The sequence below is a fragment of the Streptomyces sp. P9-2B-2 genome (assembly GCF_030406865.1).
GTDB lineage: Bacteria > Actinomycetota > Actinomycetes > Streptomycetales > Streptomycetaceae > Streptomyces > Streptomyces platensis.
Genome location: NZ_CP129126.1, coordinates 228705 through 342298, shown reverse-complemented (window position 1 = coordinate 342298; position 113594 = coordinate 228705). Strand labels below are relative to the sequence as shown.

Below are 113594 nucleotides of genomic sequence, written 5' to 3'. Positions count from 1 at the left end.
TGCACGGCGGCATGCCGGTCGACGGCCTCGTATGCCATGTTCAGCCCGCCGCCGGGAAGCCCTGCCAGGGCTTTCCTCGCCTGTGACCAGGTGAATTCCGTCCGTGCCCGGTCATAGTCCGGGAGATTCGGGGCGACGCGTGCCGCGGCGACATCCTTACGGATCGTCTCCCAGGCCATGGCGGCTCCTTCCGGCGCGGGGCCTGCCTCCACGGTCCCTGAAGGGTGGCTCGGAACGCATGGGGCCGAAGGGCCCGGGACCGGGGCCGGTAGGACCGGCCGAAGCCCCGAAGCCCGCCACCTCCTACCCGTCTGACCCGGCGCCTTTCGCTGCCCAGCGCCGACGAACTGCGTCCTCGTGCTCCGACTGCTCCAGAGCGAGTTCGATGGCGGCGAGGTCCTGCTGAAGGCGGGGAATCCGTAGCCGGCGCAGTGCTCTGACCCGCAACCGTGTGCTGCGCACCCGCCCTTCGACCATGCGGCAGGCGGCCGTCGCGGTGCCGTACTCGGCGGCGGCCGCGACTGTGGCGGAGTACGCCGTCCGTGCGTGGACCAGGGCCGTATTGCCGGGTGCTGCCTCGGATGCGGCTCTGATGCCGACGGAGACGGTCACCCGGCCCGGGTGCCGTACGCCGAGGGAATCGCTCCACTCCACGGTGACATCGGCTGCCGATACCCGCGAGGCGGTCCGCAGGGCGCTCTCACCACCGAGCAGCAGTCCGCGCCGCAGCCATGTCCGTGCCTCGCGGACGCGCGCCTCCCAGGCGGCACGGGCGGTCGCCTCGGCCTGCCGCCTGCGGTCCAGTTCGCTCTGCAGGAGGTGCAGCTGCCGGTCGAGCAGATCGGCGCCACGCGTGGCGACCTGGAGGCTGTGGCGCAGACGCAGTCGAGCCGCACGGCCGACGGGTGCGGGAGAGGCCGGTGTCACGGCGAGACCTCGCTCTCCGGGGCGGCGGAGTTGCTGGGGAGATGTGCGTCGAGCAACGCGGCCGGAAGCATGCCCAGTTCGCTTCGCGGCAGCGTCAGCAGGACTTGCCACGCGCGCTCCAGGGAGTCGTCCAGAGCCAGTCGCTGGTTACGCCCTTGGTGCAGAAAGCCGTGTAGGAAGGCCGGATACATGTCGAGGTAATGACGGTCGGCCGGGCTCAGGGCGGATTCTCCGGCGAGATCGGCGAGTTCACCGGCCTGCCGCGCGCGGGCGAGCGCGGCAAGGAGTTGCGCCGCCACGTCCAGGTGGTCGGGGCGGGTCCTGCCCGGACCGGCGCCTTTGCGCATCAGGCGGGAGAGTGAGGACAGGGCGTCCACAGGGGGGTAGACGCCCTGGGCGTGGACCTGCGGGGAGAGCACGATCTGGCCTTCGGTGATGTATCCGGTCAGGTCGGGTACCGGGTGGGTGATGTCGCCCGCGGGCATGGTGAGGACGGGCAGCACCGTGACCGAGCCGGGCCGGTCGATGATGCGCCCGCACCGCTCGTAAAGGGAAGCCAAGTCGCTGTAGAGGTATCCGGGGTAGGCGCGGCGGGCCGGAATCTCACCGCGGGCGGCGGACACCTCGCGCAGGGCCTCGGCGTAGGCCGTCATATCCGTCATGATCACCAATACGTGCCTGCCTCCGGTGAAGGCGAGATGTTCGGCGACGGTGAGTGCCAGGCGCGGTGTGAGGATGCGTTCGATCACTGGATCGTCCGCGGTGTTGAGCAGCAAGGAGAGTTCACCGGCTGCCGAGCGTTCCTCCAGTGCTTCGCTGACGAAGAAGGCGTCCGCGTGGGTGAGACCCATGCCTGCGAAAACGACGCTGAACCGCTCGCCGGCGGTCGTGGCCTGAGCTGCGATCTGGACAGCGAGTTCCAGGTGGGGGAGCCCCGCCACGGAGAAGATCGGCAACTTCTGTCCACGTACCAGTGTGGTGAGCGCGTCGACGGCGGCGACGCCGGTGAGCACCGGCTCGGCGGGTGGCTGTCGGCGCACCGGGTTGATCGCCACCCCCTCCACCGGCGCCGATGCGGCCCCGAAGACGGGGGGACCGCCGTCGAGCGGGGTGCCCTTGCCGTCGCAGGTCCGTCCCAGCCAGCCCTCCCCGACGGGAACCTTCAGCGGAGACCCGCTGAAGGCGACCCGCAGCGCGGCCGGATCCATGCCGCTGGTGTTCTCCAGCACCTCGACCACGGCGAGGTCGTCCTTCACTTCCAGCACCACGGCATGCCGACGCTCCCCCGAGCCGAGGGTGATGGTGACGAACTCGTCCCAGCCGACCCCGGTGACCCCCGCGACGACGACGAGCGGCCCACGCAACTCCCGCACCGTGGTGTACTCGACGGGCTCGGGACCGGTAATCACGGCAGCTCGTCCAGGACGCCGAGGACCGCGTCACGACTGGCCTCCACCACTGCGGTGTCATCCGGCCCGGCCTCTTCGCGTGCTCTGAGGAGAGCGGTGAAGTCCGCTTGCTCGATGCTTTCCGGCGGGAGCCCGGAGACGACGAGGGTGCGGCACCGCTCGACGACGGCGAGCACGGCGTCGACGAGCGCAGCCGTCTTGGCCGGAGTGCTGTGGGCATCGGTGGGGGAGAGGGCGCTTTGTTGCAGGACTGCCTCCCGGACCAGGCGGCCGGCGAGGACACTGATGCGCTCGTGCGCGGGCAGCGCAGTGATGCCGACCAGGTCGACCAGGTCTGCCAGGCGGTCCGCCTCCGCCAGCAGACCGGCCACGGCGGCGCGCCGACCGGCCGCTTCCCGCTCGGCTCCTGCGGCCGGGCCGCCGGTCAGGACGTCGGCGTCACGGGAGAAGGAGTGCGACCACGAAACTGCCGGGTAGTGGCGGGCATAGGCCAGGTCCCGGTCCAGTGTCCACAGGCCGCGCACGAACCGTTCGGTGTGCGAGGTGACCGGCTCGGCCATATCGCCGCCGGGTGGGGAGACCGCACCGATGACCGTCACCGAACCGGGCCCCGCCCCCAGCGTCGTCACCGCCGCGGCTCGCTCGTAGAACGCCGCGAGGGCGGAGGCCAGACCGGCCGGATAGCCCTCTTCCGCGGGGAGCGCGCCGGTCCGGGACGCGAACTCCCTGAGGGCCTCGGCCCATCGGGACGTGGAGTCGGCGATGACCACGACGTCGTACCCCATGTCCCGGAAGTACTCGGCGACGGTGACGCCCGTGTAGACACTGGCCTCGCGGGCCATCATCGGCATGTTGGAGGTATTGGCGATGATCACCGTGCGGTCGGCGAGGCGCCCTCCGGTCCGCGGGTCGCTCAGCGCGGCGAAATCCGTGATGACATCCGCCATCTCGTTGCCGCGCTCTCCGCAGCCGATGTAGACGATGACATCGGCGTCGCACCACTTGGCGATCTGCTGCAGCAGTACGGTTTTGCCCGTGCCAAAACCCCCGGGCACCGCGACGGTGCTGCCGCACGCCACGGGAAAGAGCAGATCGATCACCCGTTGCCCGGTGGCCAGAGGAACCTGGGCGGGGACCCGCTCGCGGACCGGACGCGCACGGCGTACCGGCCAGCTTGTCCTGGCCCGGATCTCGACGCCGCCGACGACGGCGAGGACTGCGTCCTCGGGATGCTCTCCTCCGGCGGCGATGAACTCGACTTCGCCGGAGCAGCCGGGCGGTACCAGGATGCGGGGCCGCAGGCTCCCTGTGGTGGCTACTTCCCCTATGACGCTCCCTTCCGTCACGTGCCGGTCGTCGGGGACGGACGGGGTGAACAGCCACGTGCGGCTGGGCTCGGGATCCCCATGCGTCCCTGGCCTGAGCCAGTCCCCGGCGGCCGCCAGGGGCCGCAGCAACCCATCGAACACGCCGCCCAACAGGGCGGGGGACAGCTGCGCGGACACCGGGGCACCCAACGCGTGGGCGTGGTGCCCCGGTGCCAGACCACCGGTGTATTCGTAGGCCTGGACCGTGACGCGGGATGTGGTGATCGCGACCACCTCCGCGGGCAGCTGAGATGCGCCGAGCAGAACCATGTCGTTCATGGCCACATCGCCCGCGTACTCCAGCTCGACGAGCGGTCCGGCCACCCGCAGGATGCGGCTGGGCCGAGGCCGGGTGGCGCTGCGCCCCGCGGCGGTCAGGTCTTCCACAGGGACTCGATCTCCGCCCCGGCGCGGTCCAGCGCCCGAGCGGCCATGGCGTCGAGGCTCAGGTCGGTGGCGCGGCCGGGAGCCGTGCCGACCACGCCACCGTGCGGGTGATCGGCGACAGTGGCACCGGAGCCCAGCATGCGGCGGGCGCGTTGGGCCAGCCGGTCGTGGACGGCGGGGTATGTCTCCTCCCATCGGAGGTTCCGAACGTGGTCGACAACCCGCCGGTGCAGGTCATCGCACGCCTGCGCCTTCGCCCGGAGGAGCTCGCTGCGGGCTTCGCGGCGTGCCTGGGCCAGGGCGGCTTCCGCATCGCGTGCACCTTGGGCCTCGCCCTGGAGGCGGGCCTCGCGGAGGAGCGCCTCGGACTGCGCGCGTGCTCCGGCGATCACCGCCAGGGTGTCGCGGCGGGCGTCGGCGATGAGCTGGTCGGCCTCCTCCCGGGCGGTGTGCAGCAACGCGGCCCGAACTGGGTCGAGTGGGTCGGTCGGGACGGTCGGGTCTGCGGTCACGGGGGCATCACCACCGTCAGCGGCCGCGGCGCGTTGAGCACATCGGGACCCAAGGCCGCAGCGGCGGCCGGCGTGAGGATTACCAGGGCGACGTCATCGGGGAGCTCCTGCCAGACGGCACGGACGCTTTCGGGTGCTTCGGCAGGCCGCACGCTTACTCCCGCAAGGGCAAACCCTGAGGTTTGCGTCGCTTCTCCGAGGGCGACGACGGTGCCCATGCTCAGGCCTTGCCGATCAGCAGTACGGCGACGACCAGGCCGTAGATGGCAATGCCCTCCGCGAGACCGACGATGACCATGGCGCGGCCGAAGAGTTCCGGGCGTTCGCTCAGCGCGGCCAGTGCCGCGGCACCGGTGTAGGCGACGGCGATGGCCGCCCCGATCGAGGCACCGGCAACCGCGATGGCGGCTCCGATCAACGCTGCTGAGTTTGTGCCGGCCGGGTCGGCCGCGGCTGTCGGCGTGGCCTCTGCGGCACCTCCGCTCAAGGCCACGATCAGCAGAGCCAGGGCTCCCGCCAGGAGCACCAGGTTCGCACCGACGGTGTAGCGCAAAGCGCTCTTGCCGCTTCGTCGGGCCACCGCGCGGCCGGCGCAGAAGACCACGGCGATGACGGGAAGGGTGATGAGCCAAGTGATCACAACGCGACCTCCGAACGGCGGACCGGAACGTGCCACGGGCGGAAGGGGCGGCCTTGGCCGTCGTAGACCCGGGAGAAGAGTTCGAAGTACTCCAGGCGCAGCGCTTGTACGCCGGCCACCAGCGCCTCCAGCAGGAAGACGAGGGCATTGCCCAGTAGGAAGAGCGCCACGGCACCCACTACCCCGACGGGGCCGTGATGGCTCAGCGCCAGCGTGCCGCCCCAGACCACCTGGCTGAGTGCCGCGTGGGTGAGCCCGAAGGCCGCGAGGCGGGCGAAAGACACCCCGTTCGAGGCGATGCGGATAACGCCGTCGAAGAGCTGCACACTGGTCTGGAGGAGGCCGGCGATGCCGCGCGGGGTGCTGGTGTAGGTACCGATCGCAGCGAGGGCGACTCCGGCGACGGCAAGCACGGATCCGGCCAACAGGAGCCAGGTCAGGTGCAGGGCGGCACCTGTTGACAGCCCGGCCAGCCCCAGGAAGGCGGTTCCTCCGGCGATGCCGGAGAGGGCATACAGCGCATCGGGAAAGCCGCCCTCCCGCCACCGGTTGACGGCCCCCGCCACATACGCGAGGAGGAGGAGAACGGCACCGACGCCCACCGCCGTCAGCAGCAGTCGCTCAGGTTGGCGCAGCGGCTCCAGCCACAGGACAGGCAGCACACCGGTCGGCCCGAAGAACTCTCCGTACGCCAGCCCGGCCACCATGCTCGTCACCGCTGCCGCCGCGGCGAAGGGCCAGGCGTCGTGCCAGCGGGCGAAGCGGCGGGGGCGGCGAAAGTACAGGCTCAGCGCGCCGAGCAGCAGCAGCGCACCGTGTCCGACGTCGCCGAACATCATGCCGAACATCACGGCGTACAGAGCCGCGGCGGCCCAGGTGGGGTCGAGGTCGGCGTAGCGCGGGGTCCCGTACGTGGTCACCAGAGAGGTGAAGGATTTGCGGACCGGCCCGGTGGTGCGCAGTGAGGTCGGCGGATCGATACCCCGTGGAGCCCGCAGTGGCATCAATACGCTGCCGAGGCCGGCCAGGCGTGCGTTCACCTGACTCACCTCGGTGGCCGGGCACCATCCGACAAGGGCGGCGACGGTCCCGCGGCGCACCGCGTCGTTCAGACGTTCCGCCAGCTGTACCTCTCCGGCCAGCAGGTCGGTGTCTCCGACACGTTCCAGGGCCTTCAGATCGGGGCGGGCGGCAGAGAGCACCGGTTGCGCCAGAGCCTCACGCAGCCCCTCTGTGCGGGCGGCCCCGGGTGTGCCTTCGGAGTGCCCGGGGCCGCCCACCCTGTCGAGGTCTATGCAGCCGGCATCGGCGATGCGCACCAGGGATTCCCGCAGGACCGCGTGGGGAGTCACCAGCGCCACGCGCTGCATGGGGACCGGCGAAAGCTCCTCAGACCAGGGCATCGAAGCCCTCCGGCGGAGCGGCGTCGTCGGCGGCGAGTTCCAGCACGGCCCGCGTGCGCCAAGCGTCAGTGGAGAGCACCGCGACAGCTCCGACGACGGGGACCATGTCGTACCGCGCACGGCGCGTCATGTGCAGCCCGTCCTGCTCGATGTCCCGCCACCATCGGCCTTCCGCCTGCCAGAGGTCGGCCGGGTCATCGATGCCGTGCAGCGCCCAGCCGGCTGACGTCGGCAGACGGTGGCGGTAATCGCGGTAAGTGGGGGCACGGGCGGCGGCCCCCAGGACACCGACTGCCGGGCCGTTTGCGGCGGCGGGCAGCGGCCGGTCGTGCACGAATCGTTCTCTGGCGACGAGGAGGGCGGCACGGCCCGCCGACCAGCGTGCCGCGGGTGGTATCCGCGCGGCGATACGGGCGGCGGCGGTGAGCCGCAGGGTGACGGCCATCGAGGCTGCGGTGCCGCCGGGATCGCGCCAGGGGGAGGCGGTCAGAGCGGCACGAAGCCCCTCCGGCTCCGTCGCGCGGGCGACCCTGCCCCATACGGTGGCGAGTGCCCCCAGTGCATAAGGCGGCGGCTCCTCGCCGCTCCCGGCGAGTCGGTGCGCATGCGATTCGATGTTGGCGATCTCGAAGCCGGATGCCAGCAGGCGAAGGCACTCCACCCCGCGCCGCGGAAGCCAGCCGGCGAGCACTCGCAGATGCCAGAGCAAAGTGGCCGTGACCGCTCGTTGCGCCGCCGGCAGAGGGGTGCCGGGGTTCAGCTGCCGACCGTAAGGGGTGGTGCCCAGACCCCGCAGGGCGTCTTCCATCGTCCCGGCGGCCGCGATGTGCCGGGCGCCGGGTATGCCCAGACGCCGGACCAGCATCCCTCGGGCCCGGGTCACTCCCGCTACCCACGTGCCGCTCATGAGCCTCCTTCTTCTGCACTGCCGGGAGGGCGGGGCTGTCGGTAGGGCAGCCCCAGCTGACGACGCACTTCCGCGGTCACCCGCTCCGTAACGGCCGGGAGGCGTGACTCGGCCCGATGCATGAGCGCGGTTGCGTCACGTTGCCCGGCCGCGCGGACCACCGCCGCGTCGCGCCGGCCGAGTTCGCGTCGGTGAGCGGCGGCCTGCGTCCGAATGCGGCCGGAGCGGTCGACCGCCTCCGCCACGAGCTGTTCCGCTTCTCGTGCGGCGTCCTTTCGGATCCGCTCGGCCTCGTGCCGCGCCGCATCACGAACGGCTTCGGCTTGTTCGGCGGTCCGGTCCAGCAGGGCGAGGGTGGGGGTCAGCTCTGCGGCCAATTCCGCGGCACGGTCGGCGGGTACGCCGGTGGCCGCCGGGCCCGGTGTGCTGACGGGGCGGAAGCGCATCAGGAGCTCACGGAGACCGGTCATGGGCCCTCCTCCCTGTGCTGGCCTTCCTTCCAGTTTCCATGGAAAGCGGGATATGTCGCTCTCATATAGGCTGCTGTCACAGGGAGAGCGGCGACGGTCGGAGCCCGCTCGGCCCTACGCCGAAGCAATGAGCGGCGCAGACGGTCGACTTGCCGGACGCCGTCCGGCAAGTCCCGTTTCACTGCCGAGAAGGCTGCGGTAGCGCGTATGACGACACCTTCCGGAGGCGGCCGCCCGGTCGTTGTCGGCGTGGAGTCCCACGCCCACCATCGACTGCCGCTGGCCTGGGCCGCGGACGAGGCGGATCGTCGGTACCTGGCGCTGGTCGTGGTGCACGCAGGCGGAATGCTTACGCCGACCGGCGCCGAAGGGCATCTGCCGTCCTGGCAGGAGTGGCGCAGGGCCGGGCCGGAACCCGCTTTCTCAGCACGGCCGCGCAAGCCGCAGTGGACTTCGCGTTCGAGGAAGAGGCGCCGAGGCGCGCCCGACTGCGCGCGGTGTCGGTGTGGCAACGGCCCCTGCTTGGCGTTCTCGATGAGGAGGCGGCTCTGCGTGAGTGCCGAGAAATGCTCTACGAAGCAGTCGCCGGACGGAAGAAATCCCATCCGGACGTCGACCTGCACCATGAGGTGATGACCGGTCACCCGGTGCAAGTGCTCGTCCGGGAGTCACGGCACGCCCTCGCACTGGTCACCGGAACCCGGGGGCTGGGCGGATTCCCGGCATGCTCCTCGGCTCGGTGAGCCACGGAGCATTGCACGCTGCGCACTGTCCGATCGTCACCGTTCCCCAACCGGACGGGCGTTCTTGACCGCCAGGGCAGGGGAACTCAGCCCCGCGGCACGACCGCGACCGGGCAGCCGGCATGGTGCAGAACGGCGAAGACGGCCGGACCGAGAAGCATCGGTGAGCGATGCATGCGACGCCCGACGACCAGCAGGCATGCCTGCGAGCAGGCTCCCAGCAGCACCGGTGCAACTCTGCCTCGCTCCACCTGTTCGATGACATCCACGTCGGGGAACTTCGCCCGCCAGGGCACCAAGGCGTCAGCAAGCAGCTTCTCTTCGCTGACTGGGGGCTCTCGTCCGCTCGATGTGGGTGCGGTGGGCACGACTCCCACGGTCGCAGGAGGCTCCCAGGCCCGTACGGCGCGCACGCGCGCATGGTGAGCATCGGCGGCCGCGAACGCGAAGCCCAGCACCACCTCACCCTGTGTGCCCGGGTCCTGCACGCCGACCACGATCTCGGGCCGTCTGTAGGCGGTGGTCTCCTCCTCGCGCACGGTGACCACTGGGCACTTCGCGTGACCCAGGACGTGCAGACTGACCGAGCCGAGCAGAAAACCGGCGATTGCACCGTGCCCACGCGATCCGAGAATCATCAGTGCGGCCTGCCCGCTACGGTCCACCAACGCGTCCACTGCCTGCTCCGAGACCTGCTCGGTCGTCACCGAAATTCCCGGATGCAGCTCGAGCGCCATCGCTTCGGCTTTGCCGAGCACCTCGGCCCCATAACGCTTCTTATTGGCGGCCTCCTGAGCAATCGGGATGTTCAGTGGCTGGGACATCCAGGAATGCAGAAGGTGCAGAGGCAGCCGTCGGGCGGCTGCCTCTGCGGCGCCCCAGCGCAAGGCCGGAACGCTGTTCCCGGTTCCGTCAAGTCCTACGACAACAGAGCCGCCCATGACGTACCTCCGCGCAGACAGGGCTACTGGTGCGAACTCTCTCGTTCCCAGCATCGCGGCAGCCCAGGAGCAATCCCATGGGCCGAGCGGGCCCTACCCGAGGGACACGTGGTGCGCTGATGTGCCGCTCACTCGGGCGTGCTCGCAGCAGGCAGGACCAAGGTCTCGGCTCGCTTCGGGGTCCTTCGGCCCAACTCCTTCCCGCCTCGCGTCAAGGTGAGTCTGGAGGGGCGGCAACATCCCTGGCGAGGAGGGAGCATGACGCGGTACTGAGGCCGCATGCAGCACAAGTAGCGACGATGCGAGGTTCTAGGCAGTCATGTCGGTGCGTATGCAGACGTGCACCCTCAGTGGCAAGGGCTCTGCCTCCGGCATCTTCGTCATCTATGCGGTGGGACGCCCCCGGGACATCGGGGAGACCTTGTTCCCGGTGATGTGGTGCTGCTGGAATCCGGGTACGCCGTGCCCGCGGGCTGCCGCCTGGTCGAGGCCCATGACGTCACGGTGAACAACGCGGCGCTGACGGGCGAGAGTGCCCCCGTATCCCGGAGGGCCGAACCAGTTGACGCGGGCTCGCTGCTCCAGGCCCGTCGGACGCATCTTCAAACTGGCCGCGGCAGCCTCGCGTCAGAAGACCCCGTTGCAACGCCAGGTTGCCGCGATAGCCCGCCGGGTGGCCGGCACCGCCGCAGCGATCGGTGGGCTGCTGTTCGCCGTGCGCCTGCCCGCGGGGAGGGGGTGGTGGGATCCTTCGTCTCCGTCCTCGGAGTGATCGTCGCGCTCGTGCATGAAGGGCTTCCGGCCACTCTGTCGGTGTCCTTGGCGATCGGCGTACGCCGAATAGCACGCAGTCATGCCCTGGTGAAGAAGCTCCTGGTAGTCGAGGCGCTCGGGTCCACCACCGTCGTCTGCACGGACAAGACCGGCACCCTCACTCAGGCGGAGACGACCGTTGCGCGGATCTGGGCCGGTGGCAGGAGGCACCTCGTTTCGGGCGTGGGGTACGCACCTGTCGGGAGATGTCCAGGATCCCGCCGGGGTGCAGCAGTTGCTGCTCGGTGCCGTCCTGTGCAGCAACGCGCGGCTTCTCCGGCCGCAGGGGTGCGGGCACTGGCGGGTGTTGGGGGACACCACCGAGGGGCCCTGCTGGTCGCGGCCGCCAAGGCGGGGATGGACTCGGTGGCGCACGAGGCGGTTGCGCCCCGCACCGCGGAGTATCCCTTCGATGTCGACCGGAAGCTGATGAGTACGGTGATTGGCACACCGGCCGGCGGCTACGAGGTCCACGTCAAAGGGGCACCTCAAGCGGTCCTCGCGCGGTGCACCGACATCGCCTGGCAGGGACACAGCCGGCCGCTCGACGAAACCACCAGGAAGACGGTCGATGCGGCCAACGACGAACTTGCCTCCCAAGGACTGCGCGTCCTGGCCATGGCACACCGCACCGTGTCCGTACCGCAACCGGCCTGGATGCCCTGCTTGCCCGCCCCGGCGAGCAGTTGCTCTGCAGAGTGAGCCCCGAACACAAGATGCGGGTGGTGACCGCCCGGCAACGGCGCGGCGACGTGGTCGCCGTCACCGGGAACGACGCAGCACGCCCTCAAGCACACGGACATCGGAGTAGAAATGGGTGCCTCCGGCACCGATGTGGCACGGAAAGCCGCGGAAATGGTCCTGCTCGACGACTCCTTCGCGTCCATCGCCACCGGAGCCACCGCCACCGTCGCGCTGCTGCGCCTGAGCAAGGCCGGCGTCCAGGTGATAGAGAAGGTGTTCACCTCGCGGTCCCGTGCGGCGGGGGCTGCGCTGTCGGACGTCGTGCTGCCACGGTGGTGCGCGACGAGCAACCCACCGCCCCCGAACCGGACATGCGACTGGGCCCCGGCGACGAAGTTCTCCTGGTGTCCCATCAAGCGACGGAACGGGACGTCCAGTCGGCCTTCCAGTGAACGGCAGGACTCAAGCGGTGCCGGCTTCCCTCCTGCCAGCCTTCGTCGTCCGGTCGGGACCGGACACGGAAGCCCCCGGAGGCTGCTCGAGATGCCGGATGTGCGCGTCGGGCCCAGGAAAGACGACCGATACATGGTTGGTGTCCGACCAGCGCACGTCGTAGGGCGGAGTGCCGTCCTCGTGGTGCAGTCCGATGATTTCTCCATCCCGCCGAGTGGCCCCCGTGGTCGGACTCTCTACCACGAGCTGGTCACCGATGTGTGCCTTCACGGTCCTCGCTCCTCTGCGCGCGCCCATCCCGTGTTCCGACTGTGCCACGGAGAGGGGCGGCCGAGTATGGGGCGAAGCGCCCGGGACGGGGGCCGGATGGTCCTCGGCCGAAATCAGGGCTGGTCGGCCTATGGACAAGGCCCGACCGGATCTCGTGCAGGGCGGGCGTGTGAGCTTTACTGAAACTGACGAGGAGGACAGGGAGACGCGGAGCAGCGGAGCGAAACCGCGCACCGCGCAATCGGGGCCCGCGAGAAGTGGGCAGTCCTCCTCGCCGTTGTGTGCGCCTGCCCGGCGACGGCGTTACGTGTGTGGGTGACAACGCATTGACCCTTGCCACCGGCGACCTGGCCGACGCGGCCGTCATCCTCCTGGTCATTACGGTCAACACCACGGCCGGGTACATCCAGGAGGTCAAAGCGGAGCACGCGGTGGCGGCCCTCTCCGCGATGAGCGCCCCCGCGGCCAGGGTCCTGCGTGGCGGCGCAGAACGCTCGGTGGCGGCATCGGACGTCGTACCCGGCGATCTGATACTCCTGGCCGAGGGGGACATCGTCCCCGCTGACGCGAGAGTGGTGGAGGCGGTGCGGCTGCTGGCCGACGAATCATCGCTCACCGGCGAATCCGCGCCGGTCGCCAAGGAGACCGGCGCGGATCCGCAGCGCCCGCTTGTGGCGGCCGGATCGGTTGTCGTTCGTGGCCGCGGACGTGCGGTGGTCACTGCCACCGGCGGGGACAGCACCCTGGGCCGGATAGCCACGATGGTGACCCGGGCGCCGGGACCGACACCGCTGCAGCGGCGTCTGGCGGCGTTCGGTCGACTCCTGGCAGTGGTGACGGTGGCCCTGTGCGCCGTGGTGCTCGCTCTCGGCCTGGTGCGCGGCCAGCCGGTGGAGCTGATGGTCGTGGCCGCCATCAGCTTGGCCGTGGCGGCCGTCCCCGAGTCCCTGCCCGCCGCGGTGATGCTCTCGCTCGCGCTCGGGGCACGCCGTATGGCTGAACGGCATGCGATCGTGCGGCGGTTGCCCGCCGTGGAGACGCTCGGCTCCGTCACGGTCCTCGCCAGCGACAAGACGGGCACCCTCACCGAAGGCCGCATGCTGGCCGAGCGGCTGTGGACTCCCACGGGCCGGGCCACCGTCATGGGAAGCGGGTACGCGCCGGCCGACTGCCTGGAACGGGCGGGCCGCACCGTTTCGTCCGAAGAGGCCTCCGACCTCGTGGTGCTCCTGGAAGCCGCGGTCCTTTGCAACGACGCGGCGCTGCAGCCCCCGGACGGAGGGGATGCGACATGGCGCGCGTTGGGCGATCCGACGGAAGCGGCACTGCTGGCCGCGGCGGCGGGTCTGGGCTTGGACAAGGGCACCATCGACCACCGGCTGACGCGGATCCAGGAGGTCCCCTTCGACCGGCTCCGAAAGCGCATGACGACCATCCACCGCCTCCCGGCCGGTGGCTTGCGGGTCGTCTGCAAGGGCGCTCCCGAGGCCGTGCTGCGGCCTGAGGTACTCAGCACCGGCGCGGCACTGCGCGAGAGTGCCGTGGCGCTTGCCGACGAGTGGTCGGCCGAGGGCTACCGCGTTCTCGCCTTCGCCTCCGCCGACCTACCGGAGCAGGACGCACCACAGGAGCGCTGGGAGACGCAACTGTCCCTCGCCGGCCTCATCGGCATTCTCGATCCTCCTCGTGAAGCGTCCCGGGCTACCCTCGCCACCTGCCGTGCGGCAGGCATCACGCCGCTCCTCATCACGGGGGACCACCCCTTGACCGCCACCGCCACCGCCATCGCGAGGCGTCTGGGCATCGTGGCCGGCACCGACCAGGTCACCACCGGGGAACGTCTTCGTGAGGGGAACAGCGGGCCGTTGACCGGCTCTCGGGTATATGCACGCACCAGCCCGGAACAGAAGCTGGACATCATCCGGGCGTGGCATGCCGCCGGGCATGTGGTGGCTATGACGGGCGACGGCGTCAACGACGGCCCCGCCTTGCGTCAGGCCGACATCGGCGTGGCCATGGGGCGGCGCGGAACCGAAGTGGCACGCCAGGCAGCGGACCTTGTCCTCGCCGATGACAACCTCGCCACCGTCGTATCGGCCGTGGAAGAAGGCCGCCGTATCTACGCCAACGTCCGTCGCTACCTGCTGTACGCGTTGGCCGGCGGGACCGCGGAAATCCTCGTCATGCTGATCGGACCGTTCATGAGCCTGGCGCTGCCCCTGCTCCCCGCACAGATCCTGTGGATCAATCTGCTCACTCATGGGCTGCCCGGAGTGGCCCTGGGCGCCGAGCCGGTCGAGTCAGGCATCATGCGGCGTCCGGCGCGCCCTCCTGAGCAGAGCGTTCTCGGGGCGGGGCTATGGCCTCGCATCCTCGCGATGGGGGTCGTGGTCACGGTGGGCACCCTGGCAGTGGGCGTCTGGGCACAGCAGACCGGACGCCCCTGGCAGTCCCTGGTCTTCCTCGTGCTCGGCGCGACGCAGCTCGGCGTGGCCCTCGGGTCGCGAAGCCGCCCGCGCAGCCTTGCCAATCCCTTCCTGCTGGCTGCGGTGGCGGTTGCCCTGGCTCTTCAGATGGCCGGCATTCTCCTGCCACCCTTGAGGTCACTGCTCGGAACCGAGCCGTTGGCCTGGCCCGATCTGGCTCTCGGCCTTGCGTCTGTGTGCTGGGGCTATCTGGCGATGCGAGTCCAGAGCAGATTTTTCCGAGCAGCTCCCGTCGACCGACGTGGCTGCCGACCGTCCCGGTGAGCTCTCCTGCCCTGGGGCCCTTCGGCCCACCGCAGCGCGCCGAACAGCCCCTGCACCGAACACTGACCGCGTGTGCACTCTGGTGGTGTCCGGCTTGTGCAAAGCCGGCTGTCGCACGTCGTCGGCGGAGATCCGGGAGAAACCGTCATGACCACCACGCCAATGCTCAATGCACTTCCAGTCGACGGGCGCGAACGCCTGATGCGGCTCGCCCATGAGGTGTCGTTTCCGGCAGGGACGCGGATCTTTGAGGAACGCGGGCTCGCCGACCGGTTCTGGATCATCCGCACCGGTTCGGTGAATCTCGACATCCAGGTATCGAGCGGGGGACGGACGGTCGTCGACATGCTGGGCCATGGCGACCTGGTGGGCTGGTCATGGGTGGTGCCGCCGTATACCTGGCGTATGGGAGCGGAGGCATTCACCCCCGTCCGGGCGTACGAGTTCGATGCGACGGCGGTACGTGCCCTGTGTGAGGCGGATCCGGTCCTCGGACTGGCAGTGACCCGTCGCGTCCTCGATGTGGTCGCTCGCCGCCTCCAGGCCACACGGCTTCGTCTCGTCGATATGTGTGGGCCCGGAGCAAGCACCATGCCGGCTCCCTCGTGAAGGAAGCCAGGCGACGCACCCCTCATATGTCGGGGACACTGAGTGTCCCGACGGCTGCTTCAAGGAGAGCCGAGCGACCCAACCGACTGACTCCACCCGGCCCTGCTCCCCGATGACAGACGATGCAAAGGTGACGGAAAGGGCACTTCTTCGCTGATGCGGGAAAGGCGGTGGGGACGATGGTGCGCCCCCTGGTCGTCGGTGTGGACGGATCGGATGCGGGCTTCCTGGCGCTCGACTGGGCGGTGGACGAGGCCGCCCTCCATGAAGTGCCGCTGCGTCTGGTGTACGCCTCCCGATGGGAGCGTTATGAGGACGCGGTGCTCGGGCTGAGCTTGAAGCGCCCTGCCGGGGAAGTACTCGCAGACAACATCGTCGGGACCGCGGTCGAACGTGCCCACCTGCGCAACGCGGACGTCAACGTCTCCACACAGGTCCTGGGGGACGACCCGGAATCCGTACTGCTGCGTGAGTCCGACCATGTGACCGCGGTGATCGTCGGCTCGCGCGGTCGCGGCGCCTTCACCGGCCTGTTGCTGGGATCGGTCGGACTGGCCGTCGCAGGCCGGGCCCGTTGCCCCGTGATCGTCGTACGTGGAGACAAGGCGGGACTCGCCGGGACACATGAGCGCATCCTGCTCGGCGTCGGCGACTCTGCCAAAGGCTCGGAAGCCGTCCGGTTCGCCTTCCGGGAAGCAGCAGCCTGTGGCTGCACCCTCGATGCCGTCCGCGCCTGGCGCTGCCCCGCGCACGAGACCACCGACCACCCGCTGCTCGCCGGAGACCCGGAGCGCTACCACGAAGGCCGGGCATCGGACGTGCTGGACGAGGCGCTGGAGGAGACGGCCGGTGAGTTTCCGACGGTGCGGGTACGGCGCTTCACGGTTGAGGGCCCGGCCCACAAGGTGCTGCTGCAACGCTCCGCCGCCGCGGATCTGCTGGTGATCGGAGCACACCATCGTGACAGCCATCTGGGGCTCCAACTGGGGCGTGTGGCGCACACCGCTCTGCACCACGCGGAGTGCCCCGTGGCGGTCGTGCCGCAGTCGGCGTGAACGACGCGAGTGCACCGTCGGACGCGTCCGCGCGGTGCACTGTCGGAGGTCCAGTGCACCGTCGGACGTGTCGTGGTGGTGTCCCCAGTTCGCAACTTCTCGTCATCATGAGGTGGTTGTCGATGGCGCATGCGAGCCCATGACACGGATGCGCCGGCCGGTGATCCGCGTCGGGTGGATGGCGATCCATTGGTGACGGCCGTCGCCCACCCAAGGGCCGGTGTGCGCGTGTTCCTCCAGTCGGCGGGACTCGTAGGAGTTGGTGACCACATGGGCGCGCCCGACGACCAGGACGCTCCAGCCCTGGCTGAATGCGTCGTCGATGTGATCGACCTCCATCGCGACCTCCTGGCCGGCCGCCGCGGCGGGGCCGGCTTCCGGAGCGGTGCGGTAGGCGATCAACTCGTCGGCGACGGTGTAGTTCACGGGGAAGACCGCGGGTGCATCGTCAACGGTCACCGCAACCCTGCCCACGCCGTGGGTGGAGAGCCGTTCCCGGCACTCGGCGGGGCTGAGCACGAGTACCTCGGGATGCGCCGCGGCCTTACCGAAGCCCGCCGGCAGCTCCATCGTCCCTCCTGCAAGCTCGGCCACGGTCGTATCCAGCGCACTGGCAAGGCGTAGCAAGAATCCGATGCCAGGATCGGCAGCGCTCTCCTCCACGTACTGGAGAAAGCCGGGCGAGGCAGCGGCACGAGCCGCGACCTCCTCGCGGGTCAGCCCCAGCTGCTGCCGGCGCAGCGCGGCGCGCCGCCCAAGGTCACTGCGGGTCCGGACCGGCTCCGAGCGGGGGTCGGGCTCCTTGTTCGTCATCGCGTACACATCCCTTCGTCGAGCGGTGTCAGCGGCGTTCCGGCCGGTTCGCCGAGGGCCGCGGCCCGTTCGGTCATGGGTCAGGGCTGTTCAGGACGACCTTGAGCGCGCCGCTGTCGGCCGGGGTGGAGAAGATGTCGTAGGCCTCTTCCATACCTTCGAGGGGGAAGGTGTGGGTAACCAGTGACGACAGGTCGAGCCGTCCAGCTGACGCCATCCGCAGCAGCACGGGGGTCGTGCGGGTGTCCACGAGCCCGGTGGTGATCGTCACGTCCCTGATCCACAGATCTTCGAGGTGCAGCGTCGCCGCCTTGCCGTGGACGCCGATGTTCGCGACATGGCCGCCGGAACGTACAACGCGGGTGCACAGCTCGAAGCTCTCCGGCACCCCTACTGCCTCGATGGCGACATCGGCGCCGAACCCGTCGGTGAGGTCCGAAATCAGGTCTTCGGGCGCCTCCGAGGCCTCTACGATTGCGTCCGCTCCCAGCCGACGAGCCGCCTGTAGACGGGACTCGGCCAGGTCGACGGCGATGATCCGGGCGGGGGTGAGGAGCCGCGCCGTGACGATGGCAGCCAGCCCTATGGGTCCCGCACCGATCACGGCGACGGTGTCTCCCGGCCGGACGGCTCCGTTCAAGACCCCCACCTCATAAGCCGTGGGGAAGATGTCGGCCAGCATGACCGCGTCGTTGCTCGCCACGGAATGCGGCAGTGGATGGACGGAGAGGTCGGCGAACGGGACACGTACGTATTCGGCCTGGGTCCCGTCGATCAGGTGCCCGAGAACCCAGCCGCCGCCGCCCAGGCACTGGCCGTACCGGGCCTCCTCGCAGAAGCGGCAGCGCCCGCAGGCACAGATGCACGACACCAGCACCCGGTCACCGGGGCGGACGGTCCGTACGTCCTCGCCGATCTCCACGATCTCGCCGACGGCCTCGTGCCCCAGCACCGTCCCCGGCGCCACGTCGGGCACATCCCCTTTGAGAATGTGCAGGTCCGTACCGCAGATGGTGACGGCGTCGACGCGGACGACGGCGTCACCCGCGTCCTTTATTTCAGGATCCGGAACCTGGTCCCAGGAGGACTGGCCGGGCCCGTGATAGACGAGTGCCTTCATGATGCGCATCTCCATGCACGAGGCAGGTGAGTTGCCTTCGTGCCCAGCCTCGGGCTGAGCGCATGCCCGGCGCATGGGCCGGTCGGCCCCCGCGCGGGGTGTATCGGCCCCATCTGCCCAGGCGCCGAGCGTGTGACCGTTGAAGGCGATGCACCGTGCCCTCAGCGGCAGGAGGTTTCGCCATGGATGCCGGTGCCCCGCCACCCGTCGCTCCGCCCCCTCGGTTGCGACCGGCTCTGCTGACGTTTCTCGGCGGGGTCGGCACGGTCACGGGCAGCAAATTCCTTGTCGAGAGCGACCATGCCCGGGTACTGGTGGATTGCGGACTGTTCCAGGGAATCTCCGAACTGCGGCGCCGCAACTGGCGCCGGTTGCCGTGCGACGCGGACACCGTGCACGCCGTGGTGCTGACGCACGCCCATCTCGACCACTGCGGCTACCTGCCAAGACTCGTCCGCCATGGCTTCCGCGGGCCCATCTTCGCGACGGCCAATACGGCGCGGCTCGCCGGGATAGTGCTGCGCGACAGCGCGCGCCTGCAGGAAGAACAAGCCGCACACGCCAACGAGCACGGCTGGTCGAAGCACCGCCCCGCCAGCCCTCTGTACACCAGCGAAGACGCCGAGCGCACGATGAGCCTCTTTGCCTCGGTGCCCTTCCACGAAGAGATCGGGGAGGAGACAGAGATTGCCCCGGGCACGCAGCTCAGCCTGCACCGCGCCGGCCACATTCTCGGCTCCTCCTGGGCACGCCTCACGCTGGAGGACGGGCACACGCTGGCCGTCAGCGGTGACCTCGGACGTCCGGGACACCCACTGCTACGCCCGCCTCAACCGTTCTCGGGCGCAGACGTCCTCCTGCTGGAGTCCACCTATGGCAACCGTCGCCACCAGGGAGAACGGGGGCGTGAGATCTTCGCTGACGTGCTGGCACGCACTCTCCAACGGGGTGGCTCGGTGGTCATCCCGGCGTTCGCGATCGACCGTACCGAGATGGTGCTGCACGAACTGGCCGCACTGCGTGCGAGCGGCAGACTGCCCGCCTCGGTCCCGGTCTTCGTGGACAGCCCGATGGCACTGGCTGCACTGGATGTCTACACGGAGGCGATCCGGACGCAAGCTCCGGAGCTGCGGCCCGAAGTGCGTACGGCCGGCAGCGCAGCCCTGGCACCCGAGCCTTTCCTTGCCGCCCGGTCGGTGCAGGAGTCGATCGCTATCAATCACACCCCCGGGCCCGCTGTCATCGTCTCCGCGTCCGGCATGGCTACAGGCGGCCGAGTCCTGCACCACCTGCGTAAACGACTGCCGGATCCGCGCAATGCCGTGGTGATCGTCGGGTTCGCGGCCCAGGGGACCCGCTCACGGGACCTGGTCGACGGTGCACGTGCCCTGAAGATGTTCGGCGAGTACGTGCCGGTGCGCGCCGAAGTCGCCGATGTGCCGCATTTCTCCGCACACGCCGACCGGCGACAGCTTCTGGACTGGCTGCGTACCGCGTCACCGCCGCAGGTCACCTATCTCGTGCACGGCGAGCCCGACGCGGCGGCCGCCCTCAGGGACCGGATTGACCACGTGTTGGGGTGGACCGCCGTGGTTCCCCGTTCCGGAGAGCATGTACTGGTACGTGGATGAGCATCCGACGGAGTCCACGAGGCAATCCGCACCGCACTCCACGGCGCATCCCCACCTGGAACTGCAGCGTGCTGTGCGACGGGATCAGTCGTGGGGGACGATAGCTACCGGACACGGGGCGTGGTGCACGGCTGCCTGTACGACGTGGCCGATGCGAGGGGGCAACAGGCGGCCTCTGTGCCGACGGCCGACGATCAGCAATTCTGCGTTCGCGGTGCCGTGCAGAAGTGCCGGCGCCGGACTCTCCAATATCACCTGCTCTTCGACGTGCACGTCCGGGAACTTCGCCCTCCACGGGCGCAATGCCGCGGCCAACTCGTCTCGTGCGATCTGAGCCGATTCCTCGGCAGCGGTCCGGTCCACGCCTCCGCCGCGGTTGTAGGCGTAGGCAGACAGGTGTCTGCCGTGTACGGCGCGCAGCGCGATGGCCCGGCGGGCGGCGGTTTCGAAGGCGAAGGCCAGCAGCCCGTCGCAGGCGGCGTGCAGACTGACTCCGAGCGTCACATTGCCGCTTCCGATACGGGCCGGGGTGTCCTGCTGGGCACGGACAAGAATCGTCGGGACGGCGGTGCGGGTCACCAGTTCCAGGCCGAGCTCACCCAGAGTGAAGCGCGCGGCGGCGCCCAGGCCTCGCGATCCGAGAACCAGCAGGTCCGACTGGCCAGCCGCCTTGGCCAGGGCGTCCAACGGGTCTCCGCGGACCAGGCTCACGTCCACAGGAAGGTCCGGGTGGGACGATGCCACTGCTGCCTGAGCCTCATCGATGATCCGGTGCGGCCAGTTGTTCTCTTCAGCCTCCTCATACAGTGCGCCGGTTGGCTCCGGGACCAGCAGGCTCCAGGCGTGCAGAAGGCGCAGCCGAGCCTTGCGCAGCTCCGCCTCCCGCGCGGCCCACAGCGCGGCGGACAGGGACTGGAGAGTGCCGTCCAGACCGACCGTGATGAGGTCCTTCATGACGGTGCTCCGCTCCCTTCGGCCGAGCCGGCGGCCATGGCCGGCTTCAGGTCTTCGGAGACCGAGACGACGCCGTCGACGCTGGCACACATGCGGACAAGAACGGGGATCAGGAGAGGCTCGTCCACGGAGCCGTGCAGTACCACCTGCCCCTGGGCGACGTCGGCGGCCACGCCTGCTGCGCCGAGACGGGCGGTGCGCCCGATGATCTCCCGCGAGATCTCCTCCTGGATCGCCTTGTCCTGGCGGAGGAAGACCCGCAGCAAATCGCTGCGGCTGACGATGCCCAGCAGCGTCTCCGTCTCATCGACCACGGGCAGACGCTTCACGTTCTGCACCTCCATCAGCCGTGCCGCCTCCACCACGGTCCAATCCGGATGAGCGCAGACCGCCGGAGCGGACATGAGCTCGCCGGCGGTGCGCCCCTCGGCCCGGGCCCGCTCCCAAGCCTCAAGGTGGGGCAACGGCGTCCTGCCGGAGAGATCGGACTGGTCAGCCGCCTTCCGCAACAGGTCGGCCTCCGAGACGATCCCAGCCGGCCTGCCGAGGCTGTCGAGTACCGGCACGGCACTCACCGCGTTGTCCGCGAGGATCTGCGCGATGTCCTTGAACGGCGTATCGAGCTCGACGCTCACGACCTGCCTCGTCATGAGCTCACCTATCGTGCGGTGCTCCATCTCCGGCTCCTTTCACCGTGGCTGACGACGCATTGCCCCCACTTCTCCAGCGTGGCCGCAGCAGGGGCCGTCCCGGCATGAGCCACTCGGCCCCATCGACCGTCCGGCAGGCCCGAAAGGCCCGAGTGGCCTGCGGCAAGGGACCTATGGCCCCTGACGCGACCAGATCGGCCCCACCACGCTGAAGAAGCCCACCGACCCACCGTCCGCCCCGCCCGGGAGGCCCCGGTGTACACCCAGACCCTCGACGACACGCTGGTGAAGACCCTCGTCGCCGACGCCGTCACCGCGCCGTCCATGCACAACGCCCAGCCCTGGCACTTCAGCTACGCCCGCAGCAGCCGTACGTTCACCCTCTCCGCCGACCTCGAGCGCGCGATGCCGCACGCCGACCCCACGACCCGGGCCCTGCACCTGGGCTGCGGCGCCGCGCTGCTGAACCTGCGAGTGGCCGCATCTCACGCCGGGCATCGCACCTCAACGACCCTCCTCCCCGACCCGCACGCCCCGGCACTCCTGGCCGCCGTGCGGCTGGACGACCCTCATGAGCGCATGGACGAGTCCCTCCCCGGCCTCCATCCCGCCATCCGCGACCGCCACACCAGCCGCTCCCCCTTCACGGACCGCCAGATCCCGGAGAACATCCGCGCCACTCTCGCCGAGACCGCGGCCCGAGAAGGAGCACAGCTGAGCTTCCTCACCACCCCGCACCGTGAGACCGTGCTGGACCTGATCATGCATGCTGAGGGCTACAACCGGATGGACGACGGCCGCAATGCCGAACAGCGCCGCTGGACCCACGACACCGCGGCCGAACCAGCCGTCGACGACGGCATCCCGGACTACGCCTTCGGACCCCGCAAGCGCACCGGCTCAGCACCTCTCAGGGACTTCGCCGGCCGGGGCACCGTGCCCGACCGCGCCTACGCCGACTTCGAGAAACGCCCCCAACTGGCAGCGCTCAGCACCATGGGCGACACCCCGGCCGACTGGCTACGCGCCGGCCAGGCATTGGAGCGTGTCCTGCTCCTGGCCACCCTCCAAGGGCTCGCCAGCTCCTTCGCGACGCAGCCCGTCGAATGGCCGGACCTGCGATGGATCCTGCGCGACCCGCAGTCCGGCACCGGTTATGTGCACATGATCCTGCGCCTGGGGTACGGCCCAATGGGCCCCAGCACCCCGCGACGCCCGGTCGATCAGGTGTTGACGATCAAACCGTGACTGGGGAGTGGTCATCCGCTACTGCCCGTTCCGTCCGGTGCCGTGCTGGGGAGCTTCTTTACGAGGTCGGCGGGCACGGCTGCCTCGGCCGCGCCCTTTTCCCTGGCGAGGAAGGAGCCGAGTTCGCCGATGGTGCTCATGAGCGGCGCCGGGAAGACGACGGTGGAGTTCTTGTCCACGCCGATCTCCACCAGGCTCTGAAGATTGCGCAGTTGCAGGGCCAGTGGGTGCTCCATCATCGTGTCCGAAGCATCGCCAAGCGCAGCCGCGGCGAGCGACTCGCCCTGTGCGCTGATGACCTTGGCTCGCTTCTCCCGCTCCGCTTCGGCCTGCCGGGCCATGGCCCGCTTCATGGTCTCCGGCAACTGGATGTCCTTCAGCTCCACCAGGGTGACCTCGACGCCCCATTCAGTGGTCGTGCTGTCGAGAATCTCGCGGATGTCGAGGTTGATGCGGTCGGTCTCCGAGAGGGTTTCGTCCAGTGAGTGCTTGCCGACGACCTTGCGCAGCGTGGTCTGCGCAATCTGGTTGATAGCCGTGTCGATGTTCTCGATGGCGATCACTGATTTGACCGCGTCGACGACCCTGAAGTAGGCGACGGCCGAGACATCGACGCTGACGTTGTCCTGGGTGATGATGCCCTGGGACTGGATCGGCTGCGTGACGATACGCAGCGATACCCGGTGCAGCACGTCGACGAACGGGATGATCAACCGCAGTCCCGGAGAACGTGTCCCGACGAGTTTGCCGAACCGGAACAGGACCCCTCTCTCGTACTGCCTGACCACCTTGATGGCCATGGCCAGGATTATCACTGCCAGCACGACGGCGATGATCAGGACAAGGATCAGAAGTCCCATGTGACGCTCCTCGATAAGGCCCCGCGATCGCAGCGGTGGCCTGCGGTGCACCGGTTAGAGGGCCGGCGGGACTCCTCTCTCCCCGGACCATGCTGGCCAGGCCGGGAGCACGGCTGAGCCGTAGGCGGTGCCTCACGCCCAGCTTCACGCCCATCGCCGAGGAAAGCAGGGGCCGGTCGGCCCCCACGACGGTCCACCCGGCGGCCGACCGGCCCACGGGGCGACCTGATCGTCATGACGACGGGCACAAGTCATTCCCGTCTGTGCATCGGGTGAGGCTGCCATTCGCCGCGGGGACGGCAGCGGCTCGAAGCTGGTGCGGCGTCAGCCGTTCCTGACCCATCCGCCGAGGGGCGTCGGGCCGGTCTGCGTTACCGCCCGCCCTGTTCCGCCGAATTCAAGAGAACCCGGCGGCGTTCAGAGTCACTCCTGTCCAGCTCGCCCAGCCGATCGGCTGCAGCGCCCAGTAGCTGATGATCCGGTAGAGAAGGGTCGCAGCGATCGCCTGCTCGGGTTGCAGGCCGTATGCGATGAGCAGCGCGGACAGGCTCACCTCGACGACGACCAGGTTCCCTGGGGTCAGGTGCAGGCTGCCGGTGAACTGTGTGAGTGTGTACGCGAGCAGCAGCCCATGCCAGGGCACGCCGATACTCAGCGCCCACAGGCAACTCGCCAGGCATGCGGCGTCGAATCCCCAGTTGAGTACGGGCCTGGTCGACCAGGTGGCCAGTGCCTCCTGTGCTTGCCGGATCCTCCTGGACCGTTCGGCCGCCCCTGTCCAGGTGCGCCGCACCACGTGGCGGAAGCCCGCTAAGCGGGACAGGCCGAAGACCACCAGGCCGGTCCCGAGGGCAAGCACCAGCACGCCCACCGCGGGGGCGCACGACGGCGCCTGGGCCGGTCGATCCGGCCGCGAGTGCACCGACCACGAGGAGGATGAACAGGCTGAGCGCTGCCAGCGCACCAGCGACTACCAGCACTGCGGCGAGCACCTGTTCCACGCCCCGACGGCGCAGTTGCCGGAAGGCCCAGGCGGCCGCGAAGGCTGCTCCGCCGGGCAGCGCGCCCGCCACGGCGTTGGCGGCCGTGGCGATGGCCGTCATACGCCTCATGCTCCAGGTCACACCGCCGACCCGCAGGAGCCAGCACTGCACGGCGGCGAAGCACACGATGGACACTGCCTCGCGCCCCATGGCGACGGCCAGTTCGGGCAGGCGCACTCGCGCCACGAGATGGTAGGTCTCCACCAGCTCGTGCCGCCGGGAGAGGGCGACCAGGACTGCGGCGGCTACGAGCATGGCGGCACCCAGCCACCATGCCCAGCCCGGCCTGGCGAGGGGGCGTGTCTCGGCCCCGCCGCTGTTCACGGCCCCGGCCCCCCGGCCGTGGCGCAGACCGTCATCGTCTCGGTCAGCCAGGGCGTGCTTCACCACGCGCAGTGCCCGGTCATCGCCGTCCCCCACCCCGAAGACGGATGGCAACGCTCAAGGTGAAGCCCGCGGCGCTCCCGTAGGCTGCGGCTCCATGTGATGGCTCAGCTCAGCCATGGGGCACGACGGCGACAGGGCAGCGCGCGTGATGGATGGCGGCTTGGGCTACGGGGCCCAGGCGTTGTGCCAGGGCGGCACGGCGCTTGCGCCGGCCGACGACCAGAAGCTCAGCGCCCTCGGCAGCCCGTACGACGTCCTGGCCGGGCTTTCGAGACGGGTGGTGTCAACCACCACCACGTCCGGAAACTTCTCGCGCCAGGGCGTGAGGGCCTGGCCCAGGTGCTTCTGCGCGTCCTGCGTGATCTCTTCGGCGCCGGCGTGGTCCACGCCCCAGGAAACGTCCGCATGCAGCGGCACGCTTCGGCCATGGACAGCCCGAACGCGCACGCCCCGCGCTGCGGCGGAGACGAAGGCGAATGCGAGCAGGTCGTCGTACGGACCGTGCAGTTTCAGCGCCACCACTACGCCGCCTGCCATTCCGGAAGCGGGCGAGGCCCATCCTCGCGTGAGGCAGCACGTACCAGGACCACCGGCCGCTCGGCTCGCGCCACGACGGGCATGCTGATGTCGCCCATGAAATAGCTCTCGGAGGGCTCCAGCCCCCGCGAGCCGAGCACGAGCATCTCGGACTTCGATGCCGCTTGAAGCAGCGCGTCCTGGGCGTCGTCGGCGACCAGGTTGCAGGCAATGGAAAGGCCCGGGTGACGCTCCTGGAGCTCCGCGCGCGCGTTGTGCACGAGTCGCCTCGCCCAGTAGTTCTGATCCACCTCCGCGGGGATGTGGGTCGGTTCCGGCACCAGTTGGGGCCACGCATGCAGCAGGCACAGCGTGAGCTTGCGCCGCTCGGCCTCGTCGGCGGACCAATGGGCGGCGGCAAGGCTCTCAGGTGAGCCATCGAGGCCCATGGTGAGGACTCGCTCCATGGCGGCTGCCTCCGTCTCATACGCAGCTGGAAGGACGGTGCGGGTGTGTCCGCCTGTCCAGACCGTCACCATGCGTAGGAGCCGTGCGACGACCGTGACGAGCGGCAGGGCTCGGCCAGGCGCGGAGGGGCATGCGTCTGGTGATGGCACACTGGTCGGATCAACTCCCGGCAGCAGCAGTGTGCAGGTCTCTCCCGGTGCGAGGGCAGCCGCCCGGTTGCCCAGTGCCGAGCGGATCGGTGATTCCTCCGAGTCGGGCACACCGATCCGCAGCTGTCCGCTCCGGCCGCCGTACGCTGACCCCCGGGTGCCGGACGTCGGTGGAGGCGCTGTCACGTGTGCGGGACGACCGCTACCGGGGCCGGGCAGTGGTGCAGGACGGCGTGTGCGACATGCCCGATGTGGGGATACTTAGCCCCCGAGCGGTGGGATCGCCGGCCGATGACGAGGAGCCCCGCATCGCCTCCGGCCTCCACCAGATGATGCGCCGGCCGACCGACCACAGAATGCTCGATCACGTCAATACCGGGATACTTCTCCCGCCACGGCCGAAGTGCGGTCCGCAGTGCGTCGGATTCCTGTGCCCCCATGTCGGCCTGCCAGCTCGGATCCACGGCCACACCGTAGGCAAAGTAGACCGGCGGGTTCCAGCCGTGGATCACCCGTAGCGGAGCCCCCCGGAGCGCAGCGGTTTCACAGGCGAATCTGATCACGTCGTCGCTGGGCCGGCTCAGATCCAGGCCGAGCACCACCGGGCGGAAAGCCATCGCCAACGGCGGCTGCCCGTCCACGGTGGGCAGGTGGTCGTCGTCGGCCGTCGTCCCGCCGCGCACGAGGACGACCGGCTGTTCAATGTGTGCGACCGTCGCCAAGGCGACGGAACCGATGAGGAAACCTGCCAGACCGCCAACCCCCGCGGAGCCGATGGCCAGCAGCTCGGATTCCGCTGCCACATCGCACAGCACTTCTGAGGGTGGGCCCGTGAAATGGTCCGCGGTGACATCCAGGTCCGGATAGCGATTGCGCAATTTTGCGGCGGCGTCACGTGGCTGGTGCTCGGACCACAGCCGAGGGGCGTCCATCCCCACAAGCGGTGCGTGCGCGTACGGCTGCCACTCCCAGACCTGGACGAGGCGCAGCGGCAGATCCCTGCGCAACGCCTCCCGCGCACCCCAGTCCGCGGCGGCGAGACTCTCTGGCGAGCCGTCCAGCCCGACGGCCACAGGGCGGGGCATCTCGCACCTCCTCTGATCGGCGCGGTTCCACGTTCGTTTCCACAGTCGCCCGGTGTGACGGCCACGCTGATGGGCCGCAGAGCCCTTTCGCGAGCCGACCGGCCCAAACCGGTCCGGATGCTGGCGACAATGAGGGCGCGCGGCGAGCCACTCGATCCGGCCCTCCTCGACTCGGCCGGCTGGCGGGGAGAAAGGGCCGGACGGCTCCTGTCCCGTGCTGTCGGGTGGATTGCGCCGATGGGGGCCGGAGGCGAGGACCGCATCGGCGACGCAGAATTGGAGAGGGAAGAGCCACCCGGGCACAGGATGGTGCCGTGGACGGCCAGGCGCTCAACCACCAGGGACGTGGGGAGGCCAATGACCGCGCCCGAGGGGCAGCAGGACCGACCGGGGCTGGATCCCACTGAGCGGGTGGACTGGCTGCTGCGGGACCTGCGCAGCTCCCGGCAGGGACTTTCGGCGCGGGAGGCATCGCGGCGGCTTGTTCATTACGGTCCGAACGAGTTGCGTCGGCGGGGCGGGCGGCGGTGGCCGCGGGAGCTGGCGAAGCAGATCACGCATCCGTTGGCGCTGCTGCTGTGGGCGGCGGCCGGGCTGGCGTGGGTGGCCGGGATCGCCGCGGTGGCTGTGGCGGTCGTGGTGGTGGTCATCGTCAATGCGGCGTTTGCGTTCGTCCAGGAAATGCAGGCCGAGCGGGCCGTGGAGGCGCTGGCCGCGTATCTTCCGGTGCAGGCCAAGGCGGTGCGCGAGGGCCAGGTGCGCGAGATTGAGGCCAGCACTTTGGTGCCCGGCGACGTGCTGGTGATCGAGGAGGGGGACCGGATCTCCGCGGATGCCCGCCTGATGGACGGCGGCATTGAGGTAGACCTGTCCGCCCTCACCGGGGAGTCAATGCCGGCCTACCGGTCGGCGGACCTGCTGGATACCCGTGTCCCGCTGTTGCACGCCCGTGACCTGGTGTTCAGTGGGACGACCTGCACCGAGGGCGAGGCGCGTGCGGTGGTGTTCGCCACCGGCATGCACACCGAGCTGGGCCGGATCGCCGCCCTGTCCGAGCGGGTCGAGCGTGAGGAGAGCCCGCTGGAGGCCCAGGTTCGCCGGGTGGCCTGGCTGATCGCACTGATCGCGTTGCTCACCGGCCTTGCCTTCCTCCCGCTCGCGACATTCGGGGCCGGCCTGTCGATCAAGAACGCGGTGGTGTTCGCGGTCGGCCTGCTGGTGGGCAACGTCCCCGAAGGACTGCTGCCGGTCATCACCCTGGCACTGGCACTGGGCGTACGCGGCCTGGTGCGGCGCGGTGCCGTGGTCAAGCGGCTGAGCGCAGTGGAGACTCTCGGTTCCACCGACGTGATCTGCACCGACAAGACGGGCACCCTCACCGAGAACCACATGCAGGTCAGCACCGTGTGGACCGCTGCGGGGGAACACCGTCTGGACGGCACGCCTTCAGGCGTGCCGGGCGATGCAGTGCTGCGCGATCTCGCCCTGGCGATGGCCGCCTGCACCAACGCCCAACCTGACGCCGAAGGCGGCGCGATCGGCGACCCCACCGAGATAGCGCTGCTGGAAGGGGCTGCCCGGCTCGGCCACGGCCCCACCACGACGGATCGCGACCGACGCCGGCGTCGCCAATTCCACTTCGAACCGGTGCTCAAGCTGATGTCGACCCTGGACGAACGCGACGGCAGCGTGTGGGTGGACACCAAGGGAGCCCCAGAGGCCGTCATCCCGCGCTGCACCATGATCGCGGACCCGCAGAGCCGCCCCTGCCCACTGAGCACCGAGGACCGCCGCGACGTCGAAGAGAGGGTGGACGCCTACGCGCGGCAGGGGCTGCGCGTGCTCGCCGTCGCTGAACGGCGCCTCCAGGCCGGGCAGCCGCTGCCCGAACGCCGTGAGGCGGCCGAACACGAGCTGACTCTGCTGGGCCTGGTCGCGATGCTCGACCCACCACGCCCACAGGTGGCCGCAGCCGTAGCCGACTGCCATACCGCGGGCATCCGGATCATCGTGATCACCGGCGACCACGCGCTGACCGCTGCTGCCATCGCCCACCAGCTCGGCATCGCAGGTAAGCACCCGACGGTGGTCACCGGCGAGGAAACCGACCGGATGACCGAGCAGCAGCTCGACGAGCTGCTGCTCGCGCATCGAGAGCTGATCTTCGCCCGCAGCTCACCCGAGACCAAACTGCGGATCACCGATGCTCTGCGCGCCGAAAATCACGTGGTCGCCATGACCGGCGACGGTGTCAACGACGCCCCCGCACTGCGGCGTGCCGACATTGGCGTCGCCATGGGCTGCACCGGCACCGACGTAGCCCGCGAGGCATCCACCATGGTGCTCACCGACGACAACTTCGCCACCATCACCGCCGCCATCCAAGCCGGACGCCGGATCTATGACAACATCCGCAAGTTCATCTGCTACATCTTCGCCCACACCACCCCCGAGGTCACTCCCTTCCTGGTCTTTGCGGTGGCCGGCGGCGCTGTCCCGTTGCCCCTGACAGTGCTGCAACTGCTCGCCTTCGACATCGGCACCGAGACCCTGCCCGCCCTGGCACTGGGACGCGAGCCCGCCGAACCCGGACTGATGCGCAGACCTCCACGCCCCCGCTCCGAAGGCATCATCCGCGCCCCGATGCTGCTGCGCGCCTGGCTGTTCCTCGGCGTGATCGGCGCCGCCCTCGCCATGGCCGGCTTCTTCGCCGTCCTGCTCCACGCAGGCTGGCACCCCGGCGACCCCACCGGACCGGGACAACCCCTGCACCATGCCTACCAGCAGGCCACCACCATGACGTTCCTCGGCATGCTCACCGGGCAAATCGGCACCGCCTTCGCCGCTCGCACCGAACACGCCTCACTGCGCTCGATCGGTGTGTGGACCAATCCCCTACTGCTGTGGGGCATCGTCTTCGAACTGGCTCTGGCCGCCGTCTTCATCTACACCCCGGTCTTCCAGAACCTGCTGGGCACCGCCGCCCTCACCCCTGGCATGCTTGCCCTCACCCTCCCGTTCCCCTTCATCGTGTGGGGAGCCGATGAACTCCGCCGCTGGCTGCTGCGACACCACACCGCGAGCCGACGGCGTCCGCAGCCGGGATCGCATGGCCCTGGCCCGGAAGCGCCGCTCCGTGCTCGCAGAAATGAGTAGTTCAGAGTGGCCGCGGTCCCGGCCGCGAGGACCTGCGTCAACACCACATCCCGCTCCAAGTCCGCACGTCTCCAGGGGTGTACGACTCGTCCGGGCCCGGTGCGGCACTGCTCGCGTTCTTCGCCGGCATGTCGGAGCCCGGGCGCGAGTACATCTGGGAGAAGTCCCTGGAAGTCCAGTTCGGAACCACCACCGCGCTCAACGGGAGATCACCGAAGGGGTAAGAGCCTCGGACGACTCGCCGCACGCTCAGTCCGCCCGGGAGTTTGCAAGGGGTTCGGGTTCGTCACTGGGCAGTTGGGTGAGCTGGGGTGAGCTGCCTGTCGTGGCCACCGCCACCTGGGAGGTCTCCGACCGTACCCGGTGCAAGTACGGGGCTGGCGCATGGTGACGTGGCTGCCGAATGGAACATAGTTGACGCTGCTTCTTCCACGCCGACCCTCGTCGGCATGACGAGCACCTCCCGCACCGGCTGAGGTTGAGAGCCACGGTCTGCTGCGATCGCAGTTCGGTCGACGGGCCCCTGTTCCAGGTCCATACAGCAGGTGCGCCACGGCGGCGGAAACGCATGCGCCGGGTCAGGACCCGGGTGTTTCGAGGGGCTTCTCAACGGCATCCACCCGAGCCAACACTTCCAGTGACAACTGGTACTCGCGCTGCTCGATCAAGCCCTGCAATAGCGCGGCGGTGTAGACACGCTCGGCCTCGTCAGGAGGGATCTCCGGCTCGTCGCCCCGGGAACGACGCAGAAGGTGAAGCAACTTGTTGATCATCTCTGTCACCTTCCTTGCGGGGTGCTCCCACCACACTCCCATCGGGGCTGCTCGGAACGCTCGGGCCAGTTGCCTCACTTGCGTGGGCCCAATGGCCCTTTTTGGCGGCCGATGGGTGGAGCGGGCCTCTCTCGCACCACCCCCGAAGGCCGGTCCGGTCCTCTGGCCAGGCGCGCCGGTCAGAAGGCCGTCGTCACACTCAGGGGCCGCCCGCTCATACCCCGAAGGCTGCTCCGGGCGACTTCCCGGCGCGGGGCCGGCCGAACCGGCCCCGAGGGACCGACAGGGGCAGCTACCTGGGGCAAGCTGCCCAGGGCCCTGACCCGGACGAGGGACCCCACTGTGGTTCACCATTCAGCGTGAGTGGTGGGGCTCGGAAGCTGATCCACGTGTTCACCATGCGCGTGCAGGCTCGCCTCGCGCCCAGCAGGCCGGGCTGCCGGCCGCCGGACCTAAAGCAATGGCCGGTCGTCGGCTCTCCAATACTGGAGGTGACCAGCCAGGGACAGCCGTGAATGGACTCCCCGCTCAAGACCGCCATGCATCTGTGGGCAGCAGTCGCACACTGGAAGCAGGGACCGAACGGTTCGTGCAAGAACCGGCCGAGCACAGGGAAGGCGTGAGCGGTGATGCGGGCACAGACGGGTGATGTACTGCGGTTCACTGGACGGGCTGTGGGAACGCCGGAGCACCGGGCCGTAGTTGTGGAAGTTCTCGGACCCAAGGGGGAGCCGCCCTACCGGGTGCGCTACGACAACGGCCGTGAAACAGAGATATTCCCCGGCGCCGGCTGCGTGATCGACAGTCATACCGCGCCTGCGGGCAAGCACGAGCACACGGTATAGCGCCGATGGGGCGGAGGAAGACGCCGAGAACGTCGCACCGGCCGAAACCGGCTGAGACGTGGAATGACACGGTCAGCGGCCAGGAGGAGGCCACGGTGGGGCGCGGGAGCGAGCGGGCCGAGGAGCGTGCCGCGGCCGGTAGTCGCCCCGGCGGACATCTACCGCTGCACCCAGCGCCGAAACGGCGAATTCGCACGATCCGGGTGCGCAAGCTGTTCGGATAACTACTTTAAAGTCCGGTACGACGGGGGGCTGAGCTGAGTCGCGGAGTGTGGTTCGGGCGCGCAGCATGGAAGCATCCCGAATGCAGTCGTTCCGCGGAGGTGAACCGCGATGAACATGCCTGTGCGACACCGGCCCGGCAGCCTGCTGGAGCGTGCCATGCCATCCCTGCACTGGGGCGAACCCCTCACCTCGGAGATCGATGACCTGTACGAGCGGATGAGTCGTCTGCTTGAGTCCGCCGGGGCAATTCCCACGCTGAGTGCAGCGACACACTGGGCGCCGCTGGCTGACATGCACGAGACGGATGATGCCTACATCATCGAGGCGGAGCTGCCCGGCGTGAAGCGTGACGATATCGACGTCGAGGCCAGCGACCGGGAGCTGTGTATCACCGGCGAGTGCAAGGAAAGTGAGCGCGAGGGTGTGCTGCGCCGTACCACCCGCCGAACAGGCCGCTTCGAGTACCGGTCCCTGCTGCCCGCCGACGTGAAGGCCGAGCAGGTCAAGGCGGCCCTGACGGACGGGGTGCTGACTGTGACGGTCCCCAAGGCACAGGCCGCGAAGCCCCGGCACATCGATATCACTTGAGGCCGGCCGGCACCAGCCGTTGGGGTGGGCGATTGCGGACGGCCCCTTGTCGCGGAGGGCCGTCCGACTACTGGCCGTCCTCGGTCCGTGCAGGCGGACGGTTGGGCTGCCGGGTCCACACGAGGTGGCGGATAGCGCCTGCGGTCACGCACCGCTCGCCCGGTGACGGCGCTGCGGACGGCGTGCGTCGTGTCTGCATGCCCGGCTGCTACCGGCATGTCCAACGCGAGCAGGGCACCGCCTGGCCTCTTCCCCGGCATGCATCCGGGATCCGAAGATTCCACACTGGCTGTAGGGAGTACCAGTCGGGGCGGTTCCTGCTTCAAGGGGCTCCCCGCGCAGATCACGAGGCTTGAAGGAGACGGCCATGACCACTGCACGGGAGATCATGCACAGCGGTGCCACCTGCGTCGAGGAGAGCGAAACGCTGGAGGACGCAGCGCGCCGTATGAGCGAGCTGGACGTCGGAGCTCTCCCGATCTGTGGGCCGGACGACCGGCTCCACGGCATCATCACCGACCGGGACATCGTGGTGAAGTGTCTGGCCAAGGGCAAGAACCCGAAGACCATGACCGCGGGCCAGCTCGAACAGGGCAAGCCGATCACGATCGATGCCGAGGCCGACACGGACCGAGTTCTCCAGGCCATGGAGGAGCACAAGATCCGGCGGTTGCCGGTCATCGACAATCATCGGCTGGTTGGCATGATCAGCGAGGCGGACCTTGCTCGGCGCCTACCGGAAGAACAGGTAGGCCACTTCGTCGAGGTGGTCTGCGCGACCCATTGACCACTCGCCGCACCCTTGGCCGGGGCAGATGGCTGCCTTGGGAGGACGGCGTGGACAACTCGTTCCGTGACGGTGTGGGAGACGACGAGTTCGTCTCCCGGAGACTCTCTCGTGCGTGGGGACGGCGCTGTTCCATGAACCTGTTCTCGACTACGGCTGCATGCTGTCTCTCTGATGGAACATCAGAAGTGACCCGCCCGATGATCTTCATCGTGCTCCGGCCTTGGTGATCAAGGTCAGGGGAGGGCCCTCCTGCTGGAGGGCTGGGCAATCGTCCGTCGGCCGCACCAGGCCGAGCAGATGCCGGTCCGGACGATCGCAGGTGCTGAGAGAGGAACGGAATGCTTGAGAGACTCGACGACGTGCCCGCTGACGTTGATGCAGTGAAAGCGGTGGGCGCCGTATCGAAGAACGACTACGAGGCGGTGATCGAGCCGTTGGTCGATAGCGCGCGCAGAGAAGGGCGCCGTCTCCGACTCCTGTACGAGTTCGGCCCCGAGTTCCGGTCGTTCACCCCGGGGGCCGGCTGGGAGGACCTCAAGGTCGGGATGCGTTCCATGCACCTGTTCGAGGGCTGCGCGATCGTCAGTGACATCGGCTGGATCCGTGAATCGACTCGGCTCATGAGCTTTCTGATGCCCTGTCCGGTGCGGGTCTTCGGCAGCCGGGAGCGCAAGGAGGCTCTTGGCTGGCTGGCCTCGCTGCCCGAAGGTCCCGGTGCTTCCCACCATCTCCTGCCTGAGTCCCAGGTCCTAGTCGTCGAGGTCGAAAAACCTCTGCGTGCACAGGACTTCGATGCCCTGGCGCTCACTGCGGACAGCTGGCTGGAAACGCACACCGAGTTGGCCGGCGTCGTGTTCCATGCTCGCGAGTTTCCCGGCTGGGAGAACGTCGGAAGCATGCTTCGCCATGTGCGTTTCGTCCGTGATCATCATCGGAAGGTTAGGAGGGTCGCGCTGGCGGCCGACAGTAAGCTCGCCGGTCTGGTGCCTCACCTTGCGAACCATTTCATCCAGGCCGAAGTGCGGCGGTTCGGATACGACGAACTCGGCGATGCCATTGCATGGGCGGCAAACCCTACAAGTCAGCACCCGGCCTAAGCGGTTTGACGCAGCGGCCGGTGGCGCGTTCTCAACGGGGCGCCGGACATGGGCGGGCATCGGGCCTGATTCGGGGCGCCTTCACTGCTCCTGCCGCGGCGCCTTCGCTGAGTACCGGTCACGCTGTGCGCCTCGTACGTGGCCATCCCTCACCCGGTCCGTCTGCCTGTGAGGCGGTGGCCGTATAGGTGCCGTATGGCGAACATTCAGGAGTGAATTCGGATCGACAGGTGACCAAAACTGAATCAAATCCGACTGTTGTGCATTCAGAGACTTATGGTGACAAGATGCGGCCCCGGATCCTGAGGGGGTGACGGCATCTCATGGGGCTTGTGGCTCCTTTTGCTGTGCGTTCCCCCCGACGTACGAGCGCAGCAAGGAGCCGCGATGACCAAGCCCAGTGAGCCGCCTGCCATTCCGGGCCCGCGAGACGGCTCCGCCGAACCACGCGGGAATGTAATCCCGGTGCCGCCCCGGCTCACCAAGGCGGTCATCCGCAACTTCCGGCTGCTCCGCAGAACCGAGCTCTCCTTTACCGACAAGGTGACGCTGTGCGTCGGCCGCAACAACACGGGAAAGACCTCGCTGGCGAAACTGTTCGCATTCTTCGTGGCGAGGAAGAAGACCGCGCTGCACATCGAGGACTTCTCCGCCGACTGCTACGAGGAGTTCCTCGCCGCTCATCGCCTCTTCGCCTCGGGCGAGGCGGAGCAGGCGCGTGACACGGTTCCGGCAATCACCCTCACCCTTCACATCGCCTACGACAAGGACTGCAGCGAGTACGGACCCCTGGCCCCTTTCGTGGTGGACCTCGACCCCGACTGCTCCGAGGTGGTGATCAGGTTCGCCTACGCGTTGGGGGACGGTGCCCTGAAGGAGTTCTTCGGCGGCGTGCCGGTGGGGCCGGATGCCACGGTCATACTTGAGGGGCTGGGAAGAGGCATCCCGAAGCACTTCGAGATGTCGGTGATGGCGGTCGACCCGACCGATGAGGCGAACGTCCGACCGGTCGACCTCGCGGACGTGCGCACCCTGGTGAGGGTGGACTTCGTCGAGGCGCAGCGAGGGCTGGACGACGAGGGCGAGGGGCATGCCGCGCCGATCGGAGCGGTCTTCGAACAACTGCTGACGGCAGCGGAGAAGAGCCAGAACGCGACGTGGCTGGAGGAGCTCGCCGTGAGCATCGACAGGACGCTCGGGGACACCTCTGGCAGTCTCGACAGCAGCCTCCAGGAGGTTCGCCAACGCGTGGCGCCGACGTTGAGAGCCTTCGGCTATCCGGGCCTGGGCAACCAGGAGTTCGTCACGGCCGCCCGGCTGGACTCCAAGAGACTGCTCAGGAACTTCGCACGCATTCACTATCCGGGAGTGGCCGGCGTTCGGTTCCCGGAGTCGTACAACGGCCTCGGCACGCGGAACCTGGTAATGATTCTGCTCAGGCTCTTCACCTGCTACCGCGACCACACGGCGACCTCTCCGGAGTCGGGGATCCATCTCGTCTTCCTGGAGGAACCGGAGGCCCATCTGCATCCGCAGATGCAGGAGGCGTTCATCCAGCGACTCACGTACTCCGTCAGTCTGTTCCCCCGGATCGACGTGCAGATGAGAGCGAGCATGCCCGGGCAGGCGGGAGCGGTCGAGGAGAGCGGCACCGTAATCGGCAGCAGCCGCCCCCGGTGGAACGCGCAGTTCGTGGTGACCACCCACTCGGCACATGTGGCCAACCGGGGACACTTCTCCGACATCCGGTACTTCCGGAAGGAGGAGGACGCCGTGGAGAGCGGAAGCGAGCCGGGGCCGGCCCGCACCGTCATCAGGGACCTTTCCCAGGTGACCGGCGACGAGAGGTTCCTCCGCAAGTACCTGACCCTCACCCGGGCCGACCTCTACTTCGCGGACAAGGTCATCCTCGTCGAGGGCGCCAGCGAGCGTGTCTTCGTCCCGGCTGCGGAGGAGGCGCTGGCGGCGAGGAGGCCCGGAGAGATGCCCCAGCACCAGTACGTGACCCTGATGGAGGTCGGAGGGGCGTATGCCCACAGGTTCTATCCGCTGCTAAAGATCCTCGGGATCCCGGCCCTGATCATCACGGACCTCGATCCCGTCGATGACAGGGAGACCAAGATCCGCAAATGCCTGGTGTCCGAGTCCGGACGCACGTCCAACCAGTCCATCAGGGCGTGGTCCCCCGAGATGGCGGACATCACGGTGGCCGAGCTGCTGCAGCGGGCCGAGACGGACCCGCCGATCGCCGGCGGCAGCATGTGCCTCGCCTACCAGGTGCCGGAGGAGCCCGGCGGTCCGTGCGGCCGCACTTTCGAGGACGCCTTCGCGCTGGCCAACCGGTACCTGTTCGGTATCCCCACGGGTGACGCTTCCGCCGAGGAACTGGAGCACCAGGCCCGAAGCAGGGTGGAGACCAGGCGCAGCAAGGTCGACTTCGTCCTCGACCACGTCCTCGGAGACCACCCCTGGCAGGTCCCGAAGTACATCAGGCGCGGCCTCGAGTGGCTCATGGCACAGGACGGGACGGCGACGAAGGCGGACGTCCAGTGACGACCGAGGCGGAAGACATCACGCGCACGATCCTGACGGCTCTCCAGGCAGGCCGTCACTTCAAGGTGGAGGCCGGTGCCGGTGCGGGCAAGACCAGCTCACTGATCAAGGCGCTCCAGAGCATCCTGGCTGACCGCGCCCGCTATCTCCCGCGGCCCCACCAGCGCGTCGCCTGCGTCACCTACACCAATGTGGCCCGCGACGAGATCATCAGCCGTACCGACCGCAGCCCGTACGTGTTCGCCGAAACCATCCATGGCTTCCTGTGGCAGCTGCTCTCCCCCTTCCGTAAGCATCTGTTGTGCCACATCGTCGAGCTGGACATCATGCTGTCGAAGATGGAGGGCCACACCTCGCTGGACGGCTACACCGTCGAGTACAGCACCGGCTTCCAGAAAGTGGACCACGACACCCGTCGCGTGCAGCTGGGTCACAACGATCTGCCCGTCCTCGCGAGGGCGTTCTTCGCCCTTCCCAAGTTTCGGGCCCTGGCGGCCGACCGGTTCCCGATCGTCTTCGTGGACGAGTACCAGGACACCCCCGCCGGTCTGGCGGAGGCCATGCTGGGCACGCCGGGCGATGAGGCCACCGCGCGTGGCCCCCTCTGCGGCTTCTTCGGGGACCACTGGCAGCAGATCTACGACAACGCGTGCGGGGCACTCGAGGACGCCCGCCCGACACCGGTCTTCAGACGGCGCAATCGGCGCTCGCAGCGCGCCGTCGTGAACCTCTTGAACACGATGCGTCCTGAACTGACGCAGACCACTGCGTCAGGAGTTGGCGAGGGCACCGTCGCCGTCTATCACACCAATGAATGGGCCGGGACAAGGCTCACCCACCACCGGAAGGGTCAGCTCGGCTGGAATGCGGCCCACGCGGCCCGGAAATGGGTACTGGACGACGTCCGCGACCGGTTCTGGAGCACCGGGGCATCCGGTCACGTAGCCCAGGCACGGGCGGAGGACCCCAGCACGAAGATTCTCATGCTCACGCACGAGACGATCGCCGGCGAACTGGGATATCAGAAGCTCCACGGGGCCTTTCAGCGCAACGATTCCTATGTGAGGAAGGAGGACCATGCCATGGCCTTCTTCATGGACACGCTGGAACCGGCCCTGCTCCACCACCGGAACAAGCGCTACGGCGCGATGTTCGACGCACTCGACCCCCGTGGTCGTCCACCCATCAACTCGCCGGCCGACAAGCAGGAATGGATGGCGTTCCTGACGAAGCTGGGGGAGGCCCGCGAGATGGGCACGGTCGGCGACGTCCTCGACCTCTGTCTTGAGCAGCAGCTCTTCGACGGCCTGGGGAAGGTGCGCGAGCGTCACCGGAAGGCCGTGCCACCATCTGGCATCGACCCGCAGGCTGTGAGTGGCGGCAAGGCCGAAGCCCGGGCGGCGGCGCGGTCGAAGGAGTATCAACAACTGCGCCAGGTGCCGTACTCGGAGTTGCTGGCGTTGAACGAGCACGTCGGCGGTGGCACACCCTTCGCCACACAACACGGAGTCAAGGGACTGGAGTTCAACCGGGTCCTCGCCGTGGTCAGCAAGGGACATTCCCGCTTCCAGATTCCCGAGATGCTGGCCAACTTCTCCCGGCGCGACGAACTGATGGATAGGGAACTGGAGGCGTTCATCAGGGCCCGCAACCTCTTCTACGTGGCATGCTCACGGGCCAGAGAGCACCTGGCCATCCTCTTCACCACGAAACTTGAGCCCGCTGCACTGGACACCCTCCGGGAGTGGATCGGTCAGTCGCGGATCACGTCGCTGCGGTTCGACGGGGATACGGTGATGGGTGGCTAATGAGGGGACAAGGCAGGCCGGACGGCCCCGGCGCGACCCCGACAAGGGATGTCCTGGGTTGCTGGTCGCCTGGCCGAGCCCCTTCACCTCCTCTATCTCCAGGCCTAGCTCGGCGGACAGAGCCTCCGCGCAGGACTTCGACAACGAGCTGCCCCGCATCCGCCTCACCCCAGGTGCAGATGCCGTGCGTGCAACAACTCCTTCGCTGCGTAATAGGCGTGCAGGGCGGCCTCGCTGCCCGAGCCCAGGGCGGTCATGATGCGCTGGAAGCGGGCGGAGCGCAGGTCGCCGGCGACGATGACGCGTGGGTGCTGGGCCGAGGGTAGGCAGTAGCCGGCCGTATCGCGGACGACGTCGCCGGATGGGGCGGTGGGGGCGTTGCCGATGCTGAGGAAGACGGCATCCGCCGTTATGGTCTGCCGTTTGCCGGATCGGTCCATGGTTTCGGCCGTCGCTGCGTCGTCCGCGAGCCGCAGCCTCACGTGCTCGACAGGGCGGAGTGCGACGCGGGGGTCGTCACGGATCTCCTCGGTCTTGTAGTCGTCGCTCTCCGGGTACGCGACGAGCAGGCGGGTGTCAGTGGTCGGGTGAGCGCGCAGAAAGGTGCCGATCGTGCGGTCGCCGCCGAGAACGAGGAGAGTCCGGCCTTCGGCGTCGTTCGCGTCCGCCTGCCAGAGCGGTGGCAGGTTGAGGCTGGAGGGGGCAGTGATCCAGGGGGCGTCTCGGGGCTGGAGGGGGCCGACGCCGGTGGCGACGATCGCGTACAAGGCGGTCAGGCAAGCGCCGGTATCCAGAGTGACGGTGACGTGGTCGTCGCTGGCGCTCAATTGGGTGGCCCGGCGGCCGAGTTCGAGGTGGCACAGCTCCGTGCTCTGCAATTCCGCGGCGATGGAGTCGGCGAGTCCGGGGCCGTTGGTGTAGCCGCCGAGGACGTTGTTCAGCGCGGGGATGCGGTACAGGTTGCGGCACAGGCGGTCCGGTTCGATCAGGGTCGAACGCATGCCGACGCTGGCCGCCATACGGGCGGCCGAGCAGCCGGCTGGGCCACCGCCGATGATGATCAGGTCGGTGTCGAGAGTTGTGGGCGAACCAGTGCGGGACGGTGTCTCGGCCATGGAGCTATTCCAGCATCGTGGTCCGTACGCACGCAGCGAGTTGGCCCATCACCTGGTCGGCGGTGACGAGTTGCCCCGTGCCGATCAGGCGGCGGGCGACGACGAGCCCGGCGTCGTGGACGTCCGGGCCGGCGTCGCTTGCGGAGGCGTCGGTGACGATCCAGGGCGCGTAGCCGCGCTCGAAGGCGTCGGCGGCTGACTTCAGCACGCAGCTCTCGGTGGCGATCCCGCAGAAGACCAGGTCGGTCCAGCCTTCCTGGCGAAGGAGCGCGGCCGCCTCGCGGGTGAAGAGCGTGTACCCGGTCTTGTCGATCACCGCGTGGGCGTGGTCGGCGGCTTCGGCGAGGTCCGGAACGATGTCGGTCTCGGGAGGCTCCTGGAGACGGTCCCATCGGAAGAACCGCTCGTACGGGCTGTCCGGGTAGTTGAAGTAGCGGGTGAAGATCACGGGCCGGTCGGCGGCGGACCATCGGGCCACCAAGTCGCACACGGCGGGCACGGCATCACGGCTGTGATGGTTCACGAAGCCGTTCTGCATGTCGATCACGACCAGCGCCGCGTTGCCGATGTCCATTCGCTGCCTCTCCTGCCCCGTATCCTCAGCCAACGCTCTCACGCAGAGCGTCCTGTGCGGCGCGCAGCCTCTCGGCCAGTCCGCTCGTCTTCATGATGGCTTCCCGCATCAGGACGTGCTGCGCGGTCTCCTGGGCGCGGGCCGTGGTGAGCCGGGAGTATGCGGCGCGCAGGAAGCGCCAGCCGTACTGCTCCGGCATGGATGGGTCTTGTCCGTCCTCGATCATCTGCTGAATGTGTCGAGTGAAGCACCACAAGGCCTGGGCGGTCAGCTCGCAGGTGACCAGCTCGTCGATGGTGAGGCTGCGCTCGCCGGAGAGGGACGCGTAGGCGACGCCGGACCAGCCCGCGTAGCCGGTGGAGACGCCCCGTACGCCGAAGGACACGATGTCCGGATGATCGAAGCCGGTGGTGAGGAGCGTTTCCTCAACAGAGGCGTCGAGCGGCACGGGCCCGTCCGGGGCGCCGCGATCGACCAACACCGAGGGCGTGGACAGCAGGCGCAGGGCGGTGTCGTACGCACCGCCGGTCCAGGGGCTGGAAGTGAGCCAGTACAAGGAGAGGACGTACTCGGGGTTGGGGACGCGGGAGTGGTCCTCGTCCAAGAGGTCGCGGAGCTTTTCGCGTGCCCAGGGAAGGTCGGTGGCGTAGGAGCGGTAGCGCCACACGGCGAGTTCGGTGAGCGAGGCCGGCTTGTGCGGCTGGACGAGCCGGAATACGGCTACGCCGCAGGCGAAGACGTGCAGAGCTCGACGCCGATGAAGACCGGCAAGAACTTGTGGGAGTCGACTCCGATCCCCGCAGCGACAGGCGGGGCGCCTCTGGTTATGCCGAGGGCCGCGGCGAACCGCGCCCTGGCGTCGTCCGACGCGCGGCCGAGCGCTGTGTCGAGCACGGCCTGCGACTCTGCGCGAGGCTGGTAACTGGCGCCTCCGCCCTCCCAGTTCGACACGGTCCGGTCGCTGACACCCAAATACGCGGCGAAGTCGCGAAGACTCATGCGCAGGGCGTCACGTAGCAGGCGAGCCTCCCGGCCGGACCATCGCTGCACCGTGACCACCGTCGTACCCCCGTCCGTTGCCCGGTGAAACGCCGAAACACTCAGCGTAGCGAGACATGTTCAGCATTGGTGCGGCATTGCTGCAGCGCTCGTACCTCACACCCTGTCACCAATCTGCACCATATTGGAGCCACCGAGCCGGGGAGCGCCAACCACTACCAGGAGGTCCTCGGCCGTTCTCTCCTGCACCGTGATCAGAAGGAGCCAACGGCATGACCGATGTCATCAAGCGCAACGCCCGCGCCATCCTCCTCGATGGCGATGAGCTGATCCTGATCAAGCGCACCAAGCCGGGCAGGGAGCCGTACTGGGTGACGGTTGGTGGCGGCGTCGAGGAGGACGACGCGACCATCGAAGCGGCCCTGCACCGCGAGGTGTTCGAGGAGCTCGGCGGCAAGCTGGAGCGTGCCGAGCTCGTCCACCGGTTGGCCGGTCGGCTTCGGTGGCGGCTTGGAGCAGCTCGGTGAGGTCGTTGGGATGGGGGAGCGCTGGTCGATCCACCATCCGGCCCGGGCCACGAGGCGAGCGGCGTACTCGATCTCCTCCCACTCCGTCTCGCTGGTCGCGCCTTCGAGGACCAGGGCGGTGTAGGCGGCGGCCAGGACCTGGTGACGACAGCGCACGCCCCAGGCGACCGCCCTCTCGGTCCCCTCCAGAGGCGGCATCTGGTACTGCTGCGACCAGGCTTCGGACTCGACCTGTTCTTCGGCCCGCTTGGCCTTGAGCCAGGCGTCCTTGTCCTGCTCGTCGTCCTCTTTGGAGGCACGCCAGCAGTCGGTGCTTCTCTGCACTTCATACGGTCGAGTGACGGACCGGTCAGAGTGTTACCTCTCCAACAGCCCGAAGGCCCAGATGTTGTCGACACTCTGATCGCCGCTCCACAGGCCGCGCTTCATGTCGATCCGCCACATGGGGTACGCCGTTTCCGGTCGTAGGGCTCCCGACCGTCCGTCCGAGCGCCCGGCCATCCGGGGGATACCCGTGACCCAAACATCGACTTTTAGCTCATTCCGGTGATCCGTAACCATATGGGCCTGTTTGGTCAGGTCTCCCGTCCGGCAAGTACCTCCACGCAGCGTCGAGGCAACAGGAAGCGAGTTCGGTATGCCTGATTGGAAGAAGATCTCCGGTAGTCTCACGGCGATTTCGGCGGGGTCCAGGACCAATGTGTGGGGTGTCGACGTCGCCGGCGCCATCTATCGGTACACCAACAACGACACCAGCCCGTTTCTCAACGTCCCTGGCAACCTGAGCGACATCGGGGCGGCTGCCGACGGCACCGTGTGGGGCGTCAACGTCAACCACGAGATCTTCCGGTACACCGGAGACCAGGGCGACCCCAACCACTGGAAAAAGATCACTGGCAGCCTGGTCCGGATCTCCGCCGGCTCCAGGACCAATGTGTGGGGTGTCGACGTCGCCGGCGCCATCTATCGGTACACCAACAACGACACCAGCCCATGGGTCAAGGTCCCTGGCAACCTGAGCGACATCGGGGCGGCTGCCGACGGCACCGTGTGGGGCGTCAACGTCAACCACGAGATCTTCCGGTACACCGGAGACCAGGGCGACCCCAACCACTGGAAAAAGATCACTGGCAGCCTGGTCCGGATCTCCGCCGGCTCCAGGACCAATGTGTGGGGTGTCGACGTCGCCGGCGCCATCTATCGGTACACCAACAACGACACCAGCCCGTTTCTCAACGTCCCTGGCAACCTGAGCGACATCGGGGCGGGCGCCGACGGCACCGTGTGGGGCGTCAACGTCAACCACGAGATCTTCCGGTACACCGGAGACCAGCCAAGCTGAGCTCTGCCAGCAACGGCACGCGAGAGGTCCCCAGTCCGTCCCGACTTGGGACCTCTTGTGGCGCCGCGGACAGCCAGGTTTCACTGATCCTCCGTCTTCATGCGGGGCGCGGGGATACCGAGGTCGACGAGCGGGCGTTGTGCCCGGCGCTGGGTGTCGTCCCTTTTGGCGCGGAGGAGTTGGAGAGTGAGGTCGAGGCCCTCGATCTCACCGGCCCAGCCCTCGGTTTTGGCGCGGACCCGGCGGGTGATGAGGTCGGCTTCGAGGTCGTCGAGTCGGCTGATCATCTTCGGGCTGACCTGGAGCATGGGACACCGGATGCAGGCGTGTTCGTGCTGGCAGGGGGTGCCGTAGGGGCGTCCGCATGCGCCGAGTTCGACCTTGCGTTTGTCGAAGTGCTCTTCGAACTCGTCCCATTCGTCGCTGGTGACGTCGCGGTATTCGTGGTCGGGGCGGAGCTGGCGGCGTTCGTTGAGATGGGCGAGGTGGTGGCGGATGACGTCTTCGTCGAATACGGCGACGTAGCCGCGGGTGGTCTGGATGTCGCGGTGGCCGAGCAGCATGGCGCCGATGTGGATGGGCAGTCCGCTGTTGACGAGTTCGGTGGTGAAGAAGTGGCTTGTGTCCGCAGAGGCCGTGTGCGGTGAGTTCGCGTCGTCATTGAGCGGGTCCGCTGCGAGGACCGATGTCGATGAGATCTTCGAGGTCCCGGGGCTGACGGACGAGACGGTCGAGGTCGTAGAAGATGACTCCGTCGATGACGCCATGGGCGAGATCAGCGAGCAGTTGGCGGAACTCGGGACGTAGGACCATCCAGTCGATGGCGCCGTCTGGTTTGACGACCTTCCGCTTTTTGAAGGCCGAGGTGTCGTTCTCCCGGTAGATCTTCGCAAACGGACCCCAGCGCAGGCGGCTCCTGGAGTCCTCGGCGTCTTCGAGCTGGCGGTCGACGCCGGCTTCGAGACCGAAGCGGTCGGAGGAGATGCGCAGATACGCTCCCGGCCGTTTGGGGGCGTAGGCAGCCAGGTGGTCGTAGAGGTTGAGGGTGACCTGGCCCCCACGGGCGTGCGCGGGGACGTCGAAGTCCTCCCAGACAGTCACGGCTGTCGTCATGGCGTCGGCTCCTGGTGCTCGTCGGCTCCGATACCAGGCACTTTCCGCCGAACTCAGGGGTTTGGTGGTGCCGTGGATCCGCTATAGGATCCGCGGCCGCCTCCTGGATACTGATCACCATGCGTACCGACTTTGATCCCGCTGCCATGTCCCGCAACGAGTTCTACAAGCTCCTGACCGCGGTGGTGGTGCCGCGGCCCATCGCCTGGGTCTCGACGATCAGCCCTGATTGTGCTTCTGCGAACCTGGCCCCGCACTCATTCTTCACGATCGCCAGTGTCGCGCCGCCCGTTGTGCAGTTCACTTCCGTCGGGCGCAAGGACACCCTGCGCAACGTCGAGGCGACCGGACAATTCGTGGTGAACCTCGCGCCGGAGGGGCTCTTCGAGCAGATCAATGACACGGGTACGGATTTTCCGCACGGGGTGAGTGAGTTCGAGGCGGCCGGGATCGGTTCCGAGCCGAGTCTGCGGGTCAAGCCGCCGCGGGTGGCCGGCTCGCCCGTGGCGTTGGAGTGCGAGGTGCACACGACGCTGGGAATTGGGGACGCGACCGTTGTGTTCGGGCGCGTGGTGCACGCGGTGGTGTCGCAGGAGGCGCTGGTCGACGGGCACCCGGAAATCTCCAGGATGAAGCCCCTGTCACGCCTCGGGAAGGACGAGTGGGGGACGGTCGGCGACGTCCGGGAGATCTCCCGTATCCGTCACACGGACTGGCAGGGGCCGGCGGGCGATCGGTAGGGGAGAGGAAGAGGGAGGCGGGGACGGGGAGGGAGAGCTGCCCGGGAGGCCGGGGAAGGGATCGCCTCCGCGGGTTCGCCGCCGCGCCGCCGGGTTTCGTGAGCGTTCCATGGCGATTTATCCGTAGGCAACCTATTGGCTATGGCGGGAATCGAGACTTTCGCATGAGGGTTGTTGTTGCGACGGTGGTGCCGGTTCCGGTGCCGGCATCCGTGTCGGTTTCAGGGCCGGTGTCTGCCTGTGCGACGGATGACTGGAGTTGCTGTGACTGCACTCGTTCCCGGGTGGAAGGCTTCATCCGTATCCACTGATTTCGCTGCTCCCTCTGTTCCCTCTGCTTCCGCCGGTTCCTCTGATTTTGCAGGTGCCGCTGCTTCCCCGGCGGCCCTGGCTTCCGTTGATTTGTCTCGTTCTCTGGGGACTGGTACCTCGGGGTCTGGTTCCCCGGGGGCTGGTTCCGGTGGCGCGATGGTGTCGGTCAGTCGGCGGTTTTCCCTTCGCGTGGTGGCTGCGGCGGCGGTCGCCGGGCCGGTGACGGCGGTGTACGGGGCGGGGGCCGCACATGCCGCCGAGGGCCGGCGGGGGCTGCGGGTGATGACCTTCAACCTGCGGTACGCCTCGGATGTCCGGCCGCACTCCTGGGCCGAGCGCCGGCCCGTGATGCGGGCCTTGCTGCGGCACGAGGCCCCGCATCTGCTCGGGACGCAGGAAGGGCTGTACGGGCAGCTGCGTGATATCGCCGAGGATCTCGGACCGTATTACGACTGGGTGGGGACCGGGCGGGGCGGCGGGAGCAAGGATGAGTTCGCGGCCGTTTTCTATGATGTGCGGCGGCTCGCGCCGGTCGAGTACGACCATTTCTGGCTGTCCGATACGCCGTATCTGATCGGGTCGGCGACCTGGGGGAACACCGTAATCCGGATGGTGACCTGGGTCCGGTTCCGGGATGTGCGCGCCGACGGCGAGTTCTATGTCCTCAATACGCATCTCGATCATGCGAATCAGTACTCGCGTGAACGTTCCGCGGGTCTGATCAACGAACGGCTGGGTGGGCTGGACCCTTCGCTGCCCCGAATCGTCACGGGTGACTTCAATGTCGCGGCCCACAAGAATTCCGTGTACGAGGTGCTGCTCGACGGCGGTTCGCTCGTCGACAGCTGGGACACGGCCGGCGAGCGCAGCCGGCAGTACGCCACCTTCCATGGCTACCGGCCGCTGGTCCCGGACGGGGACCGCGTCGATTGGATCCTCACGTCACCGGGGGTGCGTACACGCCGCGCCACGATCAATACGTACTCCGCGCACGGGCAGTTTCCGAGCGATCACCTACCGGTGCAGGCGCTGCTCGATTGGTGATCGCGAGCCCGTGGGGAGGGGCGGCCGCTGCGCTCAGGAGTGTGTGTGGAGGCGGGCGGCGGAGCCGCGGATCTGGAGGCCGTCGAGAAGTTCCTGGGTCGCGGCGGCCACGGCCTCCACGGCCTGGTCGAACACCTCGCGGTTGTGAGCGGCCGGGGCGCGGAATCCGGAGACCTTGCGGACGTACTGCAAGGCCGCGGCCCGGATGTCCTCGTCGGTGACCTCGGGGGTGGTGGGCGGACGGAGTGTCTTGATGCTGCGGCACATGAGTCCAGTGTGCCTCGCGGTACCGGCGTCAGCCGTCGAGTCCGGTGACCCGCATGGTGATGTTGAGGCGGCCGCCGGTCAGACCGGACGCCGGGTCCCCGGTGCCCGGCCGGACCTTGGGAACGCCGTGATAGGCGAAGCGGGACGGTCCGCCGAAGACGAAGAGGTCGCCGGAGGCCAGCTCGATATCGGTGTACGGCTTGGTCCGTGTCTCGGTGTTGCCGAACCGGAAGACGCAGGTGTCGCCGATGCTGAGGGACACGACCGGCGCGCCGGAGCGCTCTTCCTTGTCCTGATGCATGCCGAGTTTCGCCTGGTCGTCGTAGAAGTTGATCAGTGCGGTGTCCGGTGTGTAGCCGTCACCCGCAGCGGAGTCCTGATACGCCTCGACCAGCGCGCGGCGGCCCAACTCGACCATCCATCAGGGGAATTCGGGCACCCGGGCGCCGTTCACATCGTCGGCGGTGCGGGTGTACGCGTACGGCTGCCAGTGCCAGCCGATGCACACCGTCTGGACGGACATCACGCCGCCGCGCGGAAGCTTGGTGTGCCGGATCGGGGCCGGGCCGCGCGCCCAGCCACGGCACGCGGTGACCAGCTCGCGCTGCTGGGCCATGGTCAGCCAGCCGGGGACGTGGACGGCGCCGGGGGCGATTTCTCGCCGGCCGTCGTGACGGGCAGGGCTCTGGCCACTTGCGAGGGAGCGGCGGCCTCCGCATTCGCCGGAATCGACCGCTCCGCCAAGGCCGCCCGAACCTCCATGGCCTCCGGAGACCCCCGGTTGACCGGGACCTTTGGCGCCCGCAGGCCCCTCGAATTCCTCGAAGCCGGGAAGTGGCGTGCTCATCTGCTCCTGCCTCATCGCTACCTGCCTACAGCGTGCCATGGGGAACCGGTGGCCTATGGGCCGGTAGCTGCTGGGTGACCCAACCACGGTCGATGGCCCAGGTGCCACCGTCCGCCGTGGCACCGCGCATGCCGTGCAGCGTTGCCGGGCCCGCCAGGGCGGGGACTCGGGAGTCGCCGAGTGCCGCAAAGCCGAAGGTGCGGGCAGGGTCCCAGCCGGTGCTGTGCCGCAGCCGGCGGCTCATCTGGGCCCAGCCGACGGGCGCGGCGGCCACCACCCAGGCGTCCGGTTCCTCAGCGGTGAAGCGGCGGGCGGCACGCAGCCAGGATGCGGCGGCTTCCGGCCAGTCGACCATGGCGAGGACTGGCTGCCGGCCGGTCTCGCGCCATGCCTCGGCGAAGGCCGCCGCGGACGAGCGCGACGCCGCGCCCCTGCTGTGCCCGACGACCACCGTCGCGATGCGCATACGGGGTGCGGCCAACAGGGCGAGCAGCGCGGATAGTTCTTCCTCGGTGTGCGCGGCGGGGGAGGGGAGGCTGCCATAGGCGGCCACCTCGGCGGGGGGAATGAGCGGTGAGGTCATCGGGAGGGGGACCGGACGCGCCGGCCTCAGATGAGGGTGGGCTGGAGGGCGCCCTCGTGGGTGAGCAGCGCAATTTTGGCTTCGACGCCCGCCGCGTAGCCGCGCATCGTGCCGTCCGCGCCGATCACGCGGTGGCACGGGCGCACGATCATCAGGGGGTTTGCGCCGATCGCGGCCCCCAGAGCGCGTACCTCGCCCCGCGGCACCCCGAGAACGTCGGCGAGTCGCCCGTAGGAGGTCGTGGTGCCGTACGGGATCGCCTCCAGGGCCTGCCAGATGCGCTCCTGGAACTCCGAACCATTAGTGCGGAATTCCAGCTCGAAGCGGGTGAGCTCCCCGGCGAAGTAGGCGCGGAGCTGGCGGACGACCTCGCCGAAGGGGGCCGGGTCGCGCCGCCAGTGCGGCTGTACGGTGACGCCCCGCTGCTGCGGCAGAGCGAGAGCGGTCAGGGCGGTGCCGCCGGGTGCGGTGGCCGATTCCTCTCCGACGAGCAGCAGCTCACCGAGGGGGCTGTCGAAGGTGGTGTAGCTGGTGGTGACTGTGGTCGTCTCGGGGGAGATCATGGCGCGTCCTTGTTCGTATCTGCTGCATTCACTCTTCGAGTCTGCGGAGTCGGGGGCGCGTCGGCTGGCGGGAATCGGACGTCATGGTTGGTGGGGGATGGGCGGATGGGCTGTTGCTTGATCGGTTTCTGGGTGGGTGGCCACGGTGGTCCGTGGTTCGGCGGCTGGTTGGGGGTGACGAGCGGGGGCGTGACGGCCGCGACGTACCGGCCATCGCCAATGACGACCACCGGCGCGTTGACCTGCCCGACTGCCGTCAGCCCGATTCCGGAGCCCAGTGGTGTGGCCCGCCCCCCTCGATCAAGTGCGGCCCGGATACGACAGCGCCGTCAGGGCCGGGGCACTGCTCACCCCACCAGGCTCGGGAGCGGCGGGCAGGTCGGGCGTTACCGATCTGCCGCTCAAGACCGGTAGTGCGATGAAGAAGACCTGCTCGGTACCGGTGTCCGGAGCCACGGTCAGCTTGCCGGGCGTCAGATACCTGAGCACGCCGTTCACGGTGGCGTTCACACCCTTGCCCTTGAGCGCCGAGCCGGACCCGCCCGGGCTGCTGCCGCCGCTCACCCATCCGCTTGTCCCGCAGCTCTTTCCCGCCTCGGGCTTCTTCGGGTCCCGCGTCGCGCCGTCCTTGGAACCCGGCATGTCAGCGGTGTCGCCGCCGGACGCCGCGTCGTCCGAGGGCGCGGCAGGCAGGGGGCTCGACGAGACCTTGGGGCTCGCGTTCGTGTTGTCGTCCTAACCGTCGCCACAGGCGGCCAACGCCAGCGAGGCGACAGCCTCCAGCGAAGCGGCGGCGACCAGACGCACACGGCGAAAGCCCGAGCCTGCGGCAGCAGTAGCCGGAGCACTGACCGCCGTGGGGCTACGCCGCCTCAACAACCTCCGCTACCTCGGAGCGCACCGCCAACGTCCATATCTCCAACAGCACCGCATACTCCGCCATGTCCTGAGCCGACCACGCCAGACCGCGCCGGGCGCGCACAAAGCGCCGGATCGATTCGTTCGCCTCGGAAGCAGGAACGGGCACATCTGTAGGGGCAGAAGGAGTTGGGGACATATGAGCAATGCTAGGGGCAGACACTGACAACGCGGCCCCGCGCGCACCGGCCCGCGGCCCGAAGCTGCTGTGCGCGCTCATGCGCCGACGGTCCCTCAACTTCCTGACCAGCACAGACCATCGGCCCTCCGATCCACTTCCGCTGCCTGCATGTGTCCATTCCCACACGCTCCGCGGTCGCCCGGGGGTCACGAACGGAAGCCCGCGACACCCAGGCGCCTCAGCGGAGGAAGAGGCAGAACGGGTGCCCCGCCGGATCAAGGAACACCCGTACATCGTTGTGCGGTTGAAGCGTGGCGCGTCGCGCCCCTGCGGCGACCGCATACGCCCCGGCCTCGTCAAGGTCATCGACTCGGAGATCGAGATGGAGCATCTTCTGCTGCTCCTCGGGCCGTTCGGGCCACACGGGGGCCTGGTACCCCGGCTCGGACTGGAACGAGAGCCCGGTACCGCCGTCCGGGCAGCGGAGCAGTACCCAGTCCGGTTCGCTGCATTTCACCTCCCAGCCGAGCAGTTGCCGGTAGAAGTCCGCCAGCGCATGAGCATCCGGACAGTCCAAGACCACCGTCGCAAGCGAAATCCGAGGTCGCCCAGTCGTCATCGGTTCCACGCCCCTCCTACCACTTCCACCCCTCTCGCCGAATCCACCATTTCTGCTCACGGGACCGGGGGAACGGGCGAAGATCGGAGCCGCCGCTGCCCAGGGTGAGATCCCGATCGGGTGACGTACGGCGTCCCCCAACGGCAGCGGGGTGGAGGGCCGGCACCCCCGGCCTTACCGCAAGGAATGCCCTCGCGGATAGCCGCTATCCCCTCGTCGCACTCCCGGGCAACGGCACTCCGGAGCCGGCCCGTGAGCACACCGTCGCGCTCATCCGCCCCGCGTTGTCAGTGGTGCCCCGTACCGTGGTTTCCGTAATTATCCGAGCTGCTGGCGCTCCTCGGACCCGCTTCGCTCCCGTGACAGCGCACGGGAGCGAAGCACTCATCCGAGTGGCCGAGCGGGCTCACTGGTGAGGTATCGGGAGGGAAGGCTCCTGCGGAGCGACCAGGAGTGAGTGGAAGGGGTTCGTGTTGGTCAGGCCCGGGGGTCGGCTGGCGCTCGTCCCGCACAGCGCCTGCGCGACGTGCTCGTTCATGGCGGCGTCTATCGGGCCGGACTGGGGGACGCCGTTTCCATCGAGCTTCTGATAGCGCGTCAAATTGAAGCCGAGGGACATTTGTCGTTTGCCGTCCGCACTGGACATGGACCAGGTCATGGACCCCAGCACCAGGCCGTTGTGTCCCCAGAACTCTCCGCAGGGCAGCTGCCTGGTGAACAAGCCCAGGCCGTAGCGGAACGGGCTGCCTTCAATGGGCACCGTGGTCTTCATCTGCCGCAGCTGGGCGGGGGCGAGCAGTTCGCCACCCAGCAGCGCACGGTAGAAGCGGTTCAGATCGGCCATGGTCGAGACGAGCGATCCTGCCGTTCCGGCCCAGGACGCGTTGTAGACGCTGAAGTCCCGCGGTGGGTTGAACCCGCCATACGCGGCCTCGTACATCTTGGCGTGCGGCCCGGTGAGGTAGGCCGATTGCGGAAAGTAAGTGTGCCGCAGCCCGGCCTTCCGGATGACGTGCTCGGTGATGTACGCCTCCGGCGACTTGCCGGTGACCTTCTCTAACAGGAGGCCCGCGAGCACGAAATTGGTGTTGGAGTAGTGATGAGCCTGGCCCGGTTTGCCCAATGGCTCTGCCTTCAGCCCCAGCCGGGCCAATGTCCGGGCATCGAACTGGCGGAAGCGGTTGCCTTCGATGCTGTCCGCAGTGGGGAAGATCGCCCCGGCATAGTCGCCGATGCCGCTGGTGTGGTTCAGCAGCATCCGGACAGTGATGGCCTGCCCGCGTTCCCCGGGAACGAGGCCGGGCAGATAGCGGCCCATCGGAGCGTCCAGCTCGATGTGTCCCTTGCTGACTTCCTGGAGGACGCCGACCGCGGTGAAGGTCTTGGTGATGCTGCCGATCCGGTGTCGCATCTGTGGAGTGGTGGGGCGCCCGGTATCGACGTCGGCGACTCCCGATGCGCCCTGCCATTCCGCGGCGCCATCTCGCACCGCAGAGTAAGCGCCGTACATCCCTGCGTCATGGAAGGCCTTGAGCGTTGCATTCAGCGCTGCCCGGTCGATGCCGGATCGGCTAGCGGTCCCGGCGGCGGCGGTGGTGTTGCTTGAGTCCGTGATCGGCGGCGTGGCGGCGGAGGCGGTGGTGGGAATCGTCAGCGTGAGTAAGGCGGCGGTGGCAGTGCCGGCCAGCCGCAGGCGCCGGCGACGGGTGGTAACAGGCATGGATTCTCCGGGAGTTCAACGTCTGAGTCAGCATTCGACCTTCGCGCTCCCGATTCTCGCGGTGGGACGGCGGCCAGACGTCAACCCTTGGAACGACCTTGATCACAAGCCCGCATGACAAATGTCAGGTTTACCGAGTTGTGCGCTTCGTGTCGAGGGGCGGACGGCACGATGGCTGCCCCCCCCGGATGCCTCGGCAATGCCTTGGCGGCAAGGGCGCTTCCGGTCCCGGAGTCGCGCCTCGGTGTCCTCCTCAGGCGCTGAGGGCGGGAGTGGGTGACGATGGAATGGCCGAGGTGCAGCGGCGCGCTGAGAGCGGCGGCGGGGAGCGCGGCCGGAAGTATCTGCCCAGTTATATCGGGAGGCCCTGATGGATTACCCGGAATGCTATGAGCTGGTATTTCAAGCTCCCGCAGTGGAGGACGACGTAGTGATCGTCCACCGCACCGAGCGTTCGGGAGCGGGCGGGTATCCGGTCTACGAGGACGAGTCGGGGATCGTACGCGCAGAGATCAGCGACCGGGGCGAGGTCCGGATGCTGGCCAGCGGGGGGCACCAGATGCTCCGCACGCCGCTGCTGGCACGCCCCCTCACCCCGTGAGCTTCAGGAGCCCATCTGGCAGTGGGGCCTGCGTACGCCTGCACACGCATTGTGAAGGTGCGCTCGCGTTGTGTTGAGGCCGCGGCATTCGAGACGCCTTGCGTCGGCGTCGGCATCTGGATCTCGCCCTCGGTAACCCTCTGCGCTTCATCTGTTGCGGCGCGTGTGGAGTGCGGGCTGCGGGGCGGGTGGCCGCTATGCCCGGCAGCCATCGGGGCTTCAGATGAACTTTTCTTCGCCGAGAGGAGTGCGGATATCAGAGGCCGCGTAGATGGCCGCGCTTCTGAGGCGTTCGCCGGGCGTCGGGCTTTGACGCATTCCCGGTGTCCGCGTCGCTATCGTTGGTAGCGAGGGCCGAACCGGATTCGTCGGCCTGCCCCTCCTCGACCCCGCCGTCCTCGACCTTGCCGATCTCGGCCGTACCGTTGTCGAGATAGCTGTTTCCGACGGCGTCAGGCTTGGCGTCGGGTTCGGATTGCGATGTGGTGGCGGTGCTATGGCCTTCGAGCACGGCCATGGCGCGTTCGAGCGTCTCACCGGTGACCTGCATCCGGATCCTGGCCAGTCGTTCTAACTCGGTACGCGCCACCACGTCAGGGTACCTGCCGTCAGTTCAAACCTCGGTACGACACAAGGATCTGTGGAAAACGGGGAGTTGGTGATGGCGCTTTCTCCAACCCCCCGTTTCAGGAGATCGCTGGACTACCCGGCTGTGCTGCTACGGGCGTCGGCGAGGGCGAGGGTGACGGCTGCTTCGGCATGCAGCCGTGTGGTCGGAAAGACCGGGACCGGGCTGTGCTCCGGCCCGATGAGCAGCTCGATCTCGGTGCAGCCCAGCACAATGCCCTCGGCTCCGGCGGCAACGAGGTCCCTGATTACGGCCATGAATGCCTGCCGGGATTCCTCCTGGACGATCCCGAGGCACAACTCTTCGTAGATCACCCGATGGACGGTGCTGCGCCCGGCGGCATCCGGAACGAGCACATCCAGGCCGTGACTTTCCAGTCGGCCCCGGTAGAAGTCCTGCTCCATGGTGAACGCGGTGCCCAGCAGTCCGATACGTCGCAGACCTTGCGCACGGACGGCGTCGGCTGTGGTGTCGGCGAGATGCAGCAGCGGGACTGTGACGGCGGCGGCCACTTGGCCGGCGACCTTGTGCATGGTGTTGGTGCAGATCAGCAACATGTCCGCGCCGGCCGACTCCAGCGCCCTGGCGGCGTGGGCGAGAACCTCGCCCGCCTCCTCCCAGCGCCCCTCGACCTGTAGCCGTTCGATCTCTGCGAAATCCACGGAGTAGAGCACGCACCGCGCGGAGTGCAGGCCGCCCAGACGCTCGCGCGTCAGCTCGTTCAGCAGCCGGTAGTACTCCGCCGTGGACTCCCAGCTCATGCCTCCGAGCAGCCCGATTGTCTTCATCGGGCCACTTTTGCACAGAGGGAGGGGCGTTGTGTCACCACCCCTGGCCCTTGCGCTGTGCCGTCCGGCGTTACTCCGCCGCCTCCGCTATCGAAGGGAATCCCCTTCGCGTCTCTTCGAAGAGAGTCGGGTGGTCGCCGCCGACAGTTACGGCCGCCGCATAGAACGCGTCCAGGACGGCCTGAAGTGGATCGTCCTCCACTGCTCCGAAGAGGGTGGGCAACCGCCATCGCCTGTTGCGAAATGTTGTCGCAGGCGCCGTCCAGGGAGGTCACCGTTGACGTCCCAGTCTCTCGCGGGGGTCTGACAATGCCCGGGGCTGCGGGACGGGGCCGCGCCCGGCTCTCAGCAGCGGCGCGTCAATGGATGGCTGCATTGGTATGGACATGTTCAACGTGACGCCCATAACCTGAGGTTGGTCTAGACCGCAGCGCTCTCCGTAGTTGTAGTCGCCGTAGTTGTCGCCGTCGCCGTGCCGCCGCTTGTTGGTGGCCTGCGCTGCCTGCTCCACCCGTGCTCCAACGTCTGTGTCCAGTAAGCCAGTTGATTTGTATGGACGGCTGCTGCAACGGCGTTCCCGATAGGGCGATCCCCCCACATGGTGGCCCCTCCATGCCCGGAGGTCGGCCGCCAGAAGGAGTCACGCAATGAGGTCACGTATTGCCGCGCTGCTGAGCGCCGCGACCGTAGTCGTGGGCGTAGCACTCGTCGTGCCGACGACGCCGGCGGCTGCCACGACGGGCTGTTCCCACTGTGCCGCGGCCCCGGCCGGTGCCGATGTCCGAGCCGAGGGGTTCGTCGTCAGCGAGGCGCAGTTCAACCAGATGTTCCCGAACCGGAATGCCTTCTACACCTACAGCGGGCTGACCGCGGCCCTCAGTGCCTATCCGGAATTCGCGAACACCGGAAGTGACACCGTGAAGCGTCAGGAGGCGGCGGCCTTCCTCGCGAACGTCAGTCACGAGACCGGTGGCCTGGTCCACGTGGTCGAGCAGAACACCGCGAACTATCCCCACTACTGCGACGCCACCCAGCCGTATGGGTGCCCCGCAGGGCAGGCGGCCTACTACGGCCGTGGGCCGATTCAGCTCAGCTGGAACTTCAACTACAAGGCGGCGGGCGACGCGCTCGGCATCGACCTGCTGAACAACCCCTACCTCGTGGAGCAGGATGCCGCCGTCGCCTGGAAGACCGCCCTCTGGTACTGGAACACCCAGACCGGACCGGGCACCATGACCCCGCACCAGGCGATGGTCGGCGGCGCCGGTTTCGGTGAGACGATCCGCAGTATTAATGGCTCCCTTGAGTGCAACGGCGGCAACCCCGGCCAGGTGCAGAGCCGGATCAACAACTACACGAGCTTTGTGCAGATCCTGGGAACCGTACCCGGGGACAATTTGAGCTGCTGAGGCGGTGCGCGGCCGGCCCGCAGCGGCCGGCCGCAGCTCGATGCGGCCAAGCGCCGGGGGGCGTTGCCGCAGGCGCCAAGAAGGAAGCCGGTCAGGCTCTAGCTCTTCCAGCGCACCGGCAGTTGCGCCGGGCCGCGGAGCATTCCGACGCGCCAGGTGAGGTCGTCGAAATCGGCGTCCATGGCGAGGTCGGGGCAGCGTTCCAAGAGGGAGCGGAGGGCGATGCGGGCCTCCAGTCGGGCCAGTGGGGCGCCGAGGCAGAAGTGGATGCCGTGGCCGAAGGCGGTGTGTCCGCGGGCGTCGCGGGTGATGTCGAAGTCGTCGGCGACGGCGAAGATTTCCGGGTCCCGGGAGGCGGAAGCCAGGGCGATCGCTACGGTCTCGCCGGCGGGGAGCAGGGTGCCGCCGATCTCGACCGGCTCGCCGGTGAAGCGCCATGTGGCGGTCTCCACCGGGCCGTCGTAGCGCAGCATCTCCTCCACGGCGTTGTCGAGGAGGGAGAAGTCGGCTCGCAGGGCGGTCAGTTGATCCGGATGCTGGAGCAGGGCGCGTACGCCGTTGGCCAGGAGGCTGACGGTCGTTTCATGGCCCGCGACCAGCAGCAGGAAGGCGGTGCCCACCAGCTCGTCACGGGAGAGCTGGTCGCCGTCCTCGTCGCTGGTGCGGATCAGGGCACTGAGCAGGCCGTCGCCGGGAGCGTTGCGCTTGGTTTCGATGAGGTCGACGAGGTAGCCGGTCATCGCGACAACCGCCGCTTGGGCTGCCTCGTCGCTGGTCGGCGCGACGATCTCGTTCGACCAGGAACGGAAGGCCTCCCGGTCCATGGCGGGGACGCCGAGCAGCTCGCAGATGACGGTCATGGGCAGTGGGAAGGCGAGGGCCTCCACCAGGTCGGCACGGCTCTCCGGGTTGGCGAGCATCGTGTCCAGCAGCTCGTCGGTGATCTGCTGTACCCGTGGCCGTAGTGCCTCGACGCGGCGGGAGGTGAATTCCTTGGCCACCAGCTTCCGCAGCCGGGTGTGCTGAGGCGGGTCCGCGTCCAGCATGTTCGTGAACAGGGCCGATACCTCACCCGCGTCGCCCTGCGGCATGGCGACCCGCCAGTCCTTGTTGAGGCGGGGGTCGCTGAGTGCGGCCCTGACCGCTTGGTGCCCTACGACCAGCCACGCGTCGTTGCCGTAGGGGAGGCGCACCCGGTGTATGGGTCCCTGGGCACGCAGCTTGGCGTAGTACGGGTAAGGATCCCTGGTGAAGTCCTTGCCGTACGCCCCCAGATCGACAATCTCCGCCATGTGTGGTCCGCCCCTCTTGATGATCCCCGATGGTGCACGAGTTCCGGCACCGGTCAGACCGTACGTACGCGAACCCGGAGTCAACATCGGCCCCACGGAGGAGTCGTAGCGGCCCATGTCCTCCCGTTGCAGTGCTCCGGCTGTAGTTCTGTCGTCCGACCGCGGCTCTGCGGGACGAGCCCGGCTCGGCCCGCGGTGGGTGCGCGGCTGCGGGGCCGGTCGGTGCCGACGGCCGGTGTGTCGGGAGGGGCGCGCCGGCCGTCAGCAGCGGGCGTGGGCGGTGATGTCCGCGCTGAATTCGTCGACCATGGCGGGGGTGACGGTCGGCCGGCACCGGTCGATGGCGGCGAGATAGTCGTCGGTGCTCGCCCCGAGCCGCCCGTGCGCGCCCGCGCCGCCGCCGATCGCCTCCAGGTCCCGCTCGAAAGACGTCTGGGCGGCCATCCGGGCGGCGTGCTCGATATCGGCCGGGGTGAACAACTCGCTGGCCGCCACCAGCGCTCCCACATCCACCTCGGGACGGCCGTCCGTGTACCGGGACCAGATCGCCGACCGGGCGGCGATCCCCTTGGCGAACGTGGTCTTCCCGGTCCCCGGCGGGCCGAGCAGGGCGATGGCCCGCGGCGGCCGTACTCTGTGCCGGGCGGCCCGCTCCGGCTCCGCCAGCGGCAGCACGACCCGTCGCTCGATGAGGTCCTTCTCCGCCTCCATGCCGGCGACCTTGGCCCACAGATCAGCGGGCAGGAAGCATCCCCCGAGGTCCTCCAGGAGGCTGGCCGCGGGGCCGTGGTGCGGCTCGACCTTCTCGAAGTAGGCCACCGCGGGCTGCCGCGTACAGCCCGCGTTGAGCAGGCCCTCCCCGAGCAGGTCCTCCTCGGGAAGCACGTAGGCGATCCGGCTCACCCGGGCCGCGACCAGGCGCCGCTCCAGTTCCACCAGCAGCGCATCGCGAGATCGTTCTCGCGGTAGTCGTGGATGTGCCAGTTCACCGGTATCGCCCCTCATTGCTGATGGTGGTGATGTGGTGGCAGTGAGGCTAGGGGCGGCGTGGGAGCGGGGCCTGCTCCATCGTGAACAATCCGGGACGCCGACCGCTACGGTCCGTATGTAGCCAGACGCGCCACCGCCGGGGTCGAGCCGGGGTGCGGCCACGTGTCGGGCGGCTCACCACGTGCCTCTGACCGGCAGGAATCCGCTGGCTGGCGTGGCTCGGCCGGTGGCATGCTGTCCGGCGTGAACGGACCCGAGATCCACTTCAGCTTCGACCCTGCACTGCACCTTTTCGTCGCTTCAGCGCACAGCACCGCCGGTTCACTCGTGGCAACCGATGGCTCCTCGACGCTCGGCCATGTCGTCGAGTCGCTCGGCGTCCCGCTCACCGAGGTCGGCCGGCTTGTCGTGGACGGTGCCGAGGTCCCCGTCTCGCATGTCCCGCAGGAGGGCGAGCGCATCGAGGTGCGTGCCATCGAGCGCCCGCAGCGGCTCCCCGGCGCGTCGCTGAGGTTCCTGCTCGACGTACACCTCGGCACCCTGGCGCGCAGGCTGCGGCTGCTCGGCGTGGACGCGGCGTACACGAATGAGGACCCCGGCGACGCGGCGCTGGCCACGCTCTCGGCGAAGGAACAACGGGTACTCCTCTCCCGGGACCGCGGGCTGCTGCGACGGCGGGAGATCTGGGCGGGCGCGTTCATCTACAGCGACCGGCCCGATGAGCAACTCCGGGATGTGCTGGGGCGCTTCGCCCCCACCCTCGCGCCGTGGACACGCTGCACCGCTTGCAACGGCCCACTCATGGATGCCGACAAGGACTCCGTCCGTGAGCACCTTGAGCACGGCACACAGCGCACCTACGACGTCTTCGCACAGTGCACGGCCTGCGGCCGGGTCTACTGGCGAGGGGCGCACCACTCCCGGCTGGAGGCGATCGTCGAACAGGCACTCCGGGAAAGCGCCACCTGAGGGGCGGGGCGGGACGCTTTGCGATGTTTCACATGAAACATCGGACGGCCTGCCGGCTGATCCTGTTGGGCGTACGAATTCCGCAATCCGGGTGAGGCGCTTCTGCTCAGAGGTGTGGGCAGGGCTGGTCATTGCGGATGCCGGGCGCCGCTCCCCATGCCGGTCTGGCCGCATTCCGCGAGGCGGAGTGGACCGGCGACCAAGTGCCGCAGGGCTGCTTCCCAACTCGCCCTGAAAGCAGGGAGCTGCGGCACCAGGAGGGTCAGATCCGAGCTGATTCCGCGGCGGCGCTTCACCACCAGAGCCCTTCGCCGGTGCCCCGCTAACGACCTGCTTGTCAGGTCCTCGAATTGGCGCCCACAAAAGGCGAGTTGGCGAAGTCGCTGTCGGTCCCACGGCACCCCGTAGGTCGCCCAAAAGGTACTCCTGGTGCGCCCCTCCGCCACACGCCCGTCGAGTCGGCTGCCAGCTGCCCCCGCCCGTCCCTCCAGCGGACGTGGACTCCCCGCTGCGTCGCCCCACCCAGCGGAGCTGTTCAGACCGTCAGGAACCGTCGGCGTGTCGCCGGAAGGGTGCCCTTCGCGGTGCTCGTTGCGCGAGGAATGAGGCGCCTCGGAGGGCCCGTCGGAGCCCTCTAGCCCACTCGTTACGCGACACGCCGACGACGCGCGCCGTCCAATGGGTGAATCCGCTGCCTTCCGCCACCCGAAGAGCCCACGGCGTACCTCGAATGCGACGTTCTCCGGTGGTGCGCGGCCGCAATCCGGCTGACGGTGATCACGTCGCCACTGCGATCCGATGAGCCGACAAAGAGTCAGCCTTCGCAGTCGCGCCGAAAGGAACATGTCCCCATGCGCACTGCTCGCACCCTGTTCGCTTCAGCCGCCATCACGGCGGTGCTTGCTATCTCTGCTCCGGCTGCGAACGCCATGATCACGGAGGACATTGCGTCGGACAGCGCTTCCTCCAGCAACCACAACCAGGTCACGAACGGCGACCGCGACCGTGACCGTGACCACGGTCGGGACCGCGACCGTGACCGTGACCGCCGGCGGGACAACTGCCGTGACGGCCGCGATGGCCGTGATGGCCGCGGTGGCCGCGATGGCCGTGGCGATGGCCGTGACGGCCGCGGTGGCCGCGACGGCCGAGGTGACGGCCGTGACGGCCGAGGTGACGGCCGTGACGGCCGTGACGGCCGTGACGGCCGTGACGGCCGGGGCAACGGCCGCGATGGCCGCGATGGCCGCGATGGCCGGGGCAACGGCCGCGACGGCCGCGACGGCCGCGACGGCCGCGACGGCCGCGACGGACGTGGCAACGGACGTGACCACTGCCGTGACAACCACAGGCCGAGCGGTGGCATGCACACCGGTGGCGGTGCCATGGCCAAGGCCGTGCTCGGTGACTGGGACCAGGGCGGCGGCTACGGCGACGACCACGGCCGCGGTGACCGTGACCACGGCCGCGGCGGTGACCGTGACCACGGCCGCGGCGGTGACCGTGACCACGGCCGCGGTGGCGACCGTGACCACGGCCGCGGTGGCTACGGCGACCGTGACAACGGTGGCTACGGCGACCACCGCAGGCCGCACGGCGGCATCCACACCGGCGGTGGCGGCCTGGCGACCGGCGGCGGGATGGCCGCGGGTTCCGTGCTGATGCTCGGCGGTCTCGGCGCCGGTGCGTACATGCTGCGTCGTCGCAATGCCTCGGGTACCGCGGCTGCCTGATCAGGCACCGTACGGAGACCGAAGCGCTGTCGCGGCCACCGTTCCACGTGGACGGTGGCCGCGGCGATTGCGTACCGATGCCCCCCTCACGCCCCACCGCCTCGTTCACGAAAGGCACCCTGATATGACCGGCCCGCAGTCGCCTCAGCCGAATTCGAATCCCTCCCGGACCGCCTCCGCGTCGCGCCCCATCGGCCGCGGTCTGCTGTGGTCTGCGGGAGCGTTTCTGCTGGGCTCACTCCTCGTCTATAACTCCGTGGACACCTCGGCGGACCCCAAGCCGCAGTCCCACTCCGCCGTGGCCCCGCACAGCTCCGCCTCACCGGCGGTCCCCGACCTGGCCCTGCCCCGTTCCGCACCGAAGCGGGTGTCGATTCCGCAGATCGCCGTCGACGCGCCCTTCACCCAGCTGACCATCGGCCCGACCGGGCAGCTCAACGCGCCGCCCGCGGGCGACAAGAATCTCGTCGGCTGGTACAAGGACGGTGCCGCGCCGGGCGAGCGCGGATCGGCGATCATCGCCGGTCACGTGGACACCAAGACCGGACCGGCGGTTTTCCTGCAACTCGAAGCGCTCAAGCCCGGCGCCACGATCAACATCACCCGTGAAGACGGCATCATCGCCAGCTTCAAGGTCGATTCCGTCGAGACCTTCAACAAGGCGCGATTCCCCAACGAGCGGGTCTACTCCGACGCCCCCACCGCGCAGCTTCGCGTGATCACCTGCGGTGGAGCGTACGACCGGAAGGTCAAGGACTACGTCGACAATGTGGTGGTGTTCGCCCACCTCGCGTCGTTCAGAAACGCCTGAGTGGGTTCGCTGCGCATCGCTGAGGCCCGCACCGGCATCTCAGGGCAAGCCCAGGCCGCCGTTCCACCGACCGGCCTGGGCTTTGTCATGGGCGGGGCCCGAAGCCGGCCCGCGGCGGTACCGCCGCCACCGACCGTATGCTCCGCATTCTGCTGCGCCGCCGGTAACGGCCGCTGAGCACCGAGGATGTGACGGTCACCGACCGACCCGCAGTGCACAAGGCCGTGTCGGCGGCCGCCCTGGGCAACACCATGGAGTGGTTCGACTTCGGGGTCTACGCCTACCTGGCCGGCACCTTGGGCAAGGTGTTCTTTCCGTCGAGTTCCCCTGGTGTCCAGGTCGTCTCGACCTTCGCCACGTTTGCCGCGGCATTTCTCGTCCGGCCACTGGGCGGCTTGGTATTCGGCCCGCTCGGCGACCGTATCGGCCGTAAACGGGTGCTCGCCGCCACCATGATCATGATGGCGGTCAGTACCTTCGCGGTCGGCTTCCTGCCCACTTACAACACCATCGGCTTCGCCGCACCGATTCTGCTGCTGATCTGCCGTCTGGTACAGGGGTTCTCCACCGGCGGGGAATACGCGGGAGCGACCACCTACATCGCCGAATACGCACCGGACACCCGGCGCGGATTCCTCGGCAGCTGGCTCGACTTCGGCACCTTCGTCGGCTACGCGCTCGGTTCCGGCCTGGTCACCCTGCTCACTACCGCGCTCGGGGCCGACGGCCTGGTGGACTGGGGCTGGCGGCTGCCGTTCCTCGTCGCCGGCCCGTTGGGGCTGATCGGTCTGTACATGCGACTACGGCTGGAGGAGACCCCGGCCTTCCAGCGCGAGGCCGAACAGGCGCACCGCGACGCGGAGGAAGCCCGTGCCGCGGGCGGTGCGGACCCGGTGGAGGAGGCCCGGCAGTCCGGTCAGGGCCGGCTCAAGGAGATCTTCACCCGGCACTGGGAGGCGGTGCTGATCTGTATGGGCCTGGTACTGCTCTACAACGTCACCAACTACGCGGCTCCGGCCCGATGGTCGAGAGCGAGGAGGAGGCCCAGGAACTGGTGGCCAAGAGCCGCACTGAAGCGGGCCGCCGGGCCCGGGACATCTGGATCCGGCTGCGGCACCCTTGGGCGCGGCACTGAGGGCGGCCGAAGGGCGCTCCACGGGACGCCCGCTCCGGCTCGCCCGGGCCGTGGCGTCCGTGCCCACTCCGGCTCATCGCTGCCGGTGCCCGCTCCGACTCGCCCGGCCGCGATGCCCGCGCTCGCCCCGGCTGACCGATGCCGGTGTCCGCCCGGCTCACCCGGGCGGCGCAATCGCGCGGGACCTATCCCCGCACCCTCGCGTCCCACCGCCACGTGGTGCGCCGAGGCTGACCCTGCAGCTCGGCGCGCCCGGTGGCCCACAGGAGGGCGCGCCAGGGATCGTCGGCCTCCGGGACGTCCGGAAACAGCCGGGCGAGCACCCGGGCGCACAAGTCGGCGGGCGGGTTCCAGGCGAGCCCGAGGCCCTCCGTCAGGTCGTGTGTGTGCACCAGGGTTTCCACGGCGCCCATCGCGGCGAAGCCCTCCGGGTCCGACACCCCGAACACATGGTGCGCCCGCACCTTCGGCGGCGTCGTACGCACCATGGCCACCAGCAGCGCGCCGCTCGCCTCCAGCACCTGTAGCAGCCCCGCGGGCCCCGCCGCGCGGTCGGCATGCACGGCGTTCGCGGGACCGCCGACTCGCCGGCTCTCCCACACGAAGGGCACACTGCCCTCCAACGGCGGCCTACGGGGCCCCAGTTGGACGGCGTAGGCGAAGAGATCGTCGCTGAGGTGCTCGACGGTCTCCCAGCAGTCCCACTCCAGCGAACCGGCCCTGGAGTCCCAGGCCGTCGGCGCCGCCTGGCGCAATACGGACACGGCGAGCTGCACGGCACGGTCCAGATCGTCCGCGGTGACGGCGGACGGCGGGGGCGCGGCTTCGGTGCTTCGGGAGGTTGACCGGGACATGGGGGGACCGTACCGCGTACGAGCGAGTGTGGGCGGAGCCGGGACCCGCGCGTGGCCGGCAACGGGATCTGACGGTCTATCGTGGGCCCATGTCCGCCCCAGAACTGATCCGTATCGTCTCCCGCGACTCGCCCATGGCGCTGGCCCAGGTGGAGCGCGTCCGCGCCGAACTCGGCGCACTGCATCCCGGCATCGCCACGGAGGTCATCCCGGTCAAGACCACCGGCGACCGCTGGATGGGCGCCCTCTCGCAGGTCGAGGGGAAGGGGGCGTTCACCAAGGAGGTCGACGCCGCCCTCCTGGCGGGCGATGCGGACCTGGCGGTGCACTGCGTCAAGGACATCCCCGGCGACCGTCCGCTGCCGGCCGGCACGACCTTCGCCGCCTTCCTGGAGCGCGACGACGTCCGTGACGCGCTGATCCACCCCGGCGGGCTCACCCTCGACGAACTCCCCGCAGGCACCCGGATCGGCACGTCGTCGGTCCGCCGGATCGCCCAGCTGGCCGGATCCCATCCGCAGCTCCAGTGTGTGCCGATGCGCGGCAACGCCAACCGCCGGATGGAGAAGCTGGCGGCCGGTGAGGCGGACGCCCTGCTGCTGGCCGTCTCCGGCCTCGAGCGCATCGGCCGCACGGACGTGATCACCCAGACCCTGTCCGTGGACGAGATGTGCCCACCCGTCGGCGCGGGCGTGCTGGCCCTCCAGTGCCGCGAGGACGACACCGAGACCATCGATGCCGTCAGCGGCCTCGGGCACCCCCAGACGTTCCAGGAGACGGCCGCCGAACGCATGCTGCTGCACGTCCTCCAGGGCCACTGCAACAGCCCGATCGCCGGCTACGCCAAGACGGACCGTCGCGGCGAACTGTCCCTGCGGGCCTGCGTCTTCACCCCGGACGGCAAGACGGTCCTCAACGCACACGAATGGGCCGGCCCGCTCACCCCGGAGACCCTCGGCACGTCCGTAGCCGTCGCCCTGCTCCGCCAGGGCGCACGCGAACTGATCGACAGCATCGCCCACTGAGGGGCGCGTTCCCGGAGGGGAACATTCGCTGGACCGAGCAAGGGGAGAGGCCGCAGGCTGCTCAGGTGTCTGAAATTCTTTCCTCCCTCCCCGCACCCTCCTGGTTCGCGCACCCCGGCGCCCGTACCTGGACCTGTCCGCCCGCCCCTGCCGACGTGCACGGCTTCCATGCTGCGCTGCCCGACTACACCCCCACGCCGCTCACCGAACTTCCCTCCCTCGCCGCCGAATTAAACGTCGGCCGGGTCTTCGTCAAGGACGAGTCGTGCCGGCTGGGCCTCCCCGCGTTCAAGGCGCTGGGGGCTTCCTGGGCCGTTCACCGGACCCTCGCCGAACGGGCGGGTCATCAGGTAGCCGACAGTCAGGAAGCCGACGGCCAGGTCACGCTCGTCACCGCCACCGACGGCAACCACGGCCGGGCCGTGGCCCGTATGGCACGCATGCTCGGGCAGCGCGCCCATGTCTTCGTCCCGCAGGGGGTCCACCCGGCCGCCGCGGCAGCCATCGCCGCCGAGGAGGCGCGGGTCACCGAAGTCGCCGGCAACTACGACGAGGCGGTACGGCGTGCGGCCGCCGAGGTCGACGCCAGCGAGGCCGCGGTCCTCATTCAGGACACCGCCTGGCCCGGCTATGAGCGGATTCCCGGCTGGATCGTGGAGGGCTACGCGACCCTGTTCGCCGAAATCGACGCTCAACTGGCCGCGGTGGAGGCCGGATCGCCCGATCTCGTCGCCATACCGGTGGGCGTGGGCTCGCTCGCCCAGGCCGCCGTCACCCATTACCGGAGCGGCTCGGACAGCGCGGCCCCGGCGGCCCTGCTGTCGGTCGAGCCCGACAGCGCAGCCGGCGTCCTGACGAGCCTCACCCGGCAGGCACCGGTCACCGTCACCACCGGCGAGACCACCATGGCCGGCTTGAACTGCGGCACCCCCTCCACCCTCGCCTGGCCCTACCTACGCGACGGCCTGGACGCCGCCATCGCCGTCACCGACGCCGACAGCGCACGCGCCGCCGACGACCTCGCCGCCCTCGGCGTCCCCTCCGGCCCGTGCGGCGCCGCCTCGCTCGCCGGCGTCCGCGCCGCCCTCACCGGCGACGGCGCCTCCACCCGCCGCGCCGCCCTGTCCCTCGGCCCCGCCTCAACCCTCGTCCTGCTCAGCACCGAGGGCACGGCCGCCAACCCGCAGCACCTGGAGAACTAGTCATGACCGCTCCGCTCTGATCACCGTCGATCAGTTGGGGCGGTTCGTGGCAGATCTCGCCGAGACCGGTGCGTACGAGGATCAGCGCACCGGTCTGCGCGGCGTGGAACTGCCCGGCACCCATCGACGCCGACGCGGTCGGGCGGCCAGTACGACGGGAGCAACCCTCTCCGGCTGCCCCGGCGTTGCTCCCGAGCCTTGGGCCCGACGGGCAGTGCGTCCGGCGACCACTCGGTCAGTCGTTGAGATCGACTCGGAACGTCAGGAGATTCGTCCCGACTGCCCGGACCGCCGTGCTGTTCAGCCGGGGCAGGGTTTTGAGCCGCGCGCGGGCGTCGTCCTCCGGGAGCGGATGGGCGGTACCGGCATGCCAGCGCCCCTTGATGCGGACCCGGACCTGCGGATGCGCCTGAATGTTCCGTACGTACTGCGACTTCTCGCCGTACTCAGAAACGAACCAGAAGGCACGCCCGATACGGCGGCCACCGATGGGGGTCCGCCGGGGCAATCCGGACTTCCGCCCGGTCGTCTCCAGAAGAGTCTGTTGCGGAAGCCGGGAAAGGATCGGATTGCCGATTCTCCTCTGGAATGACGTAACCGCTCGGAACTTGATCTCGCGATAGCGCGACATCCACGGCCTTCCCGTTGGGTGGTGCCTCGTTGTTGCTGCTGGTGCACGTCGTGCCGGACCGTCATGGGGCGCGCGGATGCGTCGCGGGCCCGGGGTCGACCGCCTCACCATAGGGCCCCGCACCGGCGCAATTGGCTCATCACCGCCGGGTGGTACCGCTCCTGGGCCTGTCGGCTTCGCTTTCCCACGGCACGACGACGACCTGCACCTCGTCCTCGTACACAACCCTTCCGGGGTCCATGGACTCGACCCGCTCGCAGGCCACTTCATGAGCCGCGAGGATCTCCAGGTAGCCGTCCACCCGCTCGATGAGATGTCCGGCGGTGGCCTTGAACCAGGCCACCGCCCCCGGGTTCCGATCGTGGTCGTAGACGCTGGGGTCGGCGTGCGAAGGATTGGGATAATGCGCGTCATACCAATCGTTGCCGGCACGCCAGAACCGGTACTGCTCCTCACTCAGCCTGCCTTCCCGCGCAAGCCCGTTGGCGAGCGCGAAAACGCCGGGGAAGTGACCTCTCGGGCTGCGCGTCGCACCCTGAAACCGCACGTATATCGCCGCACTCATATCGCCTCCTGTTGATATCTCGAGGGGATGACGCCCTGCCGACGGCGCGTCGGAAGTCGGGCCGCGATGTTCGAGCGCGTCAGGCCGGCACGCAGGAGCGGAAACGCCGGAGGAGTTCAAGGGCGACGGGGCTCTCGGCGTTGAAGGGCTGGTGTTGCTGTTCGGCGGGGAGGGCGGGGCCCCAGAGGCGGGCTCCGTGGCAGGAAGAGCAGAAGGCGATTTCGAAGAGCAGGCTCGTGGGGCTGCACGCCCGGATCCCCCAGCCGGGGGTGAAGCAGCGGTACGGCTCGCCGACTGGTAGGTCTGCGATCAGCGTCATCGTCTGCTGGGCCTGCTTCCCATCCCATCTCGCGACGGCGTTGCCGACCAAGCCGGCCGCGGTGTGGGTCCGGACAGGGTCGGTGATGCGGACGACCTCGATGAAATGGGTCTTCCCATGGGCGAGGGGGAGCAGCATGATCCCATGCTCTCGAATCGCTGCGGCGTTGACCAGGTCGGTCCGGAGGGGCGAGCTGGGTGCGATCCTGGAGGGGCAGTGCGCTTAGCGTGGTGGCATCGGGGCGCTCGGGCTGCGGTCTCAGGGGCTGGGATGATCTTTTGCGTGCTCGCCGCGCACATGACACGATGTCCAGCGCCGCACGGGGGAGCGGCACACGTGTGGGGACAACCTCCCTTTGCGCACCACGTTTACCACCGTGGTGCTCCCTTCTTTCCAGGGCGGCGAGAACCTACCAAGCCGCAGTACATGGAATCACCAGGGAAAGGGACGAGACATGACGACCTCCACACACACCTCCAGCCCCACGCCGATTTATGAAGAGCTCGTCGAGGAGCACGGAGATATCCTCGCCGAAGCCCGCGAGGCCGCCGAGCGTTCGCAGCGGACGGCGTCCCAAGCACTGGACTGGAGTGATCTGCGCCGTCGCTGATTGGGGTCTGCTCGCATATCGACGGCAGCAGCGGCAGTGGACGGAAGCAATCGACGGTTGCGTTGCCGGACGGATCAGTTGCTGGATGGTTCAGTCGCTGCCGGGGAAATGGTCCACCAGCCGCGGCGGTGCCGCTTGTTTCCAGGAATCCACGAGGATGTCCTGTAGCTCGGTCAGGTCCTCGAGCGCGGCCAGGCGCACTCTCACCCAGTGGGAGCTCGCCTCGTGCGGCGGTACCCAGAACTTTTCCGGTTCCGCTGCGATCAGCTCCTTGCGTTCATGAATGGGGCATCGCACGGCGAATGACGTCTCATCGTCGGGGATCGTGATGAACATCTTCCCGGCGACCCGGAAGGTGGGCATCTCCCAGGCTTCCTTCTCCACTGTCTCGGGCAGGGAGAGGGCGATACGGCGGACGTCAGCGGAATCGATCACGTAAGTACTTTAGACGTGCGGTGGAGTGCACGAACAGGTATGTGTCGGGCTCCCACATGCGCGAAGCGTCGCCGAGGTCCGCGCCCGTCCTTGTCCAGGGGGCGGAGTGCGTTCACTTGTCCCGGATCAGATTCTCGACGTGATCGAAGCGCTCGTGCAGCATGTGCAGCTCCGAACGCAGCGCCTCCGCGTCCTCGCGCGCATGGTTCCCCACCGCCTTGCCCAGGCGCACCATGTCCTGCTCCGCGTGGCCCACGAACCAGGTGGCGAGGGCCGCAGTGATGACCCCGAATGCCGTAATGGCGCTGAGCATCACGAGGGATGCGATGACGCGGCCCCAGAGTGTGACGGGATAGAAATCCCCGTAACCCACAGTGGTCGCCGTTTCGATCGACCACCACAACGCCTTCGGATAAGACGTGATATTGGCGTGTGGCGCACCGGATTCGGCGACCACGACCAGAGCGGCACCCGCGAGGAGTACCGCGGTCATGACCACGGTGACCCAGATCGCCGCTTGTGCGTGCAGCCGGCGCCAGGCCTCATTACGGAAGAGGCGATTCAGTACGGACACGAGAAACGACGGCACCAAGGGGCGTCACCTTCCACTGCGGCCGGGCGGATAACCGGCCTTCCGCCGCTGCTGACATTAACAGGAGCCAAGACGATGCCCGGGATATGCCCGCGTCCGTGATCAGTGCGAGGAGGCGTTCCGGCGTGGTGTGGCCGGGGGATCACCATGGACGGCGTGCAGATAGAGCGCCAGGGTGTCGAGCGTGAAGTACGAGCTGTAGGAGACGTCCGGGAAGTCGCCGCCCGTGTGATAGCCGCCGATGACTCCGACCAGGGCGTAACCGGTGAAATCCCGCACCAGAAATGGGCCGCCGGAGGTGCCGCCGATATAGCCCGCACAGGCAATTTCCAGGAAATGGCCGGGAGCGGCCGGATCGGTGCTGGTGTATCGGTGTGTGGAGGAGGTGCAGTCGAGCGGTTTGGGGTGGGTGGTGTCCTTGTTGCCGGGGTAGCCGATGAGCCGTACGTTCCGGTGGTCATAGCCCGGGTACGGCAGGAGGTCGAAGCCACCGGTCACCTCCTCCACCTCGGCGCCGTCCTCCCGCGCGCCGAGCCGCACGACCGCATAGTCCCAGCGGGCGCCCGCGTTCGTGCCCAGGTCGTAGTAGCGCTGGTCGAGGTAGATGCGCTCGATGGGGTAGATCCCGTGTGGCTTCAGCCCGTCGTGGTACTGCGGGACGAAGGACAGATGCCGCTTCGGGTCGGGGGAGCGCAGACAGTGCGCGGCACTGACCACGAGGTCGCGGTGCGGACTGCGGACGACCGTGCCGCCGCAGAACCGGCCGGTGTTGTTGCCGTCCGTCCAGAAGAACGTCCCCACCTGGGGGAGGCCGTCGAAGGGGTGGCTCGGCGGGGTCGCGGCCGTCGCCGGGCGCGGTGCCCCGGTGGCCTTTCTCGTGGCGGCCGGGCGCGCTGCCCGCATCCGCTGCGGAGTCCAGTACGTGTCGGCCGACTCGGCGGCGAGGCGTGACCCGTGCCCGTGGCCGTCCTGGGTGTGCGCGGCGTGCGCCGGCGGGGCCGGGGCGAGGGTGAACGACAGCCCGAGCAACAGCGGGGAGAGCAGCAGGGCGAGGCGGCCGCGTACAGCAATCGGTCTGCTCATGATCCGGGTCCTCCCGAGGGCCGGCGTACGGAACGAGAGACGTGCGCGAGGCGAGCGTGCCATGGTCCTACGGCCGGGGAGCGTATGGCGAGAGTCCGCGGCTGGAATGTCTGGCATACCGCCAAAAGGGCGTGAGGGGACGGCTGGGCGTGGAACTCATGGTTCCGCCGCGTAGCTGAACGGGGGCCGGGGTCGTGGCCAGGGCCGGGTCCGGGGGCCTGCCCGGTGGGCCCGCCGGGCTCGGCGGACGGACGAGCCCCGAGCATGCGGGCCGCCGGCCAGGCCCCGCCACTCAGCAGGTCGGCAGGTGCCGGGCGAAGAACGCGACCACGTGGTGGCGGACCAGGGGGACCGAGACCGCCGGGTCGATCGCGCCGACCAGCTCCATCCGGTGGGCGGCGGACATCAGCCCGGCGGCCTGCAACTGGGGCGCTATGGCGGCGTAGTCGGTGAACACGGCGTGCGCGGCGTGGTCGAGCTGCCGACGGGTGGTGCAGCCCTGCCGATGGGCGAGCATCGCCGACCAGGAACGCTCCAGCTCCCTCTTGTAGGGGAAGCCATCGGATCCCAGGAGGAGCAGCGGCCGGTCCGTGCCGTATTGAGCGATCGGGAAGAGCTTTCCTTCCTGGCCGGGGGAGGACGGTGGGTGGTCCAGGAAGCCTTCCAGGTTGATCGCGGCCTGGATGCGCCGGTCCTCGTACATCGTCTCGGCCGCGGTGGTGCCACCGGCCGAATGCCCGTAGATGCCCACCCGCCGCAGGTCGAGCGCACGACCGAGGTGCTCCGGCAGCGGGCGACCCGCCGCGTCCGGATTCTGTCCGGCGGCCAGCGCCTCCAGCTGGTTCAGCACGAATCGGGTGTCGGCGATTCGGGTGTCGATCGCGGTACGGAACATCTTCGGGTCCGTGCGCGGGTTCCCCCGGAAGACCGTTTCGCGGACCTTCTTTCTCCCCGCCCGCGCGTGGGGAAATTCGACCTCACTGCCGTCGCCGGGGTGGTCGATGGTCACCACCACGTAGCCGCGGGTGGTCAGTTCTTCGGCGATGCCGGTGCCGAGGGTGCGTGGGTCGCCGCCTCCCGGGCTGTACAGCAGTACCGGCCGTCGCACGTCCTGCGCGGGCGCGCCCGTATGCGCATGGGTCTTGGTGGCGGCCCAGTTCACGCCTTTCGTCGGCAGCCCCTCATGGAAGAGCGGGTCGATGAGCGGCAGAAGTTCCGCGGCGCCCCTGGACATCTGCGGTGCGACCGGATAGCCGCGGACGGTGCGGGCCGGATAGAACACCGTCGCCATCACTTCCCGGTCGGGGAGCGGCTCCCATGGGTCGCGCCTGGTGCGATCGACCAAATACAGCGTGGTGACCCCGATACGGTGCGGCCCGGTCGGCGCCGGCAAGCGGAGAGTGAGGTCCTTCGCGCCGCGGGCCTTCCCGGGCTCCGCCGCCTGCGCGACCTCGCCGCCCGCGAGCAGCATCGTGGCGGCCAGCGCGGCTGATGTGGTGAGGGTCCGACGGCTCACTCCTGCCTTCTCCTCGCCACCGGGCACGGCACCCTCATGGGCGTGCTCCAGTACAGACCTGCCGCCCGCTCGCTCAGCATCGTTGACGTTCTTGCGGAACATGGCTCTCCCCTTGTGCCTCTGTGATCTCGGTCCTTGTGCCTTCCGGCTGCCCCTGAGTGAATGAAGGGGCGTGGCCTGGATGTTGGCAGCGAGCGGGGTGGGCAGACCATCGTTCAGGCCCTGCCCTAAACGATGGCGATCCGCCGCCAGGGAGAGTAGTGATCCGGATCCATTTCACGGCGGCCGACTTCGCCCAGGTCCGGTTCGCACCCCGGCCGGCCCCGCTGCAAGAGCTGAACGTGGCGCTCATGAAGATGTGCACGCCGGGTGACGATCTTCTGTTCGGCCGCTGGCGACGGCGGCTGCTCCAGTCCCTGCCGCCCGCCGTCCAGCCGTTCGGTGACCTCGTCCCTGCCGCGGTGGCCCCCGCCTTCCTCGACGTCTTCAGCGACACCCTGAAGGACGGACTGGACGCCGTCCGAGCGTCACCCCCGGAGCTGGTCCGCGCCGAAATCGAGCGGGTCCACGCCCGGCAGCCGTCCCCGGCTCCGTTGTGGCTCCGCGATCTGCACCGGGGCGACGGCTCCGCCTGGCACCTCCTCCGCCGCGCGCAGCATGCGGCGTTCGATACGGCGCTGCGCCCCGTATGGCCCGTGGTGCAAGACCTCCATCAGGCAGAATTCACCCGCCATGCGCTGGCGGTCGCCGAGCACGGCATCGGGGCGGCACTCACCGAACTCGTCCCGGGCGCCCGGCTGCACGAGAACGTCTGGCACTGCGCGGCGCCCTACGAGCACGACATCGAGCTGCGTGGTCGCGGCGTCCTCCTGCTGCCCACCTTCCACTGGACCGGCCACCCGCTCATCTCCGACCTGCTAGGCCGCCCCGTGGCCGTGACCTATCCGGCCGGCCCGGGGCTGCCGCTCTCGCCGGCCGGAGCGGTCGGCACGGACGAGGCGCTCGCCGGCGTGCTGGGACGCACCCGCTTCGACATCCTGCTTCTCCTCGCGGACGAGCACACCACCAGCGAACTCGCCCGGCGGCTGAACGTCAGCAACGCCACCGTTTCCGCCCACACCGCCGCCCTGCGCGGCGCGGGCCTGATCACCACGGCCCGCGCGGGTCGGGCGGTCCTGCACCGGCGCACCGCGCTGGGGAGTCTGCTGGTGCAGCGTCGCGTCCGATTGGGGGGCGCGAGGGGCTGAGGCGGCGGGCGGCAAGGGACGGGACGGGCCGGGTTGCGGAGGCGCCGGCTACCGGAGCGCGCCCAGGGCTCAGTTCGGCCGGGTTCGGAGCCGCTCGGCCCTGCGATCGCGGCGAACGCGGCGATCGCGGCGCGGCAGAGGCTCTGCGAAGGGGGACGTGAGGAAGCCCCACCCGCGTGCGATCCGCCGTGCGTTTGATCATCGTTCGGGGGTGCGTTTCGGATAGGGTGGGGGCGGAGGTGTTCTCTGTGCCCAACGATCAGGATGAGCTGTTCGCATCGGTCGATGCGCTGCTCGAGCAGGCTGCCATGCAGGACGCATTGCCCGAGCCGGCCGAGCGCAAGCGACTGCGGGAGGCCGGTGGCCTGAGCCAGGATCAGGTCGCCAAGGCCCTTTCAGTACGGCGCGAGACCATCACCAGCTGGGAGTTGGGCCGGACCGAACCGCGGCCACCGAAGCGCGCCGCCTACATCCGGCTCCTGGAGGGCCTGGCCGAACGCTTCCCCAACCAGGGGGGCCAGGGGAGCGCGCCCTCCTCTGCCGTGCCGGAAGCGGGGGATGGCCTCGCCGTCACACCGCCGTCGCCGTCACCGGCCCCTGCCGTGGCCCCGCCCCGGGAGCCCAGCCCTGCTGCCGATCCTGCGCCCGCCTCCGTCCCTGCCCCCACACGGGCGGCGCGCACCGCACCCTCCTCTTCACCCGCACCCTCGTCCACCTCCGGTCGCCCGCCCGCGAAGAAGGCCGCGCCGAGCAAGCGGGCCACCACTTCGGCCACGCCCCCTCCCGCTGCCGATCCCCGGTTCGTCCACGGGCCGCTCGCCGTGCTGGATGGCGATGGCTCGGCGTACTGCGTCGACGGTCTGGTGCTGGACTGCCCTGCCACGACCTTTCCGGCCCTGGTCGAATGGACGCTGAGCGAGGCAAAGCTCGGTGCGCCGCGCCTCCACCGCCACGGCAAGGACGCTGATCCGCTTATCGTCATCACCGCCGAGGCTGCCGAACGCCTCGGCCTGCCCCGTGAGTTGGAGGACCGGCGCGGTCTGCGGCTGCCCGAGGACCACCCGGTCGTCAGGCACCTCCTCCGTACGAAGTGGCGGCTCACGCGACGTGGCTTCGGGCCCTGGCCGCGCATCTACCGTCCGGCGCAGGGCGGGGAGCGGCAGTGTGTGCAGTTCGCGATCCTTCCCTGGGGCGCGCTGGATGCCCGTTCCTGGGGGGATTCGGATCAGCTGCCGGCGGCGGAACTCGCGCGGGTGCTGGGCTCGTACGCGACCCGGGTCATCACCCCGCGCGGCTCGACCGCCGTCTGCGGTCTGGAGCTGATGACGGCTCTGCGCCCACCGACCCGCGCGGTCAGGGACGAGGCCACCGGCTCCTGGGTATCCGGCCCGAACCCTGGCGCCCTGACCGAGCCGGTCGACCCCGCGCCCCCCGAGGCGCCCGGCGAGCACCCGGTCGTCGCCTCCCGTTACCCCCGCCACCACGAACGCACCCCGGACCAGATCCTGGACGAGGAGGCGTACGACTGGTTCCGGCCGCTCACCGACGAGGAGTGCGCCCAGGGCTACTCCCACGGGGTCGGCATCGACGTCAATATGGCCTTTGCCGCCGCTGCGAACCGCCTCAATGTCGGGACCGGCCCGGCCACCCACGTCAGCTCCCCGGTGTTCGACGCCAAACTGCCCGGCTCCTGGCTGGTGGACCTCTCCCACCTCGACCTCGATCCACGGCTCCCGTCGCCCTTCACCCCCAAGGGCACCCGACCCACCGGCCCGGCCTGGTACGCGACCTCGACCGTCGCCTACGCGGTGGAACTCGGTGCGCCGGTCCAGCCGATCGAGGCATACGTCCGATACGAGCACGGCGCCTACCTGGACGCCTGGTACACCCGGCTGCGCGACGCGTACATGGCCACCATGGAGGACCTCGGCGTCACCGCCGGTATGCCGGATGAGGACTTCCTCGCGGCCATGGCCCGCCACAAGGACCTCGATCCAGGACCGGCCGCCGTGTTGTCGGCCATCAAGTCGTCCGTCAAGGGCGGCATCGGCAAGCTCCGTGAGCGGCCGCAGGGCATCGGCTACAAATACGGCGAGCGGTGGCCTGCCCTGGAGCGGCCGACCTGGAGCCCGCACATCCGGGCGGAGCTCATCGGCAAGGCCCGCACCAACATGCACCGCAAAATGCGGAAGCTCGCGTCGGCCGGCGTCTTCCCGGTCGCCGTACTGTCGGATTGCGCCGTCTACCTCTCGCACGGCGCCGGCCCGCTCGACTTCCTCCCCCGTACGGAAGAGGGCAAGCCGCTGCCGGGCGGGTTCCGGCTCGGCGTCTCCCCGGGCATGGTCAAGCACGAAGGCACCCAGGACTTCCTGTGGGTGGCCTCGATGATCGAGGACGAGCAGATCAACCCGGCCCGGCACATCAAAGGCAGCGACGCCGCCGCAGGCGGAGAGTAGGCAGACGCGATGGGCATCCTCGGCGAGAGCCTCGACAAGGCCGCGGCGAATACTGCCACGCGCCCGATTCCGAAATCCGCCGGTGCGCAGATGCGGTTCCTGGTGAAGCGCGAGAAGGGCTCCACCAAGGCGGTGGCGCAACGACTGGGCATCTCCCAGCGCACGGTGGAGCGTTACCTGAAGGACCAGATCAAGCGGCCCCGCCCGGAACTGGCTGCGCGACTCGTCGCCGAGGTCACGAAGGACTGGCAGCCCCGGGTCCGTGACCGGGCCAAGAAGCAGGCGGCCAGTACAGGCGGCATCGTCATCGAGACCCGGGCCCGCTTCGGTTTCACCGCCGCACCGGGCACCACCGACGACGGCCGTATCCGTCTCATCACCCAGCATCTGCCACCGGCGTACGCGGCCCGCCTCTTCGACGCCCAAGCCGCCGGAGCATCGGAACAACAGCTCCAGAACATCGCCGCGGAAGGCCTCCAGGAGATCTATTTCAAGGACCGCGGCCGACGGGCGGATGGTCTCCAGGTGGAGTTCACCGATATCGACTATGTCGAGATGGACTTCTAGCGCGGCCGCGCGGTTGCTGCGGTAGTGGGGAGCGGTTGGCGGGTAGCCGCGGTGATGAGCCGAAGCACGCTAAGAGGTTTCCCGCAATTGGTCTTCGACTCGGGTTGGACGTGGGCCCCCATGGCGCGGCGCTCGTCCCTCCGTCGAGAGCGAGGTTGTGCAGGCGGGCGATTCCAAGCATGGCGCCGTCACCTTTGAGGCGGCAGTCGCGCAAGATCTTCCAGCCCTTCATCCGGGCGAAGACGTGCTCACGGGCGCGGAACTGCTTGTGGGACTTGCTGTGCGCTTCCTTCCAGTCGGGCAGCTCTTCACCTTTGCGCCGACGATGAGGCAGGACAAGTCCCGTGCCGGGATAGTCGCCGTCGGCGATCGTGAGCGTCCTGCCGACGGCGGCCCTGGCGCCGGATTCCTCCCATGCTTTGCAGTCATTGCAGTTCCCGGGCAACGGCCGGCCGACCAGGGCGACGAGCCGCGTGTCGGCGTCGATCACGGCCTGATGGTTGGTGGAGTACCGGTAGTTCTTCGACTGCTCGGCGACGGTGTGGTCGTGGGTGGGCACCAAGGTGCCGTCCATCATCAGAAGGGTGTCCTTCGCGAACCTCTGGCGAGGCTGGAGGGCGAGCATCGGCCCAAGGCGATCGATGATCCGGCTGGCCACTGACTGGGACACTCCGAACAGCGGGGCGAGCTGGCGCGTCGTCAGGTTTGTGCGCCAGTACGCCGTGACCAGCAGCGCCCGGTCCTCCAGGGGTAGGCCTCATGGTCGCCTTTTACGGGCAGCGTCCGCGCCCTCGCGCCGCAGCGCGGTCACCCACTTGGTGAAGCATCGCGGGCTCAGCCCGGTGAAGGGTCCCATCCAAGAGGGCTCCGATGCCGTGATCACACCAGCCATCGAAAGATCATCTCCGCTGTGGCCGGCGAGTAGGGGATGACTGTCAGGTGTGGAGAATGCGCATGGCCAGCAGCATCTGCCAGGTCCAGCCGATCGTGAGTGAGACGCGCTGGGTCAGTCCGCCCAGATCCACCCAGCGTCGATGCTGACTGAACGCGGCACTGGCCAGCGCCATCGTCGCTGCGAAGAGTACTCCGCTGGCGATCGAGTAGAGGGCCCAACCCGGCGAGTTGGACAGGGCGAAGACGAAACCGGCCGCAGCAAGGGCGAGGAATCCGACGAGGGAGAACAGGTCGTGCAGAACCCCTGCGCAGGTGGGCCGCTGGAGCTGATCGGGGGAGCCGACCGGGTAACCACTCACCGGATCCGTGCGGAAGGCACCTGCACCCAGCAGACCGACCGCCCACACACCGATCAGCAGTGCACCCCAGCGGGAGGGCCCAGCACGCCACAGGCCCACGGCGAAGGTCAGCGTCAGCAAGCCAGTGAAGAGGAAGTTGACGGTCTGCGTCCACCCGGAGCGGCCGAGAGCGAGCGAACTGACGGGATGGCGGAGCGGCTTGTAGTCCACACGGCTGGCGCCTTCCCATAGGTACGCGATCGTGAAGAGCGGGCCAGCGGCGACCCCGCAGGCAAGCAGCATTTCAGCACCCATGCGGTCAACGTAGGTTGACGGAGTGGAGTGTGTCAACCTTCGTTGACGCGAGGATGGGCATCAGCCATCAGCCGAAAGGTGCGGTCAATTGCGGGACAGCCCTTAGGGCCTGCCGATCATTAACACGTCGTCTTGATCTTGCTGTTGGGGGCGCTGTCGAGGGCGATGACCTGGGCTTGGAGGGTTGCGAGTGCGGCGGGTGGGGTGGTGGCCGGCGGGACGTTGATGCCGTGTGCTTCGAGTAACTTCTTGATCTTCAGCAGGGTGCGGTGCATGGCAGTCCGGCTGCTGTTGAAGAGCACGGCGAGGGGTTCCGCGGCCAGGTTGACGCGTAGATGGAGCACGGTGGCCACGACCTGGTCGGCGAAGGTGAGGCGGGGTGGGCGTCCGCGGTGGGTGTCTCCTTCCGCAGCCAGGGTTTCGATGAGGTGCTGGAGCTGGTGTGGGGCCAGGCCGGTTAGCGCGGGATCGGACAGCAGTGCCGGCTTCCACTGAGGCGTCGGTGGCTGACCGTTCCGCGCTGCTGGGATAGCCGGGGTCGGCCGGGGATGCACGGCATAGTTCCAGTCGCCGTGGAAGTTGTGCCGGGTCAGCGGCAAGGCCGCCATCTCCGCGTCGCCGACCCCAATACCGGTGGGATAGGTATTGGTGTCCAGCTGGGCCTTCACGCGTAGTCCGGCGCGGGTGGTGGTCGCGGCGATTGATTCGAGGATGACTTCGTGGCTGGTCAGCGGGCGGCCGCGCCAGTTCATGGTGATGTGCGAGAAGAGCCGGTGCTCGATCTTGTTCCACTTCGATGTGCCCGGCGGCAGGTGACAGACCGTGATGGCCAGGCCGGTCTCAGCGGCCAGGCGGGCGAGGTGCAGTTTCCAGGCCCGGGTGCGATAGCCGTTGGAGCCGCCCGCATCGGCGGTGATCAGCAACCGGGAAGCCTGCGGATAAGCGGCCCGACCCTGGTCATGCCACCAGCGGCGGATCGACTCCACCGCGAACGCGGCGGTGTCATGGTCAGTGCCGACGTTCACCCAGCCGGTGTCGGCCGCCAGGTCGTAGATGCCATAGGGGATGGCCTTGCCCAGCTGCGGATCGGCGAAGTCATGCACTCGCACCAGCACCGGATCGCCCGTCGGCCGCCACGAACGGCCCGGATTGCGGAAGTCACCGACCAGCTCCTTCTTCTTCGTGTCCACGCTGATCACCGGCTGGCCGGCATCCCGGTGACCGCGTGCCTGCTCGTTGAGATACCGGAACTGGGCATCCCGGTCGGCATGCTGACTGCCCTCGAGCGTCTTGGCATTGGCCTGCAGCCGGAAGCCCTCCTGCCGTAGCAGGCCGGCGACGGTGTCGGCGCCGACCCGGTGCCCCTGGCGGGTCAGCTCGGCCGCCAGCATGCGGGTCGACTTGGTTGTCCACCGCAACGGCGACATCGGATCCCCGCGCTCGTCCGGCTCGACCAGACTCAACAGAGCAATCCGCAGTCCAGGATCGAGGTCCGCGACGCGTTTGCGCCCGCCGCCCGGCCGCCGCACCCGCCCCACCAGGGATTCGCCCGCCTCCAGGTCGGACATACCCCTGCGGATCGTTGTCTCGCTCACTCCAGCCGCCCGGCCCACGGCCCGGATGCCGCCATGGCCCAGGCTTCGGGCCTCTGCGGCCACCAGCAACCGCCGCTGTCGCTCGTCCAGATGCGGGAACAACACCGCGAACTTCACGGCAAGTTGATCACGAGTCTCGTCCGGGATGCGCATACGCCATCAACGAGCACCAACCTCGAAAGCAACACCTTGATGACCGGCAGGCCCTTAGCTGCCACCAAGGCCGACTGTTTTTGTCGTCAGGACTTCCGGACGGCAGGGCTCGCGGGCTGGACGTGGTGCCGGCACCCGCGATCTCCCTGGCAGGCACCTGAAACTCTCGTGTACGCAACCTGCTTCGATGCCCTGGCGTCCAACTCCATGACGGACGGCTGTTGATCACCCGGGAGAGCACGTGGCGAAGAAGGACCAGGCGACGGACGCGGCGAGGGAGAAGGACCGCGAAAAGTGGCTGGCGCGCTTCCAGGTACGGCTGGTCACGCAGCCGGGCGTGGACCGGGCAGTCGTGCTCCAGGCGGTCAAGGACGTCACGGCGCACTGTGCGGATACGGGAGAGCACCCGCGGACTGCTTTTGGCGACCCGGATGCCTGCGCAGTGCAGGCCGCCGCACGGCTGGTTCCGGAGGACCGGGCGGCGCATGCGAGGCGGCGCAACGGCGTGGTGGACGCGCTCGACTCCGTGCTCAAGGGGGCCAGGGATGTCGCCGGTCTGTGACCGGTTGAAGCGTCGGTCATGCCCCGGCGCACGGGTTCTGGCACAGCTTTTCTCCGCTGGTGCTGCCGGGCCGCTCAGGCGATAGGTGTCACGAAGGCACGGCCGACAGTCGCAAGTCGCCCGGACAGGCCGGCAGGCGTGGATCTGTACCGCAACCTACCGTCGGTGGGCCGGTTGCCGTCATGGAGGCGACTGCCCCAGGTCGGGCAGCCGAGCCGATTTCGATTACGGTGAGTTACTGAATCGCGCCGTATGGAGACGGGGAATGGTGGCGATCGTGCCTCGACCGCCACGACGGGGACGTAATGGCTCCCGGAGGTAATCTGAAGGGACTGCACCTGCTCCCCAATGTCGGGGAGGACATATGACAGCCGGTGTGAGTCTTCGTCCGAGCAAGGCGGATGAACTCCGTTATACGCCCATCGCCGAGCACGGCATGATCGGCGATATGCGTACCGCTGCGCTTGTCGGTACCAATGGCACCATCGACTGGTATTGCTGTGCACGATTCGACGCACCCAGTGTGTTCGGGGCGCTCCTGGATGCCGATCGTGGTGGGGCTTTTCAGCTGGCCGCGGATGTTCCCGCGCGGACGAAGCAGTTCTATTTTCCCGACACCAATATCCTGATCACGCGGTTCTTCGCGGACAACGGGGTCGGTGAGGTCCAGGACTTCATGCCGATCGTTGGTGACTCCCGGGAGGCGGACCGGCACCGGCTGATTCGGCGGGTGCTCTGTGTGCGCGGGTCGCTGCCGTTCACTGCCCGGGTCGCTCCGCGCTTCGATTACGGGCGGAGTGTGCACACCGTGAGTTCCCAGCAGGGCCAGATCGTGTTTGATTCGCCGGGGCTTTCGCTGGCGCTGTCGTCCAGTGTTCCGGTGGAGATCGATGGTCCGGACGCCTGCTGCGCTTTCACGCTGGACGAGGGGAATGCCGCGGTGTTCGCCTTGGACCGGATCGGTGACGGGGTGGAGCCACGGGCCTGTCCGCTGACGGAGGCGGAGGATTTGTTCGGCGCCACGGTGCGGTATTGGCGTGGCTGGCTGTCGCACTCCCGCTATCGAGGGCGCTGGCGGGAAATGGTGCACCGCTCCGCGCTCACCCTCAAGCTCCTCACCTACGCGCCGACCGGCGCCATCGTGGCCGCTCCCACGACCAGCCTGCCCGAACAGATCGGTGGCGAGCGGAATTGGGACTATCGCTATGCGTGGGTGAGAGATGCCGCGTTCTGCATCTACGCGCTGCTCAGACTGGGCTTCACCGACGAGGCCAAGGCCTTTGTGCACTTCCTGTCCCAGAACGTCTGCCTCACGGAGTGCGCCGAGGGTCCGTTGCAGATCATGTATGGCATCGATGGCCGTAGCGAACTGCCCGAGGAAGAACTCCTGCACCTGGAGGGGCACTTGGGCTCAAGTCCTGTCCGGATCGGCAATGATGCCGTCAATCAGCTCCAACTGGACATCTACGGGGCACTTATCGACTCCCTCTACCTCTACGACAAATGGGGGGAGCCGCTGTCCAGCGAGCACTGGGACACCATCGGCAAGCTGGTGGACTGGGTCTGTGACAACTGGGACCAGCCGGATGAAGGCATTTGGGAGACCCGCGGCAAGACTCAGAACTTTCTGTACTCGCAGTTGATGTGCTGGGTGGCGGTGGAACGGGCGATGCGGATCGCCGCTCACCGGGGGCTTCCCGCGGACATGGTCCGCTGGGGAAAGGCCAGGGACACCATCTACCGGCGGATCATGGACCGTGGCTGGTCCAGCAAGCGGCAGGCGTTCGTTCAGCACGAGGGCGATGACGTTCTCGACGCTTCTGTTCTGATGATGCCGCTGGCCAAGTTCATCTCGCCCACGGACCCGAAATGGCTTTCCACCCTGGACGCATTGGGCGAGGAGCTGGTGTCCGACTCCCTGCTCTACCGCTATGACCCCCGCAGCAGTCCGGACGGGCTGCGCGGCGAGGAAGGCACCTTCTCGATCTGCTCGTTCTGGTACGTCGAGGCGCTGTCCCGCGCCGGCCGGGTGGACGAGGCCCGGCTCGCCTTCGAGAAGATGCTCACCTACGGAAATCACCTCGGCCTGTACGCGGAAGAAATCGGCCGCACCGGCGAGCAGACCGGCAACTTCCCCCAGGCCTTCACCCATCTGGCGCTCATCAGCGCCGCATTCAACCTCGACCGGGCGTTGGGCTGAGTCCGGAGCGGGCGGGACCGTTCAGGAGCAGGCTGACTTTTCTATCTCCCGCGGCCTCTCCTCGGCGCGCCCCGTACGTCGTCCCCGTACGGCGGCCCCGCATGGCGCGGTGCTGCGGGCGGCCCTACCGTCGGCGGAGAACCCGTCCCGATGGCGGGGAAAGGCTGCGGCGCACTGCCCTTCGCACGTCGGTGCGCCCCAGCCGTCTTCTTTGTCCGCGTACGAATGTGTGCGGAGTGCGGGATTCCGGCGTCTTCGCCGACCGGGCGCCCGTCTTCAGCGCTTGGGGCGGCGGCTCGGGTCCGGGCGGCCGAGGTGGCCGGGTTCGCGCTGTGCCACGCCCAGCCAGAGGTGCGGCGGGGCGTACTGCCGGACCGCCGTCGTCGCCTGCTCCTGGCTGCCGGGCGGTACCGGCAGCCGGTAGCGCAGGCGTGGCAGACCGGGGCCGATCGGCTCCTCGTCGCGGACCAGGGCCCAGAGCACCGGATCACGGTCGTCGATCGGGCCGCTGGGGCACAGCTCGATGGAGTACTGCTTCACCCGTCGTCCGAACTGGCTCCACTGCATGCCGACTCCGGCCAGCACCCCCCAGGGGATGATCTGCCGCGCCTTGCCGTTGTCCAGCCACACCCCGGCGCGGTCGACCATGACCGCCGCGCGTCGGCCGTGCCAGACGGGGATGCCGAAGAGCACCCCGAGCGCGCCGAACACCAGCATCATCACCAGACCGGCCACACCGGGCGCCGTGACCTCGCCCTTCGTCGTACCCGTGGCGAGCATGACCAGCCCCACCACACCGGTCAGGCCCAGTGCGACAAGGAGCAGACAGATGGGGAGGGCGATCAGTGCGCCGCGGCGTCCGGTGCGTACCACGGTCGCGTCCGGGGCCGGAGAATTCTGTGGCAGGGACATGGCGCCGGAGTCTACGCACGCCCCGTCCGCCCCGCCCTCGGCGCCCCTCATAAGCTTCCGGCCATGACTGGCAACGAAGACAGGGCCACTCGTGCCGAGCAGCTGCGGGCCGGCTTTCAGCAGCAGGGGGTGCCGGGCCTCGCCGAGGATGAGGTGCGCAAGGACAGGCAGCGGCGACTGGTCCACACCGTGGTGGCGGCCGTGCTGACCCTTGGTGGACTGGCGCTCCTGGTGGTCCGGCTGCTGCGTGGCGACCAACGGGGCGGCTGGACCGCCTGCTACGCGGCCGGCGCGGTCCTCACCGCCGCGGGCGGTGTACTCGCCAGGCGTATCTCCACCCGGCTGGCGTTCGCGGTGGTGCTCCTCGGCGTAGCGGCGATGTCGATCGGTGACGCGGTGAGTCGGTGACGCGGTATCGCGGTAACTGGGTGGTGCGGACGTGGTGAGCCGTTGAGGCCGCGCCCTTCCGCTCGGACGATCAGCGACATCTCCCGAGCGCGGAGACTTCAACAGGTGAACCTCCGGGGCGAAGGGAGCGGCAAGGCTCGAATGACCTCAACTGCTCCGCAGTGCCGCTGAGTTGACCTCCAGTCAGTTCAAGACTCGGATTTCCGCCAGAACCCTTGACGCGCCGTCCACACCTGGTGAACATGCATCGGGCAAGAGAGCGCTCCCATGAACGCCCCTCGTTCACTTCCTGAATCAGGAGAGCCGCTATGCCCATACCCCCCACCGGCGACTCGGCGCCCCGCATGCCGAGGCCCTCCCGCCGTAGTGTCCTGGCCGCGATGGCGGCTGCCGTGCCCGCCGCGAGTCTGTCGGCCCTTCCCGCCCGGGCGTCCGCGGCGCCCGCTGCCGCCGCGCTGCCGGGCGGCGGTGACCTGGGCCCGAATGTGCTGGTGTTCGATCCCGCCACGCCCGATATCCAGGGCACGCTCGACGAGATCTTCCGGCGGCAGGAGTCGGCGCAGTTCGGCGAGGGGCGGTTCGCGCTCCTCTTCAAACCGGGTACGTACCGCGGACTGAACGCCCAGATCGGCTTCTACACCTCGATCGCGGGGCTCGGACTGTCGCCCGGTGACACCACGTTCCACGGCGATGTCACCGTCGACGCCGGCTGGTTCAACGGCAACGCGACGCAGAACTTCTGGCGCTCGGCAGAGAACCTGACGCTCCATCCGGTCAGCGGCACCAACCGCTGGGCCGTGGCGCAGGCGGCTCCGTTCCGGCGGATGCACATCAAGGGCGGACTGAATCTGGCGCCGGACGGCTACGGCTGGGCCAGCGGCGGCTATATCGCCGACTGCCGCATCGACGGCACCGTGGGCCCCTATTCACAGCAGCAGTGGTACACCCGCGACAGCTCGGTGGGCGGCTGGAACAACGCCGTGTGGAACATGGTGTTCTCCGGCGTCGAGGGAGCCCCGGCACAGAGCTTCCCCGACCCTCCGTACACCACCCTCGACACCACCCCGGTCTCCCGCGAGAAGCCCTTCCTCTATCTCGACGGGGCCGACTACAAGGTCTTTCTCCCGGAGAAGCGCGTCAACGCCCGCGGCACCACCTGGGGGAGTGGCACACCAAGGGGCGAGTCCCTTCCGCTCGACCGGTTCTATGTGGCCAAGCCGGGGGTCGACGCGGCAACTCTCAACGCGGCGCTGGCACAGGGCCTCAACCTGCTGCTCACGCCCGGGATTTACCACCTCGACCGGCCGGTTGAGGTGGGGCGCGCGAATTCCGTGGTGCTGGGGCTGGGGTACCCGACTCTCGTTCCGGACAACGGTGCGACGGCCATGAAGATCGCCGATGTCGACGGTGTGCGGCTCGCCGGGTTCCTGATCGATGCCGGTCCGGTCAACTCCGTGACGCTGCTGGAGGTCGGCCCCGAGGGCGCGTCCGCCGACCATGCCGCCAATCCGACCACGGTGCAGGACGTGTTCATACGGATCGGCGGGGCGGGCCCGGGCAAGGCCACCACCAGCATGGTGATCAACAGCAACCACACCCTCGTCGACCACACCTGGATCTGGCGGGCCGACCACGGGGACGGGGTGGGCTGGGAGACGAACCGGGCGGACTACGGGGTCCGGGTCAACGGGGACGACGTCCTGGTAACCGGGCTCTTCGTCGAGCACTTCAACAAGTACGACGTGGAGTGGCGCGGCGATCGCGGACGGACGGTCTTCTTCCAGAACGAGAAGGCCTACGACGCGCCCAATCAGGCCGCGATACAGAACGGCGACATCAAGGGGTACGCCGCGTACAAGATCGCTGATGGGGTGACCACCCACGAAGGGTGGGGCCTGGGCAGCTACTGCTTCTACAACGTGGACCCCACCATCCGTCAGGACCACGGCTTCCAGGCTCCCGGCAAACCGGGCGTGCAGCTCCACCATCTGCTGGTGGTCTCCCTGGGCGGCAAGGGGCAGTACGAGCACGTGATCAACAGCATCGGCGCTCCCACTTCGGGCACGTCGACGGTGCCGGCCACGGTGGTCTCCTATCCGTGACCCGCCCGCGCGGCGCCCTGTGACCCAGGTATGCCCGCCGTGTGGCCCCCGTACGGTGGCGGTGCCGGTGCCAGGGGGCCCTGACGGGCGGGCCGGCGCTCCGGCCTACCGTAGGGCGCGTCTGTTGAAGCCTGGAGAGTCATGACCATCGAAGAATCCGCCTTCCGAGGGCGGATGCCTGCTCGGCCCGGCGACCTGGCGGTCGAGCGGCACGGAATCGGGCCGGTGCCCGAAAGCAACCGTTACGGGAAGGCTGCCCGGCTTTTCACCGTGTGGTTCGCCCCCAACCTCACCATGACCGGAGTGTTCTCCGGCACGGTGGGCGTCTCGCTGGGGCTGGACTTCTGGACGGCCCTCACCGCCATGGTGCTCGGCACGGTCGTCGGCGCGGTCCCGGCCGCATACCTGGGCACCTGGGGCAGCCAGACCGGAACCGGTCAGCTGCCGCTCTCCCGACTCGCCTTCGGGCGCGGGGTGGCCCTGCCCGGCATCATGCAGTGGCTCTCCTCGGTGGCCTGGGACGCGCTCATCGGCCTCTTCGGCGGTGAGGCGCTGGCCCAGCTGCTCGGCTGGCCGTTCTGGCTGGGGGCGCTGGTGGTCCTGCTGCTCCAAGGGGTCGTCGGCGTCTTCGGCTACGAGGCCCTCCACCAGCTCCAGACGGTGATGACGTTCGTGCTGGGCGCCGCGTTCGTGGTCCTCAGCGTGCAGCTGCTGTCCGGGGTGCCGCTCCCCGTTTCCGGTTCCGCGCACGGCGTCGACCGCTTCGGCGCCTTCGTCCTGACCAGCACCATCGCGCTCAGCCTGGCTATCTCGTGGGCGCCCTACGCCTCGGACTTCAGCCGCTACCTGCCCCGGGCGACCTCCCGGCCCCGGATGTTCTGGTACTCCCTGCTCGGCATGGTGCTCTCCTTCGCCTGGGTCCAGGCGCTGGGGCTGTGGGGAGCCGGGCTGTTCACCGACCAGACCGCCGCCGGGGTACACGGGCTGCTGGGCGGGGGGGTCCTCGGCGCCTTCGGACTCCTGGCCATCGCGGCTGCTGCGGTGTGCAGCAACGCCATGAACGACTACAGCGGCTCGCTGGCCCTTCAGACGGCCGGTATACGGGTTCCCAGGCCGCTCGCCGCGGCGGCGGCCGCCGTGCTCGGCTTTCTGCTCGTCCTCTGGCTGCACGCCGCCGACACCACGCTCCGTTTCCAGAACCTGCTGCTGTTCGTCGGCTACTGGATCCCCGGGTTCGTGGGCATCGTGCTGGTCGACGCGCGGCTGCGGGCCAAGGCGCGGCGCGGTGCGCCGATCGACGTCGAGGCCGAGTTCGGCCGCCCCCAGCCCTGGTGGCCCGCGTGTGTCGCTTTCGTCGTCGCCTTCGCCGCGGCCGTGCCCTTCATGGACACCACCCTGTTCGTCGGCCCGGTCGCGGCCGCACTGCATGGCGCCGACTTTGCGTACTACATCGCGTTCCTAGTCTCTGTGGCGGTCTATGTGCCTTTGCGGCTTTTGGTACGCACCACCGGTAGGCCCGAAACGGAGGAGCCGGTCGCGGCTGCGCCGGGAACGAGTGGGTGAGCCGGGCTCGCGTGAGGGCAGGCGCCCGGGGCTGCGCTCGCCGCACGGGGGCGGGTCGCCGGGGCCGTTGGCTGCGGTCAGCTCTGCCGCGCCGCGGACCGTGCGACGCAAGGAACGCAGTCCCTTTTACCCGCCGGCTCGTGCAGCAAACCGGGGGCGATTTCCGATTGCGGGCAGCGGATACGGGCACGCGATTGTCTTGAGGTTGACAACTGTGGTTCCCCTTCTTCTGATGCTGCCGCACTGATCATTTCCGGTGCCGGAATCGTAGGGAAGACCTGATGGCTGTGACGGTCACCGAGTTCACCGTGCGACTTCCGGTCCGGTGAGGTGTTCCGCGGCGCTCCGCTTGCCCGGATTCGGTTCGGGCGGGACGGGGTTCGATCATTCCGAGGTTGCGAAGAGTAAACATTTTCGTCCGAACTCGGAAATGTGTGGTTGACACCTCGGGAAGGGGGCACGCTCTCCGGCCTGAAGGCAAGTCGATGCGATACGAGGTGAGCTTTATCATGAGCACCGCCGAGGCTCCGCGCACGGTCACGGCGTCGCCGGTGCTGGAGCTTGAACTGGACTGCTATTCCGAAGTTGTCGGTCCCGCCCGGCATATCGCGGCCACGTTCCTGGAGCGCCTGGAACCCTCCCTGGAGAAGGACGCCAGGGACGCGGTGATCCTGGTCGTCTCCGAACTGGTCACCAACGCCGTACGTCATGCGGGCGGCAAGCTCTGCACCTTGCGACTGACGGCCGACCCGGAGTCGGTCGTGATCACCGTGGGCGACTCCAGCCCCGTTCTGCCGCGCCCCCGCACGCCGGACGTCACCGGGGAGGGCGGCGGCTTCGGATGGTCGATGGTGTGCCGCCTCGCGGCATCCGTAGAGGTCCACAGCAAGGCGGCCGGTAAAACCGTGACGGCGGTCATCTCCCGCCACGGCGCCCCGGACAGTGGCCGCTGAGGCCGTGACTCAAGAGCCACGGCCGGAAAGCGAACCGTCCGCCGCGCAATTCCCGTGAGCGCTGTCGGTGAGGGTGTCATGTTCCGCGCGGTCGGAATGCGGTGGGGACGGCGCCGAGCCGTCGTTCACATTCCTTGACGTGTAATTGACATCTAAATGCGCTGTGCCGCAGTCAGCGGAATCCATCACACCGTCAACAGTCCTGCCGAATCGCCGAGTTGCTCGGCAATCCGGCGAAACGGAAGCGTGCGATCACGCCCGGTGATGCGGACTCACTGCCCTTGTCCTTTCACGGCTCCGGGCGTTCGAGCGGCATTCTTCCCGGAGTCGCCGGAGTCGCCGGAGTCGCCGAAGCCATCGGAGTCACCGGAGTCAGGAGACGGCGTCCGGCCAGGGGACCTGGGTGGCGGTCGGGGCCGAGTAGTCGATTCCCGGTACCGCGAAGCCGTAGAGCCGCTGGACCTCGGCGTGGAACCAGTCGAGGTCGGCGAGGCGGGTGATGCTGTCGGTGGCGGCCGTGTCCCAGCGCTCGGTGACGGCGGCCTGGACCGCGCTGTTGAGCTCCCACGAGTCGAGACGGACCCGGCCGTCGTCGTCGACATCGAGCGGCCGGCCATCGGTGAGCTGGTCCCACAGGCTGGTCAGCTGGGCGATCGGCGGCACCATGGCGTCGCCGAGGACACCGCGCAGCAGGCCCACATAGAGCGCGATCCCGGGGATGGCGGTGGAGGACTGGGTGATCGCGGCCCCGTTCACGGAGGTCACCGCGCGGCCGCCGACCAGCTTCTCCAGGCGCTCGTTGAGCGTACGGGCGGTCGCTTCGAGGTGGCACTTCGCGGCGCCGATGGTGCCCTGCCGGTAGATCCCGTCCGTCAGCGGCGAGCCGATGTACGACAGGGCGGCGGTGCTGAATCCGTCGGCGAGCAGCTCACGGTCGGCGAGGTGGTCGATCCAGCGCTCCCAGTCCACGCCGCCCATCACGGCGACGGTCTGCTCGATGTCGTCATCCCTGGCGGGCGCTGTCTCCACCTCCGTGACCTCCGGCGTCCCGTCGCTGTCGAAGGCGAGGGTCTTGGTGCGGTACGCCTCGCCGATGGGCTTGAGGGCGGAGGCGTAGGTGGCACCGGTGTCCGGGTCGGTGCGACGCGGTGCGGCGACCGAGTAGATCAGATGGTCCAGGCGGCCGAAACGCTCCCGCAGCAGCTCCGCGACCTGGTCCTTCATCGCGTCGGAGAAGGCGTCGCCGTTGAGGAAGACCATCTCGTGGCCGTGTTGGTGGGCGAGTTCGGCGGTGGCGGCGGTGCGGTACCAGCCGGCCGTGCCGGTACGCCGTTCGGTGGGGGCCTTCTCGAAGCAGACGCTGATGCCGCGGATGCCCACCCGGGCGAGCCCGGCGATCGTCGCGGCCAGCCCGTAGCCCGCTGAGGAGCCGACGATGAGCGCCACCGGCGCGTCGCTCGGGACCTCGCTGGGCGGGGGGACGGCCTGCCACATCTCCTGCACCAGGCGAGCACAGCCGGCCGGATGGGAGTCGAGGAAGAGGAAGCCGCGGCTGCGCGGGGTGATGACTCGTTCGCTCATGAGGCACGTCCTTCGGGTCGTCGCGGAGGCGGCGGCCCGCACCGGAGCACGCACCGCACCCTGCAAGTCTGCGACCACGCACCATTTCATGATCAGTTGGGCGGTCACAGTAATGAGGGGGCGGTGTTGGAGGATTTCGCTCAGTTCGGGCAGTGAGTGCGGCCGGCCGAATGCGCTTGAGGGAGCTCCGGGGTGCGCATTCCTACGAGTACCCGAACCCGACCCCCCTACGGGTACACGTCCCGGCCCGACAAGCCGCCCCCTCAGCCCGTCGCCTGGTCCCTCGTCGTCGGAATCCGACGCAGCCAGTGCTCCCCGGTGGTCCACCCGAGGAAACGGCGGGCCCGGCCGCCGAGCGCCGTCCCGTCTGCCGTGAAGCCTCCGCCGGCCGCCACCAGGTGCAGGCCCGCCAGGGCCGGGGCGAGCCGGACTGCGACATGTGCCGGGTGACGGGCCGTCTCCTCGTCCAGCCCGCTGAGCAGCCGGGACTGCTCGGCAGGTGTGCACAGTGCGAGGAAGAAGATCAGCTGGCGCCAGGCGTACGCCGCGTCCTTGATCGTCGCCAAGGGGCGGGGGTTGTGGTGTACCCGGGCCGTCAGCCGGCAGACCGTACGAAAGCAGCGACGGGCCAGATCCTCCCAGCCGGGCTCCGGGGCGATGCCCACTTGACGCACCAGGGTCGCCAGATTGTGTGTGGTGAGGATCTGCGCCTGCTCGATCACCTTGCCGTTCGCCGCCACCGAGCCCTGCCCGGGAGACCCGGCCCGCGCCGCGCACAGCCGCGCGAACTGCGGGGAGGTGCGCGGCTGGTAGGAGCGGGTCAGCGCCTCGGCCGTCTCGGCGATCGCCAGGTTCCGGAGCGTCGCGTAGTCGATCCCGTAGTAGCGCTCGTAAAGCGTGCCGCGCAGCAGGTCGCCCGCGATCCTCGCGGCCGTGCGGAACTTCGGGGCGAAGGTGCCCATGAAGATGTCCGCCGCCAGCTCCTCGACCATCGGAGCACCCAGGTCGGCCTGACGGGCCAGCACGCCGAGTTCACGCACCAGGGGGTTGGGAAGCAGCGTGCCGGGGAACCCCTGCACGGCCAGCTCACCCAGCTGCCGCAGCGCGGTATGCGCACCCTCCTGCGCCGCCTCGTCGCCCCGCTGCCCGGACACCGCCCGTACCCAGGGCAGCTCCTCGATCCGTACCTGCCGCTCCAGATGGAGCAGCAGCAGCGAACGGCGGTTACGGAAGGCCCGGTAGTTCGCGGCCATCAGGGTGCGCAGGGCCTCGTCGGGATAGGCCTGCGCAGTAGTGGCGGCGACCAGCTGCGGCACCAGCTCGGCCAGCACCTCGGCCGACGGCACCACGCCCCGCTCCACGAGCGTGCCGAGCGGAGCGCTCAGCGTCGCCTCGACGACCCCGCGGAGCGTCGCCGGAACCGGAGCGCCGGCCGGCAGCCCGGTCTCCCGGTGCTCGAGCTCCGTCACCGGGACCACCAGTGCTTCGACATCGGCCGCGCCCACGTCCTGGGGGAGATCGCCGAGCCTGCGGAGCACCAGCTGCGCCAGGGCGTGGTGCGAGGGGAGCGCCCCCTGCGCCGCCTGCCGGGCACGCAGCTTCAGATGCCGCTCGGAACCGGGTATCCCGCGACGCCGCACCATGGACGCGACGGCGTGCCGCAGCAGACCGATCCGACGGGCATCGAGCGGACGCCCGGCGACGGTCTCCTCCAGTGTGCCGCGCAGGATGCCCAGGTTCTCCTTGGGGTCGCGATGCTTTCCGCAGTGTGTGTGGGCCATCGCCAGCTGCCGGTATCGGCGCAGGAGGGCCGCCCCGCGCTCGTGCCAGCCCTCGTCCGGCGTGCGCGCGAGAACCTGCTCGCCCTCCGCCGTCTCCAGCCAGTGGACCAGCAGTTCATCGGCGAACGGCTGCCAGACCGTGAGCGCTTCCCGCTGGGTCTCGACCGCCGCGTGCGGCCGCCGTCGCGCCAGGGTGCGGCCGGCGTCGGCGACCGTGCGGCGGTGCACCGCGGCGGCGTCCGGCGCGGGCGCGACCGACGGCCGGGGGGTGAACCGCAGCCGGTCGGCGAACGGCCCCAGCGCCTCGACGAGCTCGGCCGCCTCGGCCAGTTGCCCGGAGCGCACCAGCCAGGCGACGGTGAGCAGCGCGGCCTCCTCGGGCACCGACACCTCATAGCGCCCGGTGTCCAGGAGCGCGCACAGGTCGGCCAGCCCGGCCTCGGTCAGTGCGTGTGCGAAGAGCGCCCGGCGGTCGGCCTTGACGCCTGCCCGCCGTGCCGCCTCCTTCTCGTACGGCTGGAGCGGCCCGCCGGCGCTCGCCGCACCGGTGGCGAAGCCACCCCGGACGACCTCGGGGGTCACCCAGGCCGGAAGACCGGCCACCGGGGTGCGCGAACCGACCGTCAACGAGCCCTCGGCCAGGCCGTCCAGGACTGCGCGCCAGCGGCGGGCCCGGTCCTCCGCACGATGGCGGGTATCGGTGTCCTCGTGGGTCAGCGCCGTGACGAAGGCTTTCGCCAACTGGTCCCGCGCATAGGACGGGACCTGGGTGAGGGGCTGCTGCTCAGCGTCGTCGTTCATAGCCGACGTGGCGGGTTCCGCCCCCGCGCCCTCCGGGTCTCAAGCCCGGTGCTCTGCTGCTGAGCTACACGTCGATGATCCGTGAGCCTAGACGGCCCCTGACGGTCGTACAAACGGGTTTTCGACGGCGGGCGCGGGCCCGGATTCCCGGCCCGATCCGGGGACTCGGGGCCGCCGTCCAGTGGGGCGCCGACGTTTCGTAGGGTGCCTGCATGCTCACCGGACGTACCCCTGCCCCTGAGGCCACCATGTTCCGTTTCGGCAAGCAGCGGATGCGCCGGACCATGCCCGGTGCCGTTGCCGGTCTCGCCCTCGGACTGTCGATGCCAGTCGCCTGCCTGGTCAACGGATACGGCGTCGGCACCTGGGTGTTCGCGGTGATCTGGTTCCTGGTGTTCGGCACGGTCGCGGTGTTCATGGCGTGGGCCGTGTGGGGCGACCGCGACGCCTACCTGGCATTCGACACGACCGGCGTGTGGTGGTGGCGCAACAAGACCTCGCATGCGGTCATTCCGTGGGACTCACTGGATGCCGTCGGCCTGTTCTGGTGCCCCCAAGGGACTGGCAACTCGGGGCACCGGCTGGTGAGCCTTGAGCTGTGCCCCACCGGTGGTGTGCAGGAACCGCAGGATCCGGCGCTGGCTCCGCTGTTCATCGAGGAGCAGTCCGGCGTGGCGGGCGTATCCGACCGGCGCTACCGCATCGGCCTGCCTGCTTTCGTCCTCCGCCACTACGGTGGCGCGCTGATCGAGGCGGCCCGTTCCCGCGCCGCCCACCGCTGGTTCGGCGAGCACGAGCGGCCCGCCGGGTACCTGCGCGCCCAGGACCTCATCAGCTAGGACGCGCACCGGCCCGCGCGGTTCGCGGTCCGGCGGGCGGGCGGCGTTGTCAGACCCTGCGGCTACGGTCTGGAGACATGGACGCACTGTCACCGCCCGCCGGACGGCGTGCCGTTCCGCTGCCGTTCCTGCCGTACGGCGAAGCGCTGCTGGAGCGCGTCTTCCATAGCGTCAGCCACCTTCTGGAGAACGGCCCCGTTCCTCACCGGGTGGGGAGTGACTGAGCCGGATCGTCGACCGGTCCGGGGTGCGGAGGGCCGCTCGTCGGGCGGAGATTCGGCGTTGCGGAACCGGCGGCTGCCTTGAAGTGACCGTTGCGCAAGGGGTCCTTCCTGCGGGGAAGGCGATTTACCTCGCCAGAAGCGGAGCGTGATGAAACCGATAGCAAGCAATTCGTGAAGGGGTTGTGAGAGTTGGTGTGAGGCGTGGCACACTCCCCTCACCGGTCGCGAACGACGAGGGGGGCGAGCGGGGTGCAGCGGATTCCTGTGCGGTTCGGGGCGGAGTTACGCCGGCGAAGGATTGAAGCGGGGCTGTCGCTGGGAGAACTGGCGAGCCTGATCTGTTTTTCCAAAGGGCACTTGAGCAAGATCGAGCGTGGCGTGAAGGCACCCAGTCACGATCTTGCACAGTTATGTGACAGCGCTCTCCATGCCGACGGACAACTCAGCGGCCTGATTTCCGCACCCGAGCACAGTACGCCCGCGGCGCCGATGACCGAGGCGGATATCGGCACTCCCTGGACATTACGGATGCAGGCCGGCGGGGAGAGCGACTTCGTGGCATTCGACCCCGCGTCATCCGGCGGCGGGGCCCTGCCCACCACCATTGTGAGTTGGTCTCTCGCACCGCCTCTCCTCGAAAGCGGGGAGACGAATTCGGCATTGCCCTACTTCCGCAATGTCTTCGACGAGTTCCGCCGGCTGGGACAGCTCTTCGGGCCGTCGGTGGTCGCCCAGCTCTGTATCGCGGCCACCAGCGCACTGCGGGGCATGGCGCACCAGGCGCAGCCCGCGCACCGCGATGTGGTGCTCCGGCTCGCCTCCCGGTTCGCCGAGTACACCGGCTGGATGGCGCAGGAGGCAGGCAGCGACGGGGCCTCGCTGTGGTGGACCGAACAGGCGGTCCAGCTGGCCGCGGACGGCGGTGACGACGAACTGGCCGCCTACGCCCTGATCCGGCGCGCGGAACTGGCCCTGTACACCGGCGATTCGGTGGCCACCGTCCAACTGGCGCGGCGGGCGGCGCAGCAGGCCCGCAGCGTACGTATCCGCGGACTCGCGGCGCAGCGCGAGGCGCAGGGGCACGCGCTGGTGGGGGACCGTGACGCCTGCCGGCGGGCGCTCGACCGCGGCGCGGAGCTGACGGCCGGTACGGTGGCGCCGGACGGTACGGACCCGGTCCTGGGCAGCATCCATCTGCCGGATCTGACCGCCTTCGTCGCCGGCTGGTGCATGCACGATCTCGGTTCCCCGGCCGAAGCCGTTACTTTGCTCGGCGACGGTCTGGAAGCCATTCCGCCGGAATCCCGCCGTGCCAGAGCCCGATTTGGCGCCCGGCTGGCGCTTGCACTGGCGAACGTCGGGGAAATCGAGCAGGCCTGTGCGATCGCGGAATTGGTCGCCTCTCATGTTGCCCTCATCGACTCGGCCACCATCCGCGCCGATCTTCTGCGGCTGAGCCGCGCACTGAATCGTTGGCCAAAGAATCCGACCGTCCGTCGGACCCTTCCGCACCTCGCGATCGGACTGCACACCCACCGGACCGGTCCGGGAACTCCGGCCTGACTTCTCGCCCACCGGCCCGCCCGCGGAGAAGGCCGCCCGAAGAACCGCACTCCCGCCGCATCCGTGGTGTTCCGTTGCCCGGCCAAAAGGCCGAGGGCAACGCGTTGACCACGCCTGAAACCCCTGTGAATCTCGGCTTCATCCCCCAGTGCCCGCGACAGCCCGAGTAACCGACACAGCATCCGGCTGCCGCAATCCACCGCTGTCCGCATGAGGAAAGGCAGAACAATCATGGCCGGAGTATTCATCAACTACCGGACCGGCGACGGCGCCACAGCGGCTGTCCTGCTCGACGAGAAATTGAAGGAGGTATTCGGGCCGGAGAACGTCTTTCGCGACCGCCGCACCACGCAGCCCGGCGTGCACTTTCCGCCCGAGCTGTGGCGCCACCTCGAAAGCTGTGCGGTCCTCCTCGTGCTGATCGGCCCGAACTGGCTCTCGCTGTGCGACACCGACGGCCGGCGCCGGATCGACGTACCGGGCGACTACGTCCACGACGAGATCCAGCGCGCCCTCACCTTGCGCAAGACCGTCATCCCCGTGCTGATCGACTCGGCCGAGCTCCCGAAGAAGGAGCAACTGCCCGCTGACATCGCCGAGCTGACGGAACGGCAGTACATGCAGCTGCGGGTGCCGTACGCGCATCTCGACCTCCCCGTCATCACGGAGGCCCTGCGCAGCCACGTACCGGTGCGCAGGACGGAGCCGCAGCCGGACCCGCGGCCGCAGTCGCATCCGGCGCCGCCCGCGCCCGGCGCCCCGCAGCCCGGCGCGTACTCCACCTATCACGACTGCGCCGTGAGCAACGGGTCCGGCAACGCCACCGTGAACCAGAACCGCGACGCACAGAGCGGAGACCGACAGTGAGCGAGACCGAACACGCCGGGCCGGAGGACGCGGCGGCGGAGGTGCCGGCCGAGGAGCCCGCTGCCGCCGCGGAGGAACCGGCACCGCCCGAAGCCGTGGAGCCGAGCCCGGCCGGAGCGTCGGACGGCACCGAGGCCACCGGTGCGAGCGCCCCGGACGACCTCACAGCACCCCAGCACGGCGACAGCCGGCCGTCGGCCCAGGACACCGTCCGGGCCGCCGCCCGCCGGGAAGCCGGCGACGGCGGCGACTTCACCCGCTACCAGCAGGCCCGCCAGCAGAACGCCCTGAACAAGCTCAAGCGCAGCGCGGTCGCCAACGGCAGCGGCTCCGCCTTCTACGCCGAGCAGCTGACCATCGGCGGCGACAACGGCGTCGAGATCCAGGTGCTGGGCGTCACCTCGCTGACCGTCGCCGAACAGCTGGACTCCCACCAGGACGTCGAGCAGCAGCCCCAGATGGCCGCCCGGCTCGCCGCACAGCACGTGGTGGTGCTCGCCGGGCAGCCGGGCAGCGGCCGGCATTCCACGGCACTGACCCTGCTCGCCGGCTGCTGCCCCGACGACCGGATCAAGATCCTGCACAGCGAGGCTCCGGGCATCCTCCAGACGCTGTGCCGGCGCGCCGACGACCTGCTCACGCCCGGTGGCTTCGTGGTGGACCTGGAGGACCAGCCGCTGAAGCTGTCGACACTGGAGACCCTCGGCCATCTCGCCCGCAAACACCGCGCCTTCCTCGTCATCCTCGGTGAGCTGGGCCGGGTGGACCCCGACCTGCTGCGGCCGCACGCCTTCGAGCACCGGCGCCCGGCCCTCGGCCCGGTCCTCGCCGTACATCTGCGCCGGCTGCTCGCGGGGCACCCCGGAGCGTGCCCCGAGCAGGACTGCACCGCCGAGCACACCACGGAGTTCACCGCCCGGATGCTGGAGTCCCAGGAGGTGCAGCGCACCCTCGACGGGGCCCCGTCCGTACGCAGCGTCGTGGAGTTCGCCGAGCTACTGGCACAGCACATCCACTCCGCGGACACCAGCCTCAGCGACGTCATCGGTCAGTGGCGCGACCGGCTGCGCCGACTCGCCAAACAACTGCTCCGGGTCCCCGCCGAGACCGCGCACGGCCCGGTGCTGGACCCGCACCGCCAGGCGTTCCGGATCGCCTACGCGCTCTTCCACGGCCTCCCGCTCTCCGATGTCTTCGAGGCCGGCGAAGTCCTCAGCGCGACCGTGCTGCCGCGCTACGAGACCCGTGAACCGGCCCCCACCAACCATGTCTTCGAGCGGGAGCTGGACCAGCTGATCCCGCAGGAGATGCGCGCCCCCGGGGACGCGTTGTCCGGCGGCCGCACCGACGACAACCCCCGGTGCGCCCGGCTGGTGAACGAAGATCTGATGCACGCCGTCATCGAGATCGTCTGGCACGACTACGACAGTCTGCGCGAGCCGTTGCGCGAGTGGCTGACGGCGCTGGTCGCCGGGCCGCTGGAGCGGATCCGGGTACGGGCCGCGCACATCGCCGGGATTCTGCTCAGCCACGACTTCGACAGCGTCTACCGGGACTTGATCCGGCAGTGGGCCCGGAAGTCCACGGCCTACCGGCAGTCCGCCGCGCTCGCCCTGGAGATGGCCGCCCACGACCCCCGGATGGTGGGCCGGGTGCGGGCTCAGATCCGCAGCTGGCTGAGCAGCCCCCGGTGGGAGTACCAGGACAGCGCGGCACGGGCGTACGGCACCCTGGTCGGCGCCCAGGACGTCCCGGACACCCTCTGGGCGCTGCGCGAACTGGGCACCCGGCCGGAGCTGGCGTTCAGCAGCTCGGTGGCCTTCTCGATGTCCTGGCTCTACCTCGCCCGCGCGCCGGGCCCGACCGCCGACGCACTGGACCGCTGGATCGCCTCGGACAACGACCATCTGGCCAAGCACGCGATCCGCACCCTGCTGATCCTCAGCCGCTACGGCGTCGGCCCGGACCGGCGCGACCGGCCCGTCCTGGCCGATACCGCGATGACCGATCCGGACCGTGCCGAGGCCCTGGTCCGCCTGTGGCGCCACGCCCTGATGGGCCAGGACAGCTCGACGCGCGCCTGGGACCTGCTGCGGCGCTGGCTGCTGGCCGGGGACGCGGACAAAGAGCTGGCCGCCTTCCTGGAGGTCCTCGTCCCGCGCATCTGGGCCCGGCCGCTCTCCCTCCGTGCCGGGTTCTACCTCGGCATGTGGGCCGGCCGGCACCCGGACTCGCGCACCATTCGCCAGCTCCGGGACCAGCCCCCCGAGGACGGGCCCACACCCGGCTCCGCGTCCTGACGACACCCCGTACGAAGAGGAGACAGACCATGACAGAGCGCAAAGGACTCCGCACCAGGCTGCGCAATTGGTGGCGCCGGGTGACGCGTAAGGACGAGACCGGGCCCGCCGGCGCCCCGGAGGTTGCCGACGACCCGGAGAGCCCGGACGGCACGGCACTCGGGCAGGCGGCCCAGGGTGAGGTGGCCGTGGAGCTGCCGCCGGTCGAGGAGACGCTGTCGGTGGCGGCCGACGGCGATGTGTTCGCCTTCGAACTCGTCCCGCACTTCCGCTGGAGCAGCCAGGAGATGACGCTGGACGTCCTGCGGGAGCGCGCGGCGCTGCACGAGGAGGCGGCCCGCGGCAAGCTGCTGCGCCGCGCCTGGTCCGTCGCCCGCGCCTGCGATCCCAACGATCCGGTGGCCGCGGAGAAGGCCGTCAACAAGGAACTGCGCGGCGGCTGGTGCTACCACGACGAGAAGGGCCTCATCCGCTGCCGCCCCTCCGTACGCATGCGGATGGACCCGGCGCTGCGGGAACATGTGCTGCCCTTCCACCTCGCCGAAGTACGGATGGAGAAGGAGCACCACCTCGGCGAACTCAAGGCGGACCAGGTGCAGGAGCTGACCGAGCGCTGGCTCCGGGTGATGAGCGAACTGGAGCTCCTCGGCACCCTCGGCGCGGCCGAGCGGCGGCTCCTGGTGCCCTTCGCCGCCGCCCTCGCCGACGAGGACTTCTTCAAGGTCATGCAGGCACTCAAGAACACCCGCCGCAACGGCGCCGAGGCGCTCGCCGACGTCCTCACGGCGGCGACCAAGCACCACGAGCAGGTGGGCCTGTTCGAGTACGCCAACGCCTACGACAAGGCCCTGAGCGAATTCTGCCGTCAGATGGGGCTCAGCCCCTTCTCCTGGGTGGACACCGTGGGCGACGTCGGGGAGCTGGCGCCGTGAACACCACAGACAGCACCACGGTCCGGATACCCGGACGCCGCCGGGGCACCTCCGCGCTCGCCGGCGCCCTGGGAGCGGCACTGCTGGCCGGTCTCCTCGGCGCCTGCGGCAAGGAACCCCGCCTGGACGCCTGCGCCTGGATGAAGCAGCCCGCAGACACCACCGGCCGTACGGTCGTCCTCGTCGACGCCTCCTCCTCCGTACGCGGTCCGGGCGCCGGGCGCGACTACGCGCACAGCATCGCCGCTCTGCTCAGGTCGGTGGTCGCACGCAAGGACACCGTCTCGGTCGGCAGCTTCAGCGGCGACTCGGCGCAGATCAGCTGGATCGCCAAGGACCGCTCGGCCGACTGGGTCAGGGACAACAACAACGAGATCAACCAGAAGACGCGGAAACAACAGGCGGTCAGCTGCCTGACCGGGCTGGTCGGCAAGGCCGAGCGAGCCGTTCCCCGCAGCGGCGGCAGCAACGTCCTCGCGGCCCTCGGGGCCGGAGCGTCCTCACTGGAGGGCGCATCCGGCAGCCGCAGCCTGCTCGTTCTGACCGACGGGCTGTCCACCACGGGCTGCGCCGATCTGAGGGCGGCCGCCTTCCGGGACCGGAGCGAGATCAAGGCCATCACCCGGGTCTGCGCCGCCCGGGACGAGACACCGTCCCTGACCGGAGTGCGACTCACGCTCGCCGGGCTGGGCCAGCCGGCCACCGGACAGCCCGCACCCATGCCGGCCCAGCGGACCTGGCTGAGCAAGCTGTGGCGCGCGCTGTGCGGCGCCGGCCGCAAGGACGCGCACGGCACCTCCTGCACTCTCGCCCCGACCGCCATCGGCACGGCCGAGGGGCGCAAACCGGGGAAGAAGACACCCCAGGACCCGGCCGTCGCCTACGCGCAGGACCGCCCGCAGACCTACGAACTCCCGGGCGCGGCGCTCTTCGACACCCGCTCGTCCACCGTTCGCCCGCAGGCCCTGCCGCTGCTCAACGATGTCGCGGTCAGCGCCCGTACCACCCCCGGCAGCAGGGTCGTCGTCTCCGGTTACGTCGACCCGCGCGGCCGGCCGGACAACAACCACCGGCTGTCGCAGGCACGCGCGGACGCGGTGAAGGACGTGCTGACCGGCCTCGGGGTGGAGCGGGTGACCGCCCACGGGCGCGGCCTGCCCACGGGCTGCCCGAAGCCGGACCACACCGCGGGCGGCCGGATGACCGCCGAGGACAAGCTCCAGTGCGACCGGCGCGTCGACATCGAAATCACCAGGAAGTGAGGGCGGCGGGCAGCGATGAACACCACCAACGGAAAGAACCGGGCGGGGCCTGCCGCCCGCTATCAGTCGGCGGTCGACTGCCCTGGCAGCGACCCCGCCTTCATCGGACTGGACCCCAGGAAGCGGCCCTCCGCCCGGCCCGTGGACCAGACCGACAGCCGGGAACAGGCCGCCCTCATGCGGGCCTTCACCGATGCCAACACCGCGCTGACCGCGGCGCAGCCCGGGCTCGGCACCGCGGTCACCGCGGTCGCCGACACCTTCCACCAGGCCCGGACGACCATCGAAGCGGCCGAGCGGTTCGTCGTCGCCCGGTCGTCCCAGCAGGCCCAGGAGCGCGTCGGAGAACTGCGCGTCCGCCACGCCGAGGACGGACCGGAGAGCCTGCGCCGTCGGCCCGTGCTCTGGCGACGGCTGCTGTGGCCGACCCTGGTCGGCTGCGTGGCCTTCGACACGATGTTCATCGGCACCCTGATGCAGCGGTTCTTCGGCCTGGGCGAGACCGAACCCGGCTACTACCTGGCCTACTTGCCCGGCTTCGGCGTCGCCGTCTGCCTGCTGGCCGCGGGCAGCCTCCTGGCCGAGTCCGTCTTCCGGCGGCGTACCCGCACCGCCCGCACCCTGGAGCGGACGCGCCGAGGTCCGGTCGCGGCGCTGCGTGAGGCGCTCTGGCCCAGGAGCCCGCGTACGGAACGACGGAAGGCCGGCGAACTGCCCTGGCCCAACGCGGCCGGGCCGGTCCTCTTCACCCTGGCCATCCTCACCATGGTCGGAATATGGGCGCGGATGCGCGCGGCCGGTGCGGTGCGTGAGCATGTGGATCTGGCGCCGGACCAGAGCGCCGTCGTCATCCTCACCCTGGTGCTCAGCACCGCCGCCATCGTGGTCAAGGTGCTCGCCCACAACCCCTGCGCCGACAGCGACCAGGAGGCCCGGCGGGACGTCACCGACGCGGAGCAGCAGGGCAGAAAGCTGCTGAGCGCGGCCCGGCGCAGCCTGGTGGCGCACACCGGGACCTGGTGGCGGCTGCGGTCCACGGTCGAGGCGGCGGCGAGCGACGCCCACCGTACGCTCGACGAGGCCTGCATCCGCATCGTCGAGGAACGCGCCCGCACCGGTGTGGCCGGCAGCTACGACCTTCCCCTGACCGCACCCGCCTGGCCCTACCCCGCCTCCGCACGCAACGGCACCCGGCTGCCCACCGGAGACCGGGCACCCGCCCACCCCACACCGCCCCGGGCCCGCCTCGAACTCCTCGACCACGTCTACACCGTGCTTGTACGCTACGGCCCCGATCAGCTCGAAGACCGCCTCAACGGCATCGCCGGCGACCTGAACGCACAGTTCCGCGCCTCGCCGGGGCAGCCGGTGGAGCAAGCGGGGGAGCGAACAGGGGCGACGCGTGCCGACGAGGCAGGCGAGGCAGACGAGGATCAGACGCCCGAGGGGGCCCCGGCGGCAGCGGAGGACGTCCGGGCACCCGAGGAGAACCGGTCTGTGGAGGACCGGGCACCGGAGGAGGGGCGCCGGGCACCTGAGGAGCCCGGCGCCTCCGGCGAGACAGCCGATCCGCGTCAACCGTCCGGAGAGGGCCAGGCCACCGCCGCACCCACGGCGGAGCCCGGTGACGCCGACACGGGCACCCGGCCGTCCGAGGACGAAGGCCCGGTCTCATGACCGCGCAGCCGAGCCTCGGCCCGGAGGAAGTGAAGCATCTGGAGTTCCTCCAGGCGGTGATCGCCCGGCACGCCAACACCTCGTTCCTGGTGAAGAGTTGGGCCATGACCGTAAGCGGCGCCTTCATCGCGGTCGCCACCCGCGGGCCGAGCTGGAAGACGGCCGCGGTCGCCGTGGGACTGGCGACGGGATTCTGGCTGCTCGACAGCTACTACCTCCGCCAGGAACGGAGGTTTCGCAGCCTCTACGAGAAGGTCGCCGGGCGTGTGAGCCCGGTGGTGCCACCGTTCAGCATGGACGCCGAGCAGCACGGCGGACCCGTGCCCTGGCGGGCGGTGGCGCTTTCCCGGACGATGCTGCTCTCCTACGGCGTCCTGGTCGCCATCGACACCATGACGGTCCTCTTCCTTGCCTGACCGCCGCAGATGCTCCGCGCACGGGAGGCGCGGTTCAGGTCTCCGTGGGCCGGGCGGCGGTCCATGGCAGCAGCAGGCCGTCGCCCTCGGCGCGCGGGACGACGTGGAGATGGAGATGGCGGACGGTCTGGGTGGCCGCGGGGCCGCGTGAGGTGATCACATTGCAGTCCCCGGCCTCCGCCGCGAGTTCGGCGGCCCGCAGCATGGTGGCCGCCGACACCACCGGGTCCTCGGCGACATCGGCGACATGCACCCGGGGGATGACCAGCACATGCCCGGCGGTGACACCACCATGGCGGGGCCGGATGGCGAGGGCGTCAGGCCACTCCCGCAGCACCGTGGCCGGCGCCCGGCCGCACACGATGAGGCAGAAGGGGCACCCGGATCGCCGGGGAGTACGGGAAGGCTGCGGGCGGGCGTCCGGAGCCTCCTCGGTCACCTCGCGGAACTCCCCATAACTGACCATCGATCCTCCGCGGGAGCCGGCCGGACGGGTCGGATCGTCACCGGACCGGGCCGACGCGCACATCCGCTGCCCCCATCATCGCCCCTTCGCTCCGCTGATGCGGCACTTGGCCATGTTCCAGCCGTTTTGCCCACCACCGGCCGCCTTGTCCAGGCAGCCGTCGTCACCAGAGTTTGTCGATCTCGCCCGGGTACAGCTCGATCCGGGAGTGCGGGAACGAGGAGCGATGGTCCCGGCCCAGGGGCGAGAAGAAGGCGGCCATGGTGACCTTGTCGAAGCCCGGCCGGTCGCTGGGGAACGGGGCCTGGGGCGTACCGCCGATGAGCACCGCACCGGGCAGCCACTCCCAGCCCGCGCTCTCGTAGAACGGCTGAAGCGGCCGGTCACAGGTGAACAGGCCGATATCCAGCTCCATGGCGGCCATCGCCGCGCGGGCGGCCGTCACCAGCCGGTGGCCGTGGCCCTTGCCGCGGGCGGTGCCACGGGTCACGACCGTGCTCAGCCCCGCGGCCCGGTACCGCTGTCCGGCGTGCACGATCTCTTTGGCGAGGATGTCCAGCGCGGCGAGCACCGTGTCACCGTCGACGAGCAGCATCGACACCGGCCGCAAGACCGGGTCATGGGCGAACGTGCCGGGCGCCGACGCGGAGTCCGGCGGCCACGCCTCGTCCCTGAGATCCGCCACCTGTGTCCGAAGCGCTGGCGGGGTCTCGGTCTCCGGGAATGTCATGATCGGCACGCGCCCATTGTGACGGCCCCGTACGAGGGAGGCCAGCGGTTTCGCCTCGGCCGGGCGGGCCGGCGCGGTGCCGCGCGCCCGCGGTGCTTTCGGCGCTCACGGAGCCGCATCGCGTCCGCATGTGGCGGTGACTCCGGGGCAGGTGAACCTCATGGGAATGTTGAGGCGTTGGGAGCGCGTGGTGGAGGACTGCGAGAGCGCACTGGTGGCCAAGATCTTCCGCACCGACCCGGTCCAGTTGCTCGATGCCCTCCGGCAGGAATGCGACGGCCACGCGATCGTGTGCAGCCAGAGCCGAGTCCTGGTACCCAATGACTACACCGTCGAACTCGCGCAGCACGTGCACGATGAACTGGCCGCCCGCGGCGGAGAGGTGGGCCGGCAACTGACCGATGTACTCGCCGCGCACGCCGTCGACCGCGGCTACGAATGGGCGGGCCCGCTCACCGTCCATGTCACCACGGCCGAGGTGCCGAACGGCCGGTACCGCATTTCGAGCGCGGCCCTCGCCCACATTCCCGCCGCTGCCGCCGGTCCCCGGGGAGCCTGATCAGGAAGCCCGCCGAGCCTGCCGAGTCCGTCGGTCGGCGCCGGGCTCTCGGCCCGCCGCCGTTTCGCTCGTGGTGACCGAGGGGGCGGCCGCCCCCGCGTGACCGCGGATGTGCGCGGGGACGGGCCGCCTCCTCGGGTTTGCTGCCGACGGCTACCGGTGAACTACCGGAAGCCGTACGGGGTTTACAGCGGTCGGGCCCACAGGTCGTACTGGAGGCCCGAGCCGTCGCAGAAGGGGTCGGCCCACTTGCCGCTGCTGACCAGGTCGGTGCCGGCCGCCTGGCAGCCGCCGAGGGTCCAGAACTTCTTGCCGGTCCACACCGTTCCGGGCGGGCCGTCCATCGGCTTGACCCGGTGCTGCGCGGAGGCGGCGGCCGGCGCTGCGACCCCGGCCCCGGTGGCGGCGTGGGCCTGAGCGGCACCACCCAGTCCGATGACCGTGAGGGCGGCGGCAGCGACCGCGGTGCTGAGGATTCGCTTATTACGCATGTGTTGTCCTTCCCCGTAGTCAGGGCCCCTTGCGGGCCCGTCACCCTCCACACGGATGCCGCCCCCTCGACGTATGACACCCCTTCATGTGATGTGCATCACATTGCCGTCGGGACCTGATGAAGGATGCCCTCATCGTCGCCGTGTCCATGAAGTGCCATGGCCGAAAAGAGATTTGACGGTGAGTCAGCACTCTGGGAGCGGATCCTGCGCGTCTGGTAGGGAAGTGTGTCGTGGTGCCCGATTCGCCCGTCGCCTCGAAGTGGGCGCCGAAGGGGCGTCATGGCGGGGTGTCCGGCGTGTTGCGCAGGTTTCGGGAGGTACAGGTGTGATTGGGCGAGCTGCCCCTACCTGCGGATTTACCTGTTCTTTTCAGGGTGTTGGCCGGAGACGCTTGCCTTGGAAGTGCGGGCATGGATAGCGTAACCAGCACCTAAAGCTTTCTGGACAGCTTTAGTGAAAGCTAAAACATCGTTTCGTTCCCGGGTGGGGGAGAAGTATGCAGATCAAGGTTGCGGTGGCGTATCACAGTGGATACGGCCACACCGCAAAGCAGGCCGCGGCCGTCGCGGCCGGCGCGGAGAAGGTCCCCGACACCCAGGTAAGCCTGGTCTCCCTCGCCGAGCTGAACGACGAGCTGTGGGAGGTGCTTCAGGAGTCCGATGCCCTGATCTTCGGTACGCCGACCTACATGGGCGGCAGCAGCGCCGTGTTCCGCGCGTTCGTCGAGGCCACCAGCCAGGTCTGGGGCGACAACATGCGCTGGAAGAACAAGATCGCGGGCGGCTTCACCAACAGCGGCAACATGGCGGGCGACAAGCTCAACGCGCTGATCGACATCGCGCTGTTCGCCGCCCAGCACGGCATGGTCTGGGTCGGCCTCGCCGAGTACGGCGGCTGGAACACCTCCTCCGGCAGCCCCGAGGACCTCAACCGGCTCGGCAGCTGGCTGGGCGCCATGTCCCAGTCGAACAACGACGAGGGTGCGGACGTCACCCCGTGCGCCAGCGACCTGCGCACCGCCGAGGCACTCGGCCGCCGGATCGCCGAGACCGCCCACATCCACAAGGCGGGACGCGCGGCCGTGGGGTTCGACGAGGTGTCCGCCTGACCCGGTGAGCCGCACTGAGGCAGCTGCGACCGGGGGGGGGACCCGATGAACAGCCGTCAGGAGTCTGCGGTGTCTCCTGCGGACGCACAGTCCGGGGTGGTGCACCGCGGTATGACCAGCCGTCATGAACGCATCGGGACGACGGTGGCCGGGCCCGAACCGGCCCGCGTCGTGGGGGCGCGGGCACCATGGCCGGGCTCACTCCCGGCGCCCCTACGGGCGACCCGGCCCGCCCCTTCCGTATCGCAGCCCTCCACCGCGGGGTCTTCGGGCTCCAGCCCGCCAGGGGCAGCTCGCCCTCCGGCGGCCCTGGAGCCCCGTAACCCGGCCCGGGGAGTGAACAGGCCGTCAGCAGCGTGCCGCCGGGGAGAGCGGCGGTCCTCGCTGCCCTCCCCGGGCGGTCTCCAGGAGGTTTCCGCCCGGCGCCCTCCGCGTCCGGCAGCACGTCCCGAGACACCGTGACGTCGCCGCAGGGGCTCCGCGAGTCCTTCCTCGTCCGGCCGTCGACCGTCCGCTTCCCGCTCCGCCGCACACCGGCCGGGGCCTGACAGAGCCCCACGGTGCCGTGAGGTCCGGCAGCCGGTGCCGACCTGGCACCGCGCGGCGCCGGCGGGCCTCGCTCGCGGCCCGAAGCAACGCCACTCCGGAGGCCCGTCCCCCGGAGTGAGGTACCACGGCCGCCATGGCGTGGCACCCCTCCCGCTCGCCCTCGCGGCGCAGCCGGAGCCGGCGCGCCCCGGGCGCATCGGCTCCCACCGGTCCCGGCCGGCTGAAGCTCGTCCCCGTTCGGCAGTCCCACCACCTTCACCGTGCCCGCGGCCGTCGCGCGCACGGCGTGCCCTGGCCGCGCACCCTCTGTGCGGCCGTTCCCTGCCACCCCGAGGAGATCAGCCATGTTCAAGACCACCACCGACACCGAACTGGCGGGCAACCCGATCGATGAGGTGATCGGCTCCACCATCCGCTATGCGGCGCTCACCTCCGCCGCCAAGCTCGGCATCTTCCGCACCCTGGAGGAGGACGGCCCCAAGACCCTCGACGAGCTGGCCGCCGCGATCGGTGCGAGCACGGACGGCACCCGCGCGGTCGCCGACGTCGCCGCCGTCCTCGGCTGGCTGACCTTGGAGGACGGGCGCTACCGCAACGGCCCGATCGCCGAACGCTGGCTGGGCAAGAACGCCGAGTACGACTTCACCCCGGCGCTGCTGTGGGCGTACGAACTCACCAACGTGATGTGGGAACTGCCGCAGGCCGTACGGGACGGCAAGCCCGCCCAGTCCCTCTGGGACCGCTGGGCCGACAACCCCGAGGCCGGGCGGGACTTCTCCGCGTACATGCGGGTCAAGTCCCGGCTGACCGTGCAGCCCATCGTCGAGGCCGTCCCGCTGCCCGAAGGGGCGCGCCGCCTCCTCGACCTGGGCGGCTCGCACGGCCTGCACTCCATGGCCATGTGCGAGCGGCACCCCGAGCTCTCCGCCACCATCCTCGACCTGCCCGAGGCGCTCGCCGACACCGGCACCGCGATCGAGAAGGCCGGGCTGTCCGACCGGATCACCCTCCAGCGCGGCAGCTTCCTCAGCGGCGACCTCGGCACCGGCTACGACGTGGTCTTCCTCTTCGAGATCGTGCACAACCACACCGACGAGGAGAACCGGGACCTGGTCGCGCGGGCCGCCAAGGCGCTGCGCCCCGGCGGCCGGATCGTGGTGCTCGAAGATGTCCGCGGCGAGCAGCTCGAGGAGCACAACGCGGCGTTCTCGCTGGCCATGTACGCCTGCTCCGGTGACCGTACCTACAGCGAGCCGGAGATCTCCGGCTGGCTGACCGACGCGGGTCTGTCGGGCGTCGAGCGGATCACGCTCCCGTCTTCCGTGTCTCTGGTCGTCGGCACCAAGTAAAGCCGGCAGCCGGGGAAGGGGGGAGCACCGTGCAGATCGATCTGGCACACCGGTCGACCAGCTCATGGCTGGACGCCGCGGACCTCGCTCGTGAGGTGTACGCCCAGGCATACGGCGCCGATGTGGCGCCCCGGCCCGACTCGTTCATCGTCGCCCGGCCGGCCTGCGGCGCGGCGGAGGAACCCTGCGCGCCACTGGCCTGCGCGGGGCTCACCTTCGGCAGCGACCAGGAGCTGTTCTCCGAGCGGTACCTCGAAACCGGCGTCGAGGACGCCGCACTGGCCCGTCTCGGAGCCTCGGTCGACCGCAGGCGGGTGGTGGAGGTGGGGGCACTGGCCACCCGCCGCGCCTCGGTCGGCCGCGAACTGATCAGAGCCACCCCGATCATCGCCTGGTGCCTGGGCATGGAGTACATCCTGTGCACGGTCACCCAAAGCCTCATCACGACGCTGGACCGAACGGGCATCTCGTTCGTGCCGTTCGGCCCCGCCGACCCGCGCCGGCTGTCGCCCGACGAGGCGGCGCGCTGGGGCACGTACTACGACCAGGAGCCTCAGGTCGGCGTGATCCCGCTGAACGCCCTGGACCGGCTGTTCTCCGACGCCACCGGGCGCTACTCCGTCACCGATCTCCAACTGAGCATCAGCGCCATGGAGGTGGCCGGCCATGCTGGGCATTGAGCAGAGTCTGGTCCGCTTCGGTGAATCGGCGCGTCCGCTGGTCGAGGTCCTGGGGGAGGACGGCACGCCGGCCCGGACCCTCAGCTACCAGGAGGTGACGCGCCGGGCCGCGGAGCTCGCCGAGCGGATCGGCGCGCACGACGGCCGGCCGCTGCGCATCGGCGTGGTCTGCGGCAACACCCCGGAATACGTGGTCGCCGACCTCGCACTGATCGCCGCGCGCGCCACCGAGGTGCCGGTCCCGCTGGCCTTCTCCGCCGAGCAGGCCGAGGGTCTGCTGGCCGAGACCGATCTGTGCGTGGTGGACGCCGCCGGGCAGGAGCGGCTGACCCAGTGGGGCAGGGACCGGGTCCTGCACCCGGACTGCACGGTGCTGCCGCTCTCCACGGACGGGCCCGTGCCGTCCGCGCCCCTGGTACTGCCGCCGGCCGCCGCCGGGGGAGCGGACTGGGAATGCAAGATCATCCACACCTCCGGGACGACCTCACGTCCCAAGGGGGTACGGATCCGGGCGGCGGCCCTGAACGAATTGCTGACCTCACTGCGGTCGGTGATGCCCGACGGGGCCTTCTCCCGCTATCTCTCCGTCGTCCCGTTCAGCCTGCTCATCGAGCAGGTCACCGGCCTCTACATGGTCCTGCTCGACGGCGGGACCGTGGTCCTGATGCCGCCCGGCAAGGCCCTGGTCGGCACCGCTGCGGCGGCCCCGGCCGACGTCCTGCCGTATGTGACGGCCGCCCGCCCGACCGCGATGGTCGCCACACCCGCGCTCGTCGACGCCTTCGCCACCGCCGCGGACGAGGCCGTGGCGAGCGGAGCCGCGGTCGCACCGGCCCTGTTCGGCACTCCCGGCGCGCCGCTCATCTGCTGCGGCGGGGCGCCCGTGCACCCGGAGCTGCTGCGGCGGCTGGAGGACCACGGGCTCCCCGTGCACGAGGGGTACGGACTGTCCGAGAACAGCTCCGTGGTCAGCTGGAACACCCCGGACGCGCGCCGGCCGGGCACCGTCGGCCGGCCGCTGCCGCATGTCCGTGTCCGGACCGCGGACGACGGTGAACTCCTGGTCAGCAGCACCTCGTTGTTCGCCGGCTACACGCGCGACGACCCCTCCAGTCTGGTCCTCGACGCCGACGGCTGGCTCCGTACCGGCGATCTGGCCCGGATCGACGAGGACGGCTTCATCAGCATCACCGGCCGCAAGAAGAACGTCATCATCACCGCGGCCGGCCGCAATGTGGCGCCCGAGTGGGTCGAGGCGCAGTATGCCCAACTCCCGTTCGTCCGCGCCGTCGCCGTGATCGGTGACGGGCTCACCGTCCTCCACGGACTCTTCCTCGTCAAGGAGTCCACCGACCTCGAGGCGGCCGAAAAGGCCGTCCGGGAGTTCGGCGAAGCGCACCTCTCCGAGGTGGAGCGGATCGCCGTGCCGCACCTCACCGTCGCCGACGAGCGCCTCTACCGCCGGTTCTTCACCGTCACCGGACGGCCCATGCGGGCAGCCATCCGTACCGCCCTGTCCAACGGAACGCTGTACGACCACCAAGGAGCAGACGCATGACCACCATCGCTGACGTCGAGCCCTACGGGGACGCCACCGGCCGGCTCGTCCTGCCCACCGGGGACCGGTCGCTCGGTGCACTGGACCCCGCATGGGTCACCGGGCTGCTCGCCGACGCCGGCTTTCTGCTGTTCCGGGGCTTCCGCACGGACCTGGAGGAGTTCACCTCCTTCGTGAAGGCGCACTCCAGCCGGATCACCCTCGACCCGGCGCGCTCCTTCCACGGCGGCGAGGTCGCCCAGAAGGTGGACGCGGGCACCGTCTCCGTCGGCCTCCATCTGGAGAACGGCAACAGCCCGTTCGGCCCCGACCTGACGTGGTTCCTGTGCGAGAAGGCCGCCGCCAGCGGCTCCCAGACCACCGTCTGTGACGGCTACCGGGTCTGGGACGCGGCGAGTGACACCGCCCGCGAGGTCTTCGGCGTCAAGGACATCATGTACAGCCGCCGGGTGGAGGAGCCCAAGTGGAAGGCCTTCGTCTGCCACCAGACGGAAGGCCGCAAAGCGCTTGACGACGTCACCTTCGCCGATATGAAGGACCTGGTGGGCGGCAGTGTCTCCACCACCCTCCAGCTCAACGACGACGGCTCCATCCACTACGCCTACCGCGTCGGCGCCGTCCACCCCACGCTCTTCGGCAGCCGGCTCTCCTGGGCCAACAGCGTCTTCGGCCCCTCGTACAACTACGAGGCCCCGCACATCACCTTCGCCGACGGCACGGAGATCCCCGCGGAGCTGCTCACCGAATTCCGCCGCCTCACCGAGGAGCTGACCGAGGAGCTGGACTGGCAGGACGGCGACGTGGCGCTGATCGACAACACCCGGGTGATGCACGGCCGGCGCGAGATACTCGACACCGACCGGACCATCTACAACGCGCAGAGCTACCTCGACCCCGCGCTGCTGGCCGCCGTGCGGGACGGGAGGGCACAGGCATGACCACCGCCACCACCGGACTCGCCGACCCGCGCGTGGGCGCCGTCCTGGACGAGATCGCCCGGACCGCCGAGCGCAACGACCCGGACGTCATGAAGCGGGCCTACGCCACCGCCGCCGACTGGCCGCAGCCGCCCACCGCGCAAGAGGCGGCCGAGCTGTGCGCCCAGGCCGCGCTGCCCGTACACCCGCAGGTCGGCACCTTCCTCTACCAGCTCGTACGGAGCCTGCGCCCGGCCCTCGTCGTGGAGTTCGGCACCTCCTTCGGCGCCTCGACGATCTACGCGGCGGCCGCCCTGCGCGACAACGGCAGCGGCCGCATCATCGGCTCGGAGCTGCACCCGGGCAAGGCCGACCGGGCCCGCAGCCACCTGGAGCGCGCCGGGCTCGCCGACTTCGCCGAGATCCGGACCGGCGACGCCCGGGAGCAGCTCGACACCCTCCCCGGGCCGGTCGATCTGCTGCTGCTGGACGGCTGGAAGGAGCTCTACCTCCCGGTCCTCAAGCTGCTCGAACCGCAACTGCGCGCCGGTGGCCTGGTCGTCTCCGACAACCTGCCGATGCTGCCGCCCGAGTTCACCGACCATGTCCGCACCGCCGGCAACGGCTATCTCTCCCAGCAGCTGCCGCTGGGCGACGGCATCGAATTCTCCGTCCGCCTCCAGGAAGCCGTCTGACACCGGCTCCGCCCGGCTGCACGAAGCCGTCGCCGGCCGCGTCACCCCGTCCGTACGGAAAGGGCACCGAACACCCGTGAACCCCTCTACCCACCGCCGCACTCTGCTCCGCGCCGGCGCCGCCGCGCTGCCCCTGGCGGCCCTGGCCCCGGCCGCACAGGCCGACGAACGATCCGACCGGCTCACCGCCGCCCAGGTGTCGAGCTGGACCGACGCCTATCTGGAGACCTGGCGGACCAAGAACGACAAGGCCGCGGTCCGGCTGTTCACCCCGGACGCCGTGTACGAGGCGGTGCCCGGCGTGGCCGCGCAGACCTTCCGCGGACGCGACGCCATCGGCCGCTACTGGCGCGACATCACCGCCGGCCAGAGCGACCTGACCGGTCTTCACGGCACCCCGGTCATCACCGGCAACCGGGCGGCCATCGAACTCTGGGTCACCATGCGGGCCCCCGCCCTCAACCCCGACGGCGAGCACTGGGTCACCTTGCTGGAGACCAACTTCCTGACCTTCGCCCCCGACGGCCGCTGCCGGCGCAACACCGAATACTGGAACCTCCAGATGGGCCGCCTGGCACCGCCCCAGGGGTGGGGCACTGCATGACCCCCGCACGCCTGCTCGTCACCGGTGGCCGGGTCCTCAGCATGGACCCGGCCACCGGTGAACTGCCGTCCGCCGACATCCTGGTGGCGGACGGCCGGATCCTCGAGGTACGCCCGGACATCGACCCCGCCGCGGCGGACGAGCGGATCGACGCCCGGGGGTGCCTCGTGCTCCCCGGCTTCGTCGACACCCACCGGCACATGTGGCAGGCGGCGCTCCGCGGCAGCGGCGCCGACCAGACCCTCGACCAGTACTTCGCGACCGTGCTGCACACGCTCGCGCCCCGGCTCAGCGCCGACGATCTCCATGTGGGCAATCTGCTGAGTGCGCTGGGTGCCCTGGACGCGGGGGTGACCACCGTCCAGGACATCTCCAATGTCGACAAGCCGACCGAGGAGCACACCGACGCCCTGCTCGACGCGCTCACCGCATCCGGGCTGCGCAGCGTCTTCGCCTACGGCCAGGGCACCGCGCGGGACGCCCGCCGCATCCGCAGCGGCCGGCTGCATGCCGGGGACGGTCTGGTGACCATGGCGCTGAACGCCGAGTTCGGCAGCGACGAGGGCACCCGGAACAGCTGGGCGCTGGCCCGTGAACTGGAGGTGCCGACCGCACTGCACGTCCGGGGCGGCAGACCCGTCTCCCGGCTGCGCCGCCTCGGCGTACTGCGCCCCGGAACGGTGTTCATCCACGGCACCGGTCTGGACGCCGGCGAGCTGGAGCTGATCCGCGACAGCGGTGGGGCACTGTCGGTCGCGCCCGCCATCGAGATGACCATGGGCCACGGACTGCCGCCGTTCGCCGCGGCGGCCGCCGCCGGTCTGCGTCCCAGCCTCAGCGTCGATGTCGAAGTCGCCGCACCGAGCGATATGTTCACGCAGATGCGGACCGCCTTCCAGGTCGGCCGCTTCGCCGCGCTCCAGGGCCACGCGGGCCCCGACGCACCGTTGCTCACCACCCGGGACGTGCTGGAATTCGCGACGCTCGGCGGCGCAGAGGCACTCGGGATGGCGGACCGGATCGGCTCCCTCACCCCGGGCAAGCAGGCGGATCTGCTGGTGCTGCGGACCGACCGCCCCGGAGTGGCGCCGGTGCACGACGCCACCGCGGCCGTCGTGTCGTCGATGGACCGCGCCGATGTCGACACTGTGGTGGTCGGCGGGCGGATCGTCAAGCGCGCCGGGCGGCTGGAGTACGCCGGGCTGCCGCGGCTGCTGGACCGGGCGGAAGAGGTGCGTGACCGGCTGACCGGCCGCTGACCGCGCGTCAGCGCCGGATCAGCACGCCCTCCTCGATGGCGGCCAGCGCGATGCGCAGCTGCTCGCTGAGGGCCTTCGCCGTACGCTCCGGAATCCGGTCGACGAGCCGGGCGTGCACGGCGGTGGTGGCACGCACCGCCGCCTCGGCGGTCTCCACCCCGCTCGGGGTGAGCTGCACCCAGCTGCTGCGCGCATCGTCCTCGGCCGCCGCGCGGGTGGCATAGCCGGCGGCCACGAGACGCTTGATGACATTGCTGGTCCCGCCGGAGGACAGCAGGAGAGCGTGGGTGAGGTCGGTCGGCTTGAGGCGGTAGGGCGCGCCGATCCGGCGGAGGGTGGCGAGGACCCCGTACTCGGCCTGAGTGAGCCCGAGTTTCTCCAGCTCGGCGGCCGCGGCGATATCAAAGGCCGAAACCAACAGGGCGGT

The 113594-nt window shown here is 69.3% G+C and carries 104 protein-coding genes, 1 tRNA gene and 7 pseudogenes (2 of these 112 cut by a window edge); 55 read left to right on the top strand and 57 right to left on the bottom strand.

Going from position 1 to position 113594, the window contains the following annotated elements; translation table 11 throughout:
• The 10 genes from acsA to QT196_RS01580 form a co-directional block, all read right to left on the bottom strand.
• On the bottom strand, positions 1-179 hold the 5' end (the start) of the coding sequence (gene acsA / locus QT196_RS01625; protein WP_266735476.1) for an acetate--CoA ligase. 1612 nt of this gene lie to the left of the window's left edge; the window shows 179 of its 1791 coding nt (coding positions 1-179); its start codon is at positions 177-179; its stop codon lies off the left edge, out of view.
• Positions 180-303: 124 nt separating this feature from the next.
• The gene (locus tag QT196_RS01620) at positions 304-927 is read right to left on the bottom strand and encodes a V-type ATP synthase subunit D (protein ID WP_211117264.1); all 624 of its coding nucleotides are present in this window, start codon (positions 925-927) and stop codon (positions 304-306) included.
• Entirely contained in the window at positions 924-2333 is a 1410-nt protein-coding gene (locus QT196_RS01615; RefSeq protein ID WP_168483493.1) for a V-type ATP synthase subunit B, read from the bottom strand. The genes QT196_RS01620 and QT196_RS01615 overlap by 4 nt, the downstream gene beginning before the upstream one ends.
• A complete protein-coding gene (locus tag QT196_RS01610) occupies positions 2333-4090 on the bottom strand; it encodes a V-type ATP synthase subunit A (RefSeq protein WP_168476872.1) in 1758 nt (585 codons plus the stop codon). The genes QT196_RS01615 and QT196_RS01610 overlap by 1 nt, the downstream gene beginning before the upstream one ends.
• Complete coding sequence (locus QT196_RS01605) at positions 4078-4602, bottom strand: V-type ATP synthase subunit E (RefSeq protein ID WP_168476334.1); 525 nt, start codon at positions 4600-4602, stop codon at positions 4078-4080. Before QT196_RS01605 ends, QT196_RS01610 begins: the two co-directional genes overlap by 13 nt.
• Positions 4599-4820, bottom strand: coding sequence for a V-type ATP synthase subunit F (locus tag QT196_RS01600; protein WP_211117263.1), 222 nt, complete (start codon positions 4818-4820; stop codon positions 4599-4601). The genes QT196_RS01605 and QT196_RS01600 overlap by 4 nt, the downstream gene beginning before the upstream one ends.
• A 2-nt stretch (positions 4821-4822) precedes the next feature.
• Entirely contained in the window at positions 4823-5242 is a 420-nt protein-coding gene (locus QT196_RS01595) for an ATP synthase subunit C (protein WP_168476870.1), read from the bottom strand.
• Positions 5239-6645 carry a V-type ATPase 116kDa subunit family protein gene (locus QT196_RS01590; protein WP_168476868.1) on the bottom strand — a complete coding sequence of 469 codons (1407 nt, stop codon included), beginning with the start codon at positions 6643-6645 and terminating at the stop codon, positions 5239-5241. The genes QT196_RS01595 and QT196_RS01590 overlap by 4 nt, the downstream gene beginning before the upstream one ends.
• Complete coding sequence (locus QT196_RS01585) at positions 6632-7552, bottom strand: hypothetical protein (protein WP_290354158.1); 921 nt, start codon at positions 7550-7552, stop codon at positions 6632-6634. The genes QT196_RS01590 and QT196_RS01585 overlap by 14 nt, the downstream gene beginning before the upstream one ends.
• Positions 7549-8022 carry a hypothetical protein gene (locus QT196_RS01580; protein ID WP_168476864.1) on the bottom strand — a complete coding sequence of 158 codons (474 nt, stop codon included), beginning with the start codon at positions 8020-8022 and terminating at the stop codon, positions 7549-7551. Before QT196_RS01580 ends, QT196_RS01585 begins: the two co-directional genes overlap by 4 nt.
• Before the next feature lie 392 nt (positions 8023-8414).
• Here QT196_RS01580 and QT196_RS01575 point away from each other — a divergent pair, with 392 nt between their 5' ends.
• Positions 8415-8765 (top strand): universal stress protein, encoded by a 351-nt coding sequence (locus QT196_RS01575; RefSeq protein WP_248000966.1) that lies wholly within the window; start codon positions 8415-8417, stop codon positions 8763-8765.
• 86 nt (positions 8766-8851) lie between these two features.
• Here the strand turns inward: QT196_RS01575 and QT196_RS01570 are convergent, their stop codons facing one another.
• Positions 8852-9706, bottom strand: a complete 855-nt coding sequence (locus tag QT196_RS01570; protein WP_290354156.1) for a universal stress protein — start codon at positions 9704-9706, stop codon at positions 8852-8854.
• 462 nt (positions 9707-10168) lie between these two features.
• On the opposite strand from QT196_RS01570, the gene QT196_RS01565 reads away from it, so the two are divergent.
• Entirely contained in the window at positions 10169-11221 is a 1053-nt protein-coding gene (locus QT196_RS01565; RefSeq protein WP_290356595.1) for a hypothetical protein, read from the top strand.
• Between the two features lie 519 nt (positions 11222-11740).
• On the opposite strand, the pseudogene QT196_RS01560 reads toward QT196_RS01565, so the two are convergent.
• A pseudogene (locus QT196_RS01560) lies at positions 11741-11926 on the bottom strand (DUF1918 domain-containing protein); the annotation flags it as partial.
• A gap of 311 nt (positions 11927-12237) precedes the next feature.
• Here QT196_RS01560 and QT196_RS01555 point away from each other — a divergent pair.
• The 3 genes from QT196_RS01555 to QT196_RS01545 all read left to right on the top strand — a co-directional run bounded on the left by QT196_RS01555 (position 12238) and on the right by QT196_RS01545 (position 16340).
• Entirely contained in the window at positions 12238-14676 is a 2439-nt protein-coding gene (locus tag QT196_RS01555) for a cation-transporting P-type ATPase (RefSeq protein ID WP_266735489.1), read from the top strand.
• Positions 14677-14823: 147 nt separating this feature from the next.
• The gene (locus QT196_RS01550) at positions 14824-15285 is read left to right on the top strand and encodes a cyclic nucleotide-binding domain-containing protein (protein ID WP_168476860.1); all 462 of its coding nucleotides are present in this window, start codon (positions 14824-14826) and stop codon (positions 15283-15285) included.
• Positions 15286-15464: 179 nt separating this feature from the next.
• Positions 15465-16340, top strand: a complete 876-nt coding sequence (locus QT196_RS01545; RefSeq protein ID WP_211117261.1) for a universal stress protein — start codon at positions 15465-15467, stop codon at positions 16338-16340.
• A 105-nt stretch (positions 16341-16445) separates the two neighbouring features.
• On the opposite strand, the gene QT196_RS01540 is transcribed toward QT196_RS01545, so the two are convergent.
• Positions 16446-17153 carry a pyridoxamine 5'-phosphate oxidase family protein gene (locus tag QT196_RS01540; RefSeq protein WP_168476856.1) on the bottom strand — a complete coding sequence of 236 codons (708 nt, stop codon included), beginning with the start codon at positions 17151-17153 and terminating at the stop codon, positions 16446-16448.
• Positions 17154-17226: 73 nt separating this feature from the next.
• Complete coding sequence (locus tag QT196_RS01535; protein ID WP_290354155.1) at positions 17227-18273, bottom strand: zinc-dependent alcohol dehydrogenase family protein; 1047 nt, start codon at positions 18271-18273, stop codon at positions 17227-17229.
• Between the two features lie 182 nt (positions 18274-18455).
• Here QT196_RS01535 and QT196_RS01530 point away from each other — a divergent pair, with 182 nt between their 5' ends.
• Complete coding sequence (locus QT196_RS01530) at positions 18456-19904, top strand: MBL fold metallo-hydrolase (RefSeq protein ID WP_168476852.1); 1449 nt, start codon at positions 18456-18458, stop codon at positions 19902-19904.
• Between the two features lie 84 nt (positions 19905-19988).
• On the opposite strand, the gene QT196_RS01525 is transcribed toward QT196_RS01530, so the two are convergent.
• Both QT196_RS01525 and QT196_RS01520 read right to left on the bottom strand, forming a co-directional pair.
• Positions 19989-20858: a universal stress protein gene (locus tag QT196_RS01525; protein ID WP_168476850.1), complete on the bottom strand. Its 870-nt coding sequence runs from the start codon at positions 20856-20858 to the stop codon at positions 19989-19991.
• Positions 20855-21535 (bottom strand): CBS domain-containing protein, encoded by a 681-nt coding sequence (locus QT196_RS01520; protein ID WP_266735497.1) that lies wholly within the window; start codon positions 21533-21535, stop codon positions 20855-20857. The genes QT196_RS01525 and QT196_RS01520 overlap by 4 nt, the downstream gene beginning before the upstream one ends.
• A 228-nt stretch (positions 21536-21763) precedes the next feature.
• On the opposite strand from QT196_RS01520, the gene QT196_RS01515 reads away from it, so the two are divergent.
• The gene (locus tag QT196_RS01515; protein WP_168476846.1) at positions 21764-22756 is read left to right on the top strand and encodes a nitroreductase; all 993 of its coding nucleotides are present in this window, start codon (positions 21764-21766) and stop codon (positions 22754-22756) included.
• Positions 22757-22767: 11 nt separating this feature from the next.
• Here the strand turns inward: QT196_RS01515 and QT196_RS01510 are convergent, their stop codons facing one another.
• The 4 genes and pseudogenes from QT196_RS01510 to QT196_RS01495 form a co-directional block, all read right to left on the bottom strand.
• Positions 22768-23616, bottom strand: coding sequence for a slipin family protein (locus QT196_RS01510; protein ID WP_168476845.1), 849 nt, complete (start codon positions 23614-23616; stop codon positions 22768-22770).
• A 397-nt stretch (positions 23617-24013) separates the two neighbouring features.
• Positions 24014-24487, bottom strand: a complete 474-nt coding sequence (locus tag QT196_RS01505) for a YbhN family protein (protein WP_290354154.1) — start codon at positions 24485-24487, stop codon at positions 24014-24016.
• A 668-nt stretch (positions 24488-25155) separates the two neighbouring features.
• Positions 25156-26029: pseudogene (locus QT196_RS01500) on the bottom strand (universal stress protein).
• A gap of 332 nt (positions 26030-26361) precedes the next feature.
• Positions 26362-27252, bottom strand: coding sequence for a universal stress protein (locus tag QT196_RS01495; protein WP_348772207.1), 891 nt, complete (start codon positions 27250-27252; stop codon positions 26362-26364).
• Between the two features lie 369 nt (positions 27253-27621).
• On the opposite strand from QT196_RS01495, the gene QT196_RS01490 reads away from it, so the two are divergent.
• Both QT196_RS01490 and QT196_RS01485 read left to right on the top strand, forming a co-directional pair.
• A complete protein-coding gene (locus tag QT196_RS01490) occupies positions 27622-30420 on the top strand; it encodes a cation-transporting P-type ATPase (RefSeq protein ID WP_168476841.1) in 2799 nt (932 codons plus the stop codon).
• Between the two features lie 77 nt (positions 30421-30497).
• On the top strand, positions 30498-30644 hold the full coding sequence (locus tag QT196_RS01485; RefSeq protein WP_248000963.1) for a hypothetical protein: 147 nt from the start codon (positions 30498-30500) through the stop codon (positions 30642-30644).
• A gap of 354 nt (positions 30645-30998) precedes the next feature.
• Here QT196_RS01485 and QT196_RS01480 read toward each other — a convergent pair whose 3' ends face one another.
• Entirely contained in the window at positions 30999-31193 is a 195-nt protein-coding gene (locus QT196_RS01480; RefSeq protein ID WP_168476839.1) for a hypothetical protein, read from the bottom strand.
• A gap of 629 nt (positions 31194-31822) precedes the next feature.
• On the opposite strand from QT196_RS01480, the gene QT196_RS01475 reads away from it, so the two are divergent.
• The 6 genes from QT196_RS01475 (at position 31823) to QT196_RS01450 (ending at position 39099) form a co-directional block, all read left to right on the top strand.
• Entirely contained in the window at positions 31823-32038 is a 216-nt protein-coding gene (locus tag QT196_RS01475) for a DUF1918 domain-containing protein (RefSeq protein ID WP_168483488.1), read from the top strand.
• A 333-nt stretch (positions 32039-32371) separates the two neighbouring features.
• Complete coding sequence (locus QT196_RS01470; protein WP_266735511.1) at positions 32372-32851, top strand: Hsp20/alpha crystallin family protein; 480 nt, start codon at positions 32372-32374, stop codon at positions 32849-32851.
• 367 nt (positions 32852-33218) lie between these two features.
• On the top strand, positions 33219-33638 hold the full coding sequence (locus tag QT196_RS01465) for a CBS domain-containing protein (protein WP_266735513.1): 420 nt from the start codon (positions 33219-33221) through the stop codon (positions 33636-33638).
• Positions 33639-33979: 341 nt separating this feature from the next.
• Complete coding sequence (locus QT196_RS01460) at positions 33980-34738, top strand: STAS/SEC14 domain-containing protein (RefSeq protein WP_266735515.1); 759 nt, start codon at positions 33980-33982, stop codon at positions 34736-34738.
• Between the two features lie 387 nt (positions 34739-35125).
• Positions 35126-37291 (top strand): AAA family ATPase, encoded by a 2166-nt coding sequence (locus tag QT196_RS01455; RefSeq protein ID WP_290354153.1) that lies wholly within the window; start codon positions 35126-35128, stop codon positions 37289-37291.
• Positions 37288-39099, top strand: a complete 1812-nt coding sequence (locus QT196_RS01450; protein WP_290354152.1) for a UvrD-helicase domain-containing protein — start codon at positions 37288-37290, stop codon at positions 39097-39099. The genes QT196_RS01455 and QT196_RS01450 overlap by 4 nt, the downstream gene beginning before the upstream one ends.
• 164 nt (positions 39100-39263) lie before the next feature.
• Here the strand turns inward: QT196_RS01450 and QT196_RS01445 are convergent, their stop codons facing one another.
• From QT196_RS01445 to QT196_RS01435, 3 genes and pseudogenes are all read right to left on the bottom strand, one after another.
• Positions 39264-40214 (bottom strand): FAD-dependent oxidoreductase, encoded by a 951-nt coding sequence (locus tag QT196_RS01445; RefSeq protein WP_266735521.1) that lies wholly within the window; start codon positions 40212-40214, stop codon positions 39264-39266.
• Between the two features lie 4 nt (positions 40215-40218).
• Complete coding sequence (locus QT196_RS01440; protein WP_168476825.1) at positions 40219-40788, bottom strand: isochorismatase family cysteine hydrolase; 570 nt, start codon at positions 40786-40788, stop codon at positions 40219-40221.
• Positions 40789-40813: 25 nt separating this feature from the next.
• Positions 40814-41787 (bottom strand): annotated as a pseudogene (locus tag QT196_RS01435) (hypothetical protein).
• A 272-nt stretch (positions 41788-42059) separates the two neighbouring features.
• Between QT196_RS01435 and QT196_RS01430 the strand changes: the two are divergent.
• Both QT196_RS01430 and QT196_RS01425 read left to right on the top strand, forming a co-directional pair.
• Positions 42060-42248 (top strand): annotated as a pseudogene (locus QT196_RS01430) (NUDIX hydrolase); the annotation flags it as partial.
• 703 nt (positions 42249-42951) lie between these two features.
• Positions 42952-43656, top strand: coding sequence for a tectonin domain-containing protein (locus QT196_RS01425; protein ID WP_266735524.1), 705 nt, complete (start codon positions 42952-42954; stop codon positions 43654-43656).
• A gap of 80 nt (positions 43657-43736) precedes the next feature.
• Here the strand turns inward: QT196_RS01425 and QT196_RS01420 are convergent, their stop codons facing one another.
• Positions 43737-44219 carry an integrase gene (locus tag QT196_RS01420; protein ID WP_290354151.1) on the bottom strand — a complete coding sequence of 161 codons (483 nt, stop codon included), beginning with the start codon at positions 44217-44219 and terminating at the stop codon, positions 43737-43739.
• Between the two features lie 94 nt (positions 44220-44313).
• The gene (locus tag QT196_RS01415) at positions 44314-44769 is read right to left on the bottom strand and encodes a recombinase family protein (RefSeq protein ID WP_168476817.1); all 456 of its coding nucleotides are present in this window, start codon (positions 44767-44769) and stop codon (positions 44314-44316) included.
• A gap of 119 nt (positions 44770-44888) precedes the next feature.
• Between QT196_RS01415 and QT196_RS01410 the strand changes: the two genes are divergently transcribed.
• Both QT196_RS01410 and QT196_RS01405 read left to right on the top strand, forming a co-directional pair.
• Complete coding sequence (locus QT196_RS01410) at positions 44889-45509, top strand: flavin reductase family protein (RefSeq protein ID WP_266735530.1); 621 nt, start codon at positions 44889-44891, stop codon at positions 45507-45509.
• Between the two features lie 468 nt (positions 45510-45977).
• A complete protein-coding gene (locus tag QT196_RS01405; RefSeq protein WP_290356594.1) occupies positions 45978-46865 on the top strand; it encodes an endonuclease/exonuclease/phosphatase family protein in 888 nt (295 codons plus the stop codon).
• 33 nt (positions 46866-46898) lie between these two features.
• Here QT196_RS01405 and QT196_RS01400 read toward each other — a convergent pair whose 3' ends face one another.
• The 7 genes and pseudogenes from QT196_RS01400 to QT196_RS01370 form a co-directional block, all read right to left on the bottom strand.
• Positions 46899-47132 (bottom strand): DUF2277 domain-containing protein, encoded by a 234-nt coding sequence (locus QT196_RS01400; protein ID WP_168476567.1) that lies wholly within the window; start codon positions 47130-47132, stop codon positions 46899-46901.
• A 28-nt stretch (positions 47133-47160) separates the two neighbouring features.
• Positions 47161-47787, bottom strand: a pseudogene (locus tag QT196_RS01395) (alpha-ketoglutarate-dependent dioxygenase AlkB).
• 217 nt (positions 47788-48004) lie between these two features.
• A complete protein-coding gene (locus tag QT196_RS01390) occupies positions 48005-48562 on the bottom strand; it encodes a hypothetical protein (protein ID WP_290354150.1) in 558 nt (185 codons plus the stop codon).
• 26 nt (positions 48563-48588) lie between these two features.
• Complete coding sequence (locus tag QT196_RS01385) at positions 48589-49125, bottom strand: methylated-DNA--[protein]-cysteine S-methyltransferase (RefSeq protein ID WP_168476563.1); 537 nt, start codon at positions 49123-49125, stop codon at positions 48589-48591.
• Positions 49126-49425: 300 nt separating this feature from the next.
• Positions 49426-49767, bottom strand: coding sequence for a hypothetical protein (locus tag QT196_RS01380; RefSeq protein ID WP_168476561.1), 342 nt, complete (start codon positions 49765-49767; stop codon positions 49426-49428).
• Between the two features lie 635 nt (positions 49768-50402).
• Positions 50403-50783 (bottom strand): VOC family protein, encoded by a 381-nt coding sequence (locus QT196_RS01375; RefSeq protein ID WP_266735540.1) that lies wholly within the window; start codon positions 50781-50783, stop codon positions 50403-50405.
• Between the two features lie 406 nt (positions 50784-51189).
• Entirely contained in the window at positions 51190-52503 is a 1314-nt protein-coding gene (locus tag QT196_RS01370) for a serine hydrolase domain-containing protein (protein ID WP_168476557.1), read from the bottom strand.
• Between the two features lie 370 nt (positions 52504-52873).
• Between QT196_RS01370 and QT196_RS01365 the strand changes: the two genes are divergently transcribed.
• Positions 52874-53104 carry a DUF6296 family protein gene (locus QT196_RS01365; RefSeq protein WP_168476555.1) on the top strand — a complete coding sequence of 77 codons (231 nt, stop codon included), beginning with the start codon at positions 52874-52876 and terminating at the stop codon, positions 53102-53104.
• 256 nt (positions 53105-53360) lie between these two features.
• On the opposite strand, the gene QT196_RS01360 is transcribed toward QT196_RS01365, so the two are convergent.
• Positions 53361-53693 (bottom strand): hypothetical protein, encoded by a 333-nt coding sequence (locus QT196_RS01360; RefSeq protein ID WP_290354149.1) that lies wholly within the window; start codon positions 53691-53693, stop codon positions 53361-53363.
• A 113-nt stretch (positions 53694-53806) separates the two neighbouring features.
• Positions 53807-54520 (bottom strand): aspartate/glutamate racemase family protein, encoded by a 714-nt coding sequence (locus QT196_RS01355; protein ID WP_290354148.1) that lies wholly within the window; start codon positions 54518-54520, stop codon positions 53807-53809.
• Between the two features lie 647 nt (positions 54521-55167).
• On the opposite strand from QT196_RS01355, the gene QT196_RS01350 reads away from it, so the two are divergent.
• Entirely contained in the window at positions 55168-55929 is a 762-nt protein-coding gene (locus tag QT196_RS01350; protein WP_266735546.1) for a chitinase, read from the top strand.
• A gap of 98 nt (positions 55930-56027) precedes the next feature.
• Here QT196_RS01350 and QT196_RS01345 read toward each other — a convergent pair whose 3' ends face one another.
• On the bottom strand, positions 56028-57221 hold the full coding sequence (locus QT196_RS01345; protein ID WP_266735548.1) for a cytochrome P450: 1194 nt from the start codon (positions 57219-57221) through the stop codon (positions 56028-56030).
• Positions 57222-57482: 261 nt separating this feature from the next.
• Entirely contained in the window at positions 57483-58157 is a 675-nt protein-coding gene (locus tag QT196_RS01340; RefSeq protein WP_266735550.1) for an ATP-binding protein, read from the bottom strand.
• 297 nt (positions 58158-58454) lie between these two features.
• On the opposite strand from QT196_RS01340, the gene QT196_RS01335 reads away from it, so the two are divergent.
• Positions 58455-59180 (top strand): Mut7-C RNAse domain-containing protein, encoded by a 726-nt coding sequence (locus tag QT196_RS01335; RefSeq protein WP_168476546.1) that lies wholly within the window; start codon positions 58455-58457, stop codon positions 59178-59180.
• Between the two features lie 878 nt (positions 59181-60058).
• Here the strand turns inward: QT196_RS01335 and QT196_RS01330 are convergent.
• Positions 60059-60514, bottom strand: a complete 456-nt coding sequence (locus QT196_RS01330) for a hypothetical protein (RefSeq protein WP_290354147.1) — start codon at positions 60512-60514, stop codon at positions 60059-60061.
• Between the two features lie 30 nt (positions 60515-60544).
• On the opposite strand from QT196_RS01330, the gene QT196_RS01325 reads away from it, so the two are divergent.
• From QT196_RS01325 to QT196_RS01315, 3 genes and pseudogenes are all read left to right on the top strand, one after another.
• Positions 60545-60913, top strand: coding sequence for a hypothetical protein (locus QT196_RS01325; protein ID WP_266735555.1), 369 nt, complete (start codon positions 60545-60547; stop codon positions 60911-60913).
• 124 nt (positions 60914-61037) lie between these two features.
• Complete coding sequence (locus QT196_RS01320) at positions 61038-61724, top strand: class F sortase (RefSeq protein WP_168476543.1); 687 nt, start codon at positions 61038-61040, stop codon at positions 61722-61724.
• Positions 61725-61912: 188 nt separating this feature from the next.
• Positions 61913-62878, top strand: a pseudogene (locus tag QT196_RS01315) (MFS transporter); the annotation flags it as partial.
• Positions 62879-63044: 166 nt separating this feature from the next.
• On the opposite strand, the gene QT196_RS01310 reads toward QT196_RS01315, so the two are convergent.
• Positions 63045-63713 (bottom strand): hypothetical protein, encoded by a 669-nt coding sequence (locus QT196_RS01310; protein ID WP_266735558.1) that lies wholly within the window; start codon positions 63711-63713, stop codon positions 63045-63047.
• Between the two features lie 89 nt (positions 63714-63802).
• Between QT196_RS01310 and hemC the strand changes: the two genes are divergently transcribed.
• Positions 63803-64738 carry a hydroxymethylbilane synthase gene (hemC, locus tag QT196_RS01305; RefSeq protein WP_266735560.1) on the top strand — a complete coding sequence of 312 codons (936 nt, stop codon included), beginning with the start codon at positions 63803-63805 and terminating at the stop codon, positions 64736-64738.
• A 65-nt stretch (positions 64739-64803) separates the two neighbouring features.
• Positions 64804-65940 (top strand): diaminopropionate ammonia-lyase, encoded by a 1137-nt coding sequence (locus QT196_RS01300; RefSeq protein ID WP_290354146.1) that lies wholly within the window; start codon positions 64804-64806, stop codon positions 65938-65940.
• Positions 65941-66175: 235 nt separating this feature from the next.
• On the opposite strand, the gene QT196_RS01295 is transcribed toward QT196_RS01300, so the two are convergent.
• From QT196_RS01295 to QT196_RS01285, 3 genes are all read right to left on the bottom strand, one after another.
• Positions 66176-66571 (bottom strand): nitroreductase/quinone reductase family protein, encoded by a 396-nt coding sequence (locus tag QT196_RS01295; RefSeq protein WP_168476538.1) that lies wholly within the window; start codon positions 66569-66571, stop codon positions 66176-66178.
• Between the two features lie 139 nt (positions 66572-66710).
• Complete coding sequence (locus tag QT196_RS01290; protein ID WP_168476537.1) at positions 66711-67136, bottom strand: hypothetical protein; 426 nt, start codon at positions 67134-67136, stop codon at positions 66711-66713.
• A gap of 79 nt (positions 67137-67215) precedes the next feature.
• A complete protein-coding gene (locus tag QT196_RS01285; protein ID WP_290354145.1) occupies positions 67216-67593 on the bottom strand; it encodes a hypothetical protein in 378 nt (125 codons plus the stop codon).
• 316 nt (positions 67594-67909) lie between these two features.
• Between QT196_RS01285 and QT196_RS01280 the strand changes: the two genes are divergently transcribed.
• A complete protein-coding gene (locus tag QT196_RS01280) occupies positions 67910-68065 on the top strand; it encodes a hypothetical protein (RefSeq protein ID WP_168476535.1) in 156 nt (51 codons plus the stop codon).
• A gap of 90 nt (positions 68066-68155) precedes the next feature.
• Here the strand turns inward: QT196_RS01280 and QT196_RS01275 are convergent, their stop codons facing one another.
• The 4 genes from QT196_RS01275 to QT196_RS01260 all read right to left on the bottom strand — a co-directional run bounded on the left by QT196_RS01275 (position 68156) and on the right by QT196_RS01260 (position 71793).
• Positions 68156-68500, bottom strand: a complete 345-nt coding sequence (locus tag QT196_RS01275) for an MmcQ/YjbR family DNA-binding protein (RefSeq protein WP_168476534.1) — start codon at positions 68498-68500, stop codon at positions 68156-68158.
• 112 nt (positions 68501-68612) lie between these two features.
• Complete coding sequence (locus QT196_RS01270; protein ID WP_248000930.1) at positions 68613-69089, bottom strand: potassium channel family protein; 477 nt, start codon at positions 69087-69089, stop codon at positions 68613-68615.
• A gap of 105 nt (positions 69090-69194) precedes the next feature.
• The gene (locus QT196_RS01265) at positions 69195-70175 is read right to left on the bottom strand and encodes a trypsin-like peptidase domain-containing protein (protein WP_266735570.1); all 981 of its coding nucleotides are present in this window, start codon (positions 70173-70175) and stop codon (positions 69195-69197) included.
• A 292-nt stretch (positions 70176-70467) separates the two neighbouring features.
• The gene (locus tag QT196_RS01260; RefSeq protein ID WP_211117250.1) at positions 70468-71793 is read right to left on the bottom strand and encodes an alpha/beta hydrolase; all 1326 of its coding nucleotides are present in this window, start codon (positions 71791-71793) and stop codon (positions 70468-70470) included.
• A gap of 158 nt (positions 71794-71951) precedes the next feature.
• On the opposite strand from QT196_RS01260, the gene QT196_RS01255 reads away from it, so the two are divergent.
• The 3 genes from QT196_RS01255 to QT196_RS01245 all read left to right on the top strand — a co-directional run bounded on the left by QT196_RS01255 (position 71952) and on the right by QT196_RS01245 (position 75961).
• Entirely contained in the window at positions 71952-72938 is a 987-nt protein-coding gene (locus tag QT196_RS01255; RefSeq protein ID WP_290354144.1) for a winged helix-turn-helix domain-containing protein, read from the top strand.
• A gap of 248 nt (positions 72939-73186) precedes the next feature.
• Entirely contained in the window at positions 73187-75394 is a 2208-nt protein-coding gene (locus QT196_RS01250) for a helix-turn-helix transcriptional regulator (protein ID WP_266735572.1), read from the top strand.
• A gap of 9 nt (positions 75395-75403) precedes the next feature.
• Entirely contained in the window at positions 75404-75961 is a 558-nt protein-coding gene (locus QT196_RS01245) for an XRE family transcriptional regulator (RefSeq protein WP_266735574.1), read from the top strand.
• Positions 75962-76100: 139 nt separating this feature from the next.
• Here QT196_RS01245 and QT196_RS01240 read toward each other — a convergent pair.
• The 3 genes and pseudogenes from QT196_RS01240 to QT196_RS01230 form a co-directional block, all read right to left on the bottom strand.
• A pseudogene (locus QT196_RS01240) lies at positions 76101-76853 on the bottom strand (transposase family protein); the annotation flags it as partial.
• A gap of 43 nt (positions 76854-76896) precedes the next feature.
• Positions 76897-77508, bottom strand: a complete 612-nt coding sequence (locus QT196_RS01235; protein WP_290354143.1) for a DUF998 domain-containing protein — start codon at positions 77506-77508, stop codon at positions 76897-76899.
• Between the two features lie 119 nt (positions 77509-77627).
• Positions 77628-79256 (bottom strand): ISAzo13 family transposase, encoded by a 1629-nt coding sequence (locus QT196_RS01230; protein ID WP_290354142.1) that lies wholly within the window; start codon positions 79254-79256, stop codon positions 77628-77630.
• Between the two features lie 241 nt (positions 79257-79497).
• Between QT196_RS01230 and QT196_RS01225 the strand changes: the two genes are divergently transcribed.
• Positions 79498-79818, top strand: a complete 321-nt coding sequence (locus QT196_RS01225) for a hypothetical protein (protein WP_168476529.1) — start codon at positions 79498-79500, stop codon at positions 79816-79818.
• A 364-nt stretch (positions 79819-80182) separates the two neighbouring features.
• On the top strand, positions 80183-82018 hold the full coding sequence (locus tag QT196_RS01220) for a glycoside hydrolase family 15 protein (protein ID WP_168476528.1): 1836 nt from the start codon (positions 80183-80185) through the stop codon (positions 82016-82018).
• Positions 82019-82294: 276 nt separating this feature from the next.
• Here the strand turns inward: QT196_RS01220 and QT196_RS01215 are convergent, their stop codons facing one another.
• Positions 82295-82930, bottom strand: a complete 636-nt coding sequence (locus QT196_RS01215; RefSeq protein ID WP_290354141.1) for a hypothetical protein — start codon at positions 82928-82930, stop codon at positions 82295-82297.
• Positions 82931-82993: 63 nt separating this feature from the next.
• On the opposite strand from QT196_RS01215, the gene QT196_RS01210 reads away from it, so the two are divergent.
• The 4 genes from QT196_RS01210 (at position 82994) to QT196_RS01195 (ending at position 87956) form a co-directional block, all read left to right on the top strand.
• Positions 82994-83338: a hypothetical protein gene (locus QT196_RS01210; protein WP_290354140.1), complete on the top strand. Its 345-nt coding sequence runs from the start codon at positions 82994-82996 to the stop codon at positions 83336-83338.
• A 308-nt stretch (positions 83339-83646) separates the two neighbouring features.
• On the top strand, positions 83647-85440 hold the full coding sequence (locus QT196_RS01205; RefSeq protein WP_290354139.1) for a coagulation factor 5/8 type domain-containing protein: 1794 nt from the start codon (positions 83647-83649) through the stop codon (positions 85438-85440).
• Between the two features lie 141 nt (positions 85441-85581).
• Complete coding sequence (locus QT196_RS01200; RefSeq protein WP_168476525.1) at positions 85582-87003, top strand: cytosine permease; 1422 nt, start codon at positions 85582-85584, stop codon at positions 87001-87003.
• Positions 87004-87512: 509 nt separating this feature from the next.
• A complete protein-coding gene (locus tag QT196_RS01195; protein ID WP_168476524.1) occupies positions 87513-87956 on the top strand; it encodes an ATP-binding protein in 444 nt (147 codons plus the stop codon).
• A 372-nt stretch (positions 87957-88328) separates the two neighbouring features.
• Here the strand turns inward: QT196_RS01195 and fabV are convergent, their stop codons facing one another.
• From fabV to QT196_RS01180, 3 genes are all read right to left on the bottom strand, one after another.
• Complete coding sequence (gene fabV, locus QT196_RS01190) at positions 88329-89537, bottom strand: enoyl-[acyl-carrier-protein] reductase FabV (protein ID WP_290354138.1); 1209 nt, start codon at positions 89535-89537, stop codon at positions 88329-88331.
• Between the two features lie 263 nt (positions 89538-89800).
• Positions 89801-92119 carry a hypothetical protein gene (locus QT196_RS01185; protein WP_290354137.1) on the bottom strand — a complete coding sequence of 773 codons (2319 nt, stop codon included), beginning with the start codon at positions 92117-92119 and terminating at the stop codon, positions 89801-89803.
• A 2-nt stretch (positions 92120-92121) separates the two neighbouring features.
• Positions 92122-92193: transfer RNA gene (locus tag QT196_RS01180), tRNA-Ser, on the bottom strand.
• A 138-nt stretch (positions 92194-92331) separates the two neighbouring features.
• On the opposite strand from QT196_RS01180, the gene QT196_RS01175 reads away from it, so the two are divergent.
• The 9 genes from QT196_RS01175 (at position 92332) to QT196_RS01135 (ending at position 102199) form a co-directional block, all read left to right on the top strand.
• On the top strand, positions 92332-92958 hold the full coding sequence (locus QT196_RS01175; RefSeq protein WP_168476522.1) for a hypothetical protein: 627 nt from the start codon (positions 92332-92334) through the stop codon (positions 92956-92958).
• Positions 92959-93035: 77 nt separating this feature from the next.
• Positions 93036-93182, top strand: a complete 147-nt coding sequence (locus QT196_RS01170) for a hypothetical protein (RefSeq protein ID WP_168476521.1) — start codon at positions 93036-93038, stop codon at positions 93180-93182.
• A gap of 264 nt (positions 93183-93446) precedes the next feature.
• Positions 93447-94745, top strand: a complete 1299-nt coding sequence (locus QT196_RS01165; protein ID WP_290354136.1) for a helix-turn-helix transcriptional regulator — start codon at positions 93447-93449, stop codon at positions 94743-94745.
• A 231-nt stretch (positions 94746-94976) separates the two neighbouring features.
• On the top strand, positions 94977-95612 hold the full coding sequence (locus tag QT196_RS01160) for a toll/interleukin-1 receptor domain-containing protein (RefSeq protein WP_290354135.1): 636 nt from the start codon (positions 94977-94979) through the stop codon (positions 95610-95612).
• The gene (locus QT196_RS01155; protein ID WP_266735590.1) at positions 95609-97912 is read left to right on the top strand and encodes a hypothetical protein; all 2304 of its coding nucleotides are present in this window, start codon (positions 95609-95611) and stop codon (positions 97910-97912) included. Before QT196_RS01160 ends, QT196_RS01155 begins: the two co-directional genes overlap by 4 nt.
• 29 nt (positions 97913-97941) lie before the next feature.
• Positions 97942-98844, top strand: coding sequence for a hypothetical protein (locus QT196_RS01150; RefSeq protein ID WP_168476517.1), 903 nt, complete (start codon positions 97942-97944; stop codon positions 98842-98844).
• Positions 98841-100106, top strand: a complete 1266-nt coding sequence (locus QT196_RS01145; protein WP_290354134.1) for an OmpA family protein — start codon at positions 98841-98843, stop codon at positions 100104-100106. Before QT196_RS01150 ends, QT196_RS01145 begins: the two co-directional genes overlap by 4 nt.
• A 15-nt stretch (positions 100107-100121) precedes the next feature.
• Positions 100122-101783, top strand: coding sequence for a hypothetical protein (locus QT196_RS01140; RefSeq protein WP_290354133.1), 1662 nt, complete (start codon positions 100122-100124; stop codon positions 101781-101783).
• The gene (locus tag QT196_RS01135) at positions 101780-102199 is read left to right on the top strand and encodes a hypothetical protein (protein WP_168476514.1); all 420 of its coding nucleotides are present in this window, start codon (positions 101780-101782) and stop codon (positions 102197-102199) included. The genes QT196_RS01140 and QT196_RS01135 overlap by 4 nt, the downstream gene beginning before the upstream one ends.
• 34 nt (positions 102200-102233) lie before the next feature.
• On the opposite strand, the gene QT196_RS01130 is transcribed toward QT196_RS01135, so the two are convergent.
• The gene (locus QT196_RS01130; RefSeq protein ID WP_168476513.1) at positions 102234-102665 is read right to left on the bottom strand and encodes an HIT domain-containing protein; all 432 of its coding nucleotides are present in this window, start codon (positions 102663-102665) and stop codon (positions 102234-102236) included.
• A gap of 163 nt (positions 102666-102828) precedes the next feature.
• Positions 102829-103395 carry a GNAT family N-acetyltransferase gene (locus QT196_RS01125; protein WP_248001551.1) on the bottom strand — a complete coding sequence of 189 codons (567 nt, stop codon included), beginning with the start codon at positions 103393-103395 and terminating at the stop codon, positions 102829-102831.
• 166 nt (positions 103396-103561) lie between these two features.
• Here QT196_RS01125 and QT196_RS01120 point away from each other — a divergent pair, with 166 nt between their 5' ends.
• A complete protein-coding gene (locus QT196_RS01120) occupies positions 103562-103954 on the top strand; it encodes a DUF3662 domain-containing protein (RefSeq protein ID WP_323139168.1) in 393 nt (130 codons plus the stop codon).
• A 185-nt stretch (positions 103955-104139) separates the two neighbouring features.
• Here the strand turns inward: QT196_RS01120 and QT196_RS01115 are convergent, their stop codons facing one another.
• Positions 104140-104445 carry a hypothetical protein gene (locus tag QT196_RS01115; RefSeq protein ID WP_266735597.1) on the bottom strand — a complete coding sequence of 102 codons (306 nt, stop codon included), beginning with the start codon at positions 104443-104445 and terminating at the stop codon, positions 104140-104142.
• Between the two features lie 499 nt (positions 104446-104944).
• Here QT196_RS01115 and QT196_RS01110 point away from each other — a divergent pair, with 499 nt between their 5' ends.
• From QT196_RS01110 to QT196_RS01075, 8 genes are all read left to right on the top strand, one after another.
• Positions 104945-105556 carry a flavodoxin family protein gene (locus QT196_RS01110; RefSeq protein WP_085926886.1) on the top strand — a complete coding sequence of 204 codons (612 nt, stop codon included), beginning with the start codon at positions 104945-104947 and terminating at the stop codon, positions 105554-105556.
• An 893-nt stretch (positions 105557-106449) separates the two neighbouring features.
• Complete coding sequence (locus tag QT196_RS01105; RefSeq protein WP_168476509.1) at positions 106450-107454, top strand: methyltransferase; 1005 nt, start codon at positions 106450-106452, stop codon at positions 107452-107454.
• Positions 107455-107483: 29 nt separating this feature from the next.
• Entirely contained in the window at positions 107484-108134 is a 651-nt protein-coding gene (locus QT196_RS01100) for a thermostable hemolysin (RefSeq protein WP_168476508.1), read from the top strand.
• Positions 108121-109692 carry an AMP-binding protein gene (locus tag QT196_RS01095; RefSeq protein WP_168476507.1) on the top strand — a complete coding sequence of 524 codons (1572 nt, stop codon included), beginning with the start codon at positions 108121-108123 and terminating at the stop codon, positions 109690-109692. The genes QT196_RS01100 and QT196_RS01095 overlap by 14 nt, the downstream gene beginning before the upstream one ends.
• A complete protein-coding gene (locus tag QT196_RS01090; protein WP_290354132.1) occupies positions 109689-110630 on the top strand; it encodes a TauD/TfdA family dioxygenase in 942 nt (313 codons plus the stop codon). Before QT196_RS01095 ends, QT196_RS01090 begins: the two co-directional genes overlap by 4 nt.
• Positions 110627-111304: a CmcI family methyltransferase gene (locus QT196_RS01085; protein ID WP_168476505.1), complete on the top strand. Its 678-nt coding sequence runs from the start codon at positions 110627-110629 to the stop codon at positions 111302-111304. The genes QT196_RS01090 and QT196_RS01085 overlap by 4 nt, the downstream gene beginning before the upstream one ends.
• 76 nt (positions 111305-111380) lie before the next feature.
• Positions 111381-111908 (top strand): nuclear transport factor 2 family protein, encoded by a 528-nt coding sequence (locus QT196_RS01080; RefSeq protein ID WP_168476504.1) that lies wholly within the window; start codon positions 111381-111383, stop codon positions 111906-111908.
• Positions 111905-113167 carry an amidohydrolase family protein gene (locus tag QT196_RS01075; protein ID WP_168476503.1) on the top strand — a complete coding sequence of 421 codons (1263 nt, stop codon included), beginning with the start codon at positions 111905-111907 and terminating at the stop codon, positions 113165-113167. Before QT196_RS01080 ends, QT196_RS01075 begins: the two co-directional genes overlap by 4 nt.
• A gap of 7 nt (positions 113168-113174) precedes the next feature.
• On the opposite strand, the gene QT196_RS01070 is transcribed toward QT196_RS01075, so the two are convergent.
• Positions 113175-113594: the 3' portion of a MarR family transcriptional regulator gene (locus QT196_RS01070; RefSeq protein ID WP_168476502.1), read on the bottom strand. Its footprint extends 90 nt past the window's final position; the window shows 420 of its 510 coding nt (coding positions 91-510); the start codon falls outside the window, past its right edge; its stop codon occupies positions 113175-113177.

Bases quoted from the DNA above. Each gene is read 5' to 3' on its own strand.
- QT196_RS01600 (WP_211117263.1), bottom strand. From the start codon at position 4,820: ATGGGCACCGTCGTCGCCCTCGGAGAAGCGACGCAAACCTCAGGGTTT.
- QT196_RS01590 (WP_168476868.1), bottom strand. From the start codon at position 6,645: ATGCCCTGGTCTGAGGAGCTTTCGCCGGTCCCCATGCAGCGCGTGGCG.
- QT196_RS01585 (WP_290354158.1), bottom strand. From the start codon at position 7,552: ATGAGCGGCACGTGGGTAGCGGGAGTGACCCGGGCCCGAGGGATGCTG.
- QT196_RS01580 (WP_168476864.1), bottom strand. From the start codon at position 8,022: ATGACCGGTCTCCGTGAGCTCCTGATGCGCTTCCGCCCCGTCAGCACA.
- QT196_RS01570 (WP_290354156.1), bottom strand. From the start codon at position 9,706: ATGGGCGGCTCTGTTGTCGTAGGACTTGACGGAACCGGGAACAGCGTT.
- QT196_RS01550 (WP_168476860.1), top strand. From the start codon at position 14,824: ATGACCACCACGCCAATGCTCAATGCACTTCCAGTCGACGGGCGCGAA.
- QT196_RS01545 (WP_211117261.1), top strand. From the start codon at position 15,465: ATGGTGCGCCCCCTGGTCGTCGGTGTGGACGGATCGGATGCGGGCTTC.
- QT196_RS01540 (WP_168476856.1), bottom strand. From the start codon at position 17,153: ATGACGAACAAGGAGCCCGACCCCCGCTCGGAGCCGGTCCGGACCCGC.
- QT196_RS01535 (WP_290354155.1), bottom strand. From the start codon at position 18,273: ATGAAGGCACTCGTCTATCACGGGCCCGGCCAGTCCTCCTGGGACCAG.
- QT196_RS01530 (WP_168476852.1), top strand. From the start codon at position 18,456: ATGGATGCCGGTGCCCCGCCACCCGTCGCTCCGCCCCCTCGGTTGCGA.
- QT196_RS01525 (WP_168476850.1), bottom strand. From the start codon at position 20,858: ATGAAGGACCTCATCACGGTCGGTCTGGACGGCACTCTCCAGTCCCTG.
- QT196_RS01520 (WP_266735497.1), bottom strand. From the start codon at position 21,535: ATGGAGCACCGCACGATAGGTGAGCTCATGACGAGGCAGGTCGTGAGC.
- QT196_RS01510 (WP_168476845.1), bottom strand. From the start codon at position 23,616: ATGGGACTTCTGATCCTTGTCCTGATCATCGCCGTCGTGCTGGCAGTG.
- QT196_RS01490 (WP_168476841.1), top strand. From the start codon at position 27,622: ATGACCGCGCCCGAGGGGCAGCAGGACCGACCGGGGCTGGATCCCACT.
- QT196_RS01480 (WP_168476839.1), bottom strand. From the start codon at position 31,193: ATGATCAACAAGTTGCTTCACCTTCTGCGTCGTTCCCGGGGCGACGAG.
- QT196_RS01475 (WP_168483488.1), top strand. From the start codon at position 31,823: ATGCGGGCACAGACGGGTGATGTACTGCGGTTCACTGGACGGGCTGTG.
- QT196_RS01470 (WP_266735511.1), top strand. From the start codon at position 32,372: ATGAACATGCCTGTGCGACACCGGCCCGGCAGCCTGCTGGAGCGTGCC.
- QT196_RS01465 (WP_266735513.1), top strand. From the start codon at position 33,219: ATGACCACTGCACGGGAGATCATGCACAGCGGTGCCACCTGCGTCGAG.
- QT196_RS01460 (WP_266735515.1), top strand. From the start codon at position 33,980: ATGCTTGAGAGACTCGACGACGTGCCCGCTGACGTTGATGCAGTGAAA.
- QT196_RS01455 (WP_290354153.1), top strand. From the start codon at position 35,126: ATGACCAAGCCCAGTGAGCCGCCTGCCATTCCGGGCCCGCGAGACGGC.
- QT196_RS01445 (WP_266735521.1), bottom strand. From the start codon at position 40,214: ATGGCCGAGACACCGTCCCGCACTGGTTCGCCCACAACTCTCGACACC.
- QT196_RS01440 (WP_168476825.1), bottom strand. From the start codon at position 40,788: ATGGACATCGGCAACGCGGCGCTGGTCGTGATCGACATGCAGAACGGC.
- QT196_RS01425 (WP_266735524.1), top strand. From the start codon at position 42,952: ATGCCTGATTGGAAGAAGATCTCCGGTAGTCTCACGGCGATTTCGGCG.
- QT196_RS01420 (WP_290354151.1), bottom strand. From the start codon at position 44,219: ATGCTGCTCGGCCACCGCGACATCCAGACCACCCGCGGCTACGTCGCC.
- QT196_RS01415 (WP_168476817.1), bottom strand. From the start codon at position 44,769: ATGACGACAGCCGTGACTGTCTGGGAGGACTTCGACGTCCCCGCGCAC.
- QT196_RS01410 (WP_266735530.1), top strand. From the start codon at position 44,889: ATGCGTACCGACTTTGATCCCGCTGCCATGTCCCGCAACGAGTTCTAC.
- QT196_RS01405 (WP_290356594.1), top strand. From the start codon at position 45,978: ATGGTGTCGGTCAGTCGGCGGTTTTCCCTTCGCGTGGTGGCTGCGGCG.
- QT196_RS01400 (WP_168476567.1), bottom strand. From the start codon at position 47,132: ATGTGCCGCAGCATCAAGACACTCCGTCCGCCCACCACCCCCGAGGTC.
- QT196_RS01390 (WP_290354150.1), bottom strand. From the start codon at position 48,562: ATGACCTCACCGCTCATTCCCCCCGCCGAGGTGGCCGCCTATGGCAGC.
- QT196_RS01385 (WP_168476563.1), bottom strand. From the start codon at position 49,125: ATGATCTCCCCCGAGACGACCACAGTCACCACCAGCTACACCACCTTC.
- QT196_RS01380 (WP_168476561.1), bottom strand. From the start codon at position 49,767: ATGCCGGGTTCCAAGGACGGCGCGACGCGGGACCCGAAGAAGCCCGAG.
- QT196_RS01375 (WP_266735540.1), bottom strand. From the start codon at position 50,783: ATGACGACTGGGCGACCTCGGATTTCGCTTGCGACGGTGGTCTTGGAC.
- QT196_RS01370 (WP_168476557.1), bottom strand. From the start codon at position 52,503: ATGCCTGTTACCACCCGTCGCCGGCGCCTGCGGCTGGCCGGCACTGCC.
- QT196_RS01365 (WP_168476555.1), top strand. From the start codon at position 52,874: ATGGATTACCCGGAATGCTATGAGCTGGTATTTCAAGCTCCCGCAGTG.
- QT196_RS01355 (WP_290354148.1), bottom strand. From the start codon at position 54,520: ATGAAGACAATCGGGCTGCTCGGAGGCATGAGCTGGGAGTCCACGGCG.
- QT196_RS01350 (WP_266735546.1), top strand. From the start codon at position 55,168: ATGAGGTCACGTATTGCCGCGCTGCTGAGCGCCGCGACCGTAGTCGTG.
- QT196_RS01345 (WP_266735548.1), bottom strand. From the start codon at position 57,221: ATGGCGGAGATTGTCGATCTGGGGGCGTACGGCAAGGACTTCACCAGG.
- QT196_RS01325 (WP_266735555.1), top strand. From the start codon at position 60,545: ATGCACACCGGTGGCGGTGCCATGGCCAAGGCCGTGCTCGGTGACTGG.
- QT196_RS01320 (WP_168476543.1), top strand. From the start codon at position 61,038: ATGACCGGCCCGCAGTCGCCTCAGCCGAATTCGAATCCCTCCCGGACC.
- QT196_RS01310 (WP_266735558.1), bottom strand. From the start codon at position 63,713: ATGTCCCGGTCAACCTCCCGAAGCACCGAAGCCGCGCCCCCGCCGTCC.
- hemC (WP_266735560.1), top strand. From the start codon at position 63,803: ATGTCCGCCCCAGAACTGATCCGTATCGTCTCCCGCGACTCGCCCATG.
- QT196_RS01295 (WP_168476538.1), bottom strand. From the start codon at position 66,571: ATGTCGCGCTATCGCGAGATCAAGTTCCGAGCGGTTACGTCATTCCAG.
- QT196_RS01290 (WP_168476537.1), bottom strand. From the start codon at position 67,136: ATGAGTGCGGCGATATACGTGCGGTTTCAGGGTGCGACGCGCAGCCCG.
- QT196_RS01285 (WP_290354145.1), bottom strand. From the start codon at position 67,593: ATGCTGCTCCCCCTCGCCCATGGGAAGACCCATTTCATCGAGGTCGTC.
- QT196_RS01280 (WP_168476535.1), top strand. From the start codon at position 67,910: ATGACGACCTCCACACACACCTCCAGCCCCACGCCGATTTATGAAGAG.
- QT196_RS01265 (WP_266735570.1), bottom strand. From the start codon at position 70,175: ATGAGCAGACCGATTGCTGTACGCGGCCGCCTCGCCCTGCTGCTCTCC.
- QT196_RS01260 (WP_211117250.1), bottom strand. From the start codon at position 71,793: ATGTTCCGCAAGAACGTCAACGATGCTGAGCGAGCGGGCGGCAGGTCT.
- QT196_RS01245 (WP_266735574.1), top strand. From the start codon at position 75,404: ATGGGCATCCTCGGCGAGAGCCTCGACAAGGCCGCGGCGAATACTGCC.
- QT196_RS01235 (WP_290354143.1), bottom strand. From the start codon at position 77,508: ATGGGTGCTGAAATGCTGCTTGCCTGCGGGGTCGCCGCTGGCCCGCTC.
- QT196_RS01230 (WP_290354142.1), bottom strand. From the start codon at position 79,256: ATGCGCATCCCGGACGAGACTCGTGATCAACTTGCCGTGAAGTTCGCG.
- QT196_RS01220 (WP_168476528.1), top strand. From the start codon at position 80,183: ATGACAGCCGGTGTGAGTCTTCGTCCGAGCAAGGCGGATGAACTCCGT.
- QT196_RS01215 (WP_290354141.1), bottom strand. From the start codon at position 82,930: ATGTCCCTGCCACAGAATTCTCCGGCCCCGGACGCGACCGTGGTACGC.
- QT196_RS01210 (WP_290354140.1), top strand. From the start codon at position 82,994: ATGACTGGCAACGAAGACAGGGCCACTCGTGCCGAGCAGCTGCGGGCC.
- QT196_RS01205 (WP_290354139.1), top strand. From the start codon at position 83,647: ATGCCCATACCCCCCACCGGCGACTCGGCGCCCCGCATGCCGAGGCCC.
- QT196_RS01200 (WP_168476525.1), top strand. From the start codon at position 85,582: ATGACCATCGAAGAATCCGCCTTCCGAGGGCGGATGCCTGCTCGGCCC.
- QT196_RS01195 (WP_168476524.1), top strand. From the start codon at position 87,513: ATGAGCACCGCCGAGGCTCCGCGCACGGTCACGGCGTCGCCGGTGCTG.
- fabV (WP_290354138.1), bottom strand. From the start codon at position 89,537: ATGAGCGAACGAGTCATCACCCCGCGCAGCCGCGGCTTCCTCTTCCTC.
- QT196_RS01185 (WP_290354137.1), bottom strand. From the start codon at position 92,119: ATGAACGACGACGCTGAGCAGCAGCCCCTCACCCAGGTCCCGTCCTAT.
- QT196_RS01175 (WP_168476522.1), top strand. From the start codon at position 92,332: ATGCTCACCGGACGTACCCCTGCCCCTGAGGCCACCATGTTCCGTTTC.
- QT196_RS01170 (WP_168476521.1), top strand. From the start codon at position 93,036: ATGGACGCACTGTCACCGCCCGCCGGACGGCGTGCCGTTCCGCTGCCG.
- QT196_RS01160 (WP_290354135.1), top strand. From the start codon at position 94,977: ATGGCCGGAGTATTCATCAACTACCGGACCGGCGACGGCGCCACAGCG.
- QT196_RS01150 (WP_168476517.1), top strand. From the start codon at position 97,942: ATGACAGAGCGCAAAGGACTCCGCACCAGGCTGCGCAATTGGTGGCGC.
- QT196_RS01140 (WP_290354133.1), top strand. From the start codon at position 100,122: ATGAACACCACCAACGGAAAGAACCGGGCGGGGCCTGCCGCCCGCTAT.
- QT196_RS01135 (WP_168476514.1), top strand. From the start codon at position 101,780: ATGACCGCGCAGCCGAGCCTCGGCCCGGAGGAAGTGAAGCATCTGGAG.
- QT196_RS01130 (WP_168476513.1), bottom strand. From the start codon at position 102,665: ATGGTCAGTTATGGGGAGTTCCGCGAGGTGACCGAGGAGGCTCCGGAC.
- QT196_RS01125 (WP_248001551.1), bottom strand. From the start codon at position 103,395: ATGACATTCCCGGAGACCGAGACCCCGCCAGCGCTTCGGACACAGGTG.
- QT196_RS01120 (WP_323139168.1), top strand. From the start codon at position 103,562: ATGTTGAGGCGTTGGGAGCGCGTGGTGGAGGACTGCGAGAGCGCACTG.
- QT196_RS01115 (WP_266735597.1), bottom strand. From the start codon at position 104,445: ATGCGTAATAAGCGAATCCTCAGCACCGCGGTCGCTGCCGCCGCCCTC.
- QT196_RS01110 (WP_085926886.1), top strand. From the start codon at position 104,945: ATGCAGATCAAGGTTGCGGTGGCGTATCACAGTGGATACGGCCACACC.
- QT196_RS01105 (WP_168476509.1), top strand. From the start codon at position 106,450: ATGTTCAAGACCACCACCGACACCGAACTGGCGGGCAACCCGATCGAT.
- QT196_RS01095 (WP_168476507.1), top strand. From the start codon at position 108,121: ATGCTGGGCATTGAGCAGAGTCTGGTCCGCTTCGGTGAATCGGCGCGT.
- QT196_RS01090 (WP_290354132.1), top strand. From the start codon at position 109,689: ATGACCACCATCGCTGACGTCGAGCCCTACGGGGACGCCACCGGCCGG.
- QT196_RS01085 (WP_168476505.1), top strand. From the start codon at position 110,627: ATGACCACCGCCACCACCGGACTCGCCGACCCGCGCGTGGGCGCCGTC.
- QT196_RS01075 (WP_168476503.1), top strand. From the start codon at position 111,905: ATGACCCCCGCACGCCTGCTCGTCACCGGTGGCCGGGTCCTCAGCATG.